The sequence below is a fragment of the Sphingomonas sp. PP-F2F-G114-C0414 genome, from assembly GCF_003688595.1.
Classification (GTDB): domain Bacteria; phylum Pseudomonadota; class Alphaproteobacteria; order Sphingomonadales; family Sphingomonadaceae; genus Sphingomonas.
The window spans coordinates 55,181-166,802 of record NZ_RCWT01000013.1 but is presented as its reverse complement, the minus strand read 5'-3'; the positions used below and the strand labels follow the sequence as shown (position 1 = coordinate 166,802).

The 111,622-nt window shown below is 66.3% G+C and carries 112 protein-coding genes, 2 tRNA genes and 1 riboswitch (2 of these 115 cut by a window edge); of the genes, 63 read left to right on the top strand and 51 right to left on the bottom strand.

Going from position 1 to position 111,622, the window contains the following annotated elements; all coding sequences use genetic code 11:
- The 5 genes from C8J47_RS15355 to C8J47_RS15335 form a co-directional block, all read left to right on the top strand.
- Positions 1-591, top strand: the 3' portion of a protein-coding gene (locus C8J47_RS15355; RefSeq protein WP_121886407.1) for a MipA/OmpV family protein. The gene continues 273 nt to the left of window position 1, outside the view; 591 of the gene's 864 nt are visible here — the last part of the coding sequence; its start codon lies off the left edge, out of view; the stop codon is at positions 589-591.
- A gap of 204 nt (positions 592-795) precedes the next feature.
- Positions 796-1,815, top strand: coding sequence for a ferritin-like domain-containing protein (locus C8J47_RS15350; protein ID WP_121886406.1), 1,020 nt, complete (start codon positions 796-798; stop codon positions 1,813-1,815).
- 48 nt (positions 1,816-1,863) lie between these two features.
- On the top strand, positions 1,864-2,928 hold the full coding sequence (locus tag C8J47_RS15345; protein ID WP_121886405.1) for a ferritin-like domain-containing protein: 1,065 nt from the start codon (positions 1,864-1,866) through the stop codon (positions 2,926-2,928).
- 379 nt (positions 2,929-3,307) lie between these two features.
- Positions 3,308-3,417: riboswitch (TPP riboswitch) on the top strand.
- 39 nt (positions 3,418-3,456) lie between these two features.
- Positions 3,457-5,382, top strand: coding sequence for a phosphomethylpyrimidine synthase ThiC (thiC, locus tag C8J47_RS15340; RefSeq protein WP_121886404.1), 1,926 nt, complete (start codon positions 3,457-3,459; stop codon positions 5,380-5,382).
- 2 nt (positions 5,383-5,384) lie between these two features.
- Positions 5,385-6,296 (top strand): GIY-YIG nuclease family protein, encoded by a 912-nt coding sequence (locus C8J47_RS15335; protein WP_121886403.1) that lies wholly within the window; start codon positions 5,385-5,387, stop codon positions 6,294-6,296.
- A gap of 64 nt (positions 6,297-6,360) precedes the next feature.
- On the opposite strand, the gene C8J47_RS19835 is transcribed toward C8J47_RS15335, so the two are convergent.
- From C8J47_RS19835 to ung, 5 genes are all read right to left on the bottom strand, one after another.
- Entirely contained in the window at positions 6,361-6,552 is a 192-nt protein-coding gene (locus tag C8J47_RS19835; RefSeq protein WP_404969287.1) for a type II toxin-antitoxin system RelE/ParE family toxin, read from the bottom strand.
- An 8-nt stretch (positions 6,553-6,560) separates the two neighbouring features.
- A complete protein-coding gene (locus C8J47_RS19380) occupies positions 6,561-6,926 on the bottom strand; it encodes a hypothetical protein (protein ID WP_147454348.1) in 366 nt (121 codons plus the stop codon).
- A 340-nt stretch (positions 6,927-7,266) separates the two neighbouring features.
- Positions 7,267-8,307 (bottom strand): hypothetical protein, encoded by a 1,041-nt coding sequence (locus tag C8J47_RS15320; protein ID WP_121886401.1) that lies wholly within the window; start codon positions 8,305-8,307, stop codon positions 7,267-7,269.
- A 258-nt stretch (positions 8,308-8,565) separates the two neighbouring features.
- Entirely contained in the window at positions 8,566-8,865 is a 300-nt protein-coding gene (locus C8J47_RS15315) for an alkylphosphonate utilization protein (RefSeq protein ID WP_121886400.1), read from the bottom strand.
- Positions 8,862-9,560 carry a uracil-DNA glycosylase gene (gene ung / locus C8J47_RS15310; protein ID WP_121886399.1) on the bottom strand — a complete coding sequence of 233 codons (699 nt, stop codon included), beginning with the start codon at positions 9,558-9,560 and terminating at the stop codon, positions 8,862-8,864. Before ung ends, C8J47_RS15315 begins: the two co-directional genes overlap by 4 nt.
- Positions 9,561-9,739: 179 nt before the next feature.
- Between ung and aguB the strand changes: the two genes are divergently transcribed.
- A complete protein-coding gene (gene aguB / locus C8J47_RS15305; RefSeq protein ID WP_121886398.1) occupies positions 9,740-10,600 on the top strand; it encodes an N-carbamoylputrescine amidase in 861 nt (286 codons plus the stop codon).
- 108 nt (positions 10,601-10,708) lie between these two features.
- On the opposite strand, the gene C8J47_RS15300 is transcribed toward aguB, so the two are convergent.
- On the bottom strand, positions 10,709-11,284 hold the full coding sequence (locus C8J47_RS15300) for a DUF4337 domain-containing protein (protein WP_121886397.1): 576 nt from the start codon (positions 11,282-11,284) through the stop codon (positions 10,709-10,711).
- Positions 11,285-11,352: 68 nt separating this feature from the next.
- Between C8J47_RS15300 and C8J47_RS15295 the strand changes: the two genes are divergently transcribed.
- Entirely contained in the window at positions 11,353-12,390 is a 1,038-nt protein-coding gene (locus C8J47_RS15295; protein ID WP_121886396.1) for an MBL fold metallo-hydrolase, read from the top strand.
- A 204-nt stretch (positions 12,391-12,594) separates the two neighbouring features.
- Here the strand turns inward: C8J47_RS15295 and C8J47_RS15290 are convergent, their stop codons facing one another.
- On the bottom strand, positions 12,595-13,329 hold the full coding sequence (locus tag C8J47_RS15290) for a uracil-DNA glycosylase (protein ID WP_121886395.1): 735 nt from the start codon (positions 13,327-13,329) through the stop codon (positions 12,595-12,597).
- Between the two features lie 22 nt (positions 13,330-13,351).
- Between C8J47_RS15290 and folK the strand changes: the two genes are divergently transcribed.
- The 3 genes from folK to C8J47_RS15275 all read left to right on the top strand — a co-directional run bounded on the left by folK (position 13,352) and on the right by C8J47_RS15275 (position 14,635).
- A complete protein-coding gene (gene folK / locus C8J47_RS15285; RefSeq protein ID WP_121886394.1) occupies positions 13,352-13,861 on the top strand; it encodes a 2-amino-4-hydroxy-6-hydroxymethyldihydropteridine diphosphokinase in 510 nt (169 codons plus the stop codon).
- Between the two features lie 21 nt (positions 13,862-13,882).
- A tRNA-Lys gene (locus tag C8J47_RS15280) sits at positions 13,883-13,958 on the top strand.
- 203 nt (positions 13,959-14,161) lie between these two features.
- The gene (locus C8J47_RS15275; RefSeq protein ID WP_183129133.1) at positions 14,162-14,635 is read left to right on the top strand and encodes a phosphatase PAP2 family protein; all 474 of its coding nucleotides are present in this window, start codon (positions 14,162-14,164) and stop codon (positions 14,633-14,635) included.
- Here C8J47_RS15275 and C8J47_RS15270 read toward each other — a convergent pair.
- Entirely contained in the window at positions 14,615-15,448 is an 834-nt protein-coding gene (locus tag C8J47_RS15270) for a CoA ester lyase (RefSeq protein ID WP_121886520.1), read from the bottom strand. The two genes, C8J47_RS15275 and C8J47_RS15270, sit on opposite strands and share 21 nt — an antisense overlap.
- The gene (gene galE / locus C8J47_RS15265) at positions 15,445-16,443 is read right to left on the bottom strand and encodes a UDP-glucose 4-epimerase GalE (RefSeq protein WP_121886392.1); all 999 of its coding nucleotides are present in this window, start codon (positions 16,441-16,443) and stop codon (positions 15,445-15,447) included. Before galE ends, C8J47_RS15270 begins: the two co-directional genes overlap by 4 nt.
- Positions 16,444-16,502: 59 nt before the next feature.
- On the opposite strand from galE, the gene msrA reads away from it, so the two are divergent.
- Complete coding sequence (gene msrA, locus C8J47_RS15260; RefSeq protein ID WP_121886391.1) at positions 16,503-17,045, top strand: peptide-methionine (S)-S-oxide reductase MsrA; 543 nt, start codon at positions 16,503-16,505, stop codon at positions 17,043-17,045.
- Positions 17,046-17,170: 125 nt separating this feature from the next.
- Here the strand turns inward: msrA and C8J47_RS15255 are convergent, their stop codons facing one another.
- Positions 17,171-18,190 carry an L-threonylcarbamoyladenylate synthase gene (locus tag C8J47_RS15255; RefSeq protein ID WP_121886390.1) on the bottom strand — a complete coding sequence of 340 codons (1,020 nt, stop codon included), beginning with the start codon at positions 18,188-18,190 and terminating at the stop codon, positions 17,171-17,173.
- Positions 18,191-18,236: 46 nt separating this feature from the next.
- Between C8J47_RS15255 and C8J47_RS15250 the strand changes: the two genes are divergently transcribed.
- Positions 18,237-19,949 (top strand): acyl-CoA dehydrogenase, encoded by a 1,713-nt coding sequence (locus C8J47_RS15250; RefSeq protein ID WP_121886389.1) that lies wholly within the window; start codon positions 18,237-18,239, stop codon positions 19,947-19,949.
- 551 nt (positions 19,950-20,500) lie between these two features.
- Positions 20,501-21,316: an arylamine N-acetyltransferase gene (locus C8J47_RS15245; protein ID WP_121886388.1), complete on the top strand. Its 816-nt coding sequence runs from the start codon at positions 20,501-20,503 to the stop codon at positions 21,314-21,316.
- A gap of 266 nt (positions 21,317-21,582) precedes the next feature.
- Here the strand turns inward: C8J47_RS15245 and C8J47_RS15240 are convergent, their stop codons facing one another.
- Together C8J47_RS15240 and C8J47_RS15235 are read right to left on the bottom strand one after the other, a co-directional pair.
- Positions 21,583-21,939: a GntR family transcriptional regulator gene (locus C8J47_RS15240; protein WP_056053547.1), complete on the bottom strand. Its 357-nt coding sequence runs from the start codon at positions 21,937-21,939 to the stop codon at positions 21,583-21,585.
- 38 nt (positions 21,940-21,977) lie between these two features.
- The gene (locus C8J47_RS15235) at positions 21,978-22,553 is read right to left on the bottom strand and encodes a nitroreductase (protein ID WP_121886387.1); all 576 of its coding nucleotides are present in this window, start codon (positions 22,551-22,553) and stop codon (positions 21,978-21,980) included.
- A 109-nt stretch (positions 22,554-22,662) separates the two neighbouring features.
- On the opposite strand from C8J47_RS15235, the gene C8J47_RS15230 reads away from it, so the two are divergent.
- Complete coding sequence (locus C8J47_RS15230; RefSeq protein WP_121886386.1) at positions 22,663-24,258, top strand: peptide MFS transporter; 1,596 nt, start codon at positions 22,663-22,665, stop codon at positions 24,256-24,258.
- A 149-nt stretch (positions 24,259-24,407) separates the two neighbouring features.
- Here C8J47_RS15230 and C8J47_RS15225 read toward each other — a convergent pair whose 3' ends face one another.
- Positions 24,408-25,400: an aldo/keto reductase gene (locus C8J47_RS15225; protein WP_121886385.1), complete on the bottom strand. Its 993-nt coding sequence runs from the start codon at positions 25,398-25,400 to the stop codon at positions 24,408-24,410.
- Positions 25,375-26,649 (bottom strand): dicarboxylate/amino acid:cation symporter, encoded by a 1,275-nt coding sequence (locus C8J47_RS15220; RefSeq protein WP_121886384.1) that lies wholly within the window; start codon positions 26,647-26,649, stop codon positions 25,375-25,377. The genes C8J47_RS15225 and C8J47_RS15220 overlap by 26 nt, the downstream gene beginning before the upstream one ends.
- Positions 26,650-26,718: 69 nt before the next feature.
- On the opposite strand from C8J47_RS15220, the gene glmM reads away from it, so the two are divergent.
- From glmM to C8J47_RS15185, 7 genes are all read left to right on the top strand, one after another.
- Entirely contained in the window at positions 26,719-28,059 is a 1,341-nt protein-coding gene (gene glmM / locus C8J47_RS15215) for a phosphoglucosamine mutase (protein ID WP_121886383.1), read from the top strand.
- A complete protein-coding gene (locus C8J47_RS15210) occupies positions 28,059-28,274 on the top strand; it encodes a DUF1272 domain-containing protein (protein ID WP_107957665.1) in 216 nt (71 codons plus the stop codon). Before glmM ends, C8J47_RS15210 begins: the two co-directional genes overlap by 1 nt.
- A gap of 319 nt (positions 28,275-28,593) precedes the next feature.
- A complete protein-coding gene (locus C8J47_RS15205) occupies positions 28,594-29,454 on the top strand; it encodes a bifunctional hydroxymethylpyrimidine kinase/phosphomethylpyrimidine kinase (protein WP_121886382.1) in 861 nt (286 codons plus the stop codon).
- Positions 29,442-30,080: a ribonuclease HII gene (locus tag C8J47_RS15200; RefSeq protein WP_121886381.1), complete on the top strand. Its 639-nt coding sequence runs from the start codon at positions 29,442-29,444 to the stop codon at positions 30,078-30,080. Before C8J47_RS15205 ends, C8J47_RS15200 begins: the two co-directional genes overlap by 13 nt.
- Before the next feature lie 176 nt (positions 30,081-30,256).
- The gene (locus tag C8J47_RS15195; RefSeq protein ID WP_056487740.1) at positions 30,257-31,396 is read left to right on the top strand and encodes a site-specific DNA-methyltransferase; all 1,140 of its coding nucleotides are present in this window, start codon (positions 30,257-30,259) and stop codon (positions 31,394-31,396) included.
- Positions 31,397-31,550: 154 nt separating this feature from the next.
- A complete protein-coding gene (gene folP / locus C8J47_RS15190; protein WP_121886380.1) occupies positions 31,551-32,609 on the top strand; it encodes a dihydropteroate synthase in 1,059 nt (352 codons plus the stop codon).
- 80 nt (positions 32,610-32,689) lie between these two features.
- Positions 32,690-33,574 carry a bestrophin family protein gene (locus tag C8J47_RS15185; RefSeq protein WP_060526015.1) on the top strand — a complete coding sequence of 295 codons (885 nt, stop codon included), beginning with the start codon at positions 32,690-32,692 and terminating at the stop codon, positions 33,572-33,574.
- A 134-nt stretch (positions 33,575-33,708) separates the two neighbouring features.
- Here the strand turns inward: C8J47_RS15185 and C8J47_RS15180 are convergent, their stop codons facing one another.
- The gene (locus C8J47_RS15180; protein WP_056053510.1) at positions 33,709-35,124 is read right to left on the bottom strand and encodes a sigma-54 dependent transcriptional regulator; all 1,416 of its coding nucleotides are present in this window, start codon (positions 35,122-35,124) and stop codon (positions 33,709-33,711) included.
- A gap of 113 nt (positions 35,125-35,237) precedes the next feature.
- Here C8J47_RS15180 and C8J47_RS15175 point away from each other — a divergent pair, with 113 nt between their 5' ends.
- The 7 genes from C8J47_RS15175 (at position 35,238) to C8J47_RS15145 (ending at position 40,007) form a co-directional block, all read left to right on the top strand.
- Positions 35,238-35,396 (top strand): aa3-type cytochrome c oxidase subunit IV, encoded by a 159-nt coding sequence (locus C8J47_RS15175; protein WP_404969226.1) that lies wholly within the window; start codon positions 35,238-35,240, stop codon positions 35,394-35,396.
- 4 nt (positions 35,397-35,400) lie between these two features.
- Positions 35,401-36,522, top strand: coding sequence for an NAD(P) transhydrogenase subunit alpha (locus C8J47_RS15170; protein ID WP_121886379.1), 1,122 nt, complete (start codon positions 35,401-35,403; stop codon positions 36,520-36,522).
- A 104-nt stretch (positions 36,523-36,626) separates the two neighbouring features.
- Positions 36,627-36,971 carry an endonuclease domain-containing protein gene (locus C8J47_RS15165; protein WP_259467587.1) on the top strand — a complete coding sequence of 115 codons (345 nt, stop codon included), beginning with the start codon at positions 36,627-36,629 and terminating at the stop codon, positions 36,969-36,971.
- A 1-nt stretch (position 36,972) separates the two neighbouring features.
- Positions 36,973-37,290, top strand: a complete 318-nt coding sequence (locus C8J47_RS15160) for an NAD(P) transhydrogenase subunit alpha (RefSeq protein ID WP_056487475.1) — start codon at positions 36,973-36,975, stop codon at positions 37,288-37,290.
- 27 nt (positions 37,291-37,317) lie between these two features.
- On the top strand, positions 37,318-38,814 hold the full coding sequence (locus tag C8J47_RS15155) for an NAD(P)(+) transhydrogenase (Re/Si-specific) subunit beta (protein ID WP_121886378.1): 1,497 nt from the start codon (positions 37,318-37,320) through the stop codon (positions 38,812-38,814).
- Between the two features lie 111 nt (positions 38,815-38,925).
- Positions 38,926-39,867, top strand: a complete 942-nt coding sequence (locus C8J47_RS15150; protein ID WP_220683391.1) for a hypothetical protein — start codon at positions 38,926-38,928, stop codon at positions 39,865-39,867.
- Between the two features lie 64 nt (positions 39,868-39,931).
- Positions 39,932-40,007: transfer RNA gene (locus tag C8J47_RS15145), tRNA-Val, on the top strand.
- 307 nt (positions 40,008-40,314) lie between these two features.
- Here C8J47_RS15145 and C8J47_RS15140 read toward each other — a convergent pair.
- Positions 40,315-40,530: a hypothetical protein gene (locus tag C8J47_RS15140; protein ID WP_147454346.1), complete on the bottom strand. Its 216-nt coding sequence runs from the start codon at positions 40,528-40,530 to the stop codon at positions 40,315-40,317.
- A gap of 585 nt (positions 40,531-41,115) precedes the next feature.
- On the bottom strand, positions 41,116-41,676 hold the full coding sequence (locus tag C8J47_RS15135) for a helix-turn-helix domain-containing protein (RefSeq protein ID WP_121886518.1): 561 nt from the start codon (positions 41,674-41,676) through the stop codon (positions 41,116-41,118).
- Positions 41,677-41,775: 99 nt separating this feature from the next.
- Here C8J47_RS15135 and C8J47_RS15130 point away from each other — a divergent pair, with 99 nt between their 5' ends.
- The 3 genes from C8J47_RS15130 to C8J47_RS15120 all read left to right on the top strand — a co-directional run bounded on the left by C8J47_RS15130 (position 41,776) and on the right by C8J47_RS15120 (position 43,857).
- Positions 41,776-42,240 carry a DUF6456 domain-containing protein gene (locus C8J47_RS15130; RefSeq protein WP_121886375.1) on the top strand — a complete coding sequence of 155 codons (465 nt, stop codon included), beginning with the start codon at positions 41,776-41,778 and terminating at the stop codon, positions 42,238-42,240.
- Positions 42,241-42,279: 39 nt separating this feature from the next.
- A complete protein-coding gene (gene dapF, locus C8J47_RS15125; protein ID WP_121886374.1) occupies positions 42,280-43,218 on the top strand; it encodes a diaminopimelate epimerase in 939 nt (312 codons plus the stop codon).
- 84 nt (positions 43,219-43,302) lie between these two features.
- Complete coding sequence (locus tag C8J47_RS15120; protein ID WP_121886373.1) at positions 43,303-43,857, top strand: fasciclin domain-containing protein; 555 nt, start codon at positions 43,303-43,305, stop codon at positions 43,855-43,857.
- Between the two features lie 207 nt (positions 43,858-44,064).
- Here the strand turns inward: C8J47_RS15120 and C8J47_RS15115 are convergent, their stop codons facing one another.
- The gene (locus tag C8J47_RS15115) at positions 44,065-45,330 is read right to left on the bottom strand and encodes a NupC/NupG family nucleoside CNT transporter (RefSeq protein WP_121886372.1); all 1,266 of its coding nucleotides are present in this window, start codon (positions 45,328-45,330) and stop codon (positions 44,065-44,067) included.
- Between the two features lie 124 nt (positions 45,331-45,454).
- Between C8J47_RS15115 and C8J47_RS15110 the strand changes: the two genes are divergently transcribed.
- From C8J47_RS15110 to C8J47_RS15085, 6 genes are all read left to right on the top strand, one after another.
- Positions 45,455-46,102, top strand: a complete 648-nt coding sequence (locus C8J47_RS15110) for a queuosine precursor transporter (protein ID WP_121886371.1) — start codon at positions 45,455-45,457, stop codon at positions 46,100-46,102.
- 168 nt (positions 46,103-46,270) lie between these two features.
- Positions 46,271-47,188 (top strand): acetylglutamate kinase, encoded by a 918-nt coding sequence (argB, locus tag C8J47_RS15105; protein ID WP_121886370.1) that lies wholly within the window; start codon positions 46,271-46,273, stop codon positions 47,186-47,188.
- Between the two features lie 218 nt (positions 47,189-47,406).
- Entirely contained in the window at positions 47,407-47,709 is a 303-nt protein-coding gene (locus tag C8J47_RS15100) for a YggT family protein (protein WP_060526004.1), read from the top strand.
- A complete protein-coding gene (locus tag C8J47_RS15095; protein ID WP_259467586.1) occupies positions 47,706-48,017 on the top strand; it encodes a DUF167 family protein in 312 nt (103 codons plus the stop codon). Before C8J47_RS15100 ends, C8J47_RS15095 begins: the two co-directional genes overlap by 4 nt.
- Positions 48,014-48,904, top strand: coding sequence for a bifunctional methylenetetrahydrofolate dehydrogenase/methenyltetrahydrofolate cyclohydrolase FolD (folD, locus tag C8J47_RS15090; RefSeq protein ID WP_121886369.1), 891 nt, complete (start codon positions 48,014-48,016; stop codon positions 48,902-48,904). The genes C8J47_RS15095 and folD overlap by 4 nt, the downstream gene beginning before the upstream one ends.
- Positions 48,901-49,521, top strand: coding sequence for a MarC family protein (locus C8J47_RS15085; protein WP_121886368.1), 621 nt, complete (start codon positions 48,901-48,903; stop codon positions 49,519-49,521). Before folD ends, C8J47_RS15085 begins: the two co-directional genes overlap by 4 nt.
- Positions 49,522-49,614: 93 nt before the next feature.
- Here C8J47_RS15085 and C8J47_RS15080 read toward each other — a convergent pair whose 3' ends face one another.
- A complete protein-coding gene (locus C8J47_RS15080) occupies positions 49,615-51,402 on the bottom strand; it encodes an AcrB/AcrD/AcrF family protein (protein WP_183129131.1) in 1,788 nt (595 codons plus the stop codon).
- A gap of 124 nt (positions 51,403-51,526) precedes the next feature.
- On the opposite strand from C8J47_RS15080, the gene C8J47_RS15075 reads away from it, so the two are divergent.
- Positions 51,527-51,952 (top strand): GtrA family protein, encoded by a 426-nt coding sequence (locus C8J47_RS15075; protein ID WP_183129130.1) that lies wholly within the window; start codon positions 51,527-51,529, stop codon positions 51,950-51,952.
- A gap of 30 nt (positions 51,953-51,982) precedes the next feature.
- Positions 51,983-52,711: a bifunctional 2-polyprenyl-6-hydroxyphenol methylase/3-demethylubiquinol 3-O-methyltransferase UbiG gene (locus tag C8J47_RS15070; protein ID WP_121886366.1), complete on the top strand. Its 729-nt coding sequence runs from the start codon at positions 51,983-51,985 to the stop codon at positions 52,709-52,711.
- 319 nt (positions 52,712-53,030) lie between these two features.
- On the opposite strand, the gene C8J47_RS15065 is transcribed toward C8J47_RS15070, so the two are convergent.
- A complete protein-coding gene (locus C8J47_RS15065; protein ID WP_121886365.1) occupies positions 53,031-54,029 on the bottom strand; it encodes a glycosyltransferase family 2 protein in 999 nt (332 codons plus the stop codon).
- A 42-nt stretch (positions 54,030-54,071) separates the two neighbouring features.
- On the bottom strand, positions 54,072-56,177 hold the full coding sequence (locus tag C8J47_RS15060; protein ID WP_121886364.1) for a bifunctional (p)ppGpp synthetase/guanosine-3',5'-bis(diphosphate) 3'-pyrophosphohydrolase: 2,106 nt from the start codon (positions 56,175-56,177) through the stop codon (positions 54,072-54,074).
- 170 nt (positions 56,178-56,347) lie between these two features.
- On the opposite strand from C8J47_RS15060, the gene C8J47_RS15055 reads away from it, so the two are divergent.
- A complete protein-coding gene (locus C8J47_RS15055; RefSeq protein ID WP_121886363.1) occupies positions 56,348-56,833 on the top strand; it encodes a helix-turn-helix domain-containing protein in 486 nt (161 codons plus the stop codon).
- 89 nt (positions 56,834-56,922) lie between these two features.
- On the opposite strand, the gene C8J47_RS15050 is transcribed toward C8J47_RS15055, so the two are convergent.
- Genes C8J47_RS15050 through C8J47_RS15040 form a run of 3 tightly spaced genes read right to left on the bottom strand, consistent with a single transcriptional unit; the run spans position 56,923 to position 59,344 of the window.
- Positions 56,923-57,348: a thioesterase family protein gene (locus tag C8J47_RS15050; protein WP_121886362.1), complete on the bottom strand. Its 426-nt coding sequence runs from the start codon at positions 57,346-57,348 to the stop codon at positions 56,923-56,925.
- A gap of 1 nt (position 57,349) precedes the next feature.
- On the bottom strand, positions 57,350-58,126 hold the full coding sequence (locus C8J47_RS15045; RefSeq protein ID WP_121886361.1) for a sulfite exporter TauE/SafE family protein: 777 nt from the start codon (positions 58,124-58,126) through the stop codon (positions 57,350-57,352).
- Between the two features lie 9 nt (positions 58,127-58,135).
- A complete protein-coding gene (locus C8J47_RS15040) occupies positions 58,136-59,344 on the bottom strand; it encodes an LL-diaminopimelate aminotransferase (RefSeq protein ID WP_121886360.1) in 1,209 nt (402 codons plus the stop codon).
- A gap of 335 nt (positions 59,345-59,679) precedes the next feature.
- Here C8J47_RS15040 and C8J47_RS15035 point away from each other — a divergent pair, with 335 nt between their 5' ends.
- The 3 genes from C8J47_RS15035 (at position 59,680) to clpS (ending at position 62,727) form a co-directional block, all read left to right on the top strand.
- On the top strand, positions 59,680-61,398 hold the full coding sequence (locus tag C8J47_RS15035; protein ID WP_121886359.1) for an alpha/beta hydrolase: 1,719 nt from the start codon (positions 59,680-59,682) through the stop codon (positions 61,396-61,398).
- Positions 61,399-61,734: 336 nt separating this feature from the next.
- Positions 61,735-62,196, top strand: a complete 462-nt coding sequence (locus C8J47_RS15030) for a phasin family protein (protein WP_183129129.1) — start codon at positions 61,735-61,737, stop codon at positions 62,194-62,196.
- A gap of 192 nt (positions 62,197-62,388) precedes the next feature.
- Positions 62,389-62,727: an ATP-dependent Clp protease adapter ClpS gene (gene clpS / locus C8J47_RS15025; RefSeq protein WP_056053421.1), complete on the top strand. Its 339-nt coding sequence runs from the start codon at positions 62,389-62,391 to the stop codon at positions 62,725-62,727.
- 155 nt (positions 62,728-62,882) lie between these two features.
- On the opposite strand, the gene C8J47_RS15020 is transcribed toward clpS, so the two are convergent.
- Entirely contained in the window at positions 62,883-63,566 is a 684-nt protein-coding gene (locus C8J47_RS15020; RefSeq protein ID WP_243645425.1) for a Crp/Fnr family transcriptional regulator, read from the bottom strand.
- A gap of 250 nt (positions 63,567-63,816) precedes the next feature.
- On the opposite strand from C8J47_RS15020, the gene murA reads away from it, so the two are divergent.
- Positions 63,817-65,100 carry a UDP-N-acetylglucosamine 1-carboxyvinyltransferase gene (murA, locus tag C8J47_RS15015; protein ID WP_121886356.1) on the top strand — a complete coding sequence of 428 codons (1,284 nt, stop codon included), beginning with the start codon at positions 63,817-63,819 and terminating at the stop codon, positions 65,098-65,100.
- 410 nt (positions 65,101-65,510) lie between these two features.
- Here murA and phbB read toward each other — a convergent pair whose 3' ends face one another.
- From phbB to C8J47_RS14995, 4 genes are all read right to left on the bottom strand, one after another.
- The gene (gene phbB, locus C8J47_RS15010; RefSeq protein ID WP_121886355.1) at positions 65,511-66,233 is read right to left on the bottom strand and encodes an acetoacetyl-CoA reductase; all 723 of its coding nucleotides are present in this window, start codon (positions 66,231-66,233) and stop codon (positions 65,511-65,513) included.
- A gap of 28 nt (positions 66,234-66,261) precedes the next feature.
- The gene (gene hemH / locus C8J47_RS15005) at positions 66,262-67,269 is read right to left on the bottom strand and encodes a ferrochelatase (RefSeq protein ID WP_121886354.1); all 1,008 of its coding nucleotides are present in this window, start codon (positions 67,267-67,269) and stop codon (positions 66,262-66,264) included.
- Positions 67,266-69,452 carry a xanthine dehydrogenase family protein molybdopterin-binding subunit gene (locus tag C8J47_RS15000; protein WP_121886353.1) on the bottom strand — a complete coding sequence of 729 codons (2,187 nt, stop codon included), beginning with the start codon at positions 69,450-69,452 and terminating at the stop codon, positions 67,266-67,268. The genes hemH and C8J47_RS15000 overlap by 4 nt, the downstream gene beginning before the upstream one ends.
- A gap of 158 nt (positions 69,453-69,610) precedes the next feature.
- Positions 69,611-71,299 (bottom strand): class I adenylate-forming enzyme family protein, encoded by a 1,689-nt coding sequence (locus C8J47_RS14995; RefSeq protein WP_183129128.1) that lies wholly within the window; start codon positions 71,297-71,299, stop codon positions 69,611-69,613.
- A 37-nt stretch (positions 71,300-71,336) separates the two neighbouring features.
- On the opposite strand from C8J47_RS14995, the gene lgt reads away from it, so the two are divergent.
- The 6 genes from lgt (at position 71,337) to C8J47_RS14965 (ending at position 76,992) form a co-directional block, all read left to right on the top strand.
- Entirely contained in the window at positions 71,337-72,272 is a 936-nt protein-coding gene (gene lgt, locus C8J47_RS14990; protein ID WP_121886515.1) for a prolipoprotein diacylglyceryl transferase, read from the top strand.
- A gap of 139 nt (positions 72,273-72,411) precedes the next feature.
- Positions 72,412-73,473 carry a class I SAM-dependent methyltransferase gene (locus tag C8J47_RS14985; protein ID WP_121886351.1) on the top strand — a complete coding sequence of 354 codons (1,062 nt, stop codon included), beginning with the start codon at positions 72,412-72,414 and terminating at the stop codon, positions 73,471-73,473.
- The gene (locus tag C8J47_RS14980; RefSeq protein ID WP_310886136.1) at positions 73,446-73,982 is read left to right on the top strand and encodes a GNAT family N-acetyltransferase; all 537 of its coding nucleotides are present in this window, start codon (positions 73,446-73,448) and stop codon (positions 73,980-73,982) included. Before C8J47_RS14985 ends, C8J47_RS14980 begins: the two co-directional genes overlap by 28 nt.
- Positions 73,983-74,133: 151 nt before the next feature.
- Positions 74,134-74,892, top strand: a complete 759-nt coding sequence (pgeF, locus tag C8J47_RS14975; RefSeq protein WP_121886349.1) for a peptidoglycan editing factor PgeF — start codon at positions 74,134-74,136, stop codon at positions 74,890-74,892.
- 90 nt (positions 74,893-74,982) lie between these two features.
- Positions 74,983-76,341: a cystathionine gamma-synthase family protein gene (locus C8J47_RS14970; RefSeq protein ID WP_121886348.1), complete on the top strand. Its 1,359-nt coding sequence runs from the start codon at positions 74,983-74,985 to the stop codon at positions 76,339-76,341.
- Positions 76,342-76,476: 135 nt separating this feature from the next.
- A complete protein-coding gene (locus C8J47_RS14965) occupies positions 76,477-76,992 on the top strand; it encodes a phosphoribosyltransferase (RefSeq protein ID WP_121886347.1) in 516 nt (171 codons plus the stop codon).
- Between the two features lie 360 nt (positions 76,993-77,352).
- Here C8J47_RS14965 and C8J47_RS14960 read toward each other — a convergent pair whose 3' ends face one another.
- A complete protein-coding gene (locus C8J47_RS14960) occupies positions 77,353-77,742 on the bottom strand; it encodes a glycine zipper 2TM domain-containing protein (RefSeq protein WP_121886346.1) in 390 nt (129 codons plus the stop codon).
- A gap of 155 nt (positions 77,743-77,897) precedes the next feature.
- Between C8J47_RS14960 and C8J47_RS14955 the strand changes: the two genes are divergently transcribed.
- Positions 77,898-78,923 (top strand): esterase-like activity of phytase family protein, encoded by a 1,026-nt coding sequence (locus tag C8J47_RS14955; protein WP_259467584.1) that lies wholly within the window; start codon positions 77,898-77,900, stop codon positions 78,921-78,923.
- 98 nt (positions 78,924-79,021) lie between these two features.
- On the opposite strand, the gene rpmB is transcribed toward C8J47_RS14955, so the two are convergent.
- Positions 79,022-79,321: a 50S ribosomal protein L28 gene (rpmB, locus tag C8J47_RS14950; protein WP_056053386.1), complete on the bottom strand. Its 300-nt coding sequence runs from the start codon at positions 79,319-79,321 to the stop codon at positions 79,022-79,024.
- A 182-nt stretch (positions 79,322-79,503) separates the two neighbouring features.
- Between rpmB and C8J47_RS14945 the strand changes: the two genes are divergently transcribed.
- A complete protein-coding gene (locus tag C8J47_RS14945; RefSeq protein WP_121886345.1) occupies positions 79,504-79,722 on the top strand; it encodes a hypothetical protein in 219 nt (72 codons plus the stop codon).
- Between the two features lie 72 nt (positions 79,723-79,794).
- On the top strand, positions 79,795-80,223 hold the full coding sequence (locus C8J47_RS14940; protein WP_121886344.1) for a nucleoside deaminase: 429 nt from the start codon (positions 79,795-79,797) through the stop codon (positions 80,221-80,223).
- A gap of 151 nt (positions 80,224-80,374) precedes the next feature.
- Here the strand turns inward: C8J47_RS14940 and pepN are convergent, their stop codons facing one another.
- Positions 80,375-82,963 carry an aminopeptidase N gene (pepN, locus tag C8J47_RS14935; RefSeq protein WP_121886343.1) on the bottom strand — a complete coding sequence of 863 codons (2,589 nt, stop codon included), beginning with the start codon at positions 82,961-82,963 and terminating at the stop codon, positions 80,375-80,377.
- A 278-nt stretch (positions 82,964-83,241) separates the two neighbouring features.
- On the opposite strand from pepN, the gene C8J47_RS14930 reads away from it, so the two are divergent.
- Complete coding sequence (locus C8J47_RS14930) at positions 83,242-84,948, top strand: M28 family metallopeptidase (RefSeq protein WP_121886342.1); 1,707 nt, start codon at positions 83,242-83,244, stop codon at positions 84,946-84,948.
- 4 nt (positions 84,949-84,952) lie between these two features.
- Positions 84,953-85,789, top strand: coding sequence for an NAD(P)-dependent oxidoreductase (locus tag C8J47_RS14925; RefSeq protein WP_121886341.1), 837 nt, complete (start codon positions 84,953-84,955; stop codon positions 85,787-85,789).
- Here C8J47_RS14925 and C8J47_RS14920 read toward each other — a convergent pair.
- The 3 genes from C8J47_RS14920 to C8J47_RS14910 form a co-directional block, all read right to left on the bottom strand.
- Positions 85,702-86,622, bottom strand: coding sequence for a DMT family transporter (locus C8J47_RS14920; protein WP_259467582.1), 921 nt, complete (start codon positions 86,620-86,622; stop codon positions 85,702-85,704). The two genes, C8J47_RS14925 and C8J47_RS14920, sit on opposite strands and share 88 nt — an antisense overlap.
- Positions 86,619-87,620, bottom strand: coding sequence for a low specificity L-threonine aldolase (locus C8J47_RS14915; protein WP_121886339.1), 1,002 nt, complete (start codon positions 87,618-87,620; stop codon positions 86,619-86,621). The genes C8J47_RS14920 and C8J47_RS14915 overlap by 4 nt, the downstream gene beginning before the upstream one ends.
- A gap of 151 nt (positions 87,621-87,771) precedes the next feature.
- Positions 87,772-89,925, bottom strand: coding sequence for a transglycosylase domain-containing protein (locus tag C8J47_RS14910; RefSeq protein ID WP_121886338.1), 2,154 nt, complete (start codon positions 89,923-89,925; stop codon positions 87,772-87,774).
- Between the two features lie 184 nt (positions 89,926-90,109).
- Between C8J47_RS14910 and C8J47_RS14905 the strand changes: the two genes are divergently transcribed.
- Positions 90,110-90,718: an NADPH-dependent FMN reductase gene (locus C8J47_RS14905; RefSeq protein ID WP_121886513.1), complete on the top strand. Its 609-nt coding sequence runs from the start codon at positions 90,110-90,112 to the stop codon at positions 90,716-90,718.
- Positions 90,719-90,835: 117 nt separating this feature from the next.
- On the opposite strand, the gene C8J47_RS14900 is transcribed toward C8J47_RS14905, so the two are convergent.
- From C8J47_RS14900 to C8J47_RS14865, 8 genes are all read right to left on the bottom strand, one after another.
- Positions 90,836-91,867, bottom strand: coding sequence for a sensor histidine kinase (locus C8J47_RS14900; RefSeq protein ID WP_121886337.1), 1,032 nt, complete (start codon positions 91,865-91,867; stop codon positions 90,836-90,838).
- On the bottom strand, positions 91,864-92,304 hold the full coding sequence (locus C8J47_RS14895; protein WP_121886336.1) for a response regulator: 441 nt from the start codon (positions 92,302-92,304) through the stop codon (positions 91,864-91,866). Before C8J47_RS14895 ends, C8J47_RS14900 begins: the two co-directional genes overlap by 4 nt.
- Positions 92,301-93,806, bottom strand: coding sequence for an ATP-binding protein (locus C8J47_RS14890; RefSeq protein WP_121886335.1), 1,506 nt, complete (start codon positions 93,804-93,806; stop codon positions 92,301-92,303). The genes C8J47_RS14895 and C8J47_RS14890 overlap by 4 nt, the downstream gene beginning before the upstream one ends.
- Positions 93,807-93,881: 75 nt before the next feature.
- Positions 93,882-94,661 (bottom strand): exonuclease domain-containing protein, encoded by a 780-nt coding sequence (locus C8J47_RS14885; RefSeq protein ID WP_107964229.1) that lies wholly within the window; start codon positions 94,659-94,661, stop codon positions 93,882-93,884.
- Positions 94,662-94,688: 27 nt separating this feature from the next.
- Positions 94,689-95,138, bottom strand: a complete 450-nt coding sequence (locus C8J47_RS14880) for a PH domain-containing protein (protein ID WP_121886334.1) — start codon at positions 95,136-95,138, stop codon at positions 94,689-94,691.
- 386 nt (positions 95,139-95,524) lie between these two features.
- On the bottom strand, positions 95,525-96,892 hold the full coding sequence (gene pgmG, locus C8J47_RS14875; protein WP_121886333.1) for a phosphoglucomutase/phosphomannomutase PgmG: 1,368 nt from the start codon (positions 96,890-96,892) through the stop codon (positions 95,525-95,527).
- A gap of 67 nt (positions 96,893-96,959) precedes the next feature.
- On the bottom strand, positions 96,960-97,214 hold the full coding sequence (locus C8J47_RS14870) for a DnaJ domain-containing protein (protein WP_056053349.1): 255 nt from the start codon (positions 97,212-97,214) through the stop codon (positions 96,960-96,962).
- Positions 97,211-98,026 carry a division plane positioning ATPase MipZ gene (locus C8J47_RS14865; RefSeq protein WP_060525970.1) on the bottom strand — a complete coding sequence of 272 codons (816 nt, stop codon included), beginning with the start codon at positions 98,024-98,026 and terminating at the stop codon, positions 97,211-97,213. The genes C8J47_RS14870 and C8J47_RS14865 overlap by 4 nt, the downstream gene beginning before the upstream one ends.
- A 75-nt stretch (positions 98,027-98,101) precedes the next feature.
- Here C8J47_RS14865 and panC point away from each other — a divergent pair, with 75 nt between their 5' ends.
- Both panC and C8J47_RS14855 read left to right on the top strand, forming a co-directional pair.
- Positions 98,102-98,953 (top strand): pantoate--beta-alanine ligase, encoded by an 852-nt coding sequence (gene panC, locus C8J47_RS14860; RefSeq protein WP_121886332.1) that lies wholly within the window; start codon positions 98,102-98,104, stop codon positions 98,951-98,953.
- 78 nt (positions 98,954-99,031) lie between these two features.
- On the top strand, positions 99,032-99,328 hold the full coding sequence (locus tag C8J47_RS14855) for a sel1 repeat family protein (protein ID WP_121886331.1): 297 nt from the start codon (positions 99,032-99,034) through the stop codon (positions 99,326-99,328).
- Between the two features lie 162 nt (positions 99,329-99,490).
- Here C8J47_RS14855 and topA read toward each other — a convergent pair whose 3' ends face one another.
- Positions 99,491-102,034 carry a type I DNA topoisomerase gene (topA, locus tag C8J47_RS14850; protein ID WP_121886330.1) on the bottom strand — a complete coding sequence of 848 codons (2,544 nt, stop codon included), beginning with the start codon at positions 102,032-102,034 and terminating at the stop codon, positions 99,491-99,493.
- 363 nt (positions 102,035-102,397) lie between these two features.
- Here topA and C8J47_RS14845 point away from each other — a divergent pair, with 363 nt between their 5' ends.
- Both C8J47_RS14845 and C8J47_RS14840 read left to right on the top strand, forming a co-directional pair.
- On the top strand, positions 102,398-102,691 hold the full coding sequence (locus C8J47_RS14845; RefSeq protein ID WP_121886329.1) for a hypothetical protein: 294 nt from the start codon (positions 102,398-102,400) through the stop codon (positions 102,689-102,691).
- Entirely contained in the window at positions 102,688-104,322 is a 1,635-nt protein-coding gene (locus C8J47_RS14840) for a methyl-accepting chemotaxis protein (protein WP_121886328.1), read from the top strand. The genes C8J47_RS14845 and C8J47_RS14840 overlap by 4 nt, the downstream gene beginning before the upstream one ends.
- Before the next feature lie 97 nt (positions 104,323-104,419).
- Here the strand turns inward: C8J47_RS14840 and dprA are convergent, their stop codons facing one another.
- Positions 104,420-105,511, bottom strand: coding sequence for a DNA-processing protein DprA (gene dprA, locus C8J47_RS14835; protein ID WP_121886327.1), 1,092 nt, complete (start codon positions 105,509-105,511; stop codon positions 104,420-104,422).
- Positions 105,504-106,118, bottom strand: a complete 615-nt coding sequence (plsY, locus tag C8J47_RS14830; RefSeq protein WP_121886326.1) for a glycerol-3-phosphate 1-O-acyltransferase PlsY — start codon at positions 106,116-106,118, stop codon at positions 105,504-105,506. The genes dprA and plsY overlap by 8 nt, the downstream gene beginning before the upstream one ends.
- A 212-nt stretch (positions 106,119-106,330) precedes the next feature.
- Here plsY and murI point away from each other — a divergent pair, with 212 nt between their 5' ends.
- Together murI and hemA are read left to right on the top strand one after the other, a co-directional pair.
- Positions 106,331-107,119, top strand: a complete 789-nt coding sequence (gene murI, locus C8J47_RS14825; RefSeq protein WP_121886325.1) for a glutamate racemase — start codon at positions 106,331-106,333, stop codon at positions 107,117-107,119.
- 136 nt (positions 107,120-107,255) lie between these two features.
- Positions 107,256-108,518, top strand: coding sequence for a 5-aminolevulinate synthase (gene hemA / locus C8J47_RS14820; RefSeq protein ID WP_121886512.1), 1,263 nt, complete (start codon positions 107,256-107,258; stop codon positions 108,516-108,518).
- Between the two features lie 3 nt (positions 108,519-108,521).
- Here the strand turns inward: hemA and C8J47_RS14815 are convergent, their stop codons facing one another.
- From C8J47_RS14815 to C8J47_RS14795, 5 genes are read right to left on the bottom strand one after another with little or no spacing between them, the layout of a single operon-like run.
- Positions 108,522-109,094: a Uma2 family endonuclease gene (locus C8J47_RS14815; RefSeq protein ID WP_121886324.1), complete on the bottom strand. Its 573-nt coding sequence runs from the start codon at positions 109,092-109,094 to the stop codon at positions 108,522-108,524.
- A 31-nt stretch (positions 109,095-109,125) separates the two neighbouring features.
- Complete coding sequence (locus tag C8J47_RS14810) at positions 109,126-109,590, bottom strand: DUF3429 domain-containing protein (RefSeq protein WP_121886323.1); 465 nt, start codon at positions 109,588-109,590, stop codon at positions 109,126-109,128.
- Positions 109,590-110,312: an anti-sigma factor domain-containing protein gene (locus C8J47_RS14805; protein WP_121886322.1), complete on the bottom strand. Its 723-nt coding sequence runs from the start codon at positions 110,310-110,312 to the stop codon at positions 109,590-109,592. The genes C8J47_RS14810 and C8J47_RS14805 overlap by 1 nt, the downstream gene beginning before the upstream one ends.
- Positions 110,305-110,874, bottom strand: a complete 570-nt coding sequence (locus C8J47_RS14800; protein ID WP_121886321.1) for a sigma-70 family RNA polymerase sigma factor — start codon at positions 110,872-110,874, stop codon at positions 110,305-110,307. The genes C8J47_RS14805 and C8J47_RS14800 overlap by 8 nt, the downstream gene beginning before the upstream one ends.
- A 10-nt stretch (positions 110,875-110,884) precedes the next feature.
- The gene (locus C8J47_RS14795) at positions 110,885-111,307 is read right to left on the bottom strand and encodes a hypothetical protein (RefSeq protein WP_147454345.1); all 423 of its coding nucleotides are present in this window, start codon (positions 111,305-111,307) and stop codon (positions 110,885-110,887) included.
- 236 nt (positions 111,308-111,543) lie between these two features.
- Between C8J47_RS14795 and rpiB the strand changes: the two genes are divergently transcribed.
- A protein-coding gene (gene rpiB / locus C8J47_RS14790; protein ID WP_121886319.1) for a ribose 5-phosphate isomerase B crosses the window boundary here: on the top strand, positions 111,544-111,622 show its beginning. The gene runs 356 nt beyond the window's last position; only the first 79 of its 435 coding nucleotides appear in the window; its start codon is at positions 111,544-111,546; the stop codon falls past the right edge of the window.

The window sequence follows — 111,622 nt, the reverse complement described above, 5'->3', positions numbered from 1 at the left end:
ACGGGCGCAGTCGGCACCAATTTCGAACTCGGCGTCATCGGCGGCATCCGTCGCGATCGTACCGGCGATATCGACAACCGTCAGGTCCGCGCGCTCGGCAAGATCGATACCGCCTATGAGCTTGGCGGCTATGTCGGCATCGCCCGGACCGGCGTCATCACCAGCGACTACGACACGCTCACCGCGCGCGTCGCCTATGTCCACGACGTCTCGGGCACCTATGACAGCTACGTCGTCACGCCGCAGGTGAACTACACCACGCCGCTGTCGGTGCGGACGCTCGTCTCGCTCGGCGTGTCGGCGGATTATGCGGGCAAGGGCTTCGGCCGGACCTATGCGGCAGTGACGCCGATCGGTTCGCTGGCCAGCGGTCTGCGCACCTATGACGTCAACGACAGCGGTTTCCGCCGCGTCAACGCGTCGCTGTTCGTGGTGCAGAGTCTGTCGGGCGATCTCCGCCACGGCCTCGGCGTCGGCGCGGGCGTGCTCTACGGCCGCATGGTCGGCAAGTACAAGGACACCCCGATCGTCGCCGACGTCGGCGATGCGGATCAGTGGCTGGGTGCGGTCGGACTGACCTACACCTTCTGATCCCAACCTGCCGGGTCTGTTTCGGCAGGCTCTCAGGTCTTGCGAATAAATCACCCGCCCGGCGCATCCGGGCGGGTTTTTCGTGCGTACCTCGTTGTGGACTGGACTTTGCGATTACGGACCTTAAACCGTCATACGTCGCGATTAAGTCAATAAGAACAATACGATACCCGACCGTATCACCCACAAGGGGAGGACCCTGACATGACCGAGAGCGTGCACCTGATCGAAGCCCTCGACGCTCGCGCAGAGCGACGCAGCGAGCGGCGGGATTTCTTCAAGAACGCGCTCGGCGCGGCGGCGATCACCGCCGCCGGTGCGACCGCATTGTCCTTCTCCAGCTCGGCATCGGCACAGACGATCACCGACGCGGATGTCCTGAACTTCGCGCTCAACCTCGAATATCTCGAGGCGCAGTTCTACTCCTACGCCGCCTACGGCACCGGTCTCGACAACAGCCTATTGTCGGGCACCGGTCAGCAGGGTGCGGTTCTCGGCGGTCGGCAGGTCACCTTCACCGACCCGATCGTCCAGCAATATGCGCGGGAGATCGCGCAGGACGAGATCGCCCACGTCAAGTTCCTCCGCACCGCGCTCGGCACCGCCGCCGTCTCGCAGCCGGCGATCGACGTCAGCGTCTCGCCGACCAGCGCGTTCTCGACCGCCGCGCAGGCGGCGGGTCTCGTCCCCGCCGGCACCGCGTTCGACCCCTATTTCTCCGACGAGAACTTCCTGCTCGGCGCGTTCATCTTCGAGGACGTCGGCGTGACCGCCTACAAGGGCGCCGCCCCGTTGCTTACCAGCAAGGCATATCTCGAGGCCGCTGCCGGTCTGCTCGCGGTCGAGGCGTATCACGCCGCGATCGTCCGCACGACGCTGTACGGCAAGGGTATCGACACGCCGGCGCTGCGCACCTCGGCGGATGCGATCTCGAAGGCGCGCGACAGCCTCGACGGCGGTGGCGCGAACACGATGATGTTCGGCGCCGGCGATCTCGACCAGGGCATCTCGCCCTACAGCCAGACGCCGACCAACCTCGCGACGACGCAGGTCGCCGTCACGACGTCGAACATCGTGCCCCTCGATGCGAACGGCATCGCGTACAGCCGCTCGACCAGCCAGGTGCTCAACATCGTGTATCTCAACAGCGGTGCGGCGTCGGCAGGCGGGTTCTACCCGTCGGGCATGAACGGCAACATCAAGACGAGCGTCGCGGCGAGCTGATCCAGCCCAACGCCCTTCGCTTTCTTCGCTATTCAGGGGATTAACCCAATGACCGACATCAAGAATACGCTCGAGATCTTCGACGCGATCGAAACCCGCCGCAACGAACGCCGCAGCTTCCTCCGGTTCGCCGGCGGCAGCGCGGTCGCGCTTGGCGGCGCCTCGCTGCTCGCCGCCTGCGGTGGTGACGACAACGACAGCGTGACGCCGGCTCCGACGCCCACGCCGACCCCGGCGACCGGCGTGACCGACCCGGACGTGCTGAACTTCGCGCTCAACCTCGAATATCTCGAAGCGCAGTTCTACGCCTATGCCGCGTTCGGCGTCGGCCTCAACGCCAGCCTGCTGACCGGCGTCGGTACGCAGGGCGCGGTCGTCACGGGCACCGGTGCCGGCTTCCCGCGCCAGGTCGCCTTCCAGGATGCCGTCGTCCAGCAATACGCGCGTGAGATCGCGATCGACGAAGTCGCGCACGTCGCGTTCCTGCGCAGCGCACTCGGTGCATCGGCCGCAGCGCAGCCGGCGATCAACATCTCCGGTGGCACCGCCGCCGCCCCCGGCGCCTTCAGCCTCGCCGCCCGCGCAGCAGGCGTGGTCGATGCGAACACCGGCGTGTTCGATCCCTATGCGGACGACAACAGCTTCCTGCTCGGCGCATATATCTTCGAGGACGTCGGCGTCTCGGCCTACAAGGGCGCGGCACCGCTGATCAGCAACAAGACCTATCTCGAGGCCGCTGCCGGCATTCTCGCCGCCGAGGCCTATCATGCCGGCCTGATCCGCACGATCCTGTACCGCAAGGGTCTGCAGACGCCGAACCCGATCACTGCACTGATCACCAATGCGAACAAGATCAGCGACGCGCGCGACAGCCTCGACGGCACCGTCACCAACGCGTCGACCGGCGTGATCGGCGACGACGACCAGGGCATCACCGGGTCGGACGCGACGATCTCGAACATCGTCCCGACCGACGCCAACGGCCTCGCCTACAGCCGGTCGACCGGCCAGGTGCTCAACATCGTCTACCTCAGCAAGGCCGCGGTCTCGCTCGGCGGCTTCTTCCCCGCCGGCGTCAACGGCTCGATCCGGACGTCTGCGGCAAACGCGTAATGCGCAGCCGGAGGACGACGGTCCTCCGGCAAGCACGGCCAGCGCAGCACAGCACGCCACAAGGCGTAGCTTTGCTACGACTGACGGCGCGCGGAGTGAAAGAAAAGGCCGTTGCCCCAACCCGGGCAGCGGCCTTTCTCGTTTAAGCCGACCAGCATCCCAACTCACGCCACCCCGGCGAAGGCCGGGGCCCAGTCGGAAAGGTGGATATGACGAAGCATCGCCGATCGTTACCGCCGTCCCCCAATTGGGCCCCGGCCTCCGCCGGGGTGGTGAACTCGCAAGCGGCGAGATACCAAAACGACTCTTAGGGCGCACGGTGCCCGCACACTCCCACCACCAAATTCCCCATTGCACCCCACCCTGACGCCCCTATGCTCACCCCACCCCGGGGGAGCGCTAATCCGCGCTTGAGAGGAAGGCAGGAGCCTTCGACCCGCTGAACCTGATCCGGTTGATACCGGCGGAGGGAGGGAGCGGTCGCCACAGAACCGCAATCCTTGCTCCGAGACCCGTAGGAGCAAGCGCATGGCCATCGATACGCAATCTAAGTCCACCGACATCGGCGTAACCACCGGCCCGATCCGAGGCTCCCGCAAAATCCACGTAGCGGTCCCGACCAGCCCCGACGTCCGCGTCGCCATGCGCGAGATCGTCCTAGACCCAAGCTGCAGCGAGCCCCCGCTACGCGTCTACGACACCAGCGGCCCCTACACGGACCCCCGCGCGACAATCGACATCAACGCCGGCCTCCCGCAACTCCGCCGCGCCTGGATCGAAGCCCGAGGCGACGTGGAATCCTACGAAGCCCGAGAACTCCGCCCCGAAGACAACGGCCAGCTAGGCCCCGACCGTTCCGGCGGAGTCCCCCAGTTCCCCGCCACCATCAAGCGCCCCCTCCGCGCGCGCGCCGGCGCCAACGTCAGCCAGATGCACTACGCGCGACGTGGGATAATCACCCCAGAAATGGAATATGTCGCCACCCGCGAAAACCTCGGCCGCGCCATGCTGAAAGACTACGCGAGAGACGGCGAAAGCTTCGGCGCGAGCATTCCCGACTTCGTAACCCCCGAATTCGTCCGCGACGAGATCGCCCGCGGCCGCGCGATCATCCCCAACAACATCAACCACCCCGAATCCGAACCGATGGCGATCGGCCGCAACTTCCTCGTCAAGATCAACGCCAACATCGGCAACTCCGCGGTCGCCTCCAACGTCGCCGCCGAAGTCGACAAGCTCGTCTGGTCGATCCGCTGGGGCGCGGACACGGTCATGGACCTCAGCACCGGCCGCAACATCCACGACACCCGCGAATGGATCCTCCGCAACTCGCCGGTCCCGATCGGCACCGTCCCGATCTACCAGGCGCTCGAAAAGGTCGGCGGCGTCGCCGAGGACCTCACCTGGGAGATCTTCCGCGACACGCTCATCGAGCAGGCCGAACAGGGCGTCGATTACTTCACGATCCACGCCGGCGTCCGCCTCGCCTACATTCCGATGACCGCGAAACGCGTCACCGGCATCGTCTCGCGCGGCGGCTCGATCATGGCGAAATGGTGCCTCAGCCACCACAAGGAGAGCTTCCTCTACGAGCGCTTCGACGAGATCACCGAGATCATGAAGGCCTACGACATCGCCTATAGCCTAGGCGACGGCCTGCGCCCCGGCAGCATCGCCGACGCCAACGACGAAGCGCAGTTCAGCGAACTCTACACGCTCGGCGAACTCACCCACCGCGCGTGGAAGAGCGACGTCCAGGTCATGATCGAAGGCCCAGGCCACGTGCCGATGCACAAGATCAAGGAGAACATGGAAAAGCAGCTCGAAGTCTGCGGCGAAGCACCCTTCTACACGCTAGGGCCGCTCACGACGGACATAGCCCCCGGCTACGACCACATCACGTCGGGCATCGGCGCCGCCCAGATCGGCTGGTACGGCACCGCGATGCTCTGCTACGTCACGCCGAAAGAGCATCTAGGTCTCCCCGACCGCGACGACGTTAAGGTCGGCGTAGTCACCTACAAACTAGCCGCCCACGCCGCCGACCTGGCAAAGGGCCACCCCGCCGCCCAGATGCGCGACGACGCGCTCAGCCGCGCCCGCTTCGAGTTCCGCTGGAGAGACCAGTTCAACCTCTCCCTCGACCCCGACACCGCCGAACAATACCACGACCAGACGCTCCCCGCAGAAGGCGCCAAGACCGCGCACTTTTGCTCGATGTGCGGCCCAAAATTCTGCTCGATGAAGATCACCCAAGAGGTCCGCGACTTCGCGGCGAAACAGAACGCGCCGGCGGATACGTTTCTGGCGGCGGACACGGCCGCAACTACTGCCGACACCGAACGCCAGCTATTTGCAAAGGGCGCGCCTGAGGATGCTGAGAAGGGGATGTCAGCGATGAGCGAGGTGTTTAGAGAGAGAGGCAGTTTAATTTATCTGCCGGCGAAAGAGTGAAGATGCCCGATGCTATTTTCGGACGCACGATCCAATTGTTTTTGGTCGACGGCACGCCCAACGGGCTAAGGAAGGCCACGATCCATGGCTGGACGGGACTGACATTCGTCGCCACAGACGCGACTTTTGCCGCTTTGGTCGCCCGCCCCGAATTGGATCGCACTGGCGTCTACGTTCTTCATGGACCCGACCCGACAAAGTCGGGTGCAACCCGTGCCTACATCGGCTCGGCCAACAGCGTCACCGAGCGGATCAAGCAAAGCGCCGGAAAGCGAGCGTTTTGGGAGACCGCCATCGCAGTGACCACCAGCGATGATGACCTTTCGAAAGGCCATGTTGAGTATTTGGAAGCTCGGCTGATCGAGATGGCGGTGGCTGCAAAACGTGTTGAGTTGGACAACGGTACGCAGCCTGCCGGGCATCGGCGGCGCCTTCCTGAGGCCGATCAGGCAAATATGGAGCAGTTCCTGCTGAACTTGCAGGTTATACTGCCGGTAATTGGTCTCGATCTGCTAAAACCCCAGCCAAAAGCGGCTGCGCAAACGGCGATTCCGGCAGAGCAAAGAACAGCCCAGGATGTTCATTTCGAAATAAACCACAAGGCGGGTGCCAAGGCTGAGGCCGTTGAAGAAGACGGTGAGTTTATAGTATTAGAAGGATCACAGGCACTCAAAGAATCAGGATTTTCGTCAAACTCGTACTCCTTCTTAAAAAACACGCTGATTGTAAGCGGAGCTTTGGTTCCGACTGCTGATGAGCAATATACTTTTACGAGGCCTTATGCGTTTAACAGTCCATCCGCTGCCGCGGCGGTAGTGTTGGATCGCAACGCCAATGGCCGCACAGAATGGAAGGTGAAGGGCTCGAAACATACGTATGCAGACTGGAAACTTGCTCAAACGGGCATTGGCTAGTTCCGGTTAAAAAATTCTAGGACGCATCGAAACGGGCGTTCTATAGGCTGAAGATACGCTGTCGCTATAGGTGTCGGGTCGAATACACCGCCTTATGCAGGACGCGCACGATTAACACCTCATCAGACGTAACCTTGTAGAAAATCCGATGCTCGCCGGTCGGCAGGCTGCGTACTCCCCCCGGCAGATCTGTCCGTAGGACGCCGAATTCGTGGAATACCGAAAGGCGCTCGAACGTCGCGTTGATCGCTCGCAGATATGCCGTCAGTGGCAGGGACTATCGCGCTCGCCACCTTCGGCGGGGCAGGGGAAAAACCCCTTGTTCGACATATCGGCTACGGCTTGGGTTCCAGCGTCTGTCGCGAGATTCCATCGTCCGTTGCTGAGCACGGTCCCGTCTTGCGCGCGAAGTTCGCTCTTCAACATATCGACCATGAAAGGGAACGCCGCGCGGATATCGGCGCGGGTGGTCCAGCGGGGGGCGTCGACGATGCGGTAGGCATAGTCGACGGTGCCACTGCGATCACCGGTCGACGCGTGGCGAAGCGTCGTGACCTGTTTGCGGCCGAAACACAGTTGCGGCTGGGGCGGACTTTCTGGTGACAGGCGGTGAAGGCGGGCGTCGCGCAAGCCGGCCGTGGTGATCGCAATCCGGGTGCGCGCGTTGTCTCCTGCCGGATCGGGTAACGATACGCGACGGACTAGGCCCGTCGCTGCCAATGCGTCGACGGCCGGCGTAGCCAGGCTCTGCGTGCTGAATACGATCGGCCAGCTTGCGGATAGCAGCGGCGCACACACTCGAACGCCTTCGATACTCCGGCGCAGACCGGCGACCGTTTCGGGTGATTGTGCGGACGGATTGTTCCGGCACCCGGCAACTACCGTCACCGCGGCGAAACCGATCAGGAGCACTCCGCGCCGCATTCCGGGTATCACTCTTCCGGTCGCGTTGCGCGCTGTAGCTGGCATGTCAGCTTGCCAACCCGAGCGGGCTGAGCGGGCGGGTGCTGTCGGCCAGTGCCTTCAGCCGGTATTCCGCATCGATCAGTTCCTGACCTTTCCTGGTGTCGGGCTTTCCGAACCACCCAGACGACGCATAGAACGGTTTGCCGGTGACCTGAATGCAGACTTTGTCGATCTGGTCCTCCACCTCGCTGCCGGGGCGTGTGATTCCGATCGTCTGGTACGACCCGATATAGCCCGGTGCGGTGGTCGGCATTTTCGCCCGGGGATATTTGGGCGAACTCGGCATCTCGTCGATCCGCTTGCTGGTGGACCGCCCTCCGCCGCCCCCATAGGGCGAGACGCCACCGGCTTCGGTGGTGATCAGTTCGTCGGAGTCGAGCAGCGCCATCATATAGAATCCGAGTTCGATCTTCGGCGCCAGCTTCGCGGCGTTGATCGCGCCTTGCGGTCGGCTCGCGATCGGCGCCTGGCGGAGCTCGGCGAAGCGTGCGTCCTTGTCACGGGCGCTCAGCGTACGATCCTCCTCGATCGCCGCGGCGGCATCGAACGCACAAATCTTGTGGTTGAGCAGCCAGCTCTGCAACTGCTTGTCGCGGTTCAGCGGATCGGCGGCGAGAAAATCGACGCTGACCTGTATCGTCTTGGTCACGGCATCCTGGATTTTCTTGCCCGCCTCACCCTTGACGCCGTCGAGCACCTTGCCGATCGCGAACATCGCCGTCGGGCTGTTGCCGATCGCCTGATACACGCTGAGCGTCCGCTTCACGTTGAGCGATGCCATCATCCGCAGCGCCGCCTTGTTGGCGAGGACGCGCAGCGACGACGACGCGGCGGTCGCCATCAGCACCGAGCCGGGCAGCAACGCCGCGGCGGATACGAACAATTCGGCGCGTGCCTTGTCGGACTCCTTCTGACGGGCGAAGGCGTCGTTATAGTTCTTGTAGGCGCTGTTATAGGCGATCACGTACGGGTTGCAGACATTGGCCTGCCACAGGTCGACCGCATCGCTCACTTGCCGGCGATATGCCTCGACCCGATCAACCATGAAGCTTCCTTTCGACCGCGGCGGTTAGCATGGCGCAAGATTACTCCAAGAGCGAACTGCTTTGCAACCGGCTGGTCGAAGCCCGCGACTAGACGTATCATGCGCCAGAATTTTTTCTGACCCGTCAGATCGAATTAATGCCGGCCGAACAGCAGCTTACTTGCACCGGACAGCTATGACGCCCTTTATCGCCTGGAAACGCTTGGGTGGGAACCGGGCCTTCGTCTCAATACTTGCTAGGTTCGCGCCCATCGGCAGCTACCGCTTCCGGACGAACTCCGCGCGCAGCACGAGTCCCTTGATCCCATCGTACCGACAGTCGATCTCCTGCGCGTCGCCGGTCAGCCGGATCGACTTGATCAGCGTCCCGCGCTTGAGAGTCTGCCCCGCGCCCTTCACGGTCAGGTCCTTGATCAGCGTCACCTGGTCGCCGTCTGCCAGCACGTTGCCGACCGAATCGCGCACCACGACCGCGCCGTCGTCCGCCGCCACCGCAGTCGCAGCACCGCCCGCAACCCACTCGCCGGTCGCTTCGTCGTAAGTGTATTCGTCGCTCATCGGTCAGTCTCCGGCAGCGCCCAGTCGATCGGGGTGCGCCCATGGGTTTCGAGAAAGGCGTTGGCCCGGCTGAACGGCCGCGATCCGAAGAACCCGGTCCGCGCGGCCAGCGGCGAAGGATGCGCCGACTGGATCACCAGATGGCGTCCACCCTTGCTCACATCATCGACGAACGCCGCCTTCTTCTGCGCATACGCCCCCCACAGCAGGAACACGACCGGTTTGTCCTGTGCGTTCACCGCCGCGATCACCGCATCGGTAAACCGCTCCCACCCGCGCTTCTGGTGCGACGCCGCCTCGCCCATCCGCACGCTCAGCACCGCGTTCAGCAACAGCACACCCTGCGCGGCCCAATGATCGAGCATGCCATGGCGTGCCCGCGGTATCCCGAGATCCGCCTCCAGCTCCTTGTAGATGTTCACCAGGCTAGGCGGCGTCCGAACGCCCTTCCGCACCGAGAAGCTCAGCCCGTGCGCCTGCCCTTCGCCGTGGTACGGATCCTGCCCCAGGATCACGACCCGCACCTGATCGAGCGGCGTCAGCTCCAACGCCCGAAACCGGTCCGCATCCTCGGGAAACACTCGAGCCCCCGCCGCCCGCTCGCCCTCCAGAAAGGCATCCAGCGCCCGCATGTACGGCGCCTCGAACTCGGCAGCGAGTGCCTGCCAGCTTGGCGGGAGCGTATGATCGATCATCCCCGCCGCATGTCGGACAGGGCAGGGCAGTGTCAATCGCCACCCCTCTTGTTCCCCCGCGAAGGCGGGGGCCCAGGATCTCGCAGGACAACGCCCGTAACCCTGGACCCCCGCCTCCGCGGGGGAACCGGATCACCAAAGGCTCGCACAACCCGAACCGCTCTCTTATATGCGCCGCCATGACCGAGATCACCGTCGCCGCGCTGCAGCTGGGCTTCACGCCCAACATCGACCGCAACATCGCCAATGTGTCGCGCCTCGTACACGAGGCCGCCGCGAAAGGCGCGCAGGTCATCCTGCCGCCCGAGCTGTTCGAAGGCGAGTATTTCTGCCGCATCGAGGATGAAGGCCTGTTCGCCAACGCCGCCCCGGTCGGCGAACACAAGGCGGTCCTCGCGATGCAGGCGCTCGCCGAGGCGCTCAAGGTGACGATCCCGACCAGCTTCTTCGAGGCGGACGGCCCGCACCATTACAACAGCCTCGCCATGATCGGCCCCGACGGCAACATTCAGGGCGTCTACCGCAAGAGCCACATCCCCGACGGCCCCGGCTACGAAGAGAAGTTTTACTTCCGCCCCGGCAACACCGGCTTCAAGGTCTGGCCGCACGCGTCGGAGGCCGGGCGGACAACGCTCGGCGTCGGCGTCTGCTGGGATCAATGGTATCCGGAGACGGCGCGCGCGATGATGCTGATGGGCGCCGAAATCCTGTTCTACCCGACCGCGATCGGCAGCGAGCCGCATGACACCTCGCTCGACACCGCGCGGCTCTGGCGGCGCGCCATGGTCGGCCACGCAGTCAGCAACGTCGTCCCGATCGTCGCCGCCAACCGCGTCGGCGTCGAGCACGGCCAGACCTTCTACGGCACCAGCTTCATCGCCGACCAGCGCGGCGACATCCTGGCGGAGCTCGGCCGCGACGACGAAGGCGTGATCACTGCGACGATCGACCTCGACATCGTCAAGCGCCACCGCGCCGCCTTCGGCTTCTTCCGCGATCGCCGGCCGGACCTGTATGGCCGCTTGGTCCAGGACATCTGACCCGTCCCGTCATTCCAGCGAAAGCTGGAATCCAGAGTCACAACGCGCAGCGAAGGTGGCTCTGGATCCTGGGTCGAGCCCAGGATGACGGGCTATTGGGGGCGGCCGTCAGAACCAAGCCAGCCCAGCCAACACCGCCCCCACCAGCGCAGCAGCCCCCGCAACCCACAGCAACCACCGCCGCCCGGTCAGCGCGGTAATCGACGCCAACGCGATCGCCACCTGGATCGCGGTCACCGCCAGCGCCAGCTTCGTATGTGGCCGCAACGCCTCGTCCGACTCGCCATCCGCCGCCGCCGAGCGCCGATCGAGCGTCTCCGCCTCCCGCTTCAACGCCGTCCCCCGCGCCTTGTACCGCGCGATATCCGCCCGGTGCGTCGCCATCTGCGTCGCACCGAACCCCTGCGGCGCGAGGTCGACCTCCATCTGCGCGATATGCCGCTTCAAATCCTCCGCCTGGTAATAGCCCCACGCATCCGACGCTTGCGCCTTGATCAGCACCGCCTCGTTCTTGTGGAGCAGCGCCTCGTTCTGCGTATGTCCACCGAGGAAACTGGTCACCGCCGCCAGCGTCGCCAGGATCGCAGTGAACAGCGCGATCCGCTGGTCGAACGCCTCACCCTTGGCCGCACGCTCCTCCGACATCTGTTCGTGCAACCCACGCACTTCGAAATCATCGTCCATGCTGGTTGCTCTGGCCTTCCGCGCGTGACTGGACCCTGATGATCGGGTGACATATTCGTCAGCGCGCCATGATCCGCCCTCGCTCGATACTGCTCGCGCTCACCCTGCTCGCCGGCTGCGCAACGCCGTCCGTGAAGACCATTCCGCCAAGCGATCACTTCAACGGCGAACGCTTCTTCAACCCCGACGGCGTGCAGGGCAGTACCGGCGAGCAAAAGCAGGGCCCGGTCGCGCTGCTCAGCAACCTCGTGAAGCCACCCTACCGTACCTGGCCCGAAGTGCCCGTAACCCCGACGCGGCCCCCGGCGCGAGTCGAGGGCCAGACGATGCGCGTTACCTGGATCGGCCATTCGACCGTGCTGGTGCAGACCCAGGGGTTCAACATCCTCACCGATCCAATGTGGCTCGAACGCTCGTCCCCGGTCCAGTTCGTCGGCGTGAAGCGCGTCCGCGAACCCGGCGTGCGCCTCGCGGACCTGCCGAAGATCGACCTGATCCTGCTGAGCCACGATCACCGCGACCATCTCGACATGACGGCGATGCGCAAACTCTGGCACCGCGACAAGCCGCTGATCGTGACCGGCCTCGGCAACGATCAGATCCTCGCGCGCAGCGGCGTCCGTGCGGTCGCGCGCGACTGGGGCGGGCGCGTGACGTTGCGTCCCGGCATCGACGTGATCGTCGACCGCGCGCATCACTGGAGCGAATACGATCCCGGCGACCGCGACAAGACGTTATGGGCAGGCTTCACCGTGACGCTGCCCGGTGGGAACCTGTATTTCGCGGGCGACACCGGGCCGGGCGACATGCGCTGGGCGACCGAAGCGCGCGCAGCCGGCCCGGTCCGCCTCGCGATCCTGCCGATCGGCGCGTATCATTTCGCAGGACACGAGACCGACAACCACATCGGCCCGGATCAGGCGGTGACCGCGTTCGAACAGCTCGGCGCGGCCTATGCGATCGGCGTCCACTGGGGCACGTTCGAACTGACGTCCGAGGGTATCAACGAACCACCCGAGCATCTCGGCGCCGCGCTGATCCGCGAACACATCCCCGCGAACCGCTTCCGCACCCCAGAGGCCGGTGAGCCCTGGGTGATCGAGTAACGCCCAATCCCCCGAGTTCCCCAGGAGCCCACCGTTGCGCACCTCCCCGGCGGAGGCCGGGGCCCAGGTGGGAAGCGCCGCTAATTAGCCGCTGCGCTCCATTACTACGGCCTCACCAACTGGACCCCGGCCTCCGCCGGGGAGGTGCGTCTTTCTAATCCGAGAGACACCGACGTGTCGCGGTCCCGGGATTAGGTGAGCGTTTCAAACCGCCCCGCGTAACTCCAGCGCCCGCTTGAACACCGCGTCGAACATTTCCGCCGTCAGCACGCCCGTATTCACGTTGTACCGTGAGCAATGGAAGCTATCGATCAGGATGCGGCCATCGGGCATCACATGCTCCGCGCCATGTGCGAACCGCGCCTTGGGCAACCGACCGCCGAGCATCTTCACCGCCGACTGATGCGCGATATGCCCCAGTGCCACGAAAACGCGCGCGCTTGGCACCGCATCCGCCTGCGTCTCGAGGAACGGCCGGCAGGTGCGGATTTCCTCCGGCGTCGGCTTGTTCTCGGGCGGCAGGCACTTCACCGCATTGAGGATGATCGCGCCGTCGAGCGCCAACCCGTCCTCGGCTTTGGCGCCATACGTCCCGGTGGCCAGCCCGAACCGCCCGAGCGTCTCGTACAGGAACTGCCCCGCATAATCGCCGGTGAACGCGCGGCCCGTGCGGTTCGCGCCATGCTTGCCCGGTGCCAAGCCAATGATGCCGAGCCACGCTGCCGGATCGCCGAACGCAGGGACCGGCGCGTTCCACCAGGTCGGGAACTCGGTCCGCAACTGCTCGCGCACGCCGACGAGGCGCGGGCAGAGCGGGCAGTCATGCGGCGGCTCGGTCTGGGGCAGCGCGGAGACGGGTACGAAGACGGTCGTGACGTCGACTTCGCCGGTCTCTTCGACGGTTTCGGGAAGCTCGGAGGTGTAAGGTGTGGAATCCATGGGATTGCGCTAGGCGGACCAAATGTCGCCTGCAACCCCGCTCCCGCCGATCGCGCAGGCCGCGAGTATCTACGCGATCGCGCTCGGCTCCAACCGACGTGGCCTCCACGGCGCCCCAGAACGCGAGATCGCCGCCGCTTTGGAAACCCTCGGCACTGTTCTCGCACGATCGCCGACCGTCTCCAGCGCACCGCTAGGTCCCTCGAACCGCCGCTACGCCAACGCCGTCGCGCTGGTCGAAACACAGGAGGCCCCCGCAACGCTGCTGGTCCGCCTCAAACGGATCGAGCGCACGTTCGGCCGTCGCCCCGGTCGCCGCTGGGGCAGCCGCGTGCTCGACCTCGACATCATCCTCTGGTCCGGGGGCGCGTGGTCGTCACGCGGGCTCATCGTTCCCCACGCCGCGTTTCGCACCCGCAGCTTCGTCCTCGGCCCCCTCGCCAGCCTGATCCCGCAATGGCGCGATCCGCTGACCGGACGAACGATACGGCAATTGGCGCAATCGGTTGACCGAAAGCGGCCACGCGATTAGGTGCGCGGTCCACGATGGCGGGGGTCCGTAGCTCAGTTGGTAGAGCAAGCGACTTTTAATCGAGAGGTCCCGGGTTCGAGCCCCGGCGGACCCACCATCGATGCCTCGGGCGTTGCGCCGAGCAGGCGGCGGCATGTCCCGGCGATTCTCGCGGGCGCATCGGTCGCGGCCGTCGGCATCATCTTCATCCTGCTGGTCGGTCTCGCGGTAGACCATTGGCCGTTCGCGTTCGATCGCGCGATCATCCTCGGCCTGCGCGCCTGGCACGGGCCGTCCTGGCTGCCGAACGTCGCGATCGACGTGACCGCGCTCGGCGGCGGCATCGTGCTGACGATCGTGGTGGTCGTCGTCACCGGTCTGTTGATCGTCCAGCGGCTATGGCTGACCGCGCTGGCGACACTGGCCGCGAGCATAACCGGCGGGCTGATCGTCGATTTCGTCAAGGCGCAGGTCAACCGCCCGCGCCCCGACATCGTCGAACACCTCGTCACCGTCACCAACATGAGTTTCCCGAGCGGGCATTCGGCGAACAGCGCGATCGTCTATCTGACGCTCGCCGGCCTCGCCTCGCAGGTGACGGAGAACCGCGCGACCCGCCGCTATCTGCTGGTCGTGGCGATCCTGCTGGTCGGCGCGATCGGCTGCAGCCGCGTGTATCTCGGCGTCCACTGGCCGAGCGACGTGCTGGCGGGGTGGAGCTTCGGCACGCTGTGGGCGCTTGCCTGGTGGCTCGCCACCGCCCGCGTACGCGAATCAATCGGCGGCGAGCGCTAGCAGCGCCTTCGCCGCCTTCAAATGCGGCGCGTCGACCATCCTGCCGTCCAACTGGAGCGCACCCGCACCCGGATTGGCGGCGAACAGGTCGACGATCGCCTGCGCCTCGGCGCGCTCTTCGGTCGACGGTGTGAAGGCCGCGTTGATCACCGCAACCTGGCTCGGGTGGATCGCCATCATGCCCGTAAACCCGTCACGCCGCCCGCGCGCGGCATAGGCGGCCAGCCCGTCCAGATCGCGAAAGTCGGGATAGACCGTCTCGATCGCCGCCACCCCCGCCGCATGCGCGCCGAACAAGGTCAGCGACCGGGCGAGTTGGTACGGCACGGTGTACGATCCATCCGCCTCGCGCGAGGTCGCCGCGCCGATCGCTGCAGGCAGGTCCTCCGCCCCCCAGGTCAGCCCGACCAGCCGGTCCGTGATGCCGCCATAGCTGCCGAGCCCGAAGATCGCGGCGGGCGTCTCGGTCGCGATCGGCAGGATCGCGATGTCGCCGCTCAGCCGAGCATCGAGCGCGGCCAGCGATGCGCCGCCCTCCGCCTTTGGCAGCATGATACCGTCGGGCTTGCCGGGGAGGACCGCCGCGAGATCATCGTCTGCGAGCCCGGAGTCGAGCGGATTGATTCGCACGAACAGCGGTACCGTCCGGGGCTCGGCGAGAAACGCGGCGATGTGTTCGCGCGCCGCCGCCTTGCCGGCGGGCGCGACCGAATCCTCCAGGTCGAGGATCAGCGCGTCCGCCCCCAGCCCAAGCGCCTTGACCATCCGCTCAGGCCGGTCGCCGGGCACGAACAGCAGCGAGCGGAGCCTCACCGGCCCTTCTCCGCCAGCGCCCGCTCCCACGCCAGCGCATCGCGGACGATCCCGTCGAGATCGGCATGCCGCGGCGTCCAGTCGAGCGTCTCGAGGATCGCGCGATTGTCCGAGATCAGCATCGCCGGATCGCCCGCGCGACGCCCTTCCAGGCGACGCTCGATCGTCCGGTTGGTAACCTTGTCGACCGCATCGAGCACCTCAAGCACCGAGAAGCCCTTGCCATAGCCCGCGTTGAGCGTGTGGCTCTTGGCGGGTTCGGCGATCAGCACGTCCAGCGCAGCGACATGCGCAGCGGCAAGGTCCGTGACGTGGATGTAGTCGCGCACGCCGGTGCCGTCAGGCGTGCCGAAATCGGTGCCGTAGACGCCGACCGCGTTGCGCTTGCCTGTGGCCGCCTCGACCGCGATCTTGATCAGGTGCGTGGCGCCGATCGTCGACTGGCCGCTACGCCCCTGCGGATCGGCGCCGGCGACGTTGAAATAGCGCAGCGCCGCATAGTTCATCGGATGCGCCGCGGCGACGTCGCGCAGCATCGCCTCGGTCATCAGCTTCGACATGCCGTAGGGATTGATCGGTACGGTAGGATCGCCCTCCGCGACCGGCACCTTCTCGGGCGTGCCATAGGTCGCGGCGGTCGACGAGAAGATAAAGTGCGGCACGCCCTCTACGACCGCGCTCTCGATCAGTGCGCGGCTCGCGGCGGTGTTGTTGCGGTAATATTTGAGCGGATCGCTGACCGATTCAGGCACCACGACCGACCCGGCGAAGTGCATGATCGCCTTGACGTTATGCTCGCGGATCGCCGCGCGGACCTTCGCATCGTCGGCGACGTTCGCCTCTACGAGTGCGGCGCGGGCGTCGACCGCCCAGTCGAACCCGGTGACCAGATTGTCGAGCACGACGACGTCATACCGCGCGTCGAGCAGCGCCAGCACCGCGTGGCTGCCGATATATCCGGCGCCGCCGGTGACCATAACCTTACCGTCGATCATACGCGTCTCCTCTTTGTTGCGCGGTAGCGACTTCCTATCTTGGGAGAAAGGAGATCGTGATGACGGATTATGTAACGCTCGCCGGCGGCTGCTTCTGGTGCACCGAGGCGGTATTCAAGGACGTGATCGGCGTGAAGAGCGCCGAAAGCGGCTATATCGGCGGGCACGTGCCAAACCCGAGCTACAAGCAGGTGTGCGGTGGCGACACCGGCCATGCCGAGGCGATCCGCATCGGCTTCGACCCCGAACAGCTGAGGCTCGGCGACCTGCTCGACATCTTCTTCGCGACGCACGACGCGACGACGCTGAACCGGCAGGGCAACGACGTCGGCACGCAGTATCGCTCGGCGATGTTCCCGGCGGACGATGCGCAGAAGGCGGAGATGGAAGCGGCGCTGGAGCGCGCGCAGGCGGATTCGCCTAAGCCTATCGTCACGACGATCGAGCCGATGGACACATGGTACGAGGCCGAGGGCTATCACCAGGATTACTGGGAAACCTCGGGTCGCTCGAACCCTTACTGCATGGCGGTGATCCCGCCCAAGCTGCAGAAGCTGCGCAAGAGCTTCGCCGCACGGTCCAAGGCGGTGGTGAACGCGTAAGACAGAATGGGTTCACGCAAAGGCGCGAAGGCGCAAAGATGATGAGCTCAGGTATGCCCGTCCCGGCCTATCGAAATGCTTAAACCTCTTCGCGCCTTTGCGCCTTCGCGTGAACCAGTCTCATTTTAACGATGCGCAGCACGGCGAAGACGGTCGTTGATCGCTTCGCCTATGCCGTCGAATGGAATCGGCGCGATGGCGATCTTCACACAATCGTTCGCGTCGGCAGCGTGAAGCAGGTCGAACAGCTTCGCGGCGGCTTCGACGAGGTTGCCGGATGCTGAAAGCGATACGTCGCCAGCCACATCACCAAACCCGATCAGCCACTCATCGGGTTCTACTCTGGTCGCATTCAATCGAAGCGATTTGCTCGGCGCATAGTGGCTCTCAAGCTGTCCCGGCGCGGTAACCCCACCCTCACGCCCCCCCGGCGAAGGCCGGGGCCCAATTGTGAGACGGTCATGACGCACGTCGTGCCCGGTTACATCCGACGTTCCAGTTGGGCCCCGGCCTCCGCCGGGGAGGTGCCTCAGGCGCGTTACGATTGCCTCGGCCGTAACAGGCCCCGGCCGCAGCACCGTCCGCCCAGCAACGATCGTCGACTCCAAACCTGCCTCGGTCGCCCCGTCGTCGAGGATCAACGGCACGTTCCCCCCGAGACTCCCCGCAACATGCGCAGCGCTAGTCGGTGAAATCCCACCGCTCGCATTAGCCGAAGGCGCCGCCAACGGCCGCCCCGACGCCGCGATCAACTCCTGCATAGCCCGATGCCGCGGCACCCGGATCGCGATCGTGTCCAACCCCGCCGTCACCAACGAAGCGATCCCCGAATCCCCCCTAACCAGCAGCACCAAGGTCAGCGGCCCTGGCCAGAACGCCGCCGCCAGCGCCAACGCCTCCGCATCGAACACCGCGATCAACTCCGCCGCCGCCAGATCCGCCACATGCACGATCAGAGGATTGAAACTCGGGCGCCCCTTGGCCGCATAAATCCGCGCCACCGCCTCCGCATTGGTCGCGTCCGCCGCGAGCCCATACACGGTCTCGGTCGGCACCGCGACGATGCCACCATCGCGAATCAGCGCAGCGGCTTCGGCGATCGCGGCCGTGCCGTAGGGTAAAATCCGAGGGTGTGGACGGGTCATTCCACAGGCGTATAGCGGGTCCAAACCGTAGCGATAAGAGGATGCGATGGCCTTCACTCCAGCAACCACCGAACAGCGTTTCGTGCTCGACCATGTCGTGCGGATCGGCGAGATCGCCGCGACCGAACGCTATGCCGCCGCCAGCGACGACGTCGTCGATGCGGTCCTCGAAGGCGTGGGGCAATTGGCGTCGGGCGAATGGGCCCCGCTCAACCGCACCGGCGACACCGTCGGCGCGAAGTGGACCCCCGACGGCGTGGTCATGCCCGACGGTTTCGCGCAGGCGTACAAGGATTATGTCGAGGGCGGCTGGGGCGGAATCGGCGTCGACGAGGAATGGGGCGGGCAGGGCCTGCCGTTCGCGATCCAGACCGCGGTGCTCGACACGCTCGGCTCTGCCAACATGGGTTTCGCGCTGTGCCCGACGCTGACCGTCGGCGCGATCGAGGCGCTCCAGCATCACGGCAGCCCCGAGCAGCAGGCGCTGTATTTGCCGCGTCTCGCGACTGGCGAGTGGACCGGCACGATGAACCTCACCGAGCCGCAGGCCGGCTCCGACGTCGGCGCGCTCCGTGCCACCGCCACGCCGCTCGGCGACGGCAAATGGTCGATCAAGGGCACCAAGATCTACATCTCGTTCGGCGATCACGACATGGCGCCGAACATCGTCCACCTCGTCCTCGCGCGGACGCCGGGCGCACCGGCAGGTACGAAGGGCATTTCGCTGTTCCTCGTTCCCAAGTACCAGCTCCAGGAAGATGGCACGCCGGGCGATTTCAACGACGTCCGCGTCGTCTCGATCGAGCACAAGATGGGCCTCCACGCATCGCCGACCTGCGTGCTGAGCTTCGGCGACAACGACGACTGCATCGGCGAGCTGATCGGCGCGAAGCTCGGCGGCATCCGCGCGATGTTCACGATGATGAACAACGCGCGGTTGAACGTCGGTCTTCAGGGCGTCCAGGTCGCCGAGGGTGCGACGCAGGGCGCGGTCGCCTACGCGCTCGACCGCGTGCAGTCAGCGCGCGCTGGTTCGCCGAACAAGGAGTCGGTCAAGATCGTCGAGCATCCCGACGTTCGCCGCATGCTGATGCGGATGAAGGCGCAGACGCAGGCGGCGCGCGCCCTCGTCTACTACGCCGCAGGGCAGGTCGACCGCGCCAACCTCGGCGACCACGCCGCGCGCAACCGGCTCGAGCTCGTCACGCCGCTCGCCAAGGCGCACAGTACCGATCTCGGCAACGAAGTCGCGTCGCTCGGCATCCAGGTCCACGGCGGGATGGGCTATGTCGAGGAAACCGGCGCCGCGCAGTATTTCCGCGATGCGCGCATCACGCCGATCTACGAGGGCACCAACGGCATCCAGGCGGCGGATCTGGTCGGGCGGAAACTCGGCCTCGACAATGGCGGCGCGTTCGCCACGCTGATCGCCGACATTCGGGCGGAAGCGAAGGACGAGCGGCTGCTCGCGCTGGTCGACGCGTGCGAAGCGATCGGGCGGAAGCTTGCCACTGCGGACGCCGACGACAAGCTGGCGGCGAGCTACCCGTTCCTCACGATGCTGTCGGTCGCGACCTGCGGCTGGCTGATGGAGCGCCAGGGCGGGGTGGCCGGCAGCGACGATTTCGGCCGGATGAAAGCGGCTGTGGTGCTCTTCTACCTCGACCAGATCGTCCCCGAGGCGATGGGCCTCAACGCCGCCGCCAACGCGAGCGCGGCGGTGCTGTACTCGATCGAAGCGGACCTGTTCGCGGCCTAAGGCGCTCCGCTAGTCTTTCCCCAGCCCATCAGCCGTCACCTCCCGCCCCGTCCGTCATCCTGACGAAAGTCAGGATCCAGAGCCAGGCACGGCAACGCCTTTGGCTCTGGATCCTTGGTCGAGCCCAGGATGACGGGCGGGTTTGATTGACGAGCTCTCTCGAGACTATTTGTGCAAACGCGCCGCCGCTCGCGATCCTCCCCCTTGCGGGGGAGGATCGCGAGGGGGGCCTCTGGTCGCGGTAATCCAGAAACCACGCGTCATGCCGGGCTCGTTCCGTCATCCACCGTTCCGCATATCCGAGGGAAATGAGAATGCGGAACGGTGGCCCCGGAACAAGCCCGGGGTGACGGAACAAGCAGGGATGGCGCCCCTTGTCCCGTTCGCCCTGAGCGTAGTCGAAGGGCATGCCCAACTCGCAGGTGCTTCGACTTCGCTCAGCACGAACGGGGGGCGGGGCGCTGCGTCACGTGCAACTTCACGTCCCCGCACTCGACGTCCCTGCGCAACGAAAGGTAAGGGAGGGGCGGAAATCTCTGAAAGCCCGACCGATGTTCGACCTCGAAGTCTATCTCCTCCGTGTCGCGATGCCCGCGCGGCCGACGCTCGACTCGATCGGTCTCGGTCGCCTGCAGCACGCGCACCGGCTCGCGATCCCGTTCGAAGACCTCGACGTCGTCCTCGGCCGCGGCCTCGCGATCGACAGCGCGTCGGTGTTCGCCAAGCTCGTGACCGCACGCCGCGGCGGCTATTGTTTCGAGCACAACCGCCTGTTCCTCGACGCGCTCGCGGAACTCGGCTTCACCGCCCGTCCGCTGCTGGCCCGCGTGTGGATCGCCGCGACCGACGTACCGCCGCTCACGCACACCTTCGCGCTGGTGACGATCGACGGCCAGGACTCGATCGCCGATACCGGTTTCGGCGGCAGCTACACGCCCGTCCTCCCGCTCGCCGACGGCGCCGAGGCAACCGCCCCCGACGGCGCCCGCTTCCGCCTCGAAGCCACCGAACAAGGTTGGATGCTGCTCCGCGACGGCGATCCGATGACCACCGACGGTCGCGGCGAGACGGGAGGATTCCAGCCGCAATACAGCTTCACGCTCGCGCAAGTGTTCGATGCGGACCTCGCGCTATCGAACCACTGGACCTCGACGGCCCCCGCCAGCCGCTTCACCCACACCCCGATCGCCAGTATCGTCCTGCCGAACGGCTTCGCGTCGCTGATCGGCCGCAACTACCGCCGGCGTTCGGGCACCGATACGACCGTCGGCGAGATCACCGATCCGCGCGTGTACCGCATCCGCATGAGCCTGTTGTTCGGGATCGACCTGAGCGTCGAGGATGTCGCCGCGCTGGGATTATTCTGAAGCTTGGGTCCAGGCTCCGGGGTCCCGAGCGCCAAGCATGAAGTCCGCCCCCACTCCCGTTCGTGCTGAGTAGAGACCGAGTAGCTTCGAAGAAGCGTATCGAGGGCTCGTATCGAAGCATGGGTTCCGCACGCCAACCTGTCCTTCGATACGTCCTCTCGATACGCGGCTGCGCCGCTACTCGACGACTACTCAGGACGAACGGGGGAGGGGCAGCACGAACGCAGGGGGCAGGGGGACGCGAACGGGATCGACCGCGACCGAAATCAGGCTCGCTCACGCTCCAGCAGATCATGTGCATCCAACCCCAACAGATCGATATGCCCCAAGATCCGCGGCCACTGCGTCGTCACGAAATTCTCGCGCTCGGCCACCCGCAGCGCTTCCGCGGCGCCCGGCATCACGAACATCCCGACGCCGCGCCGCACCTCGACATAGCCGTCGTCCTGAAAGCTCTGATACGCCTTGGCGACCGTCAGCGGATTGGCCCCCTGCTCGGCGGCGAACGCGCGGACCGACGGCAATTGGTCACCCGCACGGTAGTCGCCGCGCAGGATCCCCGCAGCGATCGTGCTGCGAAGGCGGATATATACGGGGCTGTCGTCGCTACTGAGCGCTGTCATGGTGACTTAATACAGTAATTGCGTGGGAAGTCGAGTCCTCAGGAACCCCAATGGCTTACGAGCCGTGCCATATCCGGGCGGGGCCGTTCGTCGAGCGCGCGCGACGGCGTGCCGATGAACATGAACCCGGCGATCCGCTCCGCCGCCGAGCCGAATGCATCGCGCACCACGTCCGAATAGGCCGGCCACCCCGTCAGCCAGCCGCCTGCAAACCCCTCCGCATGCACCGCGTGAAGCAAATTCATGCACGCCGCCCCCGCCGAAAGCTCCTGTTCCCACAACGGAATCTTGCTCTCCTTCGGCGACGACAGCACGACCACCAGGGTCGGCGCCTGGTGCGCGAACTGGTCGAGCGACTCGAGTTCGGTCCGCGATGGCGAAGGCCGCTCCGCGAGATACGCATCCGTGATCAGCGTCGACAGCGCCGCGCGGTGCTCGTCCCCCACCACCACGAACCGCCACGGCGCCAGCTTGCCGTGATCGGGCGTCCGCGCCGCGATCTCCAGGATCGTCGCGAGCTGGTAGGAATCGGGGCCGGGCGCGATCAAATCGCGCGGCTTGCCCGAGCGGCGGGTGGCGAGCAGCGAGAGCGGCGTGGAGCGATCGTTGAGCATGTCCCGGCAGATAGGCCCTGATGTGCGATATTTACAGTCCGGGCTTTGTCGTTAAGTTGCGCGCGATCGAGCGCCCGTCAGCGGCGCACACACGGAGCATCACCACCACATGGCCAGCGCAATCCGAACCGGCGGCGTTCCTGCCGATGCGAAGACGTTTTTCGGGCACCCGCGCGGGCTGTTCATGCTGTTCTTCGTCGAGATGTGGGAGCGCTTCTCGTTCTACGGCATGCGCGCGATCCTGGTGCTGTATCTCACCAAGCATTTCCTGTTCGGCGATGAGCCGTCCTACGCGATCTACGGCGCGTATACCTCGATGGTGTACATCACGCCGATCATCGGCGGCTATCTGTCCGACCGCTTCCTAGGGCCGCGCAAAGCGGTGCTCGCGGGCGGCATCTTCATCACGCTCGGCCATCTGCTGCTGGCGATCGTCGAGGCGCCGCAGGGCGTGCAGGGCGCTGCGCTCAACGGCTTCTATCTCGGTCTCGCCTTCATCATCGTCGGCACCGGCTTTCTGAAGGCGAACATCTCGGTGCTCGTCGGCAAGCTCTACGCGCGCGAGGACATGCGGCGCGATGGCGCGTTCTCGATCTTCTACATGGGGATCAACACCGGCGCGTTCGTCGGCCCGATCGCGGTCGGCATCCTCGGCGAGACGGTCGGCTGGTCGTATGGTTTCGGCGCCGCAGGCATCGGCATGGCGCTCGGGCTGGTCATGTTCATCCTGTTCCAGCGCGAGCTGCACGGTGTCGGCGAAGCGCCCGACGCCGCCGTGCTCGCGTCGAAGCCGGTTGGCGGGCTGTCGATCGAATGGCTGATCTATCTCGGCGGGATCGTCGGCGTCGCCGTCTCGTGGTGGCTGGTCCGCAGCCAGGGCGTCGTCGGCACCGCGCTGATCGTCGCGTCGCTCGTCACCGTCGGCTACATCCTGTGGACCGCGGTTGCGAAGCTGCCGCGCATCGACCGCGACCGGATCTTCGCGGCGTTGTTCCTGATCGCGCTGGCGCCGCTGTTCTGGGCATTGTTCGAGCAAACCGGCTCGTCGCTCAACGTCTACACCGACCAGTCGGTCGACCGCGTCGTGTTCGGCTGGACTATCCCCGCGTCGGTGTTCCAATCGGTCAACCCGTTCTTCATCATCACGCTCGCGCCGGTGTTCGCGGCGCTCTGGACCAGGCTCGGCAAGGCCGGGTTCGAGCCGAGCGCACCGTTCAAGTTCGGCATCGGCCTGATCCTGGTCGGCGCCGGTTTCTTCGCGCTGACGCTCGGTGCGCCGGCACAGGGCCTGACCCCGGCGATCTTCGTCGTGCTGCTCTACATGCTGCACTCGATGGCCGAACTCTGCTTCTCGCCGATCGGCCTGTCGTCGATGACGCGGCTGTCGGTGCCGAGCATGACCGGGTTGATGATGGGCACGTGGTTCCTGGCAACCGCAGGCGGCAATTTCCTCGCCGGCCTGATCGCACAGGCAACCGGCGGCGAGGGGGCCGGCGTCGGGCGGGTGCTCGAAGTGTACGGTCGGATCGGCTGGTTCGCGATCGGCGTCGGCGTGGTCGTGCTGGTGCTCGCGCCGTTCGTGACCAAGCTGATGCATCTCGACCAGATGGGCGCGGTCGATCATGCGATGGCCGGCCAGAACGAACTTGGCGAGCCGGGTGCTGCCGGCCTCGACACCCGCGGCGAACAGGTGCCGCGGGGTTAAGGCGTTAAAGCGCAGCATCCTCCATACACTGTCTGTCATCCCCGCGGAGGCGGGGACCCATAAACTCGGACGTCCGTAATAATACGCGATCGCCAGTATGGCTTCCCGCCTTCGCGGGAATGACAGACAGGGTTGGAAAAAACGGTAGTTTAGATCCGTGTCATCGACAGTGCTTTCTCACCGTAGCGCGGCCCAGCCGTCCCACCACGCGGCGCCGCCGCATCGAGCTTCGCCAGATCGTCCGCCGACAACGCAACGTCCGCCGCCTTCATGCTGTCCTCCAGCGTAACCCGGCGCTTCGACCCCGGGATCGGCACGATGTCATCGCCCTGCGCCAGCAGCCACGCGAGCGCCACCTGCGCCGGCGAAGCGCCATGCGTGTCGGCGATCGACTTCACCACCGCGACCATCTCCATGTTCTTGGCGAAGTTCTCCTCCGAATAGCGCGGGTCGTTCCGCCGATAGTCACCCTCGGGCAGGTCCGACCGAGCGGTAATCTGCCCGGTCAGGAAGCCCCGCCCGAGCGGCGAATACGGCACGAACCCGATCCCCAGCTCGCGGCACAGCGGCAGGATCGCGTCCTCGACATCGCGCTCCCACAACGAATATTCGCTCTGCAACGCCGCGATCGGATGCGTCGCCGCGGCGCGGCGAATGGTGTCGAGCCCAGCCTCCGAAAGCCCGAGGTGCCGCACCTTGCCCTCGCGAACGAGGTCCGCCATCGCGCCGACCGTATCCTCGATCGGCACCCCCGGATCGACGCGGTGCTGGTACAGCAGGTCGATCGTCTCGACCCCGAGCCGCTTCAGCGATCCCTCGCACGCCCGCCGCACATTGGCCGGCGTGGAATCGACCCCCGTCATCCCATTCTCGTCATAGCGGAAGCCGAACTTGGTCGCGATCACGACGCCGTCGCGCTTGCCGCGGATCGCCTTGCCGATCAGCTCCTCGTTGACCAGCGGGCCATAGATCTCGGCGGTGTCGAACAGCGTCACGCCCAGCTCGATCGCGCGGTGGATCGTCGCGATGCTCTCGTCGGCGTTCGCCTCGCCGTACATGCCCTTGCCGATGCCGGCCATCGGCATGCAGCCGAGACCCAGCGCGGAAACCTCGAAATCAGGGCCGAGCGTGCGATACTTCATGCGGAATCTCCTGAGCGCCATTCCCGTGATCGGACCGCGCTGCGACGGAAATGGTAACGGCGGTGTCCATCGTCACGTTCCCAACGGTCCGAAACAGGTCGGGTATGGTCTCGACTGCGATGAGCAGACCCAGCACCTCAAGTGGGATCCCCATCGCCAGCGCGACCGGCGCGACCGACGCGACGAAGCTGATCGTGCCGGGCAGCGAAATCGACCCCATCGTCGTGATCGCCGCGGTCGCCACGCCCGCCGCCATCTGCCCCGGCCCGATCGGCAGCCCCAGCCAGTGCGCGACATACAGGGCGACGGCCAGGTTCATCGCCGGGCTGGTCGCGCGGAACACCGCGACCGACAGCGGCAGGACGATCCCCGCGGTGGCGGGCGACGCGCCGAGATCGGTCGAGGCCTTCAACATCGCCGGCAGCGAGGCGAGCGACGATTGCGTGCTGATCGCCACCGCCTGTGCCGGCGCGACCGCGCGCGCGAACCGCAGGAAGCTGACCCGGCCACCGATCATCCCGATCGGATAGGCGGACAGCAGGACGATGAACCCGATCGCCGAGACGCAGACGATATAGTGAAGGAGTGCGCCGAACGCCGCCGTACCCGTGCGCGCACCGACCCCGTAGGCGAGCGCGAAGATGCCGATCGGCGCCAGCTTCAGCACCCATTTGATGATGATCAACAGCGCGTCGACCACCGCCTGGAAGAAGCCGGTCAGCACGCGGCGGCGATCGTCGGGCAGCTTCGTCACGGCAAAGGCGAACGTCAGCGCGAAGACGGTGAGCGGCAGGAAAGAGTCGCTCGAGGCGGCGGCAACGATGTTGGTCGGCACGATCGTGTCGAAGAACGCGCCGATCCCCGGCACCGGCCCGACCGGCGCGGCGCCCGTCAATGCGGCCCGCAGCGCGGCGCCGAGCGCGCGCGGCAACGGAAACGCGTCGAGGATCAACGGCATGACCAGCGCCGACATGATCGTCGTGCTCCACAGGATGACGACGATCATCACCATCGCCCGCACCGTGATGCGCCCGGCGCGCGCCGCCTCGGTGGTCGCGCCGATCCCGGTCACGAGCAGCCCGACGACGAGCGGTACGATCACCATCTGCAAGCCGTGCAGCCACGCCGAGCCGATCGGCTGCGTCACGGCCGTAAAGGCGATCGCGTTCGCCGGCGACCAGGCCGCCGCGGCGATGCCGATCGCGATGCCGCCGATCAGCGCGGCTAGAATCCGTGTAGTCTGCGACATGCTCGCCCTTCGTGATGTACCGCGCTATCAAACGGATCGGACACCGATACGGGACGGAAAGCACGCGCGATGGCAAGAAAATATTTCGGCACCGACGGCATTCGTGGTGCCACCAACGTCTCGCCGATGACCGCGGCAATGGCGATGAAGGTCGGCATGGCCGCCGGCGCATATTTCCAGCGCGGCGATCACCGCCACCGCGTCGTGATCGGCAAGGACACGCGGCTGTCCGGCTACATGCTCGAATCGGCCTTGGTCGCGGGTTTCACCAGCGTCGGCATGGACGTCGTCATGGTCGGGCCGATGCCGACGCCCGCAGTCGCGATGCTCACCCAGTCGATGCGCGCAGACATCGGCGTGATGATCTCCGCCAGCCACAACCCGTACGCGGATAACGGCATCAAGCTGTTTGGGCCCGACGGCTACAAGCTGTCGGACGAAGCCGAGGCAGCGATCGAGGCGCTGATCGACGGTGACATCCCGCTCGTCCCCTCCGACCAGATCGGCCGCGCGCGCCGGATCGAGGACGCGCAGGGCCGCTACATCCACTTCGCCAAGTCGACCTTCCCGGAGAATCTCCGCCTCGACGGCATGCGCGTGGTGCTCGATTGCGCGAACGGTGCCGCTTACAAGGTCGCACCGTCCGCCTTGTGGGAACTCGGCGCCGACGTCGTCGCGATCGGGGTCACGCCCAACGGCATCAACATCAACGACGGCGTCGGCTCGACCGCCCCGCAGGCGCTTGCCGAGACGGTGGTCGCTAGCGGCGCCGACATCGGCATCGCGCTCGACGGCGACGCGGATCGTCTGATCGTGGTCGACGAGACCGGTACGATCGTCGACGGTGACCAGCTGATGGCGACGATCGCGGCCAGCTGGGCGCGCCAGGGGCGGCTTGCGGGCGGCGGTCTGGTCGCGACGGTGATGTCCAACCTCGGTCTCGAACGCCATCTCGCCGCGCAAGGGCTGGGCCTCGTCCGCACCGCGGTCGGCGATCGCCACGTGCTCGAGAAGATGCGGTCGAGCGGCTATAATGTCGGCGGCGAACAGTCGGGCCACATCATCCTCAGCGACTATGCGACCACCGGCGACGGCCTCGTCGCGGCGCTCCAGATCCTCGCCGAGGTCAAGCGCTCGGGCGCCCCCGCTAGCGAAGTGCTCCACCGCTTCGAGCCCCTGCCGCAGTTGCTCAAGAACGTCCGCTTCGCCGGCGGCAAGCCGCTCGATCACGACGCGGTCAAGGCGGTGATCGCCGAGGCGGAAGCTGAACTCGCCGGCAAGGGACGGCTCGTCATCCGCCCGTCGGGCACCGAACCGGTTATCCGCGTAATGGCGGAGGGCGACGATCTCGCCCAAGTCGAACAGGTCGTCGACCGCATCTGCGACGCCGTGCGGAAGGCGGCCGCCTGATGCTCGAGATGCGCCCCACCTGCGAACGCTGCGCTGCCGACTTGCCCGCCGATGCACCCGGCGCGTTCATCTGCTCGTTCGAATGCACCTTCTGCGCGGAATGCGCGGATGCGCTCGACGAACGCTGTCCGAACTGTGGCGGCGAATTGTTGGACCGCCCGACAAGGCTGGGCGAGGCACCGCCGCAAAAGCCGGCAGCGGGCAGGCGGCACTAGGGGCCGTTTGAGTAAGCACCATTTCGCTCCTTACCGCCACCCCAACCCCTTCTACCACCCCGGCGAAGGCCGGGGCCCAAATGGGGGACGGTGCTAACAAAGGGCATCGCTCCGTTACTTCGGCCTTCCCAATTAGGCCCCGGCCTCCGCCGGGGTGGTAAAGGGGGCATACCCCTGTCCTACATCTCACCAGGTATGACATAGCCCTTCATATGACCGCCAACCTCGCCAAACCCCGCTCGGCCACCGCAAACGGCTCCGCAACGAAACCGTGCGAGCGTCTACACTTCCTATACTTCACTTTCCCCGCCGACCTCCAATGACCGCCAGAATCCTTATAATAGCCGGCTCGGATTCCGGTGGCGGCGCAGGCATCCAGGCAGATATCAAGACCGTCACGATGCTGGGCGGCCACGCAATGACCGCCGTCACCGCGATCACCGCACAGAACACGCTAGGCGTGCAGGCAGTCCACCAGATCCCGACCGACATGGTCCTCGCGCAGATCGACTCGGTTGTCTCGGACATCGGCGTAGACGCAGTAAAGATCGGCATGATCGGTTCGGCAGAAACTGCCAACGCCGTAGCCGACTACCTGACCTCCTTGTTCTCCCGCGAAGGCGGGAGCCCAGACTGGACTCCCGCCTTCGCGGGAGAACAAGGGGGGGCGGGCTGTCCTCAAAGTTCAAGCATCCCCATCATCTTCGACCCGGTAATGATCGCCACCTCCGGCTCCGTTCTCGCAGACCGCGACACGATCGCCGCCTTCACTCGCCTCATGCGGCTCGCCACGCTCGTAACCCCCAACCTCCCCGAACTCGCAGCACTCGGCAGTGAGACCGCTATCCGCGCACTAGGCCCAGCCGTCCTCATAAAAGGCGGCCACACCGAAGGCCCCTCCGTCACCGACCGCCTCGTCACCGACTCCGGCGAAACCCGCTGGACCAACCCCCGCATCGAAACCCGCCACGCCCACGGCACCGGCTGCACGCTCGCCAGCGGCATCGCCACCAGCCTCGCCCAAGGCCTGCCGCTCGCCGCCGCCATCGAGCGCGCCATCGCGTTCGTCCGCGCCGCGCTTGCCAACGCACCGGGGCTGGGCGCAGGGCATGGCCCGATGGGGCACGCACTCGGCACCAGCCCGTTCGACCAGTGGAAAGACCGCCAATGCCCGGCATGAAACACGAAAAGCTCTGCGTCGGCCCGGTCGCCGGTGTCGACGAAGCCGGTCGCGGTCCGCTCGCCGGCCCCGTGGTCGCAGCCGCCGTGATCCTCCCGGCAAAAGGCGTACCCCGCGGCATCGACGACTCCAAAAAGCTCTCCGCCTCCGAACGCGAACGGCTCTGCGCGCGCCTGAAAGGCTGCGCGATCGTCGGCATCGGCATCGTCGAGCCCGAAGAGATCGACACGCTCAACATCTACTGGGCGACGATGAAGGCGATGACGCTTGCGGTCGACGCGCTGGCGGTCGAGCTCGGCCAGGCCCCCGGCCACGTCCTCGTCGACGGCAACCGTTTGCCCCGTTGGACCTACCCCGCCACGCCGCTGGTCGGCGGCGACGCGAAATCGCTGTCGATCGCCGCCGCCTCGATCGTCGCCAAGCACACGCGCGACCTCATCATGATCGCCGCCGCCGACGTGCATCCCGAATATAACTGGCATTCGAACAAGGGTTACGGCTGCGCGCACCACATGCGCGCGCTCCGCGATCACGGCCCCACGCCGATTCACCGCCGCAGTTTCGCCCCCGTCGCCGCCGCCTATCTGGCGCGCGAGGGACTTTTCGCACAGGAAACGACGAGCTGAGTCTTTCGCGCCACACCCCAAGGGCTTGAGCCGCGAGTCTTCCACGACTCAACATCTGGGCAACGGCGACTCGTTTGGTCGCAGCCGCGGATTCTCGCGAAAACGCCGTTAACGAATGTTTGCTTGACGGAGTCGGACAATTCCGCCGCTATGGGCATCGATAAGGGGCGGAAAACATGGGTTTGATCGACACGATCGCACGGCCGCGTGCGAAAAAGGCAGTGGAGCCGGCGGTTCAAGCCGTTCTTCCACTCGACCAGATTTTACGTGGCGACTGCATCGAGCATATGAAGGCGCTCCCGTCGAATTCCATCGACATGATCTTCGCCGACCCGCCGTACAACCTCCAGCTCGGCGGCGAACTCTATCGCCCCGACGGCAGCCACGTCGACGCGGTCACCGACGACTGGGACAAGTTCGACACCTTCGCCGCCTATGACCGCTTCACCCGCGCCTGGCTCAAGGAAGCACGCCGTATCCTCAAGGACGACGGCGCGCTTTGGGTCATCGGCAGCTATCACAACATCTTCCGCGTCGGCGCGGCGGTGCAGGATCTCGGCTACTGGATCCTCAACGACATCGTCTGGCGCAAGACCAACCCGATGCCGAACTTCCGCGGCACCCGCTTCACCAACGCGCACGAGACGCTGATCTGGGCATCGAAGGGCGAGAAGGCCAAATACCACTTCAACTACCGCGCGATGAAGACGCTCAACGACGAGCTCCAGATGCGCAGCGACTGGGAATTCCCGACCTGCGGCGGCGCCGAGCGGCTCAAGAAGAACGGCACCAAGGTGCATCCGACGCAGAAGCCCGAGGCGCTGCTGTACCGCATCCTGCTGGCGTGCACGAAACCCGGCGACGTCGTGCTCGACCCGTTCTTCGGCACCGGCACCACCGGCGCGGTCGCCAAGCGTCTCGGTCGCAGCTGGATCGGCATCGACCGTGAGGGCGACTACATCGAAGCCGCGCAGGAACGCATCGAGGCCGCACTGCCGCTCGACGAATCGGCACTCGCCACGATGATGAGTCCGCGCACGCAGCCCAAGGTCGCGTTCGGCGTCCTTGTCGAGAACGCGTATCTCGCTCCCGGCGCAGTCCTAACCGACTCGAAACGTCGCTGGCGTGCTACCATCCGCGCGGACGGCTCGCTGCTCAGCGACTGCGGCACGATCGGCTCGATCCACAAGCTCGGCTCGACGCTCCAGAACGCCCCCGCCTGCAACGGCTGGAGCTTCTGGCACTACGAAAGCGACAAGGGCCTGAAGCCGATCGACGACCTCCGGCAAACGTATTTGCTGGCGACGACGGTCTGAGCAAAGTTCCGTTCGTGCCGAGTAGAGACCGAGCGTAGTCGAGGGCTCGTATCGAGGTACAGGTCCCTCGATACGCCATCTCGACAAGCTCGATGCCTACTCGGGACGAACGGGGTGGGTTTGAACGTACGGTGGATTTGAGGAAAAGGGGATCATGACCAGTCTCCACCTCCGCCCCGTCCAGTTCGTCGACACCCCCATCGGCCATGAAGACGGAAGCGTCGCGCGCCTGGCGGGCGGCCTGCAATGGTTTGCCGCGTACGAGGTGATCGAAGGCCGCACCCGCCGCACCATCCCCGTCGCAGAAATCGCGACGCTGGGCGAGCACGCCGCGCACCTCCACGCCGCCATCACCTCACCCCGCGCCGCCCTCCAGCTCGGCGAACGCACGCTCCGCTTCGACCAGCCGATCGTCGCCGGCATCCTCAACGTCACGCCCGACAGCTTCTCCGACGGCGGCAAGCATGTCGACGACCCCGCCGCCGCGGCGGCCGCCGGGATCGACATGGCCGCTGCCGGCGCGACGCTGATCGACGTCGGCGGCGAATCCACCCGCCCCGGCGCCCCCGCGGTCTGGGAAGGCGACGAGATCGTTCGCCTCGTCCCCGTCGTCGAGCGCCTCGCGCGCGCCGGTGCGATCGTCTCGGTCGACACGCGCAAAGCCGCCGTCATGGAGGCCACGCTCGCCGCCGGCGCGCACATCGTCAACGACGTCGCCGCGCTCCTCTGGGACGACCGCGCGCTGGACGTCGTCGCAAAAAGCGGCTGCCCCGTCGTCCTGATGCACTCGCCCGACCCCAAGAAAGGCGGACACGGCAACGGCGGCTACACCAACGTCCTGACCGACGTCTTCGACTGGCTCGAAGCGCGCATTGCAACGGTCGTCGCCGGCGGTGTCGACCGATCAAGGATCATGGTCGACCCAGGCATGGGCTTCGGCAAGACGCTCGCCGAGAACCTTGCGCTACTTAACGGCCTTGCGATCTTCCACGGTCTCGGCTGCCCGATCATGCTCGGCGCCAGCCGCAAGCGTCTCATCGGCGCACTCTCGAACGAAGCGCCGGTCGACCAGCGCCTCGCCGGTTCGCTCGCGCTGGCGCTGAAAGGTGCGGAGGCGGGCGTCCAGATCCTTCGCGTCCACGACGTCGCCGAGACGGTGCAGGCAGTGAAGATCTGGCGCGGCCTGCGCGATCAATCGCTCGTTGGCGGCTAAGCGGGGCGGCTGATCGTCGCTGCATTGCAGCGAAACGCCACTTCGCGCATTAAAAGCCCTGTAAACAAGGGAGCTTTCGTTTGATCGTCACCGCAACACCGCGCTTCAGCCAGATCCTGAGCGAAGTCTGGCGCCCGCTGCTCGGCCTGTTCGTCTGGGATGTGATCGTCACGATCACCTATTACGTCCTGCCGTTCCACGCGCCCGCGCTCCCTCTGACGCTGTTCGGTACCGCGCTCGCGCTGTTCCTCGGCTTTCGCGATAACTCGGCCTATCAGCGCTGGTGGGAAAGCCGTGGCCTGTGGGGCCTGATGATCAACGCCTCGCGCAACCTGGCGCGGATGGCGCGCAACATGCTGCCCGAGCCCGAGGGTCACGACATGAAGCGGACGATCGTGCTCCGTCAGATTGCCTATGTGAACGCGCTACGCTGCCAGTTGCGCAAACAGCCCGCACCGCCCGAGGTGCTGCGCTTCCTGTCGAAGGAGGAGGCGTCGTTCGCGCTAGAGCGCACCAATATCGCCAACGGCCTGCTCGACGGCACTGGGCGGCGGATCGACATCGCGCGCCGCAACGGCTGGATCGACACCATCCAACAGATGCAGTTCGAGTCCATCCTGGTCGATATCGCCAATGCGCAGGGCGGCATGGAGCGGATCAAGAACACGCCGCTGCCCAATCAATACCGCTTTTTCCCGAGCCTGTTCACCCGTCTGTTCTGCGTGTTGCTGCCGATCGGTCTGGTCGAGACGCTGGGCTATGCGACGCCGGTCGGTTCGACGATTGCTGGACTGATGTTCCTCGCCGTGCTGCAGATCGGTGATGATCTGGTCGACCCGTTCGCGGACACGATCCACGACGTGCCGCTGAACGCGATGTGCCGGACGATCGAGATCGACCTGCTCCAGGCGATCGGCGATCCAGCGCCCGAGCCGCTGACGCCTGACAAGGGCGTGCTCTGGTAACGCTCTTCGCAGGCATGCACCGACGTACATTTGCGGCCTGAGCGGGGGCCGCCAAATCTCACGGCGCCTCGGATGCGCCCCGCGAGACGCAACCGAGACCTGGCGACAGCGTCCTGTCAAAGACGAGGCGCACGTCAGGCGGCGTTGTCGATGCCCAGTTCGCCGAGCTTGCGATACAGTGTCGATCGCCCGATCCCCAGCCGCCGCGCGACTTCGGTCATCCGACCGCGATAATGGCCGATCGCCAGACGGATCACGTCGGCCTCGATTTCCTCGAGCGCGCGAAGGTTGCCGTCGGCGCGGAACAGCGTGACGCCGCCGCCGCCCGCCGCAACCGTAGCGGGAATACGGCGGCGATTGCCCAGCGCGGCGATCTGCGGGAAATCGTCTTCGGTCAGCGCCGCGTCCTCGCAGAGCACGGCCGCGCGGAAAAGTGCGTTCTGCAACTGACGAACATTGCCCGGCCAGTCGTATTGAACCAGCAGCGCCAGCGCGGAATCGGTAATGCCCAGCGACCGCAACCCTGGTTGTTCGGCGATCCGCGCGAGCAGGTGGCGTGCCAGTGCTGGAATGTCGCCGGTCCGCTCGCGCAACGGCGGGATCATGACCTGAACCACGTTGAGCCGGTAATACAGGTCTTCGCGGAACCGGCCGGCCTCGACTTCGTCGAGCAAAGGCGTGTTGCTGGCGGCGATGACCCGGACATCGACGTCGTGCGGATGGCGCGCACCGATCGCGTGGACCTCGCCGGTCTGGAGGACGTGGAGCAGCTTGGCCTGTGCCTCGAGCGGCATCTCGCTGATCTCGTCGAGAAACAGCGTCCCGCCGTCGGCCTCCCGGAACCGGCCGGTCTTGCGCTCGAACGCACCGGTGAACGCGCCCATTTCGTGGCCGAACAGCTCCGATTCGACGAGGTTGGCCGAGACCTCACCGCAATTGACGCTCATCATCGGCTTCTTGGCGCGGGGCGAGGCGGCGTGGATGGCTTCGGCGATGACGTCCTTGCCCACGCCGATCTCGCCTTCCAGCAACACCGAGACGCGTGCCCGCGCAGCCTTGGCGGCGATGGCCAGCGCGGCACGGAAATCCGGCGACGATCCGACGATCTCGTCGAACCCGAGCAGCGCAGGTATTTTTTCGGTAAGGGGGCGGAGCTCGCCGGTGGACGTGGCGCCGACGGCGGTGTCGAGCGCGGCGAGAAAGCGGTCGGGCGCGAGCGGCTTGACCAGGAAGTCGGTGGCGCCCGCGCGCATCGCAGCGACGGCGTGAGACACCGATCCGTTCGCGGTCAGCATCAGGATCGGCAGTGCCGGCCGACGTTCGCGCAACGCGGCGATGAGACCCGTCGCGTCGGCATCGGGTGCCGAGTGATCGAGGACGATCGCATCGAGCTGCATCCCGTCCTGCGTCCCGAGCGTCGCGATCGCCATCTCGCCGTCGGTCGCGAAGATCGCGCGCCAGCCGCCACGCGTGGCAAGCGCCGCCACCAGCCGTCGCTGCGCAGGCTCTTCGTCGATCAGCAGTAGAAGGCGCTGCCCGTTGCGCGTCATGGCGAATCCTGTCCCGTTCCGGCACGTGCAATAGCGCAGCCGGGTAAAGAGCGACTTAAAAGCGCCGTGCGGCCGGGCTTGGCGATAGCAGTCGTGCAGGTTAAGGTCGCCCCATAGAGGATGGCACTCACAGGATTGGGGCACGAACCATGGCCGGCAACGGGGACATGAAGGCGCATGCGGCGACCTATTCGAGCGTGACGGGGATGATGAAATGGGGTGCGGTCGGATGCGCGCTGGTCGTCGCGCTCGTCATCTGGCTGATCCACTAAGCCCATGAAGATCGCCGTCCTGAAAGAACAAGCGGACGGCGAGCGGCGGGTTTCCGCGACGCCGGAAACGGTCAAGAAGTTCATCGCGCTGGGCGCGACGCTCGCGGTCGAGACGGGGGCGGGCGAGGCGGCGTCGATCGCCGATACCGCGTACGCCGATGCGGGCGCATCGGTTGGCGATCGTGCGGCGACGCTGGCGGGTGCGGAGATCGTGCTCGGGGTGCAAGGACCTGATCCTGCAACGCTGGACGGGGTCGCCCCGGGGGTGTGGATCGTCGCGAGCCTCAATCCCTTTGCAGAGCGCGCCCGCGTCAAGGCCTATGCCGCGGCAGGGTACGAAGCGCTGGCGATGGAATTCATGCCGCGGATCACGCGCGCGCAGTCGATGGATATCCTGTCGTCGCAATCCAACCTGTCGGGGTACAAGGCGGTGCTCGATGCCGCCGCCGAATATGACCGCGCGTTTCCGATGATGATGACCGCGGCGGGGACGATCAGTGCGGCCAAGGCGTTCGTGATGGGCGTCGGCGTCGCCGGGCTTCAGGCAATCGCGACCGCACGACGGCTCGGCGCTCAGGTGTCGGCGACCGACGTGCGCGCCGCGACCCGCGAGCAGATCCAGTCGCTGGGCGCGAAACCGATCTTCGTCGAGAATGTCGCCGGGATCGAGGGCGAGGGTTCGGGCGGGTATGCCGGCGAGATGTCGCCCGAATACCAGGCTGCGCAGGCCGAGCTCGTCTCGGGGCATATCGCCAAGCAGGACATCGTCATTACGACTGCGTTGATCCCGGGGCGTCCGGCGCCACGGCTGATCTCGGCGGCGCAGGTGGCGAACATGAAGCCGGGCTCGGTGATCGTCGATCTCGCGGTCGAGCAGGGCGGCAACGTCGAAGGTTCGGTCGCAGGCGAAGTGGTCGTCGTGAACGGGGTGAAGATCGTCGGCCATCGCAATGTGCCATCTCGATTGGCAGCGGACGCCAGCGCCTTGTTCTCGCGCAACCTGTACAACTTCCTCAACGCCTTCTGGGACAAGGAGGCTGGGCGACCCGTGCTCGACGCCGAGATCGGCGACGCGATCCGCCTGACGCAAGGCGGCAAGATCGTGAACCCAAGGCTGCTGACGTGATAATCCTCCCCGGCACGGGGAGGGGGACCGGCGCAGCCGGTGGAGGGGGCGTCCCGCACACGCTACGCCCGGAAGTGTCGCTAGCGCGCAAATTGCGGCGCGAAATGAGCCTTCCGGAAGTGCTGCTATGGGAGCAGCTTCGGGGGAAGAAAACCGGCGTAAAGTTCCGCCACCAGCATCCCATCGGTCCATACGTCTGCGACTTCTACTGCGCCGCCGCCAGGCTCGCGGTCGAAGTAGATGGCGAGTTCCACGGACGCGGCGACCGTCCCCAACGCGACGCCGATCGCGACCAGTTTTTCGAACAGAATGGCCACCGGGTGCTGCGAGTGGCGGCAGGCGACGTGCTGAGGGACATCGAGGCCGTGGTGACGATGATCGTATCGTCTGTGGCCCGCCCCCTCCACCAGCCTGCGGCCGGTCCCCCTCCCCGTGCCGGGGAGGAATGAGATGGACTTTATCGCGATCCTGTCGATCTTCGTGCTGGCGTGTTTCGTCGGGTATTTTGTCGTCTGGGCGGTGACGCCGGCGCTGCACACGCCGTTGATGGCGGTGACCAATGCGATCTCGTCGGTGATCATCGTCGGCGCGCTGATCGCCGCCGCTGCGGCCGGCATCGGCGCCGGATCGGGCGTCGCCAAGGCGCTCGGGCTGCTCGCGGTCGTGCTGGCGAGCATCAATATCTTCGGCGGTTTCGCGGTCACCGCGCGGATGCTGGCGATGTACAAGAAAAAGGAACGGCCGGTCGCGCCTGCCACGAGCAAGTGAGCGATACGGACGTGAAGGGGACGCGCGATGCATGAACTGACGGTCAGCCCCTGGGCATCGCTCGCCTATCTGGTCGCGGGGGTGTGCTTCATCCTCGCGCTGCGCGGGCTGTCGAGCCCGGCGTCGAGCCAGCGCGGCAATCGCTTCGGCATCATCGGCATGACGATCGCGGTCGTGACGACGCTGGTGACGCATGTGCCCTTCGTCCAGCATGCTCTGGTCGCGGACACCGGACCCACGATAGTCGTGCGCGCTATCGACTGGACCACCGTCGTCGAAATCCTCGCGGCGATCGGTGTCGGCGCCGCGATCGGCCTCGTCACCGCCCGCCGCATCGCGATGACCGCGATGCCGCAGCTCGTGGCCGCATTCCACTCACTGGTCGGGCTCGCCGCGGTGCTGGTCGGCGTCGCGGCGTATCTCAACCCGCAGGCATTCGGAATTTCTGATCTCGTCATTCCGCTGATCGGCCAGCCGTTCGCGGTCATTCACCCGGTCAGCCGGATCGAACTCGGCCTAGGCGTGGCGATCGGTGCGATCACCTTCTCCGGCTCGGTCATCGCGTTCCTGAAGCTCAACGGCAATATGGGCGGCAAGCCGATCATGCTGCCCGGCCGCCACGTCATCAACCTCGCGCTGCTCGCCGGCATCCTCGGCCTGATCGCCTACTTCGTCACCGACCAGGCCCCGTGGATCTTCTGGACTATCGTGATCCTGAGCTTCGTCATCGGCTTCCTGCTGATCGTGCCGATCGGCGGCGCGGACATGCCGGTGGTGGTCAGCATGCTCAATTCCTATTCGGGCTGGGCGGCCGCCGCGATGGGCTTCACGCTCCACAACAGTGCGATGATCATCACTGGCGCGCTGGTCGGCAGCTCGGGTGCGATCCTCAGCTACATCATGTGTCGCGCGATGAACCGCAGCTTCATCAGCGTGATCGCGGGCGGCTTCGGCGCGGTCGCGGACACCAGCGGCGGCGCGGTCGCGAGCGATCGGCCGTGGAAACGTGGCTCGGCGGAGGACGCCGCGTTCCTCATGAGCCAGGCGGAACAGGTCATCATCGTCCCCGGCTACGGGATGGCGGTCGCGCAGGCGCAGCACGTCCTGCGCGAGATGGGCGACAAGCTGAAGGCCGATGGGGTGCGCGTGAAATACGCGATCCACCCCGTCGCGGGCCGCATGCCGGGGCACATGAACGTGCTGCTGGCAGAGGCGAACGTGCCGTATGACGACGTGTTCGAGCTCGAGGACATCAACAGCGAGTTCGCACAGACCGACGTCGCGTTCGTGATCGGCGCGAACGACGTGACCAACCCGGCCGCCAAGACCGACAAGACGTCGCCGATCTACGGCATGCCCGTGCTCGACGTCGAGAAGGCAAAGACGGTATTGTTCATCAAGCGCTCGATGGGCGGAGTCGGCTATGCGGGGGTCGATAACGAGCTGTTCTACCGCGACAATACGATGATGCTGCTCGCCGACGCCAAGAAGATGGTCGAGGATATCGTCAAGGCGCTCGACTAGGTCGAACGCGACCTTGCTGGGAAGGCGTGAAAGTCCAACGAAACTCGACCCAGTTCGCGTGTGGCTTTGAGGATGATCGAGGTTAGTCTTCGCGACACAGCGGAGATGATCATGATCCTACCGGGCGGAGATCCTGCCGACACGCGTTACGATACCGGGATCGCCGCAGTCCTTGTCGCGCGTGCGGACGCGCCCGACCGGCTCGCCGCCGCGCTCGCCGCGATGGAGGGGCGCGTGGTCGCCAGGATCGACTGGCAGGCGCCATTTGGCCTGCACGCCGCACCGCAGGTCGTTGTGGTCGAGACCGCGGGGGTGGACGTCGCGGTTCTTGCCGAACACCTGCCGCGGATCGTCGAACGCGCTGCCGTGCTGGAGGCGGGGCTGGTGGTCGCGATGGGGAGCGACCAGATCGACGCGGTCGCGGCGGCGACGCTCGGGGGCGGGACGATCCTGCTGGTCGATCCAAGCGTTGCGGACTGCGTCGCGGCGATCGTCGTCGCCGCCGAACGTGCGCGCAGTCCCGCGGGCGTGTTCGATGTCGGGCGCGAGACCGATGGGACGCGATTGGAACGCTTGAACACCGAGGTTGCACGGATCGCCGAGGCGCTGGCACGGCTGACGCGCGCGGAGATCCAGGGCGATGCCTCCACAGCGCCGATCGTCGGCGATCGGACGAACCGCTACGGCGCGCCACCGTCGCTGGCCGAACCGAGCGCCGCCGATGTCCGGCGGGCGATCCGCGCGCGGCGGTTGCGCGACCAGTTCTTCGGCACCGCATTGTTCGAGGATCCGGGCTGGGACATGCTGCTCGATCTCTACGCCGCCGAACTCGAGCGGGGCCGCGTGTCGGTGTCGAGCCTGTGCATCGCCGCCGCGGTCGCGCCGACCACTGCGCTACGCTGGATCGCGCGGATGACCGACACCGGGCTGTTCGAACGCCGCCCCGACCTGCACGACCGACGGCGTGCGTTCATGGTGCTGTCGGACCGCGCGAGCGAGGCGATGCGCGGCTATATCGTGGCCACCAGAGGTGCCGACCTGCGGATTCCGTGACGGTCCGCGCCCTTTTAGCTTGCCCCGGCCGCCTGGCTTTGGCATCGCACTTTCACCCGAGAGGGGGCGATTAGCTCAGTTGGTAGAGCGTCTCGTTTACACCGAGAATGTCGGCGGTTCGAGCCCGTCATCGCCCACCATCCTTTTCCTTGACCATGCTGCGCTGTTGGTGCCGGCATGGGCCGGCAACACGAACTTCGGCGAATTTTTACCGTTGGTCGCGGTCGACCGTGCTTCGATCCTCGTCGTGCGGACGCCGGGCCAAAGCGAGTTTGCCGTCTCGAAGGTCGGGACGCTTACGTTCAACGCGGCGAACGCCGCCAACGCGATCATCCGCAACGAGATCACCTTCACGACTAAGGTGGCGGCGCGTGCGGTGCCGTGCAACGCGATGTTGATACCTACCAAGTCACCGAGCTTCGGTGCGACGTCGAGGTCACGCGCGCACTACAGTATCAGTTCCTGCCCTACTTCTCCGAACGTTTGCAGGATATAGTCGGGGACCGGCATTCCAGCAGCGTCGTCCATTTCTGCCGCGCTTGAACCGTTGCCGACAGCGACGTCATACCATCGATCGGCTAGCTCCTCCGCATCTGCCCGGGTCATCGGCTCGCGGGTTTGCTCCAGTATCATGTCGTTGAGAATGTCTGCGGCGTCTGTCATCGTACTCTCGTCGTCGGGGTCGTCGATAGCCAAACGCCTGAAAGACGAGATCGGCATCCCCGATCATGCGTAATTAGCAGTAACGCTCCGCGACGAGCGTAGCTGGTCGCCGCGCCAACGCAGGGAGCGGCCTTCGCCGCAATCGAGAGCATCGCGGTCAGCTGACGGCTGCCGATCGGCGCTAGCCGAAACGATACTCCCCATCCTGTCAGGCGTGCAGGTCGTGGCGATATGCCGCAACTTATCGATCGGTGGACGACTGGAGCATTGTCATGTCTGACTTGCTGAGATTTGGTCGAGGTGGGGCTGGCGCTTCCGGCCATTTCATCGGAAGGCGGAGCGGAGCGTGGTCTTTGCCCCGCGACGCTGTCTGCGAGGAACCTTACGACCCCTTCGCGTTCCCCCAGACGCAGGCGGACCAATGCGACGCCGGTACGGGCGAGCGCCAAATGCCGCCCATTGCGGCAGGCCGTTCTGGCAGGGAGGCAGCCAATCGCACGCGAGGCAACCAAAAGCACTGAATCGGCATATCTAAGAGGCGAGGCTGTTCCTCGGGCGCGTGTGCAGGGTCATCGCCCACCGCCCTCAAAGATCGCGGATCAGTCGCACTGCAACTGCGAGCCAGCCGGGATCTTCGATCTTCAGGGATTGCGAACCGGTATTCGGCGGTAACAGCGTCACCGCGCCACCGACGGCGATCAGCCTGCCGAACGCGAACCGGCCTGCTGGTTGCGGGACGAGTACGTCGCGATTGAGTGCGGTTGCGAAATCGGCGGGGGCCCGCATCGCGCACCAGATCACGTCACCGGTGCGATAGTCGCCAACCCCGCCCGCGACGGTGATCGCGATCTCGCCCGGCGCGACCTGGGGCGGTGGTGCCGTCGTGGTGCGACGCGGGGCATGCGCGCCGCGGTCGTCGAGGATCGCGGCGACGGGCAGGTCGGTACGGTCCGGCAATGTCACGAGATCCCCCGCCTCGACGCCCAGCGCTGCGGCGATCCGGTTGAGCCAGCCGATCGACACGGTGCGCGTGCCGGTCTCCAGCCGCCCGATCGTCTGCGCGGTGGTCGATGGATCGCAACGCTTGGCGACGTCCTCCAGCGTCAGTCCCTTTGCGCGCCGGACTTCGCGGATAGCGGTGATCATTGCAATGCGATCATCGAACGACTCCAAACCAGATGGGTTATTCTTCTGTCCTACAACCATGCGGATATGGCAACCGCCAAACGCAACGGGAGATGGCGGATGCGCGAACTGGTAGAGCGGACGGTCGATTCGGAGGGTGTTCCACAGCCGGCCGGCATGCGTCGCGGTCGTACCGTCACCGTGAACCTCGCGGAGTCGCCGCTCGGGTGGCTGCGGTCGCGCGCGCTGATCGACGTGAGGCAGTTCGAGGCGGGAGAGCGGCTGCGCGCGGATTACGAACGCGCGTCGATTGCGCCCAGCGTGACGATGCGCTGGGCGGAGCGCGTCGATGGGGGAGGCCATGACGGGCTCGATCCCACATCGGCGCAGATCGCGGCGAAGCGTCGGTTCGATGAAGCGCTGGCGGCGGCGGGGCCGGGGCTGGCGGATATCCTCTGGCGCGTGGTTTGTGCGGGGGAGGGGCTGCCGGTGGCCGAGAAGGCGTTGCAGTGGCCGGCGCGGGCGGGGCGGGTCGTGCTGACGCTCGCGCTCGATCGGTTGGCCGCGCATTATGGGATCGGTTAGGCGCTCGCATTGGTCCGCGAGCGTGACTAAGTGTCGAGCATGCGCTTCGACCTCATCAAATGCCACGGTTCCGGTAACGACTTTCCGCTGATCGACGCGCGCGCGTCGACGCTTGGCGATGCGGCTTGGGCTGCCGTTGCGCGGGCGTTGGCGGATCGCGCTGGGCCGGTGGGTGGCGACGGGCTCCTGCTGCTGACCGCCGGCGATGACACTCACGCGTTCGGGATGCGGATGTTCAATTCGGATGGTAGCGAGTCGGAGACGTGCCTCAACGGCCTGCGCTGCGTCGCGCGTGCGGGGTTTGCCGCTACGGGCTCCGAGTCCGCGATGGCGTTGCTGAAGACGAGCGACGCGACCGTGAAGCGCGACGCAGATATTGCCAAGGGCGTGTTCACCGTGCGCGAGATCGCTGGCCCCGCGTCTCTGGACGTCGCAGCGTGGCCGATGACCGTCGGGACCGATCGCATCGTCGATACGCGGATCGTGCCCTTACCGACGGACCGCGCCTTTACGGCCGTAGCAATGCCTAACCCCCATCTCATGACGTTCGTGGATGCCGTCGACGAAGCCGAACTCGTCCGCGTCGGTGAGGCGTGCGAGTCGGCACCCGACTGGCTGCCCAACCGCGCGAACGTCAGTTTCGTCGAGGTGCGTGGCCGCGACCTGTTCGTGCGGACGTTCGAGCGCGGCGTCGGGCTCACCGACAGCTGCGGCAGCGCGATGGCGGCATCGACCTATGCCGCCTGCCTGACCGGGCGGATCGCGTACGACATGCCGACGACGGTGTTCAACAAGGGCGGTCTGGTCCGTGCCGAGGCGAGCGAGGCGGCGATGGTGACGCTGTCGGGCAATGCGACGTTCGAGTGGACCGGCACGATCGAGGTCGATCTCGACACGGCGACCGCGAGCGACCTGGTCGTCACGCGGCGGCATGACGATGAGATCGCCGCCTGGGCAGGACTTCTCGCGACGATCTGAACGCCGGCTGCGTCCGCGCTCGCGGCGCGCCCGTATCTCCCCGCAGTGGCGCCGCACACCGGCTCCGCACGCAGGAGAGAAGCCATGAATCACTTCATTCGTACCGCGATCGTCGCGGCCGCAATTGCCGTCAGCGGCAGCGCCATCGTCGCAGCGCAGACCAACCCGATGGTCGGCGGCGCCGCGATGTACCCGACCAAGACGATCGTCGAGAACGCGGTCAATTCGAAGGACCACACCACGCTGGTGGTCGCGGTCAAGGCCGCCGGCCTCGTCGAGACGCTGTCGGGCCCGGGTCCGTTCACCGTGTTCGCGCCGACCAATGCGGCGTTCAAGAAGCTGCCGGCCGGCACCGTCGACACGTTGCTCAAGCCCGAGAACAAGGCGCAGCTCGCCAGCGTCCTGACCTATCACGTCGTCCCCGGCACGATCACCGCCGCCGATATCGCCGCCAAGGCGAAGGCGAACGGCGGCACCGCGACCTACACCACCGTGCAGGGCGAGCCGCTGATGTTCAAGAAGGTCGGCACCGGCTGGGGCATCATGGACGGCAAGGGCCACAAGGGCCGGATCACGATCGCCAACGTCATGCAGTCGAACGGCGTGATCCACGTCATCGACACGGTGATGCTGCCGTAATCGGTCATCCCGCGAGATAGCTGCCTCGGTTCCCCGCGAGGTGGTTTGCGTCGGGCCCGTTGCCGAGAGGTGACGGGCCCGATTGCGTTTTGAGTGCCGCGTTATCCCAGTTCCGTCATCCTGACGAAAGTCAGGATCCAGAGCCATGAAGGCCGACGCTCGTTACCCTGGATCCTGACTTTCGTCAGGATGACGGATGGGCGGGATTCATCCGATCAGCAGGCCCGCGAGCGCGGCCGACATCAAGTTCGCCAAGCTCCCCGCCGCCAGAGCGCGCAGGCCGAGCTTGGCAATCATCGGCCGCTGGTTCGGCGCGAGGCTGCCCGTCACCGCCATCTGGATCGCGATCGACGAGAAGTTCGCGAACCCGCACAGCGAGAAGGTGATGACCGCGATCGTCCGCGGGCTCAGCCCCTGCTGCGTGCCGAGCGAGATATATGCGACGAATTCGTTCAGCACGATCTTCTGCCCGAACAGCCCGCCGGCGATTCCCGCCTCGCTCCACGGCACGTTCAGCAGGAACATGATCGGCGCGAAGACATAGCCGAGCAGCCCCTGGAAGCTCAGCCCCGGCAGCCCGATCATGTTGCCGAGCCCACCGAGCAGGCCGTTGGCGAGCGCGACCAATGCGACGAACGCGAGTACCATCGCACCGACCGCGACGGCCAGGCGCACGCCTGTCTGCGCGCCCTGGGCTGCGGCCATGATCAGGTTGGCGGGCTTTTCCTCGTCGTGGGTCGCCTGCGGCATCGGTTCGCCCGCCGACGACTCGCCCGGCAGATCGCCGAGCGCGAGTTCGCCCTCGGGTGGCATCACGCGGTCGGGCATGATGATCTTCGCCATCAGGATGCCGCCCGGCGCCGCCATGAAGCTGGCCGCGAGCAGGTAATCGATCCGGATGCCCATCGACGCATACGCCGCGAGGATCGTGCCCGCGACGCCGGCCATCCCGCTGGTCATCACGGTGAACAGCTGCGCGGGGGTGAGACCCGCCAGATACGGCCGGATGACGAGCGGCGATTCACTCTGGCCCACGAAGATGTTCGCCGCCGCGCACAGCGATTCGACCTTCGAGACGCCGATGACCTTCTCGATGCCGCCGCCGACCCAGCGCACCACGAACTGCATGATGCCGAGATAATAGAGGATCGAGACGAGGCTGGCGAAGAAGATGATCACCGGCAGCGCGGCGATCGCGAAGCTCTGCCCGCCGATCTCTGGCGTCGCCATCTTGCCGAACAGGAACTCGGTGCCCTTCTGCGAATAGCCGAGCAAATTGGCGACCCCGCCGGACATCTCGCCGAGCACGACCTTGCCGAAGCTGGAATACAGCACGAGCACCGCGATCCCGGCCTGCAACGCGAACGCGGCGCCGACGATACGCAGGCGGATCGCGCGGCGGTCGCTCGACAGCAGCACGGCGATGCCGAGGATGACGGCGATGCCTGCAAGGCCGATGACTAGTCTTTCCATGGACGCCCTGCATTTTTGACTGACACGCGCGGCCCCCCGGCTGCGCAAGGGCGGGACATGACACGCCGTCGCGCGTGTCGCTAGTCATTTGACGGGGCGGCGGTTTTCGCTAGCGTCCCGCGCGATGGACAAACCACTTCCCGCGTTCCCGCGTTCGCTCTTCGTTTTCTCGGTGTTGTACGGCGGCATGGTGTGCATCGCCGGCGTGTTGGGGGTGAAGCAGGTCGCGCTCGGCCCGCTCGCGGTCGAGGCGGGGATCTTCGGGTTCCTCCTGCTGGTGGTGCTGAGCAGCGCGATTTCCGAGCTGCACGGCCAGAAGACCGCGACGTTCCTGGTGCGCCTCGGGTTCATTCCGCTGCTGATGTCGGCGGCGCTGATCCACCTGGTGCTGGCGCTGCCGCACGATCCGGGGATGTACCCGCCCGCGGTCGACGCGTTCCCGGTCGTGGTCGGGCAAAGCTCGCGGATGATGATCGCCGGGCTGATTTCCTACGGCATCTCGCAGACGCTCAACGTGCTGATCTTCTCGAAGCTGTCGGGACAGGTCGGCAGCGGCGAGGGCAAGCTGGTGTGGCTGCGCGGGATGATCGCGAGCATCATCTCGCAGATCATCGACACGATCCTGTTCATCACCATCTCGTTCCTCGGCGAACGGCCGATCGTCGCGCTGATGGAGGGGCAGATGCTGACCAAGGTCGTGCTGTCGATCGTGCTGGTGCCGTTCATGATCACCTTCTTCGTGAAACTGGGGCGGCGATTGGACCGGGTCTGACCCCTTCCGTCACCCTGACACCTCCCTCCGTCATCCTGACGAAAGTCAGGACCCAGAGCCACCAGAGACGCCGTTTGTGATCCTGGGTCCTGACTTTCGTCAGGATGACGGACTTGGTGATGCGCGGCGATGCTTTCGCTGGCCTCTCGCACTGGCTAAGGGACGCGGATGACTGATCACGCGCCCGATCCCGCCCTGCTCGCCAAGGCGGAAACGCTCACCGAGGCGCTGCCGTATCTGCAGCGTTATGCCGGCAAGACGTTCGTCGTGAAATACGGCGGCCACGCGATGGGCGACCCCGAACTGCAGCGCGATTTCGCCGAGGACATGGTGCTGTTGAAGGCGGTCGGCATCAACCCGGTCGTCGTCCACGGCGGCGGGCCGCAGATCGGCGCGATGTTGAAGCGGCTCGGCGTCGAATCGCGCTTCGTCGACGGCCTGCGCGTCACCGATGCGGAGACCGCGCAGATCGCCGAAATGGTCCTGGCGGGCTCGATCAACAAGGAAATCGTCGGCTGGATCGGCCAGGCGGGCGGCCGTGCGGTCGGCATATCGGGCAAGGACGCAGGCCTCGTCCTCGCGCAGAAAGTCGGCCACGGCCGCGAGCCCGACAAGCTCCAGGGGATCGAGCGCCACGTCGACCTGGGCTTCGTCGGCGAGCCGATCGCGGTCGACCGGACGATCCTCGACACGCTGATCGCCGCCGACATCATCCCGGTGATCGCGCCGATCGGCATCGGTGCCGACGGCCACACCTACAACATCAACGCCGACACGATGGCGGGCGCGATCGCCGCCGCGATGGGCGCCGCGCGCTTCTTCCTGCTGACCGACATCGTCGGCGTGCTCGACAAGGACGGCGAACTGCTCACCGACCTCGATCCCGCGCGGATCGCCGAACTGCGCGCCGACGGCACGGTGACCGGTGGCATGATCCCGAAGCTCGACACCTGCGTCGCAGCGGTCGAATCGGGCGTCGACGCCGCGGTCATCATCGACGGCCGCGTGCCCCACGCGATGCTGCTGGAGATCTTCACCAAGCAGGGTGCAGGCACGCTGGTCAGCGCGAACGGGCGCTCGCGGTAGGAGGGCACCTCTTTCCCGTCATCCTGACGAAAGTCAGGATCCAGGGCCACACACGGTAGCCTTCGTGACTCTGGATCCTGGGTCAAGCCCAGGATGACGGGGGTTGGGGGGACGTCCGGCGCGGCTCGCATCACCGGGCGCAGGCCAGGGACACCACAGGCCTTCTAGTTCTCCCTCGGCCACCTTATATCCGGACCACACCAGCGGAGACCCTTGCCTTGATCGCCCTTCTTCAGATCGTCCAGTTGCTGCTCAACCTCGTCTGGTGGGTCATCGTCATCCAGGCGGTGCTGTCGTGGCTGATCGCGTTCAACGTCATCAACACGCACAGCGATTTCGTCCGCACGGTCTGGAACGCGCTGCAGAAGATCACCGAGCCGCTCTATCGCCCGATCCGCCGCGTGCTCCCCGATTTCGGAGCGCTCGACCTGTCGCCGCTGGTCGTGCTGCTGATCCTCTACATCCTGACCAACATCGTCATCCCGAACATCGCGCAGAACTACCTCGTCGCAGCCTATTGATCGGGCCGACAGCCTGGCGCGCGGTCGATGACGGTCTGGCGATCGCCGTCCGGGTAACGCCGCGTGGCGGTCGCGATGCACTCGCCGCCGGGACGCCCGAGCATTTCGCCGCGCGACTGGCAGCGGCGCCCGTCGATGGCGCCGCGAACGCCGGGCTAATCGCCCTCGTCGCCAAGACCTTCGGCGTCCCCAAGCGTGCCGTCACCATCGTCTCCGGCGAAACCGCCCGCCTGAAGCGCCTGCACATCGCCGGCGACTCCACCGTACTGGCGGAAATCGCGTCCGCGCTCTATGGGCCGCGGGCATGAGCGCGACCATCATCGACGGCAAGGCCTTCGCCGCCGGCCTCCGGGCCCGTATCGCAGACGGCGTCACTGCCTTTCGGGCAAAGGCGGGCCGCGCGCCCGGGCTTGCCGTCGTGCTGGTCGGCGAGGACCCCGCCTCCAACGTCTACGTCCGATCGAAGGGCAGGGCGACGCGCGAAGCCGGGATGGAAAGCATCGAGCACCGCCTCCCCGCCGACGTCCCCGCCGAACACCTGCTCGCCCTGGTCGCGACGCTGAACTCCGATCCGACGATCGACGGAATCCTCGTCCAACTGCCCTTGCCGAAGCACATCGACGAGCAGGCGGTCATCTCCGCGATCGACCCCGACAAGGACGTCGACGGCTTCCACCCGATCAACGCCGGCCGTCTCGCAACCGGGCTGTCTGGCTTCGTCCCCTGCACGCCGTTCGGCTGCGTCATGCTGCTGAAGAGCGTGCTGCCGAGCTTGAGCGGGCTCGAAGCGGTCGTCGTCGGTCGCTCGAACATCGTCGGTAAGCCGATGGCGCAGTTGCTCCTCCGCGAAAGCTGCACCGTCACCGTCGTCCATAGCCGCACGCAGGACGTCCCCGCGCATATCCGCCGCGCGGACATCGTCGTCGCGGCGGTCGGTATCCCGCAGATGATCAAGGGCGACTGGCTGAAGCCCGGCGCGACCGTCATCGACGTCGGCATCAACCGCACCGATGCCGGCCTCGTCGGCGACGTCGATTTCGCCAGCGCATTCGAGGTTGCGGGGGCGATCACGCCGGTGCCGGGCGGTGTCGGGCCGATGACGATCGCCTGCCTGCTCCGCAACACGCTGGTCTCGGCGGGTCGTCGCGAAGGCGTCGCCATCGACGAGGCCGCACTGGATCGGACGGGCCTGTGATCGAACTCTACATCTCGTCGCTGATCACGTTCTTCGTGGTCATTGATCCCCCCGGCTGCGCACCGATCTATGCCGGGCTGTCGGCCGGTGCCTCGACCGTGCAGAAGCGCGCGATGGCGTTGCGCGCGGTCGGCGTGGCGGCGGCGATCCTGTTCGTGTTCGCGCTGTTCGGCGAGGCGTTGCTGAAAGGTCTCGGCATCAGCCTCGCCAGCTTCCGCATCGCCGGCGGCATCATGCTGTTCCTGATCGCGCTGGAAATGGTGTTCGAAAAGCGCACCGAACGCCGCGAGGATCGTGCCGCCAAGGTCGCGAGCGATCCCGAGGTCGAGGACGTCTCGATCTTCCCGATGGCGATGCCGATGATCGCTGGCCCCGGCTCGATCGCGTCGGTGATGCTGTTGATGAGCCGCAACAGCGGGCTCGAACGCTCGGCCGTGGTGCTCGGCGCGATGGTGACGATCCTGCTGCTGACTTTGGTCGCGCTGCTGGCGGCCGGCCCGATCATGCGGATCCTCGGCGCGAAGATCGAGGCGGTGATCACGCGGTTGCTCGGCGTGCTGCTGGCCGCGCTGGCGGTTCAGTTCGTGATCGACGGCCTGACCGAGGTGCTGCGCTAACTCCACGTCATCCTGGGCTCGACCCAGGATCCAGAGCCAAGAGCGGTATCGCCAATGGCTCTGGATCCTGACTTTCGTCAGGGTGACGGGAGGTCAGTCCACCTTGAACAACCGCAACGGCGACTTCGCCGGCAGCGGGAGCGGCGTCAGCCACGCCGGCACCTCGTTATTCGCCATCTGCGCATAGAACCCCTTCGGACTGCGCGCCTTGTAGTTCGTCGACTCCGCCGCATTCGGGCACAGCAGCAGCATCGTCGCGCCATGCCGCTTGATGATCGCATGCGCCTGGTCCGGCGTGCCGCCGAACGCATGCTGCACGTCGAGGATCGCATCGCCGTTGCGGTGGTACGGCCCCGCCACCGCATCGTGGTGCGTGATCGTGATCAGCCGCGGCCCCATGTCGACGAAGGTGAACACGGTCTGCGCAGGGTATGTGTTCAGCGCGAGCAGCACGGTCGTCCGCAGGCAGTTGCCCGTCGCCATGTTGACGCGCTTCTCATACGGCTTCGGCCGATCGATCGGAAAATACTGGATCACCATCCCGGCAAACAGCCCCGACACGATCAGGAACGCACCGACCGTCCCCAGCACGCGCACCGCCACCGACCGGTTGCCGAGCAGCCGCGGCAGGATCAGCCACCCGAGCGCGGTCGCCCCCGGAATCGCCAGCAACTGCGCCGCCGGTCCGGCACGGACCTGCCACAACAGCATCGCGCACGCGAACGCCGTGAACAGCGCCACCGCCGCCCAGCCCACGGCTCGGTCGTCGCGACGCGCACGCCAGGCGGCAAGGATCGCCCCGATCAGCCCGATGATCGGCAGCGTCGCCAGCGCGAACCCGACCCGGAAACTATGCTTGTAGATCGGCTTGGCCTCGCGGACATTGTCCAGCCAGTTGCGTTGCAGCTCGGGCGAGATCCCCTCGGGCCGCCCGAGGCACTGCGGAAACACGAGCGCAAAGCCCGCAACGATCGCCGCACCCGCGACCACCGCCAGTGCCAGCCGAGCCCCCCGCGACGACGGACCGAACCGCGCGAGCAAAAACAGCAGCATCCCCGCCGCAATCATCACGCTCAACCACACCGGCGTCAGCGCGTCGCAGCGCATCGCCTGGTTGGCGTTCGACGCGAACAGTGCGAACCCCAGCGTGCTGCCGCCGCCGAGCGTCAGCGCATAGATCGACAGCCGCTCGGCCTCCGACCGATCCCACACCCAGCGAAGCGCGATGATCGCCCCCGCCATAGCTGCATACGGCAACAGCTCGAGCCCGATCGACAGCGACACCGCGCTTGCGATCCCGACCATCGCGCCACCGCGCCGCCCGTTCGTATCGCACAGCCCGGCAACCGTCAGGCTCAGCATGGCCAGCTGCCAGCCGTGATGATCGATCCGCTCGGGCATGAACATCAGCATCGTGCCCGTCGCGCCGACCATGATCACGACCGCGAGGGGCCACGCATACGAGCTGATCAGCCGCCGCACGGTTGCGCCGATGCCCAGCATCGCGATCGACAGCGGCAGCAACGGTGCGATCCCGCACGCCAGCCGCTCCGCCCAGCTGTTGCTGGTGAACAGGCGGAAGAACAGGATCAGCCCAGCGATCGGCAGGTCGACGATCCGGCTCCAGTGGATGTCGAACCCGACCGGCGGGTTCATCCGGTAGTTGCGCAGATCGTACCAGCCCTGGCCGTCCAGCAGCGCACGGACCTGCATCAGCCGCATGTTGTCGTCGGTATCGCCGAGCGACAGCCAGCGGATCTGGCCCCAGCGATCGAACATCGACCACGCCGCCACCGCCACCCAGGCGAGCAGCGTCAACGCGATCCAATGCCGATCGAGTTCGTCCAGCAACGTCCGCCGCTGAAGTGGTGCCTGATCCAAAACGCTTTCCTCCAGCCCGCACGCACTCTAGATGCGCGGGCGTATCTCAAGCGTCGCTCTATCGCGGTGTCCGTAAAGAACAAGGCACCGGCGCGATCGCCGGAGGGTAAAGAACAAGGCGGGCATGCAGGCGATTTGGCGACAGATGGAGCAGATGCGGGCGAGCGGCGTGCTCGGCCAGCTCGTGCGCTTCGGAATCGCCGGCGGGATTTCCAGCGTCGTGTATTCGCTCGTCTACCTGCCGCTGACCGCGTATGTCTTTCCGCCACGCCAGGCGGTGGCGGCGGTACCGTTCGCCTTCGTGGTCGCCGTCGTGGTCGGATTCTTCCTGCACAGCCGCTGGAGCTTCAAGGGGCACGCCAAGGAGCCGGGCGCCGGGCGGCATTTTAAGTTCGTGATCGTTCAGGCCGCCGGGCTGAGTCTCAATGCGGCCATCACGTGGATTGGCACCGCGCTGCTTCATCTGCACCCGTGGATCCCGCTGGTTCCCGCCGTGCTTCTTGCCGCGATCCTGAGCTTCGTGCTCAACCGTCTTTGGGTTTTCAACTGACATGAAATTCAATCTCAGGGCCGACACTTAATGGATCGCATCGTCTACGACCGGATGGCCGCCCACGACTCCACCCACTGGTGGTACCGCGCACGCCGCGACATCCTCGCCGATTACCTGACCCGCTACGGCGCGTTGCCGAAGGATGCGAAGATCCTCGAGATCGGCTGCGGCACCGGCCACAATTTGCCGATGCTCGCCGCGTTCGGCAGCATCGACGCGATCGAGATCGATCCGGCCGCGCGCGAGATCGCCAGCGAACGCCTCGGCAAACCGGTCGGCGCGGCCCCCTTGCCCGAACTCCCCGGCGTACCCCGCGCGCACTACGACCTGATCGCGGTGCTCGACGTGGTCGAACATATCGAGGACGACGTCGCCGCGCTGAAGGCGATGGCGGATTGCCTCGCGCCCGGCGGCAAGATCCTGATCGCGGTGCCGGCGCACCAGTGGATGTGGAGCGCACACGACACCGTGAACCACCACCACCGCCGCTATTCGAAGGCCACGCTCAAGACAGCGATCGAGACGGCGGGCCTGAAGCCCGAAAAGCTCGGCTATTTCAACTCGCTGCTCTTCCCGCTAGCGGCCGCGGCGCGGATCGCCGGACGCCTTTCGGGTCGCGACGACAGCGACGATTCCCCGCCACCCAAGCTGGTAAACGCGCTGTTCGAGAAGATCTTCCGCCTGGAACGCCACATGGTCGGTCGCCTGCCGATGACCCCGGGCGTCTCGATCGTGACGCTGGCGGTGCCGCGGTAAACTTATCGCACATCTTGCGCCGGATCGTTACCGCCGCCCCTGACCCGTTCGTCCTGAGCGAAGTCGAAGGACATGCCCCGCGCGCAAGTGCTTCGACTTCGCTCAGCACGAACGGAAAGTGGAGGCTGCGATGCATTTCCACCACCACCCCGGCGGAGGCCGGGGCCCAGTTGGGGGACGTTGCTAACTTCGGGCGCGCTTCGTCACTGCGACCTTGCCAACTGGGCCCCGGCCTTCGCCGGGGTGGTGCAATCGCTAAATGGTGTGATCGGGAGGTAGCGTTCTGGGCCCCTGGACCCCCGCGTTCGCGAGGGAACGGTTATTCAGGCAACAGCACCACGTCCACCGGTTCCGCACGAAACCCCAAGGTCGCCTTCCCCTGGATCGGCCCCGCCACGTCCGCGACGATATACAGCGGCCGGCGCTTGGACTCGACGTACAGTCGTCCGAGATACTCGCCGATCATTCCCAACACGAACATCTGCACCGCGCCGAGGAACACGGTCACTAGCATCGTCGAGGTCCAGCCCTGCACCGCACTGCCCGACAGCCAACCAATCGCGATATAGACGAATAGCAAAAGCGACACGCCGGTCAGCGCCAGCCCGGCATGGCTCGCGAACCGCAACGGTGCAGTCGAAAAGCCGGTAACGGCGTCAAACGCGAGGCGGATCATCTTCGCCAGCGGATAGTTCGTCTCGCCCGCGAGCCGCTCGGCGCGGTCGTAGGGGAAGGGGACCTGCTTGAAGCCAATCCAGGCGACCATGCCGCGGATGAAGCGCGCCTGCTCCGGCATCGACAGGAATGCATCCAGCGCGCGCCGGCTCATCAGGCGGAAGTCGCCGGTGTCGAGCGGGATCGGCGTCTCGGTCATCCGGGTCAGTAGACGGTAGAAGGCGGCGGCGGTGGCTTTCTTGAACACCGTTTCGCCGGCGCGCTGGCGGCGAACGGCATAGACGACGTCGGCCTGGCTTGCCGCCATCGCCGCGCGCATGTCGGACAGGAGTTCGGGGGGGTCCTGGAGATCGGCGTCGATGATCAGGATCTGCTCGCCTGCGCACAGGTCGAGTCCGGCGGTCAGGGCGAGCTGGTGGCCGTGGTTGCGCGAGAGGTTGATCGCGACCAGCCGCGGATCGGCGGCGGCGAGGCGCTGCATCACCGGCCAGCTGTCGTCGCGCGAGCCGTCGTTGATCAGGACGATCTCGTAATCGTCGCCAACCGCGACCTTCGCCGCACCGGAAATACGCGCGTGCAGGATGTCGAGGCACGCAGCCTCGTTATAGCAGGGGACGACAATCGAAAGAGACGGGCGGTTCATCCGGCCCGTCTAGCGGTCGCCATGTGTAGTGCGCAACAAATCCTACACCCGCTCCACCGTATGCACCGCATCCGCCGCCCGCAGCCCGGCCATCAACCGCATCAACTGCTGCACGTCGTGCACCTCGACGTCGATCTCGTTGGTGTGGAAGCTCTTGTCGCGCGTATCGAGCCGCAGGTTGATGATGTTCGCCTTATGCCCGCCGATGATCGTCGAGACGATGCCGAGCGAGCCCGGCTCGTTCTTCACCATCACCGATATGCGTGCGACGGCGCCCTCGGTCTCGTCGCCCCAGGCCACGTCGACCCAGTCGGTCTCGTTTTCCGATCGCTCGGCGAGTTCGGCGAGGACCTTGCAGTCGATCGCGTGGACCTCGATCCCGGCATCGGGCCGGCGCAACCCGACGATGCGGTCGCCCGGCACGGGGTGGCAGCATGTCGCCAGGTCGTAGGCGACGCCGGGGGTAAGCCCCTTGATCGAGATCGCGCTCGATTGCGGCGCCAGCGCGTGCGTCACGTCGGCACCGGCGGAGCCGGGCATCAGCGCTTCCATTACGGCCGCATCGGACAAGGTGCGCCGGGCGATCGCGACCATCAGCGATGAATCGTCGGGCAGCTTCAGCCGCTTCAGCGCGTGGCTCAGCGCATCGGTGCCGATCTGCGCGGGGAGTCTGGTGACGATGTCGTCGTACAAGGTCTGGCCGAGCGCGATCTGCTCGACGCGCTCCTTCTGACGCAGGTGCCGGCGGATCGCGGCGAGCGCCTTGCCGGTGGTCGCGACGTTGAGCCATTGCGGCTGCGGCGATTGGCCCTTCGAGCGCAGGATCTGAACCTGGTCGCCATTCTCGATCACCGTCGACAGCGGCACGACGCGGCCGTTGACCTTCGCGCCGACCGCCTGGTCGCCGAGATCGGTGTGCACCGCGTACGCGAAGTCGATCGAGGTGGCGCCCTTGGGCAGCTGGATCAGCTCGCCCTTCGGCGTGAACGCGAAGATGCGATCGGTATACATCGCCATCCGCGTGTGTTCGAGCAGCTCTTCCGGGCTCTCGGCGGTATCGAGAATCTCGACGAGATCGCGGATCCAGCTGACCTGGCGGTCGCTGCCGTTGATCTGCTGCTTGTACGCCCAGTGCGCCGCCAGCCCGAACTCGGCCTGTGCATGCATGTCGGCGGTACGGATCTGGATCTCGATCCGCGCGCTGTCGGCGTGGATCACCGACGTGTGCAGCGAGCGATAGCCGTTGCGCTTGGGCGTCGAGATGTAATCCTTGAACCGGCCCGGCACCATCGGCCAGCGCTGGTGGATGATCCCGAGCACGCGGTAACAATCCTCCTCGGTCGGCACGATCGCGCGGAACGCCATCACGTCGGACAACTGCTCGAAGCTGATGTGTCGCTCGGACATCTTTCGGAAGATCGAATAGGGATGCTTTTCGCGTCCCGAAATCTCTGCCTCGACCCCGGCGCGCGACAGCACCAGTTTCAGGCCTGAGGCGATCTTGGCGATGCGGTCGCCATCGCCCTGCTTGAGCTGTTCGAGGCGGCGGTTGATCGATTCGGAGGCTTCGGGCTCGAGCTGTTCGAACGCCAGCGACTGCATCTCGCGCATGAACTCGTACATGCCGATCCGCTCGGCGAGCGGCGCGTAGATGTCCATCGTCTCCTTGGCGATGCGACGGCGCTTCTCGGGCTTCGAGATGTGATGCAGCGTCCGCATGTTGTGGAGGCGGTCGGCGAGCTTGACCAGCAGCACGCGGATGTCGTCGGACATCGCAAGCAGGAATTTCCGCAGGTTCTCCGCGGCGCGCTCGTTCTCGGTCTGCGCCTCGATCTTGCTGAGCTTGGTCACGCCATCGACCAGCCGCGCGACGGAGGCGCCGAACAGCCGCTCGATCTCCTCGGGCGTGGCGACCGTATCCTCGATCGTGTCGTGGAGGATCGCGGTGGCGATCGTCTCCGCGTCTAGGTGCAGATCGGTGAGGATTCCTGCCACCTCGATCGGATGGCTGAAATACGGATCGCCGGACGCGCGCTTCTGGCTCCCATGTGCCTGCATCGAGAAGACATAGGCGCGGTTCAGCATCGCCTCGTCGGCGTCGGGATCGTAGTCGAGGACGCGATCGACCAGTTCATATTGGCGCAGCACGCGCCATAGATGGGGCCGGGCGAGGACTTTTGGCAACAAAAAGCGTCGCATCACTGTGATCTAGTGGCTGCGTCAGTCGTTAGCGGGCGGGGGCGCATAACGCAGGATAAGCGGGCCGTTTCGCTTCGGCGGGTTATGCGGTACGCTCGCCGACGGATGAGGATGACGTGATGGGCAAACTGCGCGAACCATTGCTGGAATGCAGCCTGCCCGCCGCGCTGGAGGCGATGGGCGAGCGCTGGTCGTTCCTGATCCTGCGCGCGTCGTTCAATGGCCTGCACCATTTCGAGGAGTTCCAGTCGGAACTGGGGATTGCGCGCAATATCCTCGCGAACCGGCTGGCGCGGCTGGTCGAGCACGGGATCCTGGAGCGGCAACCTATCCCGGAGGATCGGCGCAAGATCGCCTACGGTCTGACCGACAAGGGTTTCGCGTTGCTGCCGACGATGATCGCGCTGCGGCAATGGGGCGAGCGGTGGGAGACGTGCGTGCCGGCGTTCCCGATCCTGGTCGACGCGCGTGATCGGCGGCCGTTGCAGCCGGTGTCGGTGCGGTCGCATGACGGGCGCGTGCTGGGGAAGGGCGACCTGATCTGGGCGCTTCCGGGGGAAGTTGCAGGGGATGGGGTCGAGGCTGAGGCCGAGGCGGCGGAGTAACTGCCTTCTCCCTCTCTTCTTTGTTCTCCCGCGAAGGCGGGAGCCCAGTCTGGACCCCCGCCTTCGCGGGGGAACATGCTTTCTTCGTGTTATTGGGTCGGTAGCGCTTCCAGCACCGTGCGGATCACGTCCGGCAGCGGGACTGGGCGGCCGGTCTCCAGATCGACATGCACGCTAACCATGGTGATGACGGTGTGCAATTCCCCGGTCTCCGCATGCGCGAGCTCGAACCGCTTTGTCAGGCTGGTCGTCCCAAGCTTCTCGACCCGCACGAACGCCTCGATCGTATCGCCTAGGCGGAACGGCTTTAGGTAGTCGATTTCCGTCCGCCGCACGTTGAACTCGGTGGTCGGCCAGACGTCCGGCAGAGCCTCCGCGATCCCGGTCCATTCCCAGAACTCGGTGACCGCGACGTCGGCATATTCGAGATAGCGCGAGTTGAAGACGATGCGCTGGCCGTCGATCTCGGCATAGCGCACGCGGAACCGTGTCGAGAAAGCGAAGCCCGGCCGCATGTCAGAAGATGAGCTTCACGCCGACCAGCGCCAGCACGGTCGCGAGCACGGGAACCAAGACGCGGTCCGAGACGCGCGTCGCGATCAGGCTGCCGACGATGATGCCAGGGATCGAGCCGATCAGCAGCGACACGAGCAGATCGACGTCGACCGAGCCGAGGATCCAGTGGCCGATCCCGCCGAGCAGCGTCAGCGGCACCGCGTGGGCGATGTCCGACCCGACCAGCCGGTTGATCGGCAACGTCGGGTAGAGGATCAACAGCGCAGTCATGCCCAGCGCGCCGGCGCCGACCGAGGTCAGCGACACCAGCACGCCGAGCACCGCGCCGAGCAGTATCGTCAGCATTGCCTGGCGCTCGCCGCCGACCGTGCCGATGCGCGGCGTCAGCCACGCGACGATCTTGCCGCGGAAGAACGTCGCGACCGCCGACAGGATCAGCGTCACGCCGAGCACGACCGTGATCGCGTGGCCGGTGTCGGACGACTTTTCGCCGAGATGGTTGAGCACGAGCAGCGTCGCGATCGCCGCGGGGACGCTGCCGGTCGCGAGCCGGCGTACGACCTGCCAGTCGACCGTACCGCGCCAGCCGTGGACCGTCGTGCCGACCGTCTTGGTCGCCGAGGCGTAGAGCAGGTCGGTGCCGACCGCGGTGGCTGGGTGGAAGCCGAAGACGAGCACCAGCAGCGGCGTCATCAGCGACCCGCCGCCGACACCCGTCAGCCCGACGATGAGGCCGACGAGCACGCCGGCCACCGAATATAACAGGTTGATATCCACGCTGGCGGGTTAGCCGGCGCCACGCGCGGGCGTGTTGACGCCCATCGACTGGAGATATTTCTTCACGTTGCGCGCCGCCTGGCGGAGCCGCTGTTCGTTCTCGACCATCGCGATCCTCACATAGCCCTCGCCGTTTTCGCCGTAGCCGACCCCTGGGGCAACGGCGACCTGCGCGTGAGTCAGCAATTGTTTGGTGAACTCAAGGCTACCTAAGTGCGCGAGCGCGGGTGGCAGTGGTGCCCACGCGAACATGCTCGCGCGGGGGCTCGGGATGTCCCAGCCGGCGCGACCGAAGCTCTCGACCAGTACGTCGCGGCGCTTGTGATAGAGCTGACGGTTGCGCTCGACGATGTCCTGCGGGCCGTTGAGCGCGGCGCAGGCGGCGGCCTGGATCGGCGTGAACGCGCCGTAGTCGAGGTACGACTTCACGCGCGTCATCGCCGCGATCAGCGTCTTGTTGCCGACCCCGAAGCCCATCCGCCAACCCGCCATCGAATAGGTCTTGCTGAGCGAGGTGAACTCGATCGCGACGTCCTTCGCGCCCGGCACCTGGAGGATCGAGGGGGTCGGCTTGCCGTCGAAATACAGCTCCGAATAGGCGAGATCGGAGATCACCCACAGCTTGTGCTTCTTGGCGAATTCGACGACGCGCTCGTAGAAGGCGAGATCGACGACTTCGGCGGTCGGGTTCGACGGATAGCCCATCACCAGCACCGATGGCGCGGGGACGGTGAACGCCATCGCGCGCTCGAGGCTCTCGAAATACGCCTCGTCCGGCGTGGTCGGCACCGCGCGGATCGTTGCGCCGGCGATGATGAAACCGAAGGTGTGGATCGGATAGGAGGGGTTGGGCGCAAGCACGACGTCGCCAGGCGCGGTGATTGCGGTGGCGAGACTCGCAAGGCCTTCCTTCGAGCCCATCGTCACGACGACCTCGGTCTCGGGATCGACGTCGACCCCGAACCGGCGGCCGTAATAGTTCGCCTGAGCTTTCCGCAAGCCGGGGATGCCCTTCGACTGCGAATAGCCGTGCGCGCTGGGTTTGCGCGCGACTTCGACGAGCTTCTCGATGACGTGCTCGGGGGGCGGCAAATCGGGATTGCCCATGCCGAGATCGATGATGTCCTCCCCGCCCGCGCGCGCCGCCGCCCGCATCGCGTTCACTTCGGCGATGACATAGGGGGGTAAGCGTTTGATGCGGTAGAAGTCTTCGGACATGATCAGCCTCTAGCTGGAGGAGCGGGTGCTGTACCGCAGGTGAGCGGGGGCGTCATCCGCCTCATTCGTCGCGGGGGCGAAAGCTGGGGTATTCTGATTTGGATGGAATGCACCCCCCCCGGCGGAGGCCGGGGCCCAGGTGGAGAGGTCGCGGTAACGTGGCGCACCGTTCACCAGCAACGTCTCCCAACTGGACCCCGGCCTTCGCCGGGGAGGTGGTTGGACGTTGGGTGTTGATTGACGGGGCGGTATGGAGACGGAACCTTGCGCCAGCGACCACCCCGCTTTCGCTGGGCCGTTGCCTCGGCTAAGCTCCCGAAAAAGCAGAGGATGCCATGGCCGATACTCCTCCCGACGCCTCCACGCCGACCCTGCCCGATCTCCAGCATTGGACGTGGGTGATGGGGCGTGCGCAGCAGATCATGATGGAGCAGGGGCTCGCCGCGATGCAGGCCAAGCCCGAGGGAATCCCGGCGATCCCCGGCTTCACTGACCCCGCCACGCTGGAGCGCGCGCGCGATTTCTGGGCCGAGAGCCTGACGTTGTGGCAGCGGTTTCTCGATCCCGCCAAGGCGCCCGAACCCGCGCCGGTGACCGACAAGCGCTTCAAGGCGCCGCAATGGCGCGAGCCGGTGTTCGACCTGATCCGGCAGAGTTACGAGCTGATCGGCGACCACATGCTGCGCGGCGTCGAGGCGGTCGACGGGCTCGACCCCAAGCAGAAGGAGCAGCTGCGGTTTGCGACCAAGGGGTTCGTCGATGCGATGAGCCCGACCAATTTCGCGCTGACCAACCCGCAGGTGATCGAGAAGACGATCGAGACGCGCGGCGAGAATCTGCTGAAAGGCCTGCAGAACATGATGGCGGATCTTGCCCGCGGGCAGGTGACGCATACGCCCGACGGTGCGTTCGAGCTTGGCCGCAACCTGGCGATGACGCCGGGAAAGGTGGTGAAACGCACACCGCTCTACGAACTGATCCAGTACAGCCCGACCACCGACAAGGTGCTGGCGACGCCGCTCGTGATTTTCCCGCCGTGGATCAACCGGTTCTACATCCTCGACCTGACGCCGGAGAAGAGCTTCATCCGCTGGGCGGTCGAGCAGGGCATCACCGTGTTCATGGTGTCGTGGAAGTCGGCCGATTCGAGCATGAAGGACGTCGTCTGGGACGATTATATCGCCGCGCAGGTCGAGGCGATCGACACGGTTCGTGCCGCGCTCGAGGTGCCGGCGGTGCATACGATCGGCTATTGCGTGGCTGGGACGACGCTGGCTGCGACGCTGGCGCTGCTGGCGGCGCAGGGGGAGGCCGCGAAGGTGGCTAGCGCGACGTTCTTCACCGCGCAGGTCGATTTCGCGCAGGCTGGCGAACTGCAGCATTTCATCGACGACGAGCAGTTGAAGATGGTCGCGTCGTTGTCGCCCGAGGGGTTCCTCGACGGCCGCTACATGGCGACGACGTTCAACCTGTTGCGCGGGCGCGACCTGATCTGGAACTACGTCACGCAGAATTACCTGCTGGGGCAGGATTACGTGCCGTTCGACCTGCTCCACTGGAACGGCGACACGACCAACCTGCCCGCGAAATGGCATCTGAGCTATTTGACCGACCTGTACCGCGACAATCTGCTGGCGAAGGGCGCGATCACGATTGACGGCACGCCGATCGACCTGACCAAGGTGACGACGCCGAGCTATATCCAGGCGGGGCGCGAGGATCATATCGCGCCGGCGGAAAGCGTATGGAAGCTTACCCAGCTGTTCGCGGGACCGTTGAAATTCGTGCTGGCAGGATCGGGGCACATCGCCGGGGTCGTGAACCCGCCGACTGCGGGCAAGTATCAGTTTTGGACCAATCCCTCGGCGCATACGACGCTCGACGACTTCGTCGCGGGGGCGACCGAGACCAAGGGAAGTTGGTGGCCGGACTGGGTCGAATGGGTCCGCGCTATCGATCCGAAAACCATGGCAGCCAAAGGGGTTAGGCAGCCCGGCAAGGGGGCCCTCGCGGCGCTCGGCGATGCGCCTGGCGAATACGTCAAAGCTCGTTAGGACAGCCTTACGTTAACGTCATGGTGCGGTGCACAAATCCATTGTGCGCCGCCGCGAACCGTGTAGAAGGACCGCGACATAACTCCGAAGAGAGGTGCGTGGATGGCGGATATCGTGAAACGGACGGCCAAGGCCGGTTCGAAGCCTGTCGCCACCGCGAAGGCTCCTCGGACCGTCGCCAAGCCGGCACAACCGGCACCCAGGCCGGTCGCGAAGACGCCGGCGATCGACACACCTCCCGCGGCTGCTTTTGTATCGCCGCAACCGGACTCTCCCGCCCCGATTATGGCCACCGCGCCAACGGGGATCCCAGCTAGCGACACAAAGGACGCCACGATGGACACGATCCAGAGCATCACCGAGAAGACCAAGGCCCTGTTCACCAACGGGTTCAGCGGCACCACGACCAGCGAGTTCAGCGAGCAGGCCAAGGGCGCGATGGAGAAGTCGGCGAAGATGGTCGAGGACATGACTGCATTCGGCAAGGGCAACATCGAGGCGCTGGTCGAATCGTCGAAGATCGCCGCGAAGAATGTCGAGGCGCTCAGCCACGAGGCTGCCGAGTACGCCAAGACCTCGTTCGAGAGCGCGACCGAAGCCGCCAAGACGCTCGCTGCTGCCAAGTCGCCGACCGAGTTCATGAAGCTCCAGGGCGATTACGCGCGTACCGCGTTCGACACGATGATCGCCGAGGGCTCGCGCTCGACCGAGCGTCTGCTGAAGATGTTCGGCGAGTTCGCCCAGCCGATCTCTAACCGCGTTGCGGTCGCGACCGACAAGATGAAGATCTCGGCATAAGTCGATAGCGCGCCGCCCTCGGGCGATGCGACACGAAAGGGGCGGCCGTCACGCGACGGTCGCCCCTTTTGCGTTGCGGATTTCGCGCGAGGTTTGCGGGTGCCCCCCTTGCTCTTGCCCCCCGGCATGCCATATTTCGACGGCATGCTTTTGACCCCTGAAATGACGACTCCCCGGCGGACGGGCGAGCAGATGGCCGAGCGCCGCGACGATGGTGGCGAGGATGGCAATGGCGGCACCGGCGCGGGCATCGCGACCAAGACGCGCGCGAAGACCAAACAGCCGACGCCGTACCGTGTGCTGATGCTCAACGACGATTATACGCCGATGGAGTTCGTCGTGTTGTGCCTCCAGCGGTTCTTCCGGATGGATATGGAGGCCGCGACGCGTGTGATGCTGCACGTCCATCAGAAGGGCGTCGGGGTGTGTGGCACGTTCAGCTACGAGGTGGCGGAGACCAAGGTGAGCCAAGTGATGGATTTCGCCAAGCAGAACCAGCACCCGCTACAGTGCACGCTCGAGAAGGCGTGAGCGTCCCACTCTAAGCTGATCCTCCCCCGCAAGGGGGAGGTGGCACCGAAGGTGACGGAGGGGGAGGCTTGCGCCAACCTGGGTTCCGTGTCCTCCCCCTCCGTCTGGCAAGAGCCAGCCACCTCCCCCTGGCGGGGGAGGATTAGAGGGCGTTCTTACCGCGCGGGCGGCAACCAGCGCAGGTCCAGCCCGTCGAATCGGTCGATGTAGTTCGCGGCTTGTGCCAGTTGCACCTCGTTGAGCAACGTCACCCGGCCCGTCTCCCGCCGAATCAGGCCGTCTTCCTCCAACTGCCGCAGCATCCGATTGACGTGGACCGCGGTAAGGCCGGTGGCGTCGCCGATCTCCTCCTGCGTCAGGCCGAGCATGAAGCTGTCGCCCATCGCGCGGTCGCGCATCCGCAGTCGGTTGCGCATCTCGAGCAGCAAAGCCGCGATCCGCGCCTTGGCCGAGGTGCGACCGAGTGCGGCGAGACGGTCGGTGAGCGCGACCTTCTCCATCTGGTTCATCACCATGATCAGCGCCGACAGGCGCGGGTGATCGGTGACGAGCCCGGTCATCGCCGAGCGATCGAACGAACACACCGTGCAGTCGGTCAGCGCGACCACCGTTTCGGGGGAGTCGCGGTACACCAGCGCCGAGACCGCCAGCATGTCACCGGCATAGAGGAAGCGCAGAATCTGGCGGCTGCCGTCATCGAGCAGCACATAGCTCATCGCCATGCCGCGCTGCAGGATGAAGAGTTCGGCCTGCGGATCATTTTCGCGCACGAGGACGGCACCGCGACGCAAGTCTCGCGGGCGCTCCTCCAACCGCGCTAACGCAGCCTTCTCGTTCATCGACAGGTCGATGAGATCGCCGACGCGGTCGGCGAAGCAGCTGTCCGGCACTCTGTAATGGTCCCCAATGTTCGAGAACCACAGAGCAAAGCTAGGATTTCCGCGCATTAAAGTCGATCAAGCGGGGGTGTTAGCGCTACGGAAGCAGGGGGCGGTCCCAACGCGGGACTTGACCCCCCGGCAGTATCCGCCTGTCGCCCGATCGATGCGCGGCCCTTGCGCAGAACGCCAGCCGCGATAGACACCCGGGATGGACCGTATTCTCATTCGCGGCGGCAATCGCCTGTCCGGGCGCTTGCCCATCTCCGGTGCGAAGAACGCCGCGCTCACGCTGATGCCGTGCGCGCTGCTGACAGAAGAGCCGCTGACGCTGCGCAACCTGCCGCGGCTGGCGGATGTCGACGGGTTCGGACATCTTCTCAACCAGTTAGGCGCGTCGACCGCGATCCAGGGGACGCGACCGGAGGATTTCGGTCGGGTGATGACGATCCGCGCGGGCAATCTGACCTCGACCGAAGCGCCGTACGACATCGTGCGGAAGATGCGCGCGTCGATCCTGGTGCTCGGGCCGTTGCTCGGGCGGGGCGGCGAGGCGACAGTGTCGCTGCCGGGTGGCTGCGCGATCGGTAACCGGCCGATCGATCTGCACCTGCGCGCACTTGAGGCGATCGGTGCCGAACTTGAGATGGCCGCGGGCTATGTGAAGGCGATCGCGCCGGGCGGGCGCCTGCCGGGCGGCCGCTTCCGCTTCCCGATCGTGTCGGTCGGCGCGACCGAGAACGTCGTGATGGCGGCGGTGCTCGCAAAGGGTACGAGCGTGATCGAGAACGCCGCGCGCGAGCCCGAGATCGTCGACCTGTGCAACTGTCTCGTCGCGATGGGCGCGTCGATCGACGGGATCGGCACCGAAACGCTGACGATCGAGGGCCGCGACCGGCTGCACGGCGCGACCTATGCGGTGATGCCCGACCGGATCGAGGCGGGCAGTTACGCGTGCGCTGCGGCGATCACCGGCGGCGACCTGGAACTGGTCGGCGTGTCGATCCCGGACATGGGCGCGACGATCGATGCGCTGGTCGAGGCGGGCGTGTCGGTGACGCCCACCAAGGACGGCGTCCGCGTCGCGTCGGGCGGCAAGCTGCAACCCCTGACGCTATCGACCGCGCCGTACCCCGGGTTCGCGACGGACATGCAGGCCCAATTTATGGCAATGCTTTGCATGGCCGACGGCGCCAGCATGCTGACCGAAACGATCTTCGAAAATCGCTACATGCACGTGCCCGAACTGGCACGGATGGGCGCGGACATTCAGGTCCACGGTCGCACCGCGATGGTTCGCGGCGTCGACAAGCTGGTCGGGGCGCAGGTTATGGCAACCGACCTGCGGGCTTCGATGAGCTTGATCTTGGCGGGGTTGGCGGCGGATGGCGAGACGTCTGTGGGCCGGGTGTATCACCTCGACCGTGGGTATGAGCGTCTTGAGGAGAAGCTGAGCGCGGTGGGTGCGGATATCGAGCGGGCCAGCGACGGGTAATTGAGGCTGGGGCGTCGGTGGAACGGGGGTAGCCCTCTCCCCTTCGGGGAGAGGGTTGGGTGAGGGGCAGTTGCGATGCGCGACGCCCGGTACAGCCCCTCACCCCGACCCTCTCCCCGGAGGGGAGAGGGAGTAGGATCCTAGGCATTTTGCGGTGGCATTCTTGTGCTTCGCGGACGCTGTGGGGTTCGGTATATGCAGCGCTACCTGTCATAGTTCCCCCGCGAAGGCGGGGGCCCAGGATCAAGCAAGACCGTCCTCGGTAATCCGGTAGACATCTAATCGGCGCCACCGGCAAAGCCGCCGTCGGACGGGTTCGGTTAACCGACCCGCCGGCCGTGCCGGGCGCCGCCCGCTTCGCTTCGCTTTGCTTGCTGGCATCGGCGCGGACGTTGCCGCGCCTGCGCCCGTCAGTACATGTGCTGCCCGCCATTGATGCTCAGCGTAGACCCGGTAACGAACCCGCCCTCCTCCGAGCACAGGAACGCCACCCCCCGCGCGATCTCGGTAGCTTGGCCCAGCCGCCCGACCGGGATCTTCGCGACGATCTTTTCTAGCACGTCGGCCGGCACCGCCGCCACCATGTCCGTATCGATATACCCCGGCGCGATCGCGTTGACCGTCACGCCCGCACGCGCGCCTTCCTGGGCCAAGGCTTTCGTGAACCCGTGAATGCCGGACTTTGCCGCAGCATAGTTGACTTGGCCGTACTGCCCGGCCTGCCCGTTGATCGAGCCGATGTTGACGATCCGCCCCCATTTGCGTGTGCGCATGCCGGGGAAGACGGCCTTAGCCATGTTGAAACAACCGCCAAGATTGGTGTCCATCACCTCTTTCCAATCCTGGTACGTCATCTTCAGGATGGTGCCGTCGCGGGTGATGCCGGCGTTGTTCACGACGATATCGATATCGCCCAGATCGGCGGCGACCTGCGCACAGCCCGCCTGGCACGCATCATAGTCGGCGACGTCCCACTTGTAGGCCGCAATGCCCGTGCGCTCGGTGAACTCCTTCGCGCGCGTGTCGTTGCCGGCATAGGTGGCCGCGACCGTCAGACCCATGTCCTGCAATGCGAGACTGATCGCTTCGCCGATTCCGCGCGTACCACCGGTTACAATTGCGACGCGTGCCATCAGTCTCTCCTCAGTGTTTTGCCGAAGGCTAGCCAGCCCGCACCCATCCTTCAAGCTCGCGCGCCAAAATGCTGCGCAACATTTCCACGCCGACCGGGCTGTCGTTGAGGCACGGCAGATACGCGAAGTGCGTCCCGCCAGCCTCTTCGAAGCTCTCGCGGCCGCGGATCGACAGTTCCTCCAGCGTTTCCAGGCAATCGGCGGAGAAGCCCGGCGCGAAGATCACCACCTTGGTCTTGCCCGCCTTGGCGAGCGCGACGAGCGTCTCGTCGGTCGCCGGCCCCAGCCACTTCTGCGGCCCGAACCGCGACTGGAACGCGATCGTCAGCTCGCGCCCCGTGCGCTCGCCGAGCAACCGCGCGGTCTTCTGGCAGTGGCAGTGATACGGATCGCCCTGCTGCAACGTGCGCTTCGGCATCCCGTGGAAGCTGGCGACGATCGCGTCCGGCGTGAAATCGAGCGCAGAGAGCCCCTCTTCGAGCGAGTCCTTCAGCGCGTCGATATAGAGCGTGTCGTCATAATAAGGCGGTAACGTGCGGATCGCCGGCTGCCAGCGCAGACCGGTGAGATGCTTGAACGCCTTGTCGTTCGCGGTCGCGGTCGTTGCTGCGCAATATTGCGGGTAGAGCGGCGCGAGCAGGATGCGTTCGCAGCCCGCCGCCTTCATCGCGGTCAGCCGGTCCGAGATCGACGGATTGCCGTAGCGCATCGCCCAGTCGACCAGCACTTCCGGCCCGAACGAATCCTTCAGCGCGGCTGCCTGCAACCGCGTGATCGCGGCGAGCGGCGAGCCATCCTCGCGCCAGACCTGCGAATAGGCGTGCGCGGACTTTTTCGGGCGGGTGTTGAGGATGATGCCGCGGAGGATCGGCTGCCACGCGATCTGCGGGATTTCGACGACGCGCGAATCGGACAGGAACTCGCCGAGATAGCGCTTCACCGATTTCGCATCGGGGCCATCGGGCGTGCCGAGGTTCATCAGCAGCACGCCGATCTTGGGTTTCGGAATCGGGGGGTGATCGGGGGGCAGGGTCATGGCGCTGGTCTTAAAGGCAAATTGCGGATGCGGAAGCCCGTTGACGCATAGAGCGCGTTGGCGATCGCCGGTGCGACCGCGGGGACGCCGAGTTCGCCGACGCCGCCGGGCGCTTCGTCGCTGCGGATGACCTCGACGGTGATGTCGGGCGTGTCGGCGAGACGAGGCAGGCCGATCGTGTCGAACCCGCGCGCGTCGGCGAGGCCGCGGGTGAAGCCGGTCGAAGCGCCAAGCGCGGCGGCCATGCCGAAGATCAGCCCGCCCTCGATCTGCTGTCGAACGATGTCGGGATTGATCTGCGCACCGCAATCGACCGCGGCGACGAGGCGGTCGACCACCGGGCGCTGGTCCGCGCCGATGTGCGCCTCTGCCATGACGGCGATGTAGCTGCCGCGGAACGCGTGGGCTGCGATCCCCTGGCCGCTGCCGGCGACGCCGCCGTCCCAGCCGCCGAGCGCCGCCGCGGTCGAGAGGCAGCGGGCGAGTCGCGGTTCGCCGCCGAGCATGGCGATGCGGAACGACATCGGTTCGGACTGCGCGGTGCGCGCCAGTTCGTCGAGGAAGCATTCGGTGAAGAATGCGGTGTAGCCATGCGCGCCGCCGCGGAGATGGCCGGTCGGGAGGCCGATTTTGGCGGGGTGGTGCTCGACCGTATAGGCGGGGATGCGATAGACGGGCGCCGCGCCCGCGACGGCGTAGCGGTCACCTTTGACGCCGATCAGCGAGGCTTCGGTCGCGAGGCCCGGCATCATCCGGCGTGCCATCTCGGCGCCGGTCGAGGGGGCTGCGATGTTGGCCGACCAGCCCATGATCGCGCCGTTGGGGGCGAGCCGTGCGGCCATCTTCGCGACGGCGGGTGGGCGGTAGTGATCGTGGAGCGAATCCTCGCCACGCGACCAGACGAGGCTGACCGGGCGTCTTAGCTTTACCGCCAGCACTGCCGCCTGTTCGGCGACATCGTGTTCGAGCGCGGCGCCGAACGATCCGCCGATCAGCATCGGATGGACGACGACGGCATCCTCGCTGAGGTCCGCCGCCCGCGCTGCTGCCGATCGTGCGAGCCCCGGTGCTTGCGTTGCCAGCCAGAGTTCGAGGCGGCCGTTGGAGAAGGAGGCGGTTGCGCTGCGGGTCTCGATCGCTGCGTGCAGACCGAGGCCCGCGCGGTAGTTTGCGGTGACGAGCTTGGCACCCTGGAAGGTCGTGGCGACGTCGCCTGCGGCCGCCATCTCCTTGCCGGGACGGGCTAGCGCGGCGTCGAGTGCTGCGTCGATCGACTTGGTATCGGGGAGCGGGGTGTCGTTCTCGAATCGCGGCGCGAGCGCGTCGAGCGCCTTTTGTGCGGCCCACCCTGTCGTCGCGACGGCCGCGACCCAGCGCGGGTTCTCGACCACCGATAGCACGCCGCGGATGCGGTCGGCGGCGGCGCGGTCGACCTTTGTCAGGCGCCCGCCTACCGGGCCTTGGCGGATTGCGGCGTGGACCATGTCGGCGAGGCGGACGTCGCCGGCGAAATTGCCCGAGCCGTCGACTTTCGAGGGGGTGTCGAGGCGGGGGACCGACTTGCCGACCAGCTTGCCTGCACCCTGGATGCCGAGCGGGAGGGGATCGGGGAGGGTGAACCTCGCGGCTTCCTCGGCGAGTTCGGCGAAGCGGATGCGCTTGGTTTGGTAGGTGCAGAAGCCCGCGTCGACATTGACCTGGGTCCAGTCGGCGTCCCAGCGTTTTGCCGCCACCATGCAAAGGAGCGCGCGGGCGCCTGCGCCGGCCTCGCGGCAGGCTTGCTCGAACATCCGGATCGAACTCGATCCGCCGGTGAGCATCGGTGGTTGTGGAGTGCCGTCTGGGAGGCGGTCGAACGCGCCTTCGAACAGGTCGTGCGTGCCGATTGGGTTGGCGTAGAGCGGGTTGAGGGGGGCGGGTTCGACGCCGATCGTGCGCCAGTCCGCGCCGAGTTCGTCCGCGACGATCTGGGGGAGGGTCGTGTAGACGCCTTGGCCGTGTTCGACCTGCGGGACGGCGACGGTGACGTGGCCGTCGGTGCCGATCTTGAGCCACGCGCCGAATGGGGTTTCGCCGGGGTTGGCGACGACGTTTGGGGCGTAGATTCGTGGCCAGAGGCCCCAGGCGACGACGAGCCCGATCCCCGCGCCGCCGCCGACTAAAATCTCACGCCTGCTAATCATGAGGTGGCTCTAATCCTTCTCCCCCACGGGGAGAAGGTGGCGCGAAGCGGCGGATGACGGGGAGTGGGTCTCCGGGCCTGCGCCGGGAGTCCCACTCCCCCTCTCCCTTCCGTCGCCAAGTGGCTCCTCCCTCCCTCTCCCCGGAGGGGCGAGGGATATTAGGCCAGCGCTCTATACTTGGCCTTGAGCGAGACCTTGTCGATCTTCTCCGTCCCCAGTCTTGGCAGCGGCTCTTCCGAAATCCAGATGCGCTGCGGTATCTTGAACGCGGCGATGTGCTGGTGGAGGAATGCGGTCAAGTCGTCCGGGGTCAGCGTCTCGCCGTCCTGCGGCACGACCACCGCGCCGGGGACCTCGCCGAACCGCTCGTCCGCCAGCCCGAAGACGGCGGCCTCCGCAACGACCGGATGTTCGTACAGCGCTGCTTCGACCTCCTGGCACGAGATGTTCTCGCCGCCGCGGATGATGATGTCCTTCTTGCGGTCGACGATGAACAGATAGCCGTCCTCGTCGAGGTAACCGATGTCGCCGGTGCGGAAATAGCCGTCCGACGTGAACGCGGCGGCAGTGGCGTCGGGGCGGTTCCAATATTCCTTGAAGTTGCAGATCGTGCGGATGCAGACCTCGCCGCGCTGACCCTGGTCGACCGGGTGGCCGGCATCGTCGAGGATGGCGAGATCGACCAAAGGTGCGCCGGGCCGGCCGGCGGAGTTGGGCTTGGCGAGGTAATTGCCGCGCCAGTTGCCGGTGCCGACCGCGTTGGTCTCGGTGAGGCCGTAACCTATCAGCGGTGCGCTTCCGCCCATTTCCTCGTCGATGCGGCGGACGTGATCGACCGGGCGGGGGGCACCGCCGGCGGCGAAGTCGGTGACGGTCGACAGGTCGTAATTGGCGCGGTCGGGGTGATTGAGGATCTCGAAGCTCATCAAGGGCACGCCGACGAAATAGGTGACGCCTTCCGCCTCGATCAGCCGCATCGCCTCGCCTGCATCCCATTTCGGCATCAGCACGAGTTTCCGGCCCATCGCGAAGCTCTGGAGGAACACGGGGACCTCCCCGGTGATGTGGAACAGCGGGATCGTCAGCAGCGCGACCGGCTGGCCGACCGGCGGATTGCCTTGCGCGGTGGCGATCCCGACCATCATCATGACCTGGCCGAGATAGTTGAAGATGCCCTGCACGATCGCGCGATGCTCGGACAGCGCGCCCTTCGACTGGCCGGTCGAGCCGCTGGTGAACAGGATGGTGGCATGATCCTCCGGCCCGAGCAGCGGGAGGTCGGCGGTGTGATCGTCTTTCGCGAACACGGTTCCAAGCGCAGCGTCGAGTTCGCGCGAATCGTCGATCTCGACCACCGGCGCGCGTAGGCCTGCGATCTGCGCGAGGCGCTTCACGCGGGGCGGATCGGCGAACACGAACGCGCAGTCGACCTCGCCGATCGCGGTCTCCAGTTCCTCCGACTGCCACCAGCCGTTGAGCAGGGTCGCGACGCCGCCGGCCATGATGATGCCCATGTAGAGGACGATCCAAGACGGCGAATTGCGCATCGCGATGCCGATTCGGTCGCCCTTGGCGATGCCGTAGCCGCTGACAAGGGCGCGGGCGGTGCGCTCGGCGGCGGCGTAGACCTCGCCGAACGTCAGCCGTTCGGCGCCCGACACGATGAAGACGGCGTCGCGGTGCTCGTTGGCGTAGTGTGCGAAATAGTAGCTGAGCGCGGGCGGGGCGGCGGCGATCGTCGGCAGCGTGACGCCGAACCGCTCGGCCGATCCGAGCGCGAGCATGCCGTCGGGCGCGGTCAGCGCGGCCATCGTCGAATCCATAGCTGCATCGAGCTCGGTCCGCATATCGCTCTCCTACTTGGTCTTATCGTTATCGGTCTTTATGCAGGGGCGAACGCGTGGGGAAAAGCCTTTGATCCTGTCGACCATCACCGCCGCTGCGGGTGCCGTAGCGCCTGCCGTCGGCAGTCACATCCGCTTCGAGGATCTGGGGCTGCACCCCGATGTCTTCTCGATCGGCTTCTTCACGCTGCGCTGGTACAGCCTTGCCTATATCGGCGGGATCCTGCTCGGCTGGTGGTATCTGCTGAAGCTGCTCGCCCAGCCCGGCGCACCGATGGCGCGGCGCCATGCCGACGACCTGGTGTTCTACGCGACGCTCGGGATCATCCTCGGCGGGCGGCTCGGCTATGTGATCTTCTACGCGCCCGAGATGTTCCTGCATCCGTTGCGGATCTTCCGGCTCTGGGACGGCGGCATGTCGTTCCACGGCGGGGTGATCGGCACGTCGATCGGGCTGATCCTGTTTGCGCGGAAGCACCAGCTCAACTGGTTGCGCGTGCACGATTATATCGCGTGCTGCGTGCCGTTCGGACTGTTCTTCGGGCGGCTGGCGAACTTCGTGAATGGCGAGCTGTGGGGCAAGCCGACCGACGTCGCGTGGGGGATCATCTTCGAGCGTACCGTGCCGTTCGGGATGGTCGAGCCGGCGCGCCATCCGAGCCAGCTGTACGAGGCCGGGCTGGAGGGCGTGGTCCTGTTCGTGCTGCTGTGGTTCGCGTTCTGGAAGACCAAGGCGCGGTACGATCCGGGCAAGCTCGTCGGGTTGTTCGTGCTGGGGTACGGGATCGCGCGGTTTGTCGTGGAGTTCTTCCGCGAGCCGGATTCGCAGCTGCGGGCGTTTGCCGAGCATACCGGGCTGCACATGGGGCAGTGGCTGTGCGTGCCGATGATCGTCGGGGGCGCGTATCTGGTGGCGACGTCGGCCAAGCGGCGCGTGCGGGTCGAGCCGATCGCGGGGACGGCGAGCGTCGCCTGACGCTTCCTTCGAATAGAAGCACCACCCCGGCGGAGGCCGGGGCCCAGTTGGGAAGGTTGATGTAACGACGCGCAACGCACGTCACTACGGACGTTCCAACTGGGCCCCGGCCTTCGCCGGGGTGGTAGAGATTTTTGAGATGGTCGACATGTCCGACACCCCCCTGACCGACACCGCCCTCCCCGAACGCCTCGCCCGCGCGATTGCGCTCGCGGGTCCGATTCCCGTTGCGCAGTATATGGCGGCGGCGAACGCGCACTATTACGCGACGCGCGACCCGTTGGGGGCGGGGGGGGACTTCACCACCGCGCCCGAGATCAGCCAGATGTTCGGCGAGCTTGTCGGTTTGTGGTGTGCTGATCTTTGGGACCGCGCTGGTCGCCCCGAGGTGGCTTGGGTCGAACTTGGGCCGGGTCGCGGGACGCTGGCCGCCGATGCCGCGCGGGCGATGGCGAAGGCCGGGCTGGAGCCGCCGTTACATTTCGTCGAGACCAGTCCGGCGTTGCGAAAAGCTCAAGCCGAGCGGGTGCCCGCTGCGACGTGGCATGATGCGGTCGAAACGCTGCCGACCGATCGCCCGCTGATCGTCGTCGCCAACGAGTTCTTCGACGCGCTGCCGATCCGGCAGTTGGTGAAGCGCGAGCAGTGGCACGAACGCCTCGTCGCGGCACAGGACCTGCTGTTCCTGCCGATCGCCGGGAAGCCGCTTCCGGATGCCGTCATCCCCGAGCCGTTCCGCGACGCGCCCGCGGGCTCGATCCTCGAAACCTCGCCTGCAGCCGTGACGATCATTCGCGGTCTCGCCAAGCGGATCGCCGCGCAGGGCGGTGCGCTGATCGCGATCGATTATGGCTATGAGGGGCCGGCGCTCGGCGACACGTTGCAGGCGGTGCGCGGGCATGCGTTCGCCAATCCGTTCGATGTGCCCGGCGAGCACGACCTGACCGCGCATGTCGACTTCACCACGCTCGCTGCAGCCGCCCAAACGGAGGGCGCGGTCGCGTGGGGGCCGGTGACGCAGCGCGACCTGCTCGGTGCGCTCGGCATCGATTCGCGGACGTCGGCACTCGCCAAGGCGTCGCCTGCGCGGGCGGAAGCATTGGCAGCGGATCGAAGGAGGTTGATGGACGATATGGGTACGCTCTTCAGAGCGCTGGCGATCACCGCGCCGACTTGGCCGACACCGGCGGCGTTTGCATGATCGCCTATCGCGATGCCGTGCCCGCTGATGGCGCAGAACTCGCCGCGATGGCGAAGCGGTCTTTCACCGATACGTTCGGTACGCTGTACCGGCCTGAAGACCTCGCCGCCTTCCTCGACCAGGCGTTCGGCGACACGGGGTTGCCGGCGCAACTCTCCGATCCTGCCTTCACGGTGCGCGTCGCGGTGGACGAATCGGGTGAGATCGTCGGGTTTGCCAAGATCGGACCCGTCGCATTCCCCGGCGACTGGCCGGCGACGGCGATCGAGCTTCACCAGCTTTATGTGCGGGGCGACCAGCATGGTGCGGGGGTTGGCCCGGCGTTGATGGATTGGGCGATCGATGTCGCACGGGCTGATGGTCGCACGGAGATGATCCTCAGCGTGTATGTCGACAACCACCGGGCGCACCGGTTCTACCAGCGATACGGCTTCGTCGAGATCGGGCGGTATGTGTTCATGGTTGGGGAGCAGCCCGACGATGACCGGATCATGCGGCTCGTGTTGTGATGGTCGTTAGTGCATCGAATCGGTACCACCCCGGCGGAGGCCGGGGCCCAATTGGAAAGGTTGCAGTAACGATGCGCAGTCCCCTGTCAGCAACGTCCCCCAATTGGGCCCCGGCCTTCGCCGGGGTGGAGCTATGGGTGGGGCGGTCGCTATGACCATCGACGCAATCCGCGCGAAGGCGCTTGGCGACATTCGGCACGGCTTTTTCGGACGGCGTGGCGGCGTCTCGACCGGGGCGTATGCGAGTCTCAATGTCGGCATCGGGTCTGACGACGACCCCGCCGCCATTGCTGAGAACCGCTGTCGCGCTACCGAGGCCGTCCTCCCCGGTGCGAGACTTGTCGGTCTCTATCAGGTCCATTCCGCCGACGCGGTCACCGTGATCGAACCGTTCGATGACGCGATCCGTCCGCATGCCGATGCGCTGGTCACCAACCGTCCCGGCCTCGCGCTGGGAATTCTCACCGCCGACTGCGCACCCGTATTGTTTGCCGATCGTGAAGCCGGCGTCGTTGCCGCAGCCCACTCCGGCTGGAAAGGCGCGCTCGGCGGCGTTACCGACTCCACGATCCTCGCAATGGAGGCGATCGGCGCGCACCGCGATCGGATCGTCGCTGCTGTCGGGCCGTGCATCGCGCGCGCCAGCTATGAGGTCGACGACGCGTTCATCCGCCGGTTTTGCGAGGCGGATCCGGAGAACGAGCGCTTATTCGCCGATGGCCGCGCGGATCATTACCAGTTCGACTTGGAGGCCTATGTCGTCAGCCGGCTCGCGGTCGCTGGGATCGGTCGGATCGAGGCGCTGGGGCTCGACACGTACACCGATGACGATCGCTTCTTCAGCTATCGCCGCGCGACCCATCGCGGCGAGCCCTCCTATGGGCGCCAGATCAGCATAATCGGTCTGTAATAGGGGCCTATAGCGGGTCCCAAAGCCTGCGCCGGTCGTTTAGGCTCCGCACATCGGCTCGCATAAGACGGGCCACGCAGGAGCATATTGATGTCCGATACCCCCGAAAACGCCGGCGCAGTCCCCGCCGAAACCGAAGCGGACCTGACCGGCGTCGCCGCGCGCGTCGCACCGAAGCCCGAGGTCGAGAAGATCGGCGGGCGCAAGCTGAAGCCGTCGACCTTGATGATGGGGCACGGTTACGACCCCGCGCTGTCGGAAGGCTCGCTGAAGCCGCCGATCTTCCTCACTTCGACCTTCGTCTTCCCCAACGCGGCGGCGGGCAAGCGTCACTTCGAAGGCGTTACCGGCAAGCGTCCGGGCGGTGCCGAGGGGCTCGTCTATTCGCGCTTCAACGGGCCGAACCAGGAGATCCTCGAGGATCGTCTCGGCGTCTGGGAAGAGGCGGAGGACGCGCTCGCCTTCTCGTCGGGCATGTCGGCGATCGCGACGCTGTTCCTGGCGATGGTCAAGCCGGGCGACACGATCGTCCATTCGGGGCCGTTGTACGCGGCGACCGAGACGCTGATCGGCCGCGTGCTCGGCAAGTTCGGGGTCAAGTGGCTCGACTTCCCGGCGGGCGCGACCCGCGAGGAGATCGACGCGGTGATGACCGAGGCCGCGACCGGTAACGTCGCGCTTATCTATCTCGAAAGCCCGGCGAACCCAACCAATGCGCTGGTCGACGTCGAGGCAGTCGCAGCCAGCCGCGATGCGATCTTCGCCACTCGCGACGGGGGCGAGAAGCCGCCGATTGCGATCGACAACACGTTCCTCGGGCCGTTGTGGTTCCAGCCGCTCAAGCATGGCGCGGATATCGTCGTCTACTCGCTGACCAAGTATGTCGGCGGGCATTCGGATCTGGTCGCGGGCGGCGTGCTCGGCACGAAGGAGCATATCAATACGATCCGGACGATGCGGAACACGATCGGGACGATCACCGATCCGAATACGGCGTGGATGCTGTTGCGGTCGCTGGAGACTCTGGAACTGCGGATGAGCCGTGCGGGCGAGAATGCGGCGAAGGTCTGCGCTTTTCTCCGTCACCATCCGAAGGTGGAGCGGGTCGCATATCTGGGTTTCCTCGAGGACGAGCCGGGCATGGAGCGTCAGGCGGACATCTACCGTCGCCATTGCACCGGCGGCGGTTCGACCTTCTCGCTGTATCTCAAGGGCGGCGAGCGCGAGAGCTTCGCGTTCCTCGATGCGCTCAAGATCGCCAAGCTGGCGGTGTCGCTGGGGGGGACCGAGACGTTGGCTAGCCATCCTGCGGGGATGACGCATCTGTCGGTGCCGGATGCGCGCAAGCAGGCTCTGGGGATTACGGACAACCTCGTCCGGATCTCGATCGGGGTGGAGGATCCGGACGATCTGATCGCCGATTTCGAGCAGGCGCTGGAGACGATCTGAGCCCAACCCTCCGTCATGCTGGGCTTGTTCCGGCATCCACCGTGCCGCACATCGATCGAGAATAGTTCGCGGCACGGTGGACCCCGGAACAAGTCCGGGGTGACGTTTCGATGTACACTGGCTAGCGTCCTGCCGATGCCAATCTTCACCCCGATCCCGCAGCACGAGTTCGTCGCCGCGATCCACATCCTCGCCGCCAAGCTGACCGAGGATACTTGGAAGCCCGATTTTATCATCGGCATCGGCCGCGGCGGCCTCGTGCCGGCGGTGTTCCTCAGTCACGCGATCGGCTTGCCTACGCTGTCGGTCGACTATTCGAGTCAGGTGAAGGACTTTGCCGACGAACCGCTGGTCAAGCTCGCCAAGCGGACGCGGGACGGCGAGCGGCTGCTATTCCTCGACGACATCAACGATTCGGGGCGGACGATCACGCATTTGCGCGGGGCGCTTGTTACGGCGGGGGCGGTCGAGGGTGCGGTGCGGTTTGCGATGCTGATCGACAACGTCAGTTCGGCCGAGCGGATCGAGTATTGCGCGCGGACGATCGACCGGACGGTGACGAAGGACTGGTTCGTGTTTCCCTGGGAGGCGGTGGCACCGGCGGCTGCGATTGCCGAGGATGCGGCGGAAGTGCCTGAGCGGATCGCCTGATCGAGCCACCCACCGTCCTAACGACCCACCGTCATCCTGACGAACGTCAGGACCCAGAGTCAAGATCGACGGTGGTCAGTTACCCTGGGTCCTGACGTTCGTCAGGATGACGGAGCGGGGCAGCTGAATTACCGGTGCGGAGAATGCTCGAGTACAGACGAACAAAGGGCCGGCTCCCGTACGGGAAGCCGGCCCTCGCCCTCGATACGCTACGCGAGGGAACTGGGAAACTGGTTGGGTGGCCCTATCGGGGCGCGACGTCGGCAAAGCCGTCGTCGGTCGGGTCAGGCTAAGCGCCTGCCCGCCGTCCGTGCCGGCGATTGCTCGCCTTCGCTCGCACCGGCCCGGGCGTTGCCGACCCTATCGGCGGCAGTACCCGGGGTTATCCGACTTATCGATCGCGTTGCCGGCCAGACCACCGCCGGCCGCGCCGAGCAGCGTCCCGATCGTCCGGTCACCGCGACCGGCGATGGTGTGGCCGAGCAGGCCGCCGGCGAGCGCGCCGATGATCGTGCCGCCGGTGTTGTCGCAACCGCGACGGCTGCGCGCGTTGTAGCGGCGGTCGTTTCCGCGGTACTCGCGATAGTCGCTCCGGTCGTAACCACGATCGTATCCGCGATAGCCGTCCTGATACCCATCGTAGCCACGCTCGTAGCGTGGGCCCCAGCGCTGCGCATCGGCGGCGGCGGGAACGAGGGTGGTCGCACCCAATGCGAGGGCACTGGCGGCGAGTGTAAAAGTCTTGAACATCGTGCGTCTCCCGTTGGGGATTTCGGCGGCGGCGGGGGCCGTGCTTCCATCCTCGATGAGACGCTTATGAGTGATTCGCATTGAGCTAAGCCTGAATGCCTCCGTTATCCGCTGTTCATGCTTCCGCGGATCGCCGGACACCCTATTAGGACGCGATGCGGCGCCTGATCACTATCCTGTTCGTATGCACGAGCGTCTATACGATCGTCCCGACCTGGTCGGGTGAAGCGCGGCTCGACCTGCTCGGCAAGAGCGCGCAATTGACCGCGACGCGGGTCATGCTCGATCGCACCGACCCGCGACATGTGCGCGTTGGCGGGCTGACGTATCTTGGTGGCGTGGCCCTCGACAGCCGCGATCCGGCGTTCGGCGGCTTCTCGTCGCTCGATGTCGCGCATTCTGGCACGGACGACCGATTCACGCTGCTCAGCGACGGCGGCAATATCGTCCAGTTCCACATGGGAGCGGATTGGCGGCCGCATGCGATCGCTTTTACCAATCTGCCCGCCGGGCCCGGAATCGGTTGGGAGAAGGGCGACCGTGACAGCGAATCGATGGCGATCGACCCGCGCACTGGCCAGATCTGGGTCGGCTTCGAATACCGTAACGCGATCTGGCGATATTCGTCCGGGTTCACCGGCTACGAGGCCCGCGTAAATCCCGAGGCGATGCGAAAATGGCCCGCCAATGGCGGTGTTGAGTCGATGGCCCGCATGCCGGATGGCCGGTTCGTGGTCATCAGCGAGGTGGCGCATGCGCGGCCCTCGGATTGGAGTCGGTCCGAAGACGAGCGGCTGCACACGCGCCAGGCGCTGATCTTCGCGGGGGATCCGACTCAGGTCGGGCCGCCGCAACGTTTCGCCTACGAACCCTATGGCCGCTACGATCCGTCCGACGTCACCGCATTGCCGAACGGCGACCTGCTGGTGCTCGATCGCGGCTTCAGGCTGCCGTTCCGTTGGTCCAACCGGATATCGCGGGTCGTCGCGCGGGATGTGGCGGCGGGGCGAATCGCGCGCGGCCGGCTGATCGCGACGATCGACTCGCCGCTGATCCACGACAATTTCGAGGGGATCGACACGACGGTCGAGAACGGCGCGACGATCGTGTGGATCGTGTCGGACGACAACCAGATGTTTCTCCAGCGCACGCTGCTGCTGAAGTTCCGGCTGGATCGCTAGCCCTTCAAACGCCGACGGCCCGCCCTGCTAGGTGCAGGGCGGGCCGCGGTGATCGCATTACGACGTCGCTGTCAGGCGACAACCGCCAACCGTCGCTGTTAGGCGGCGACGGCCGATGCTGCGATCTTCTTGACGACTTCACGCTTCAGGCGACGAACGCGGAGCGACAGCTTGTCGTCCGAGACCTTCACCAGCCAGTTGTCGAGGCCGCCATTGTGCTCGACGGTACGTAGGCCGTGCGTCGAGACGCGCAGCTTGACGCCCTTCTCGAGCGAATCGGAAAGCAGCGTGACGTTCTGCAGGTTCGGCAGGAACGTGCGCTTGGTCTTGTTGTTGGCGTGGGAGACGTTGTTCCCGACCATCCGGCCCTTGCCGGTCAGTTCGCAGATGCGCGACATGTGATTACCTATTCAAGTGTCGGGAGGAACCCCGGAAAGGCGCGCGGATAGCTGGCACGCCGGCTTTCGTCAACCGATTCACGTCAAACGTGCCCGCGGTCGTCCGCAATGGGCATTGTGCAACCCGCAGCGATCGACGACGTTGTTACGCTATCGAACTGTTCAATAAAAGGGGATGTCCCATGCGTACGCTCTTGTCTCTCGTCGCGATCATCGTGCTGGTCGTAGTCGGCCTGATGTATTTCGGGATCATCAACATCGACCAGACCCGCCAGGGCGTCGTCCAGGCGCCGAAGTTCCAGGCCGACGTCGCCAAGGTCACGCTCGGCACCGAGAACAAGACCGTGGCGGTGCCGACGATCAACGTCGAGAAGCCGGCCAACAGCCAGGCGCCGAACTGATCTTTACGCGGGTGTTTACGTGGGGCGAGCGGCGGGGCAGGGCCTGAGGCCATGTTCCCGGTTCCCGACCCTATGCGCCGCGCGCTCGACGCGGCACGCGATGCGGCGCTGGCTGGGGAAGTCCCGGTCGGCGCCGTTGTCGTTAAAGACGGCATTATACTAGCGACCGCGGCTAATGCGCCGCGCGCGCTGTGCGATCCGACGGCGCATGCCGAAATTCAGGCGATTCGCGCTGCGGCCTTGGCGTTGGGTAGCGATCGTCTCAAAGGATGCGACCTTTGGGTGACGCTGGAGCCTTGCGCGATGTGTGCCGGGGCCATCGCGCATGCTCGGATCGCGCGGCTCTATTATGGGGCGGCGGATGCGAAGGGCGGCGCGGTCGAGCATGGGCCGCGGTTTTTCAGCCAGCCGACGTGCCATCACCGGCCTGAGATTTACGCGGGGATTGCGGAGACCGAGGCGGCGGCGATCCTGCGGGAGTTCTTTGCCGCGCGCAGGTAGGGGCAGCGCGTTTCCGTGATCCTCTCCGCAAGGGGGAGGTGGCGCCGAAGGCGAGGGAGGGGGAGGACGTCGCAACAGCGGTAATCGCTGCCCTCCCCCTCCGTCTGGCAAGAGCCAGACACCTCCCCCTGGCGGGGGAGGATTAATCGGTTCAGCCCTCGAGACTCTTGGACGCCTGCTCGAACAGGTCCTTCGACAGCCCCGGCGTCGACACGATCCGCTCCAGTTCCGCGCGCATCAACCCGGCGCGCGCCGCATCGAACCGGCGCCAGCGGCCAAGCGGCGGGAGGAGTTTCGCCGCGGTCTGTGGGTTTAGGCGGTCGAGCGCGATCAGCTGGTCGGCGAGGAACCGGTAGCCACTGCCGTCGGCATTGTTGAACGCCCGCTGGTTCGCGCCGAACGCGCCAATCAGCGATCGCGCGCGGTTGGGGTTGGTCAGTGTGAAGTCGGCATGGTCGGCGAGCCCCGCGACGATCGCGCCGGTATCGTCGCGCGACGACTGCGCCTGCGCCTGGAACCACTTGTCGAGCACCAGCGGGTTGTCGCAATATTGGCTGTAGAAGATGTCGAGCGCGGTGCTGCGGATCTCGGACGCGCTGCTGACCAGCGTCGTCAGCGCGCCCATCCGGTCGGTCATGTTGTCCGCCGAATCGAACTGCGCGAAGGCGAGGTCCGCCGCATCCGCCGCGCCGCTGGCCGCTATATAGCCGAGTGCGACGGTTCGCAGGCGACGCAGGCCCTTGCCCTCCGGCGTATAGGCGTAGGATTGGCCCTCACCCCGCGCATACGCCTGCCGCCATTGCGCCTCCAGCCGCGTGCCAAGATCGCGGCGCAGCGCGTCGCGCGCGCGGAAGATCGCGTCGGGATCTACGACGGCCAACTGGTCGCCGATGAAGCTCTCCGACGGCAGCAACACCGCCTCCGCGACGAAGGCGAGATCGAGATCGGTGTCGGCGAGCGTGTTCGCGACCGCGGCGATGACGCCCTCGTGATCCGCATGCCTGCCCGCCGACGCGACCAGCGTGTCGAGCATCAATTGCTGCATCGCCTCGTAGCGCGCGAACGGATCGTCGTCGTGCGCGCTGAGGAAAGCAAGGTCGGCGGCGGTGCGGTCGCTCTCGACCACAACCGGGGCGGAGAAACCGCGGTTGATCGACAGTACCGGGCGCTCGGCGAGGCCTTCGAATTCGATCGTGTCGAGCGTGTCGTCGAACAGGACGAGCCGCTCGTCGGTCAGAGCCGCGCCCGACTCGGCACCGAACAGCTTCACCCGCAGCGGCAGCACCATCGGCGACTTCACCGGCTGGCCGGGCGTCGCGGGTACCTGCTGTGCGAGGCGCAGGGTCGCGCGGTCGCCGTCGTGCGACAGGCTTGCCGAAACCCGCGGCGTGCCCGCCTGCGAATACCAGAGGCGGAACTGGGTGAGGTCGACCTTGCCGCCCTTCTCCATAGAGGTGACGAAATCCTCGCAGGTCGCGGCGGTGCCGTCGTACCGGTCGAAATACAGGTCGGTGCCGGCGCGGAAGCCCTGCGGTCCGAGGATCGCGGCCATCATCCGGATCAGCTCGGCGCCCTTGTTGTAGATCGTCGCGGTGTAAAAGTTGGAGATCTCCTGGTAGGATTCGGGGCGCACGGGGTGCGCGAGCGGGCCGGAATCCTCGGGGAATTGCGACGCGCGCAGGCCGCGGACGTCCTCGATCCGCTTGACCGCGCGCGAACCCTGATCGGCGGAGAAGCCCTGGTCGCGATAGACCGTAAAGCCTTCCTTCAACGACAGCTGGAACCAGTCGCGGCAGGTGATCCGGTTGCCCGACCAGTTATGGAAATATTCGTGCGCGACGACCGCGGCGATCGCGTCGTAATCGTAGTCGGTCGCGGTATCCGGATCGGCCAGGATGTAACGCGAGTTGAAGATGTTGAGGCCCTTGTTCTCCATCGCGCCGAAGTTGAAATCGTCGACTGCGACGATGTTGAACACGTCGAGATCATACTCGCGGCCATAGGTCGTCTCGTCCCACGCCATCGCGAGTTCGAGCGCCTTCAACGCGTGGTCGGTCTTGGGGAGGTCGGCCTCGCGCACCCAGATGCCGAGCGATACCTCGCGGTCCGACATGGTCGTGAAGCTGCTGCGGTTCACCGCGAGATCGCCGGCGACTAGTGCAAACAAATAGGACGGCTTGGGGAAGGGGTCGTGCCAGGTTGCCCAGTGGCGGCCATCGTCGAGATTGCCCTGCGCGACCGGATCGCCGTTCGCGAGCAGCACGGGGAAGTGCTTTTTGTCCGCGGCCATCCGCACCGAATAGATGCTGAGCACGTCGGGCCGATCGGGGAAGTAGGTAATGCGCCGGAAGCCTTCCGCCTCGCACTGCGTGCAGAGATTGCCGCCCGAGGCGTAGAGCCCCATCAGCTGCGTGTTGCGATCGGGGGCGATCTCGACCTGAGTCTCGACGACATGCGCGGCGCCGGTGAGGGGAATGACGAGCTGTTCGCCGTCGATCCGCCAGTCGTTGATCGCGACGCCGTCGACCGTGACCGACAGCGGCTTCTGGCCCGCGCCGTCGAGCCGCAACGGTGCGGCGTGATCGCCGTTGCGCGTAACCGACAATGTTGCCGTTACGCGGGTGGTGGAGGGATCGAGGTCGAAGTCCAGTTTCGTCTCGGGGACCAGCCACTCGGGCGGGGTATAGTCCTCGCGGCGAATGACGAGCGGGTGGGCGAGACTGTTCTGGATATCGAGCATATGCTTGCGAATATAGGGCCGTGGCCGCCTATCGCCAGCCAAAGCTTGGGGCCGCGCGGTTCGATCACTTGCACCTCCCCGGCGAAGGCCGGGGTCCAGTTGGAGAGGTTGTAGTAACGGAACGCAGCCTGCGTCAGCACCGTTTCCCAACTGGACCCCGGCCTCCGCCGGGGTGGTACTTCTCTGCGGAGAAGGTCTTTGCTCCATGCCCCAAAGCTTGCGCGGGTGACGGTGGATGCTACGCCGCTGCAACACGTTCCCTTTGCAAGGATTTCCGGATGTATCGTCCTGTCGGCGCGCTCGCGATGCTCGCGCTTTCTACCTCTGCCCTTGCTCAGACTGCGCCCCAAGCTGCCCCCGCGCTGGCTCCGGTGACCGCCCCGAATACGGCCGAGGTGAACGCGAAGCTCGCCGCACCGCTGCCGGCGGATCAGGCGGCGATGAAGGCGCATGTGCTGTTCCTCGCGTCGGATGCGATGAAGGGTCGCGAGGCCGGCAGCCCCGAGTTCGACATCGCCGCGCAATATGTCGCCGCGCAATTCTATGCCGCGGGGCTGCGTCCCGGTGGGGATGCCGGCGGCTATCTCCAGGCGATGCCGCTGGTCAGCTACAAGGCGGCGAGCAAGGGCGATTTCGTCTGGACCGGTCGCGGGCCTGCGCAGCCGCTCGTGTTCGGTGAGGATTACGTGCCCGCGGCGAACGGCGCGAAGGCGGAGACGAGCGTTTCGGCGCCCGTCGTGTTCGTCGGCTACGGCATCGACGCGCCGCAATATGGCCAGGACGATTACAAGGGCGTCGACGTGCGCGGCAAGATCGTAGCGTATTTCGGCGGATCGCCCGCGCGGTTCGGCGGCGAGGAGCGCGCGTTCTTTGGCTCGGGCGGCACGAAGGCAGCGATCGCGCAGGCCAAGGGCGCGGTCGGCGTGATCACGCTGGAAAGCCCGCGCTCGGCAAAGGTGCGGACCTTCGGCAAGCTGGCCGACTCCTATGCGACGCCGCGGATGACATGGGCGAACCCCGACGGTACCGGCAAGGTCGATGCACCTGGCGCGCCGTCGCTCGGCACGGTCAGCATGGTCGGCGCGGCCAAGCTGTTCGCGGGTGCGAAGACGCCGTGGAGCCGAGTCGCCAAGCAGGCGGCAGGCGACAACGCGAAGTTCAAGGCGGTGCCGCTGGTCGGTACGCTGACCGTCGCGACCAAGACGAGCTTCGTGCCCGCCGCGAGCAGCAACGTCGTCGGCGTGATCCCGGGCAGCGATCCGGTGGTCGGCAAGGAGGTCGTCGTGCTGTCGGCACATCTCGATCACATCGGCATCACCAAGCCGGTGAAGGGCGATGCGCTCAACAATGGCGCGCTCGACAACGCGATCGGCATCGCCAGCCTCATCGAGGAGGCCAAGCGCTTCACGGCCAGCGGGCAGGCGCCGAAGCGTACGATCATGTTCCTCGCGGTCACTGGCGAGGAGAAGGGGCTGGTCGGCAGCGATTACTTCACCAATCACCCGACGGTGCCGTTGACCTCGATCGTCGCGGACGTGAACCTCGACATGCCGATCCTGACCTACAAATTCGAGGACATGGTGGTGTTCGGCGCCGAGCGCTCGACGATCGGTCCGATCGTCCAGAAGGCGGTCGCGGCGATCGGTGTCGGCCTGTCGCCCGACCCGATGCCGGAGGAGGGAATCTTCGTTCGGTCGGATCACTTCCGCTTCGTCCAGAAGGGGATCCCGTCGGTGTTCCTGTGGCCGGGTCAGAAGGGGCCGGGCAAGGCCGCGGTCGCGTATTTCATGGCGAACAACTACCACAAGCCGTCGGACGACCTGACGCAGCCGATCCTGTGGGATCAGGGCGTGCGGTTCGTCGACGCGAACTACCGGATCGCGCGCGAGATCGCCGACGGGGCGCAGCGGCCGGTGTGGAATGCCGGCGATTATTTCGCGACTTTGTATAAGGGGCCGATGGCGTCCACCGGAGCGAGGAACTGATCGTATGAGCCGGCTGCTGATCTTCGGTCTGGGGTACACCGCGTCGCGTCTTGCTGAGCGTCTCGAGGGAGAGGGCTGGCATGTCGTTGGCACGACGCGCGACGGGCGGGGTGATACGCTCCGGTTCGACGATGTCGATGCGGTGACGGCGGAGATCGCAGCGGCGACGCATATCCTGTCGTCGGTGCCGCCCGAGCATGAGGCGGACCCGGTGCTCGGGCGCTACGGCTCGCTGTTGCTGCGGACGCGCGCGTGGCTCGGCTATCTGTCGTCGACCGGCGTGTACGGCGATGCGCAGGGCGCGTGGGTCGACGAGACTGCGCCGATCGGTGGCGGTCGCAGGAGTGCACGGGCGGCGGCGGATGCGGACTGGTTGGCGATCGGTGCGCGGACGTTTCGGTTGCCGGGGATCTATGGTCCGGGTCGCTCGCCGCTCGACCGGGTGCGGCAGGGCAAGGCGCACCGGATCGAGCAACCCGGCCAGGTGTTCAGTCGCGCGCATGTCGACGATATCGTCTCGGGCGTGATCGCCGGGTTCGATGCGCCGGCGGGGGCGTATAATCTGGCGGACGACGTGCCCGCGTCGCAGAACGACGTGGTGGCGTTCGCGGCGATGTTGCTCGGGATGCCTGCGCCGCCGTTCGTGACGCTCGAGGAGCTCTCGGCGATGGGGCGCGGGTTTTATAACGAGAACCGGCGGGTCGCGAACGGCAAGGCGAAGCGGGTGCTCGGCTGGACGCCCGCCTGGCCGGACTACCGCGCCGGTCTGCGTGCGCTGAGTGCGATGACGAGTCCAATGCCCGACAGGATCGCGCCGGCGACGGCCAGCGTCGACCAGTGATAGCGCTCGAAGATCGTCGATAGCAGCATCGCGATCACCGGCACGATCACGCCCGAATAGGCCGCCTTGGCCGGACCGATCGCGCGGATGACGTTGAAATAGAGCGGGAAGGCGAGCGCCGACGCGAACACGCCGAGATAGAGGATGCCCGCGACATAGCCGAAGCGCGGCTCGAACACGGGTGGCCCGGTGGTGATCCAGGCGAACGCCGCGTCGAGGCTCGCGCCGATCAGCATCGCCATCGCGAGCGTCGGTGCCATCAGATAGCGCTTGGCGAACGCGCTGCCCTGGATGACGTTGGCGACCGACGCGGCCATCACGCCGCACAGCGTCAGGACGATGCCGATCGTCGCCGAGCGCGGTCCGTGCGGATCGACTCGCGCCTCGTTGACGAACAACAACGCGACCCCCGCCATCGCCACCGCGCACCCGACCATCAGCTGGCGACCGAGGCGTTGCTTGAGGAAGATGCGACCGAAGATCGCGTTGGGGACGAGCAGCAGCGCGAACACCACCGCGACGAGGCCCGACGTCACATAATGCTCGGCGCGGTAGACGAAGTTGAAGTTGAATGTGAACAGCGCGATGCCGATCACCGCCGCGAACGCGTAGCCGCGTGCGTCGAACCTGAAGCTCTCGCGCTTGATGCTGGCGTAGATCGCCATCGCGATGCCGGCGACGAGGAAGCGGTAGCTGATCGACCAGCTCGGCGGCACCACCGATATCTGGTCGCGGATGACGAGCCAGGTCGAGCCCCAGATCAGCGTGACGATGCCAAACGGAATCAGTACCCCGGCCCGCGTGGACTGTGGTGGGTCGGTGGGGCCGGTCACAGCTCGCGGAGGGCGTCGGCGAGGAGGCCGACTGCGTCCGCAGGGCTGTCCCATGCGGTGACGAGGCGGATTTCGCCAGCGGCCCAGTCGTAGAAGTCGAAGCCTTTTGCGCGGAGGGCTGCGGCTTCTTCCGGCGTGGCGCGGAGGAACACTTCGTTCGCTTCGACCGGGTGGACGAGGCGGTCACCGGCGGCGGCGGCTAGCTTCGTCGCGCCGTCGTTGGCGGCCTTGGCATTGGCGAGCCAGAGGTCGTCGTCGAGCATGGCGAGGATCTGCGCGGCGAGATACCGCCCCTTCGACAACAGAAGGCCTGCGCGCTTGCGGCGGTATTGCGTGACGGCGGCGAGGTCGGGCTTGAAGAAGATCAGTGCCTCCGCGCTCATCGCGCCGTTCTTGACGAAGCCGAAGCTCAGCGCGTCGACGCCGGCGCGCCACGTCATGTCGGCGGGGGAGCAGCCGGCCCGCGCCATCGCGTTGGCGAAGCGTGCGCCGTCCATGTGGAAGCCTAATCCGCGCTCCTTCGCCAGCGCGCCGATTTCCGAGACTTCGTGCGGTTGGTAGACGCGGCCATATTCGGTGGCGTTGGTGATCGAGATCGCGTGCGGTTGGACGCGGTGGACGTCGTCGGGGATCGCGTCGAGGACGGTGCGGATGGTGTCGGGGGTGAGCTTTGCAGCCTCGCCGTCGGCGAGGAACAGCTTGGCGCCGTGCGTGTAGAATTCGGGCGCGCCGCCCTCGTCGTTCTGGATGTGCGCGTCGCGGTGGCAGACGATGCCGCCGTGCGGCGGGCAAAGCGCTGCGAGTGCGAGGCAGTTGGCGGCGGTGCCGGTCGGGACCCAGAGGACGGCGACGTCGGTTTCGAACAGCGCGGACAGGCGGCCGTCGAGCTGCTGGCTCCAGGCGTCGCCGGCATAGGCGGTGTCGAGCGTGTCGGCGGCGGCGATCGCGGCCATGACCTGCGGGTGGATCCTGGCGGCGTTGTCGGAGAAGAAGCGCATGGGTGAGACATGCTGCGATGCGGTGGTGGCGTCAACGGGGGGCTTCGGCCGCTCGGACGTTAGCGACCGCTTTCTTGTTCTCCCGCGAAGGCGGGAGCCCAGTCTGGGTCCCCGCCTTCGCGGGGAAACAAGCTGTCTTGCGGGCGGAGTCCTACTGCCCCTCGTCGTAACCCGGCTTTTCCTCTGGTGGCCGGCGATCGTCGCGGGGGGGCGGGCCTTCCTGGCGGTCGCGGCGGGAGGGGCCGACGGAGATGGTGCCGTCCTCGCCCATCTTCAGGTTGAAGCCCATCCCCTCGATCTCGCCGCCCAGAGGCAAAATAGAGTTGTCCTGGTCTTCCGCCGGCAGTGCGTCAGGATCGACTTCCTCCACCGCCGGAGCCGGCGCGGCGATCGGGGCGATGCCCAGCGCGCTCTGCATGAAGTCGCGCCAGATCCGTGCGGGGATGCCGCCGCCCGACAGGCCGGGGTTCGACGAATTGTCGTCGTTGCCGACCCACACGCCGACCACCAGATCGCGCGCGAAGCCAACGAACAGCGCGTCCTTGTTGTCGGACGTCGTGCCGGTCTTACCGAACGCGTCGACCGTCAGGTTCGCGCCGCGCCCTGTGCCCGTGCGGATCGAGGCCGCCAGCAGGTCGAGCATCTCGTCGTGGATCTTCGACGGCATCTCGGTCGCGCCGCCGGTCAGCGACTGGTACCAGCCCTTCTCGCGCACGTCGGCGAGGCCGCGCGGCTGGACCGGATATTGCTCGCGCGCGATTGCGGCATAGGCGGCGGTCAGTTCGAGCAGCGACACGGTCGAGGTGCCGAGGCCGATAGTGGCCTCGCTAGGGATCGGCGTCGAGATGCCGAGGTCGCGCGCCGCCTTGATCACCGCCTTGACGCCGACCTGTTGCGTGAGTCGCGCAGCCGCCACGTTGGACGAGCGCGCGAATGCCTGGCGCAGCGTGATCGTCCCCTGATAGCGGCCGTCGCTGTTCTTCGGGGTCCAGTCGCCGATCGTCACCGGGCGGTCCTCGATCGTCGAATCGGGAGTGAGGCCCTGGCGCATCGCGGCGAGGTAGACGAACAGCTTGAAGGTCGAGCCGGGCTGGCGGCGGGCCTGCGTCGCGCGGTTGAACGGGCTTTTCGCGTAGTTCTTGCCGCCTATCATCGCGACGACGCGACCATCGGGACGCATCGCCACCAGCGCGACTTGCGCTTGCCTAAGACCTGCCCGCGCCACGGTGCGTTCGGCGGCGCGTTGCAGGCGTGGATCGAGGGTGGTTTGTACGGTGGTCTCCGTTTTGACCTCGCCCGCCTGGTCGCGCGCTTCGGGGAGGATCCAATCGGCGAAATAGGTGCCGTTGGGGAGCTGCGACGGGCGGCTGCCGAGTACGCGCTGCGGCTGGACCGCGTCGCCCTCCGCCTTCGTGAGGAAGCCCGCGTCGACCATCGCGCCGACCACGACCGCCTCGCGCTTGCGCGCCCCTTCGAGGTTGGAGGTCGGGGCGAGGCGTGAGGGTGCCTTGACCAAGCCGGCGAGCATCGCCGCCTGGCCGACGTTGAGCTTGTCGGGGGTGCGGCCGAAATAATGCTTGGCGGCCGCGCTGATCCCGTAGGTGTTGTCGCCGAAATAGACGTTCGAAAGATAGCGCGAGAGGATTTCGTTCTTCGACAGCCATGCTTCGAGCCAGAACGCGATCATCGCCTCGCGGATTTTCCGCGTCGCGGTGCGGTCCGAATCGAGGAAGGCGTTCTTCGCGAGCTGCTGCGTGATCGTCGAGCCGCCCTGGCGGACGCCACCCGAGCCCATGTTCGCCCATGCCGCGCGCGCGATGCCGCGCGGGTCGACGCCCCAGTGCGAATAGAAGCGCCGGTCCTCGATCGCGAGGAACGCCTGCGTGACGTGCGGCGGGAGCTTCGAGGCGTCGACCGACTTGCCGATGATCGCGCCGCGTCGCGCGATCGGCGTGCCGTCGTCCGCGGTCAGCGTGATCGAGGGCGGAGTCGGCGGCTGGAGCGACTTCGACAGCGGCGCGGTGATCGCCAGCCAGATGATCGCGATCACCAGCAGGACGATGCCGATCCCCGCTCCGCGCAGGATCCAGCGACCGATCGGACGCTTGCGCCGCGGCACGCGGGCGGTGGCGTAGGGCGCCGCATCGCGGTCGTCATATGACCCGGACTCGTCACTATCGCGCTCGGCTTCGTATTTCTGGCGCAGGCGTTCGCGTTCGGTGATCAGTCGCTCGCGCTCATAGGCATAGGGCTCGCGGTCGCCGCGCGAACTGGAACGGTCGGGGTCGAAGGGATCGGGGCGCATCGGATCGTTCCAGGTCGGCCAAGCGGCGGACTTTAGTGTGTTATCGTTCTATGACAGCTCGGGCAAGCCTATGCGCATGCCTAACGTGTACCGGGGCTTAGCGACAGCGTCCGTGGTGTTCGCAGCGCGAGAACCGGTCGAAGCCCTGTTGTCATCGCGCGGCGAAACGGGGAAGAGCGTGTCGATGACGTTCGAACAGGATGAAACCGTGGCCGCTTCCGACACTCTCCCCCTCGTCGTTGGCATCGGCGGCACGATCGGCGGCGTCTCGTCGACCGAGCGTGCACTCTGCATCGCGCTCGATGCGGTCGAGAAGCAGGGCTATCGCACGCAGATGTTCGGCGGCGCCGACATGGCGCGGCTGCCGCTCTACGATCCCAAAGCGACGACGCGCACCGCGGACGAACGCGCGTTCGTCGACGCCGTACGCGGCGCATCGGCGGTGATCATCGCCAGCCCGGGCTATCATGGCAGCATCTCGGGCGTGGTGAAGAACGCGCTCGACCTGCTCGAGGAAACCGCGCGCGACGAACGCCCGTATCTGGCGGACATGCCGGTCGGGCTGATCGCCACGGCGTATGGCTGGCAGGCGACCGGCAGCACGATCGCGGCGCTGCGCTCGATCGTCCACGCGCTGCGCGGGTGGCCGACGCCGTTCGCGGCCGCGATCAACACGCAGGTGACGAAGTTCGACGACGAAGGCGGCGCGAACGATCCCGCCGTGATCGAGCAATTGTGTTTGGTCGGGCGTCAGGTGGCGCGGTTCGCGCCGTTGTCCGAGCCGGCGAACTAACAGGTTCGCGCTATCGTCCGTTCGTCCTGAGCGCAGTCGAAGGGCATGCCCCAAGCGAGGGTGCTTCGACTTCGCTCAGCACGAACGCGGTAGGGGAGTTCTGAGGCGTCGTACCCTTTACCGCACCGCCGCGCGGAGGGTGGCGCGGACGCCGGTGTGGGTCGGGTCGTATTCGACGATCGACTGCAGGCTCTGCGCCATCGCGCGGATCAGCTTCGTGCCTAGCCCGGTGCCGCGCGGCGTCGCGTCCTCGGGGATGCCGCAGCCATCGTCCTCGACCGCGAGCAGGAAGACGTCGTCGTCGATCCGGCGGAGCGCCACGCGGACTTCGCCGCCGCTGTTGGGGTAGGCGTATTTGCACGCGTTGGTGACGAGTTCGGTGACGATCACGCCGAGCGACACCGCGCGGTCGGTGGGCAGGCGGATCGGCTCGGCGGCGAGGCTGAGCGCGCGGGGGAGCGCCTCGGTCGACCAGGTCTCGGCCAGTTCGTCGACCAGCGCCCCGAGGTATTCCTGCATGTCGACGCTCTCGACGTCGTTGCTCGTGTAGAGCCGGCGGTGGACCTGCGCGATCGCCTGGATGCGGCGCTGGGTATCCTCCAATGCTTCTCGCGCGGACGGGTCGGTGAGCGCGGTTGCCTGGAGGCGGACCATCGCCGAGACGAGTTGCAGCGAGTTGGCGACGCGGTGGTTCACCTCGCCGAGCAACGCCTCTAGCCGCGCGTTGCTCGCCCGGAGGTCGGCCTCGGCAGACGCCTTTTCCTGTTCGAGCAGGGCACGCGCGCGGACCTGTTCGAAGGAGGCGGCGAGCAGGTCGAAGAAATCCTCGCCGATGGTCTTCACGACGTAATCGGCGGCACCCGCTTTCAGTGCGGCGACCGCGATGCGGCCTTCCTCGGAGCCGGTGACGTACACGACGGGGGGCGGATCGGGCAGGCGGCGGAGTGCTTCGAGGGTTTCGAGGCCGTCCATGCCGGGCATGTAATGGTCGACCGCGATCAGGTCGAAGCGCTGGGCAGCGGCCTTCACGACGCCTTCCGCCCCCGTCTCGGCGACGGTCATCCGGTAGCCGCGGCGCTCCAGCGCACGCGCCGCCAGCCGCCGGATCCCGGCGTCGTCGTCGATGTAGAGGACCCGCGTTTCGCTCACTCGGCTTCGGGGACCTGGATCACCGACAGGAACAGCCCGAGCTGGCGGATCGCCTGCGCGAAACTCTCATAGTTGACCGGCTTGGTGATGTAGACGTTGCAGCCGAGATCGTAGCAGCGCTCGATCTCGACCCTGTCGTCGGTGGTGGTGAGCACGACGACCGGCGTGCGGCGCAGCGGGCTGCCCTCCGCCTTGATCCGCGCCAGGATGTCGGTGCCGCTCATGTCGGGCAGGTTGAGATCGAGCAGGATCATCGCCGGGCCGCTTTTCGCGGGGCCATCGGCGGCGTTGAACAGGAAGTCGAGCGCGGTGGTGCCGTCGGTGAAGTGACGGATATCGTTCAGGATTCCGGCGCGGCGTATGTTCTTCTCGATGAGGCGGGCATGACCCTCGTCATCCTCGATCATCACGATGCCGACGGTCTTGTGATCGTTCATGCTGCGTCCTGGATGGTCATGTGGGTCGGCAGGTTGAGCCGGAAGGTCGCGCCGTCGCCGAGCGTCGACTGCACGTCGATCGTGCCGCCCAGACGATAGGCGAGTGCGCGGACATGCGCGAGTCCGATGCCTTCGCCCGGCTGGTCCTGCGCGCCAGAGCGGCGGAACAGGTCGAACACGCGCTGGTGATCGCGCGGATCGATGCCGCGGCCGTTGTCGACCACCGACAGGATGACGCGGCCGCGTTCGGTATGGCCCTTGACCGTGATCTCGCCGGGGCGGCCGGGTTTCAGGTATTTGGTCGCGTTCTCGATCAGGTTCGACAGGATCTGTTCGAGCGCGAGGCGATCGGTGACGATGGCCGGCATCGGCCGCTCGACTCGCACCACCGCACCGCGATCGTCGACGATGTGCTGCATCGCGCCGACGATCGTGTCGACCAGTTGCGCAGGGTCGATATGCTCGGGGGCGATCGTCCGGCGGCCTTCGCGCGCGAGCTTGAGGATGGCGTTGATCAGCCGGTCCATCTTCTGCGTCGAGGTGCGGATGAAGCCGATCGCCTCGGGCAGGTCCTCGCGCGCCGCCAACCGCGCGTCTTCCGTCAGGATGTGCGGTGCCTCGGCTTCGGCGCGATCGACGAGTTCGGCGAGCGGCCCCGCGGCGGTAGCGAGTTCGGCGGTGAAGCCCATCACGTTGACCAAGGGCGAGCGCAGATCGTGGCTGACGATATAGGCGAAGCGCTGGATCTCCTCGTTCGCGCGGCTGAGGTCGGCGGTGCGTTCCACGACCTGCTCCTCAAGCGTCTCGTTGAGGGTGCGCAGGCTGTCGCGCGAGGCGGCGAGGTCGGCGGTGTAGCGGCGGATCAGCAGGACCGCGAGGATCGCGACGACCAATAGCAGTGCCGCGGCGAGGCCGGCGACCAAGAGGAACAGCGCGCTGGTGCGTTGCTGGCGTTCGGTGCGGATCGCGAGCAGGCGAACCTCGTCGGCGGCCATCGCCTGGAGGCGGTATCGGATGCCGCGCATCAACGGCACGCTGGCATCGACCGCGAACCGGCGCTGCGCCTCCGCGATCCGACCCGTGGCGACCAAGGTCATCGACTGCGTCCGGAGCGCGCGCAACTGGACGAAGCGCGGCTCGATCAGCGCGAGGCGCGCGATCTGGTTGGGGTTGTCGCACGTCAGATGGCGCAGCTTGCGGATCGAGGGCACGAGATTGCCCGCGGTGCGCGCATAGGCGGTCGCGAACAACGGCTTGCCGGCAAGGATATAGCCGCGCCGCGCGGTCTCGGACTGCTCCATCTGGATCTGGAGCGTCGCGACGGCCTGGCGGACGTCCTGCGTGTGCAGGATCTCAGCGGTATAGGTGTGGTTGCGGACGGTGATCCAGCCGATCGCGATCGCCGCGGCGGCCAGCGCGATGAAGCCGAGCGTCATGAACGCGACCAGCCACCGTGCAACCCGCCCCTCCGACGACGGTAATTTCAAGCGTACGCGGACCATAGGGGGTGGGGTGTAGGCGGGCGGAGGTCGTTACGCCAGCGATACTGACGCGTCCGCAAAGACGACCATATTGATCTAGAGCAGCAGATCCTGCGCACTGGCCTTGCCGACGCGACCGCCGCCGCTGCGCCGGTCCATCTCATGGTTGGCGGTGAAGCGAATATCGGGATCGCGGTCGGTCATGAACGCCATCAGCGTCTCGTGATCGAGTTCGGACCATTCCTTGCCGCGGTCAGGGCCGTAGCGGACGCGCGGGATCAGGCCGGGGTCGCGCGACCACTCGACGAGCTGCGCGAAGCTCGCCTCGTTGAGCATGTCCCGCAGGTGGAACGCGGTGACGTAGGCGTCGGGGAACGCGCGGTGCGCGGGCAGGCCCCGCTCGTGCTCCATGCCGTGTGGTTTGCGCCAATAGCGCAGCACCTGGTTCGAGAAGCTGGGCGAGTCGGGCCAGAGGCGGAGCGCGCATTTCCAAGTGCAGATCCACTCGGCGTCGCGGGTGAGCGCGGGGGTGCAGAATTTCTGCTCGAAATCGGCGCGGTGCGCGGCGAGCGCGAGCCGGCGTGGCCACGGGTCGAGCACCTGGCGGGCGCAATCATGCCAATACGGCGCGTCGGCGACATGCTCGTCAAGGATGTGGTGGATCGCCTGGGTCACCGGCGGGATCAGTCGGCCGGGATTGACGAGCAGGCTGCCGCCTTCGCCGTAGATCTCCCAGCGGCCGTCCTCGCCGAGCGCGACGTCCTGCCAGCCGATCTCGCAGACGCCGTGCGCGGGCGGGGCCGAGCCGGTCGTCTCGAGGTCGACGACCCGGATCATCTGGGGTTGCGGTTTGGGCTTGGGGTAGGGGGGCGCCATGCCCGCCATGTGGGGACAAAAGCACGCTTAATCCAGCGCGTATGAGTCCTCGACGTCGAGTTCGCGAACGCCGCGGCGCTGGCGAGCGCGGTCGACGAGCTTGCGCAGGCCTTCGCGACGGTCGCGCGCCATCGGAATGTCGCGGAGCGTGAACTCGCCGCCACTGGTGGTGCGATCGCTCGAGGTGAGGATGATCGTGCCGATGTCGGCCATCTGGTTCAGCAGCGAATAGCCGAGGCGGACGTCCTTGATCCGGTAGAGTTCGATCTCGTCGATCGTCTTGAACAGGATGCCGCGCTTGATGATGAGGCGCTGGTCGGTGATCTCGTAGCTGGCGCTGCGGTTCTTGAGCCAGCGGACGCCGATGATGACGAAGCCGACGCCGGCGAGACAGGTGAGGAGGGTGCCCCAACCGGCAAAGCTGCCGAGTAGCCAGCGCCGCGTGCTGGAGCGGAATTCGTCGACTGGGCGCTCCACGGGGGGACTCCTTGGGGTTGTGGCGGGACGGTAGGCTGGGGTGGTGGTGAGTCAATCATGTGTGGCTGTCGCCGGATATTGCCGCCACTCGCCACGTCGTCGTCATCCCCTCGAAGGCGGGGATCTATAGTCTCCGAACGGTTGAGATCCTCTTCTGAGGTTAGCCAGTCTGGTTTCCCGCCTCCGCGGGAATGACGGGGGAGGGGGCGGCACTGCACTGCCTGCCGCGAGGTGCTCGTCAATTCTGCGAGCGCTCCCTCTACCAGCACCACCCCGGCGGAGGCCGGCGCCCAGTTGGGGGACGTTGCTAACGGGGGGCAGCGCGCCGTTATATCCACCTTTCCAATTGGGCCCCGGCCTTCGCCGGGGTGGTGCAATTCTCGCGGTTAGCGTCGCGTTACACCGCTTGCCGACAGGTGCGCATCTACCTCGGTTAGCAGCGTATCAAGTGCTACCTGGTCCTTTGCCTCCGCCCGCACCGTCAGCATCGCCTGCGTGTTCGAGGCTCTCAGCAGCCACCACCCGTTGGCGGTCGTCACCCTCGCACCGTCCGTGAGGTCCATCTCCGCCCCTTCGGATTTCAACCGAGCGATCACCTCGTCCACCACCACGAACTTGCGCATATCCTCGACCGGAAACCGCAGGTCCGGCGTCGCGACCAGCGCCGGCATCGCATTGCGCAATTCGGACAGCGACTGTCCCGACAAATGCACCGCCCGGATGAGGCGGACGGCAGCATAGTGCGCGTCGTCGAAGCCGTAATATTCGCCGGCGAAGAACAGGTGCCCGCTCAACTCCCCGCCGATCGGCGCGCCGGTGCGGGTCATCGCGGTCTTCATCAGGCTGTGGCCTGTGGCGGCCATCACCGGCTCGCCGCCCAACGCCGTGATTCGGTCGAACAGCGCCTGCGAGGACTTCACGTCGGCGACGATCGGCGCGCCGGGGTGCTCGCGCAGCGCAGGTTCGACCAGAATGGAGAGAATCTGATCGCCCCAGATCACCCGTCCCGCGCCGTCGACCGCGCCGATCCGGTCGCCATCGCCGTCGAACGCCAGTCCGAAATCGAGGTTCTTCTCCGCGACCAGGCGTTTGAGATCGGCGAGGTTCGCCTCTTCGGTAGGATCGGGATGATGGTTGGGAAAATTGCCGTCGACTTCGGCGAAGATCACATGATGCTCACCCGGCAGCAGCTGAACGAGCTTCTCGATCACCGGGCCGGCGGCGCCGTTCCCCGTGTCCCAGCCGATCCGGTACGCGCCGCCCGCGTAGCCTGCCATCAGCCGGCCGACATAGGCGTCCAGGACGTCTGCGGTCGTGACCTCGCCCGCGCCTTCGCTCCAGGCGCCCGACGCGGCGAGCGCGGCCAGGTTCTGGATGTCGTCGCCGAAAAATGGCGCGTGGGCGTGCACCATCTTGAAGCCGTTATACTCGGGGGGATTGTGGCTGCCGGTTACCTGGATGCCGCCATCCACCTCTAGCGTCGCTTCCGCGTAATACAGCATCGGCGAGGTGCTGAGGCCGATGCGGACGACGTCGACGCCGCCGGCGACGAGGCCGGACACGAGCGCGGCTTCGAGTTCGGGGGACGAGTTGCGGCCATCATAGCCGACAGCGACGCGGTGGCCGCCCGCCGCGCGGATGCGGGTGGCGAAGCCTCGGCCGATCGCAACGGCGTCGGCGGGGCCGAGCGCTTTGCCGACGATCCCGCGGATGTCGTATTCGCGGAGCGAGGTCGGGTCGAACTGGTGGGTCATTGGCCTGTCTTTCCGTTCGTGCAGAGTTTGTCCTTCGACTTCGCTCAGGACGAACGGCGGTTTGAGGTTAGCGCGCGCGCTTCAGGAGGAGGTCGCGCGCGGCGTTCACTCGACGGGTCAGGTCGGTCGAGCCGCCGCGGTCGGGGTGGACCGAGGCGATCAGGCGGCGGTGGGCGCTGCGGATCGCGTCGGCGTTCGCGCTGCTGTCTATGCCGAGGATCGAGCGGGCCTCCGCTTCATCCGTTACGACGCGCTGCTTCGGCTTGGGGCGGAGATAATGCCACGCCGCCCAAATAAACAGCGCGGCGACGATCCACTTCACGCAGCGACGTCCGGCGCTTGCTCGACAACTTCGGGCAATTGCAACGCGGCCATCATCTCGCGCAATTCCTGGCGTGCCGCGACATGCGCGAGGCCCATGCTACCGAACGCCTTCGCATCGATCATCGTCAGCCCGGCGGGGAACATCTCGCGGTAGATCACGCGCTCGCCGAGCCCCGGGATGATCCGGAAGCCGACGCGCTTGGCGAGTTGAGCGAGTGCATCCGACACGCGGCGCATGTTGCGCGCCTCGATATGCTGGAGGCGGTTGCGCAGCACGACCCAGTCGATCGTCGTGCCGTCGGCGCGCGCGCGCTGCTTCCGCGCGTCCCAGATCAGTTCGGAATAGAAGCTCGGGCGCGTCACCTGATACGTCTCGGGATCGACCTGGCCGATCAGGTCGAAGTCGACGAAGCTGTCGTTCATCGGCGTCACCAGTGTGTTCGCCAGCGCCGCAGCGGTGCGGGCGAACGGATCGTCGCGGCCCGGCGTGTCGACGACCAGGAAGTCCGAGCCTTCGCACAGCGAGTGCCACAGGTCCTCGAACTGATCCTCGCTCTGGTCGGACAGCGTCGCATGGCGCGGCATCGGCAGCACCGAACCGTTGCGTCTCATCGTCTCGGCGCGGTTGTCGAGATAGCGGCCGACGGTGCGCTGGCGGTGATCCAGATCGAGACACGCGACGCGCGCACCCTTGGCGGCAAGCGCGATCGCGACGTGCACCGCGGTCGTCGACTTGCCGGTGCCGCCCTTCTCGTTGGCGAACACGATGACATGCGTCGAAGCTTGGGGTGAGTCGGGGCCCGTGGCCAACGCGCGTTTCCTTATTGATCGTAACAGTCACCCTTCATAGAAGCCGCGACCGCACTTATCGAGTAGGAGTTTCACGTGGACACCGTCCGGGACCTTAATGCGTTGCGCGAGAGCGTCGCCGCCTTCCGTGCGGCGGGGCAGCGCGTCGCGCTCGTTCCGACGATGGGCGCGCTCCACGCCGGCCATGTCGCGCTGATCGAAGCGGCGAAGCGGCCGGGGACAAAAGTCGTTGCGTCGATCTTCGTCAATCCGACGCAGTTCGGCCCGAACGAGGATCTGTCGCGCTATCCGCGGCGCGAGATGGCCGATATCCGGATGCTCAACGAAGCCGGGTGCGACCTGCTCTGGCTGCCGTCGGTCGAGACGATGTATCCCGATGGCTTCGCGACGTCGGTGCGGGTCTCGGGTGTCAGCGATGGGTTCGACGGCGCCTCGCGGCCCGGTCATTTCGATGGTGTCGCGACGGTCGTGTCGAAGCTATTCAACCAAGTTGGGCCCGATGCGGCGTATTTCGGCGAGAAGGATTACCAGCAGCTCGCCGTCGTCCGGCGGTTCGTGGCGGATCTCGATTTCGCGATAGATATCGTCGGGGTGCCGACGCAGCGCGACGACGACGGTTTGGCGATGTCGTCGCGCAACATCTATCTCGACGATGAGCAGCGCAAGCAGGCCGTGGCCTTGCCGCGAGCCCTCGGCGTCGCGGCGCGAGCGATCGCGAAGGGCGAGGACGTCGAGTCGGTGCTCGACGATGCGCGGACGACGTTGGTCGGGGCGGGGTTCACGATCGACTACGTCGCGCTGGCGGATGCCGAGACGCTGGCGGAGAACCCGGCAGCGGACCGTCCGCGGCGGTTGCTGGCGGCGGCGCGGATGGGCGCGACGCGGTTGATCGATAACATCGCCATCAAGGCGCCAGACGCGTTGTAAAAAATGAGCGTTAACCCATTAACCATTTCGTAGCCCGAATCACGGCACTCTGTCCTCACGAACATTGGGGGCAAGATCATGGGCAGCAGTTTCAAGAACGCGAATATCGGAATCGAACGTCGTCTGGCGGATGCCGCACGCGGCGACGACCGGGCGTGCTACGAACTCGGGATGGTGTATTCGACGGGGACGTCGGGTGTCGTCCTCGACCTGATCGAGGCACACAAGTGGTTCAACCTGGCGGCGGTGTCGGGGCACATCGCGGCGCAGGAGTGCCGGGCTGAGATCGCCGAGGACATGACGGCTCGGGAGATCTCGGTGGCGCAGCGCGCCGCGCGGGATTGGATGCAGTTGACGCAACGCCGGGCTGCTTAATCCTCCCCGGAACGGGGAGGGGGACCGTTCGCCGCTTGGCGAAGGGTGGAGGGGGATTACCACGAGCGTAGCGTTCGTGGGGCTCACCTTACGCAGCGTTACGCTTGGGGAAGCCCCCCTCAACCATCCTTTGGATGGTCCCCCTCCCCTTGCAGGGGAGGATTAGGCTTCGGCTTTCTTCTTTGGCGCGGCTTTCTTGGCGGGGGCCTTTTTCGCCGCCGGCTTCTTGGCAGGCGCTTTCTTCTTCTTCGTTGCCGGCGCCGCGGCGGCGCGTGCGTCGATCAGCGAGGCCGCTTCCTCGAGCGTCAGCTGGTCCTTCTCGATCGACTTGGGCAGCGTCGCGTTGGTGGTGCCGTCGGTGACGTAGGCGCCATAGCGCCCTTCCATCAGCTTGATCTCGGCCTCCGTGCGCGGATGGTTGCCGAGGACCTTGAGCGGTGCCTGAGCCCCCCGCGCGGTGCGTCCGCCGCCGGCCGCCGCTTCGGCGAGCTTCACGACCGCCGCATTCATGCCCGTCTCGAACACGTCGGCCGTGGTCTGGAGCCGCGCGTATTTGCCCGCGTGCTTAAGATACGGTCCGAACTTGCCGATCGTCGAGATGATCGGTTCGCCGGTCTCGGGGTGGTTGCCGACCGTCCGCGGAAGCGACAGCAGCTTGACCGCCCATTCGAGGTTCAGCTCGCCGATGTCCTTCGGGATCGACGCCATCTTGCGGTCTTCGCCTTCGCCGATCTGCAGATACGGGCCGAAGCGTCCCGACTTGCGCTCGATCGGCTGCCCGGTGTCGGGGTGCGTGCCGAGCGTCGAGGGACCCGCATCCGCCTCGGCGTCGCCGCCGGGCTGCGCGAAGCGGCGCGTATATTTGCACTCGGGGTACTTCGAGCACGCGATGAACGCCCCGAACTTGCCGCCGCGAAGCGCCAGCTGCCCCTCGCCGCAGTTGGGGCAGAGCCGCGGATCGCCGCCGTCAGCCTTGGCCGGGAACAGATACGGCGCGAGGAAGGTGTCGAGTTCGGCGGTGATCGCCGACGGTTGCTGCTCCATCACCTCGTTGGTACGCGGTTTGAAATCGCGCCAGAACGCGTCGAGCACCGACTGCCACTGCGCGCGGCCGCCGGAGACGTCGTCGAGTTCTTCTTCCAGCTCGGCGGTGTAGTCGTAGCCGACGTACTTCTCGAAGAAGCGCTCGAGGAACGCCGTCACCAGCCGCCCGCTCTCCTCGGCGAAGAACCGATTCTTCTCGATCCGGACGTAGGCGCGGTCCTTTAGCGTCTTGATGATCGACGCGTAGGTGGACGGGCGGCCGATGCCGAGTTCCTCCATCCGCTTGACCAGCGAGGCTTCGGAGAAGCGCGGCGGCGGCTGGGTGAAATGCTGCTCGGCGTCGACCTTCTTCTTGGCGGGCGCATCGCCCTCGCGCATCCGCGGCAGGCGGCGGGCGTCCTCATCGGCCGAGTCATCCGACCCTTCCTCGTACAAGGCGAGATAGCCGGGGAAGAGCACGACCTGGCCGGTGGCGCGGAGGATGTTGCGGCCGGTGCCGTCGGCCATCTCGACCGTGGTGCGCTCCATCCGCGCGGACGCCATCTGGCTGGCCAGCGCGCGCTTGAAGATCAGGTCGTAGAGGCGTGCGTGATCGCCGCCGCCGGCCTTGTCCTTGCCGAAATCGGTCGGGCGGATCGCTTCGTGCGCTTCCTGCGCGTTCTTCGCCTTCGACTGATATTGCCGCGGCTTGTCGGGGACATAGCTCGCGTCGAAGCGGTTCGCGACGGCCAGGCGCGCGGCGCTGATCGCGCTCGAATCCATCTGCACGCCGTCGGTACGCATGTAGGTGATCGTGCCGTCCTCGTAGAGGCCCTGCGCGATCCGCATCGTGTGATCGGCCGAGAAACCGAGTTTCCGCGATGCCTCCTGCTGCAGGGTCGAGGTCGTGAACGGCGGTGGCGGGTTGCGACCGGCGGGCTTGGTCTCGACCGACTGGACGGAGAAATTGCCGTCGAGCACGGCCTGCTTGGCGCGCAGGGCATCGCCTTCGTTGCCGATCGACAGGCGGTCGAGCTTGTTGCCCTCGAACTGCGTCAGCCGCGACGTGAACGCGGTGCCGTCATGCTCCATCTCGGCGGTGACGGACCAGTATTCCTGCGGCTTGAAGACGTCGATCTCGCGCTCGCGCTGGACGATCAAACGGAGCGACACCGATTGGACGCGACCGGCCGACTTGGCGCCGGGCAGCTTGCGCCACAGCACCGGCGAGAGCGTGAAGCCGACCAGGTAATCGAGCGCGCGGCGGGCGCGATAGGCGTCGATCAGGTCGTCGTCCAACTCGCGCGGGTTCTTCATCGCCTCGGTCACCGTGGCCTTGGTAATCGCGTTGAAGGTGACGCGCTCGACCTCCTTGGGCAGCGCCTTCCGTGCGCGCAGCACTTCGCGGACATGCCACGAGATCGCCTCGCCCTCGCGATCGGGATCGGTCGCGAGGATCAGGCGGTCAGCGATCTTGGCGAGATCGGTGATCGCCTTCAGCTGCTTCGACTTGTCCGCGTAATTCTCCCACGTCATTGCGAACGCATCGTCGGGATCGACCGAACCGTCCTTGGGCGGCAGGTCGCGGACATGGCCGTAGCTGGCCAGGACGCGGTAATCGCTGCCCAGATACTTCTCGATGGTTTTGGCCTTGGCAGGCGATTCGACGATGACAAGCTGCATGGGGAAACCGGGGTCCTTACGTGTACGCGTACGAGGGTGGGGACGAAGGGGCGGTGCCGTCAACCCGCAGAGGGTTCAGAGTGAAGTGCAGAAAGTGCAGACGCTGGCGCGGGTTTTCCAGAGGGTCGCGAGCGAGAGGGGGCGAGATTGACAGCATATCCTTTGAGGATGGCAGGCTGCGGCGATGTAGGACTGCGTCCGCGAAACCGCCGGCACGGGCCACCGGTTTGAGCCTTTGCCGAAGTCAAATTGACCGATTCGGGTCTTTGTCGAAGCCAAATCGGGGGCGATCATGCGCGGCGAACTTACTTTGCATTAACCAGGCGGTGCATAGGTAAGCGTATGAAATTCCAGCTAAGTCGGATGTGGATCCCTGCGCAGATCGCTAATGCGACAGTTGCGCTCGTCGCGTTGACGATGTGGCCGCCAGCATCGGGTTCGATGCTGTTGGTGCCGCTCGATCAAGATGGCGGAGCGGCGGTGCAGGGTGCGCTGGCGGGCGGCGCGGCGTTGCTCGGGGCCGGGCCGATTCCGGGATCGCTGGTTGTCGTTGGCGATCGTGCCCGCATTGCCCCCCAGGTCGCGTGGAATATCGTCATTATGGCCGCTCCGCCCGCAGGCTGCGGGGCCGATGTCGGTGCTGGGAGGCCAGCATGAATCGAATCGCCGCAGTGCTGAAGTCGGCCTTCTCCCAGCTGAATTTCGGGGCGAAACTGGGGGCCACCGCAAAAATCGGGGATGATGCCGGCCTCAACCCGCTCGACCGGCTGCGGCGTCGCGCCGTCCAAGCCTGGGCGGTGATCGGCTGGATTTCGCTGGGGGGGCTACTGATAGGCAACGCCGTATTGGGCGCGGGCGCGAGCGTCCCGCTGTTGGTCATCGGCGCCATCATCACGGCGGGGCCGACCGCGATGGCGCTCCGCGGGCGCTACGATGTCGAGGCCCGGACGTTAATGGGGTCGCTCGCCGCGGTGATCCCGGCAATGCTCGTTTTCCTGCTCAAGGGGCATCCGTGGCAGATGGATGCACACATGTATTTCTTCGTCGGGATGGCGGCGCTGGTAATGTTGGCGGACTGGCGGCCGATCGCGCTGGCGACGGTGCTGACTGCAGCGCATCATCTTGCGCTCGAATGGTGGGCCCCGGAATTCGTGTTCACCGGCACGGGCAATCTCGGCCGGGTGATCTTTCATGTCGTGGCGGTCGGGCTGCAATTCGGCGCGTTGACGGTGCTGACGATCCAGCTCGAGCGGCTGTTTCGGTCACAGAGCGCGGCGTTGCGGCGGTCGCGCGAGTTGACGGAGTTGGCGGAGGACGGTCAGCGGCGGACCGAAGAGGCGATGCATCAGGCGCGTGCGGCGGAGGCGGTGGCGGCGCGAGAACGCCAGCAGCGCGAGGACCAGGCGACGCGGATCGCGAGCGAGCGGCGCGGCGAGCTGGTGACGCTGGCGAACGAGTTCGATCACTCGGTGACGTCGGTGGTGAAGAGCATCGGTCAGGCGACCGAACGACTAGAGCATGCGGCTGTGCGGCTCGAGGACGTTACCGGCGGCGCGACCCAAGATGCGGTTGAGGCGGCATCGGGCGCAGGCCGGGCGGCGCGCGACATAGCGCATGTCGCGTCGTCGATCCGCGACCTGTCCGAATCGATCCGGACGATCGCGATCGCGGCCGATCAGCAATCGGAATTGACCGTGGTGGCAAGCCTGGAGGCGCAGCGCAGCGTGCAGACGGTGGCGATGCTGGAGGATCACGCGGTCCAGATCGAGGTCTTTCTCGACGATATCCGCGAACTGGCGAGCAAGACCAATTTGCTGGCGCTGAACGCGACGATCGAGGCGGCACGGGCGGGCGACGCTGGGCGCGGGTTCGCGGTCGTCGCGGGTGAAGTGAAAGTGCTGTCGGCGGATACCAAGCGGGCAAGCGACCGGATCAGCACGCTGCTCGCCGGGATCCGCGAAGGCGTCGCAGATACGGGTGAGAAACTGCGCAGCGTCAACACCGCGATCGGCCAGGTCTCGGTGGCGGCATCGGGGATCGCGACTGCGGTTGGCGAGCAGCGCTTCACGGCGCAGGAGGTCGATGCGGGTACGGCGCGCGCGGTCGACGCGGCGGACGAGATCGGCACCCGGATCGACGGCGTGGCGGCGGCGGCGGGATCGGCCTCGTTATTGTCGGCGTCGGTGCGGGGCAGTGCCAGCGACCTGGCAGCGAGCGCGCGAAATTTGCGGTCGTCGACCGACCTGTTCGTCTCGTTCCTGCAATCGGACGATGCGGCGGCGGCTTAGTTCCCAAGTCGCCCCCAATCTTTTCGAGATTAGCGCTCAAGCGACCCTTGCCTTGGGGGGCTCGGTCGACGATCGTGAATGTCCGGGTGGAGCGGCGTCAGGTCAGGCTGACCCGGCCGCCGGCGTGGCGTTCGAGGCGGCCGCTTAGCTCGAGTTCGAGCAACACCATTTGCACGACGGCGGGGGGAAGGTGCGACTGACGGATGAGTTCGTCGATCGCGACCGCGACCGGGCCTAGCAGGTCGGTGATCCTGCGGCGGTCGGTATCGCTGGCATCCTGTGAGGGCGAGGCGGCGTAGGTTTCGATCGGGGAGCGGACCGAGCGCGGGTCGAACGGGCGGATCTGTTCGAGGATGTCGGCGGCGGATTGAACGAGCGTGGCGCCTTCGCGGATCAGGAGGTTGCAGCCTTGCGCGCGGGGATCGAGCGGGCTGCCGGGGACGGCCATAACTTCGCGGCCGGATTCGTTGGCGAGGCGCGCGGTGATCAGCGAGCCGGATTTGGGGACGGCCTCGACCACCACCGTGCCGATCGCGAGGCCGGCGATGATGCGGTTGCGCGAGGGGAAATTGCGCGCCTTGGGCTCTGTGCCAGGGGGCTGCTCGGCAAGGAGGAGGCCCTCGGTGGCGATGCGCTCCTGCAGTACGGTGTTGTCGGGTGGGTAGGCGATGTCGATACCGCTGGCGATGACGCCGATCGTGGCACCGCTGGAACCGCCGCCCAGCGCGCCGATATGCGCGGCGGTGTCGATGCCGCGGGCGAGGCCGGAGACGATCGTGGTGCCTTCCTCGGCGAGTTGCAGCGCGAGCTGGCGGGCGAAGCGGCAGGCCGCGGCGGACGCGTTGCGCGCGCCGACCATGGCGATGCAGGGGCGGCTGGCGTGCGCGATGTCGCCGCGGAATATGAGGGCCGGGGGGGCGGTCTCGATCTCGGCGAGCAGGCGGGGATAGTCGGGGTCGTCGAGGAAGAGATAGCGCGCGCCGAGCCTGGCGGAGGCGGCCATTTCGCGTTCGACTAGCGCTGCGTCGGCGATTTTCGGCGCGCGTCCGCCGCCACGCTGGGCGAGCACGGGGAGTGCTTCGATCGCGGCGTCGGCGCTGCCGAAGCGGGCGATGAGCTGGCGATAGGTAACCGGTCCGATCCCGGTCGTGCGGATTAGCCGAAGTCTTGAGACCGTCGGGTCAGCCACTCTTTTGCCGGTTGGAACCGATGCGCGGCTCGGTGCCGGAGAACAGGCGTTCGATGTTCTCGCGGTGCTTCCACAGGACGATCAGCGCTAGCGCGAGGAGCAGCAGGACGAGGTCGAACCGGCCGAACAGCGCCGCGGCAAACGGCGCGCTGAGCGCGGCGGCCATGCCCGCGACCGAGGATATCCGCAGACCCGCGAGCAGGCCGAGCCAGACGACCGCGTACACCAGTCCGAGCGGCCAGTGGAGCGCGACGACGATGCCCATGAGCGTCGCGACGCCCTTGCCGCCCTTGAACTTCAGCCAGACGGGGTAGCAATGGCCGATGAACGCACCGGCCGCTGCGAGCAGCGCGTTGCCCGGGAACAGGTGTGCGACCAGCAGCACGGCGACTGCGCCCTTGGCCATGTCGAGCAGCAGCGTGGCGGCGGCGAGGCCCTTTCGACCGGTGCGCAGGACGTTGGTCGCGCCGATGTTGCCCGAGCCGATCGTGCGCAGATCGCCCGCGCCGCCGAGCCGCGTAAGGATGACGCCGAACGGGATCGAGCCGAGCAGATAGCTCAGCACGAGCGATAGCGTGGGCGCGACCCAGAGAATTTCCGTCTGCAACTATGTCCCCCGTTCTGGAGGGGCTTATAAACGACGCGGGGCTGACGGCAAATGGCGTCGCTGGGCATCGATCTCACGCCTCCCGTCATCCTGTCGAAAGTCAGGACCCAGGATTACAGGCGGTGTCTTTCGTGGCTCTGGGTCCTGACTTTCGTCAGGATGACGAGAAGGAGCTCTGGTTCCGGCGGGGCCTTCCGTCCTAAGAGCGCCGCATGGACACGCGCCCCATCCTGTTCTTCGATTCCGGTGTCGGCGGGTTGTCGATCGTCGGTCCGGCGCGCGCGGCGCTGCCCGATGCGCCGTTCGTCTATGCCGCCGACTCGGCCGGTTTTCCGTACGGGACCAAGAGCGAGGCGGAGATCGCGGCGCGGGTGCCGGTGTTGCTGGGGCGGCTGGCGGAGCGGTATCGGCCGCGGTTGATCGTGATCGCGTGCAATACGGCCTCGACGATTGCGCTGCCGGTGGTGCGCGCGGCGCTCGACCTGCCGGTGGTCGGAACGGTGCCGGCGATCAAGCCGGCCGCGCTGCTTTCGAAGACGCGAACGATCGGCGTGCTGGGGACCGAGGCGACGGTGCGGCAGGCGTATGTCGATGATCTGGCGGCGAAGTTCGCGGGCGATTGCACGGTGCTGCGCTACGGCTCGGCGGCCCTGGTCGAGATGGCCGAGGCGAAATTGCACGGCCGAGTCGTCGCGCCGGAACGCTATGCAGCGGTGCTAGATGGCTTGTTTTCACAACCTGGTGGCGGGGCGATCGACGTGATCGTCAATGCCTGCACGCATTTTCCACTGGTGGAAGCGGAGCTTGCGGTCGCTGCTCCCGGCGTGCGCTTCGTCGATGGCGGACCGGGGATCTCGCGGCGGATCGTGCATCTCATGCAGGGCGAATCTTGGTCGGGAGCGGGGGAGGGCGTTGCCGTTTTCACCCGGTTGGGCGACGAGGAGCGCGCGCTCGGACCCGCCTTGGCGGCGCACGGGTTTGGCAGGATCGAGCAGCTTTAAGCGCTGACCTGGGACAATGTGCCACCTTGCGTCGCGGCCGCATCGTGGCAATGTGCTGCCAGGATGAGGAAAGCGATCACCGTAAGAGCGGTATTACGCTGGAACTGAGTGAAAGTGAGGCGTAGTGCCCAAGGCCATGATTATCGACGGCAAAACGGCAACGGACGGCATCAGTGGTCCGCGAGTTGATTATTCGCGCGTGTTCACGCAGGCGATCGACCGGTTGCATGCCGAAGGGCGCTACCGGGTGTTCATCGACATCCTCCGCAACAAGGGCGCGTTTCCGAACGCGCGCTGCTTCGCCGGGCATAACGGGCCGAAGCCGATCACCGTCTGGTGCTCGAACGATTACCTCGCGATGGGCCAGCACCCCAAGGTGATCGCGGCGATGGAAGAGGCGTTGCACGACGTCGGCGCGGGCTCGGGCGGCACGCGCAATATCGGCGGCAACACGCATTACCATGTGGACCTGGAAGGCGAACTCGCCGACCTGCACGGCAAGGAAGCCGCTTTGCTGTTCACCAGCGGATATGTGTCGAACGAGGCGACCTTGGCGACGTTGGCCAAGGTGCTGCCGGGCTGCATCATCTTTTCCGACGAGCTGAACCACGCATCGATGATCGCGGGCATCCGCAACTCGGGCTGCGAAAAGCGCGTGTTTCGGCACAACGATCTCGCGCATCTTGAAGAGCTTCTCGCGGCCGAAGATTCGGCGGCACCGAAGCTGATCGCGTTCGAGAGCGTGTATTCGATGGAGGGCGACATCGCGCCGATCTCGGCGGTGTGCGACCTCGCCGACCGGTACAACGCGCTGACCTATTGCGACGAAGTCCACGCGGTCGGGATGTATGGCGCGCGCGGCGGCGGCATCTCGGAGCGGGACGAGGTCGCGCACCGGATCACGATCCTCGAGGGGACGCTTGGCAAGGCGTTCGGCGTGATGGGGGGCTATATCGCCGCCGATCGCACGATCGTCGACGTGATCCGTTCGTATGCACCGGGGTTCATCTTCACGACGTCGCTGTCGCCGGTGCTGGTCGCTGGCGTCCTGGCTAGCGTGCGGCATCTGAAGGCGTCCAGCGTCGAGCGCGAGGGGCAGCAGGCGTCGGCCGCGATGCTGAAGGCGATGCTGAAGGACGCCGGGCTGCCGGTGATGATTGGCGATACGCATATCGTGCCGCTGATGGTCGGCGATCCGGTCAAGGCGAAGAAGATCAGCGACGTGCTGCTTGCCGAATACGGCGTGTATGTGCAGCCGATCAACTATCCGACCGTGCCGCGCGGCACGGAACGGCTGCGGTTCACGCCGGGCCCTGCGCATACCGAGGCGATGATGCGCGAACTGACCGATGCGCTGGTGGAGATCTGGAGCCGGCTGGACCTGCGCAAGGCGGCTTGAGGCTCAGTCGACGATAATGTCGATGTTCAACTCTGGGATGGCAATAGGCTGGCCGAACGGGATCAGCCGTTTGTCCTCGTAATCACCGGCGCGGGGCTTGGCCATCACATGCGTCCGACGCGCGTTGATATCGACGACCCAATAATGTGGCACGAACGCCTCAGCATAGTCGCTTCTCTTGGCGCCGAGATCGAGCGCGAGGCTCGTATCCGCGATCTCGACAGCGAGAAACAGCGCAACGCGGTCGAACAAGGTCGCGCGCAGATCGGGATCCCGAAGCACTGCCACATCCGGTTCGCGTAGCGTGTCGGCGGCCAAGCGGACGGTCGGCTCCTGCCCGACGATCCATTCGGTGCCGAGCGCGGCGAAGGCGGATTGCAAGCGCAGGAAGGCGATGCGCTGCGCGTTCCAGTGCGGTACGTTTGCCGGTGACATCCGCATAATCTCCCCGTTGACCAGTTCGACCTTGCCTAGCCAGTCGGCAATCGGCGGATGACGGACGAGCTCCATGAACTCGGCGGTGGTGAAACGCGCGGGCCTGGAAGCCATTTGGGTGATGTGCTCGGCGACGCTCATAGCGTCAGTATAGCATTCCCGCGGACCCGAGTCACAGTATAGCCGCCAGTAACGTCAGGACGCCAAGGCCTAGCGACAGGGGTATGCGCAAGGCCATCCAGCCGGGTGGCGCGATGCCGGCGCGGACCAGCGCGCGGTCGACGAGCAGCGCGGCGATCAGGCTGATGCCGAGCACGACCAGCGACGGACCGGGCCAGCGCAGGCCGACCATCCAGGGCCAGGCGGTGGCCAGCGCGATCAGCGAGGGTGCGACGCTGGCGAACCAGAGCCAGCGCGGTGGCGAATCGGTGCGCGCGGCCAGACCCCACCAGAGACCGCCGAGGAAGCTCAGGATGATCGCGGCGTAAGCGTAGGCGATCGCCAGCGCGGAGAATCGGCTTTGCGGATCGCCGCTCAGCAGCAGCGCGACCGCCGCGAGTTGCGGGAGGAGGCCGCTCAGCCCCAATAGGCGCGCGATCGGCGGGATGCCGCCGGTCGCGGCGGGTCGCTGGGGCATCAGACGCGCGCGACCACGCCGGTAGCGACGACCGGGCCGGTCGGCAGGCCGGTCGGCGAGCCGCCGAGCGGTTCGACCGATATCGCCAGCGTCGCGCCGGGGGTTATGCGCCCGCGGTCGACGCCCTTCGGCGCGAGCGAGGTCGGACGGCCGGAGAGCAGGCCGAGCGAATGCGGCACGCCGTCGCCACCGATCACCCAGAGTTGCGCGACGCGCGCGTTCGGAACGCCGGGACCTGCGGCGACGCGGAGCGCGCCGTTTGCGGGATCGTACACTGCTGCAACCGGCGACTTCGCATCGCCGAGCATCGCCACAAGCACGCTGGTCGGGCGCGCGGCCGGTATTGAGGGGGCGATCGGTTGCGAGACGGGCACGGTCGGCTCTGGACGGACCATGACGAACAGCAACAGCGATGCGGCGATCGCGCTGGTGACGGCGGCGAGCGCCGGCCAAGCGAAGCGGCTCGTTTGCGCAGAGGCTGGCGTACCATCGAGACTGGCTTCGATCCTCGCGGCGAGATGCGGCGGCGCGGCGCGTTCGGGCCAGAGGTCGAACAGGACTGCCAAGCGCGACCGCCACCATTCGACCTGGGCGGCGAAACCGGGTTCGGCGAGCACGCGGCGCAGCGCTGCCCCACGCTCTTCACCGTCGAGCAGGCCGAGTGCGAGTTCGGCGGCGGCAACGTCCTCAGGCACGCCGGTATCGGGGGTCGGATCAACCATCGAGGCAATCCTTCAGGCGGGCGAGGCCGCGGCGGACCCAGCTCTTCATCGTGCCCAGCGGCACGGCGCGCTTGATCGCGAGTTCGGCGTAGGTGATGCCGTCGAAGAACGCGGTGCGGATCGCGTCGCGCTGTTGCGGTTCGAGACCGTCGAGGCACTCGATCAGTTCGCGCGAGGATTCGCTCGCCAGCATCCCTGCCTCTGCACCCTCGCCGGGATCGGCGACGTCGGGCGCATCGTCGAGCGGACTAGTGCGGCGGACGCCTTGCGCACGCTGCCAGTCGATGGCGCGGTTGCGCGCGATCGTCGCCAACCAGGTTATCGGGCTCGCGCGGCCGGGTTCCCAGGCACCGGCGCGTTTCCAGATCGTGAGATAGACCTCGTGCAGCACATCCTCCGCGGCTTGGGCGTTGCCACAGATACGGTGGGTGATCCCGAAAAGCTTCGCGCTGGTAAGCGTATAGAGTTCGCGAAACGCTTCGCGGTCCTCCTGGCCAGTTCGCAGCAGCACTTCGGAGAGGTGCGCGCGGGCGGCGTCGGCGTTGGCATGTGCGATAGTCACGGACGGGAACCTAGCGGCTAAGTCGCTCGCGGCAATAGCCTTCGCCGGGCTTCACGGTGAGGCAGTCGGTTTTGCCGAACAGATATTTTAGCCCGGTCGCGTCACCGTTGGTCGGGCGCAGAGTTTCGCGGATGCCTTTGCGATCGAACGATATCGTGTCGCCGGTCGCGGTGCCGTCGAACGTGCCCTTGTTGTCGAGGTCCCACTGCATGGTGAGCGCGTAGTGACCAGGTGCCGCGGCATGGGCGACGTCGAGCACCATGCCTTCTACGCCGATCCAGCGGCCGGTGTAGTCGGGCGCTTTGGGCTTTGGGGCAGCGACCTTGCGCTCGACCGATCCGGCGGAGGTCATGTTGCCGTCGCTGCTGGTATCGGGGGCGGGGCCGGAGCAGGCGGTCAGCGCGGCGGCGGCAAGCAGGGTGAGGGCTTTCATGGACGTCTCCTATGGCGCAGGCGAGCGAGTCAGCATTGTGCTCCGTCATCATGACGAAATTCAGGACCCAGAGTAACGCAGAACGGCGCTTTGTAACCCTGGGTCCTGACTTTCGTCAGGATGACGGAGTTAAGTGGGATGCCGTCGTCATCACGACCCGCGAACAGGTGTGGCAAATCCGCGCTCGGGTCGGTATGGGGCTGGGCACCCGATCCCCCGTCACAGGAATACGCCAGGTGCGCATCGCCATCGCGTCCGATCATGCTGCCGTTTCGTTGAAAGCGGTGCTCGCCGCGTGGCTGCGCGAGGCGGGAC

Bases quoted from the DNA above. Each gene is read 5' to 3' on its own strand.
- C8J47_RS15350 (WP_121886406.1), top strand. From the start codon at position 796: ATGACCGAGAGCGTGCACCTGATCGAAGCCCTCGACGCTCGCGCAGAG.
- C8J47_RS15345 (WP_121886405.1), top strand. From the start codon at position 1,864: ATGACCGACATCAAGAATACGCTCGAGATCTTCGACGCGATCGAAACC.
- thiC (WP_121886404.1), top strand. From the start codon at position 3,457: ATGGCCATCGATACGCAATCTAAGTCCACCGACATCGGCGTAACCACC.
- C8J47_RS15335 (WP_121886403.1), top strand. From the start codon at position 5,385: ATGCCCGATGCTATTTTCGGACGCACGATCCAATTGTTTTTGGTCGAC.
- C8J47_RS15320 (WP_121886401.1), bottom strand. From the start codon at position 8,307: ATGGTTGATCGGGTCGAGGCATATCGCCGGCAAGTGAGCGATGCGGTC.
- C8J47_RS15315 (WP_121886400.1), bottom strand. From the start codon at position 8,865: ATGAGCGACGAATACACTTACGACGAAGCGACCGGCGAGTGGGTTGCG.
- ung (WP_121886399.1), bottom strand. From the start codon at position 9,560: ATGATCGATCATACGCTCCCGCCAAGCTGGCAGGCACTCGCTGCCGAG.
- aguB (WP_121886398.1), top strand. From the start codon at position 9,740: ATGACCGAGATCACCGTCGCCGCGCTGCAGCTGGGCTTCACGCCCAAC.
- C8J47_RS15300 (WP_121886397.1), bottom strand. From the start codon at position 11,284: ATGGACGATGATTTCGAAGTGCGTGGGTTGCACGAACAGATGTCGGAG.
- C8J47_RS15295 (WP_121886396.1), top strand. From the start codon at position 11,353: ATGATCCGCCCTCGCTCGATACTGCTCGCGCTCACCCTGCTCGCCGGC.
- C8J47_RS15290 (WP_121886395.1), bottom strand. From the start codon at position 13,329: ATGGATTCCACACCTTACACCTCCGAGCTTCCCGAAACCGTCGAAGAG.
- folK (WP_121886394.1), top strand. From the start codon at position 13,352: ATGTCGCCTGCAACCCCGCTCCCGCCGATCGCGCAGGCCGCGAGTATC.
- galE (WP_121886392.1), bottom strand. From the start codon at position 16,443: ATGATCGACGGTAAGGTTATGGTCACCGGCGGCGCCGGATATATCGGC.
- msrA (WP_121886391.1), top strand. From the start codon at position 16,503: ATGACGGATTATGTAACGCTCGCCGGCGGCTGCTTCTGGTGCACCGAG.
- C8J47_RS15255 (WP_121886390.1), bottom strand. From the start codon at position 18,190: ATGACCCGTCCACACCCTCGGATTTTACCCTACGGCACGGCCGCGATC.
- C8J47_RS15250 (WP_121886389.1), top strand. From the start codon at position 18,237: ATGGCCTTCACTCCAGCAACCACCGAACAGCGTTTCGTGCTCGACCAT.
- C8J47_RS15245 (WP_121886388.1), top strand. From the start codon at position 20,501: ATGTTCGACCTCGAAGTCTATCTCCTCCGTGTCGCGATGCCCGCGCGG.
- C8J47_RS15240 (WP_056053547.1), bottom strand. From the start codon at position 21,939: ATGACAGCGCTCAGTAGCGACGACAGCCCCGTATATATCCGCCTTCGC.
- C8J47_RS15235 (WP_121886387.1), bottom strand. From the start codon at position 22,553: ATGCTCAACGATCGCTCCACGCCGCTCTCGCTGCTCGCCACCCGCCGC.
- C8J47_RS15230 (WP_121886386.1), top strand. From the start codon at position 22,663: ATGGCCAGCGCAATCCGAACCGGCGGCGTTCCTGCCGATGCGAAGACG.
- C8J47_RS15225 (WP_121886385.1), bottom strand. From the start codon at position 25,400: ATGAAGTATCGCACGCTCGGCCCTGATTTCGAGGTTTCCGCGCTGGGT.
- C8J47_RS15220 (WP_121886384.1), bottom strand. From the start codon at position 26,649: ATGTCGCAGACTACACGGATTCTAGCCGCGCTGATCGGCGGCATCGCG.
- glmM (WP_121886383.1), top strand. From the start codon at position 26,719: ATGGCAAGAAAATATTTCGGCACCGACGGCATTCGTGGTGCCACCAAC.
- C8J47_RS15210 (WP_107957665.1), top strand. From the start codon at position 28,059: ATGCTCGAGATGCGCCCCACCTGCGAACGCTGCGCTGCCGACTTGCCC.
- C8J47_RS15205 (WP_121886382.1), top strand. From the start codon at position 28,594: ATGACCGCCAGAATCCTTATAATAGCCGGCTCGGATTCCGGTGGCGGC.
- C8J47_RS15200 (WP_121886381.1), top strand. From the start codon at position 29,442: ATGCCCGGCATGAAACACGAAAAGCTCTGCGTCGGCCCGGTCGCCGGT.
- C8J47_RS15195 (WP_056487740.1), top strand. From the start codon at position 30,257: ATGGGTTTGATCGACACGATCGCACGGCCGCGTGCGAAAAAGGCAGTG.
- folP (WP_121886380.1), top strand. From the start codon at position 31,551: ATGACCAGTCTCCACCTCCGCCCCGTCCAGTTCGTCGACACCCCCATC.
- C8J47_RS15180 (WP_056053510.1), bottom strand. From the start codon at position 35,124: ATGACGCGCAACGGGCAGCGCCTTCTACTGCTGATCGACGAAGAGCCT.
- C8J47_RS15170 (WP_121886379.1), top strand. From the start codon at position 35,401: ATGAAGATCGCCGTCCTGAAAGAACAAGCGGACGGCGAGCGGCGGGTT.
- C8J47_RS15165 (WP_259467587.1), top strand. From the start codon at position 36,627: ATGAGCCTTCCGGAAGTGCTGCTATGGGAGCAGCTTCGGGGGAAGAAA.
- C8J47_RS15160 (WP_056487475.1), top strand. From the start codon at position 36,973: ATGGACTTTATCGCGATCCTGTCGATCTTCGTGCTGGCGTGTTTCGTC.
- C8J47_RS15155 (WP_121886378.1), top strand. From the start codon at position 37,318: ATGCATGAACTGACGGTCAGCCCCTGGGCATCGCTCGCCTATCTGGTC.
- C8J47_RS15150 (WP_220683391.1), top strand. From the start codon at position 38,926: ATGATCCTACCGGGCGGAGATCCTGCCGACACGCGTTACGATACCGGG.
- C8J47_RS15140 (WP_147454346.1), bottom strand. From the start codon at position 40,530: ATGACAGACGCCGCAGACATTCTCAACGACATGATACTGGAGCAAACC.
- C8J47_RS15135 (WP_121886518.1), bottom strand. From the start codon at position 41,676: ATGATCACCGCTATCCGCGAAGTCCGGCGCGCAAAGGGACTGACGCTG.
- C8J47_RS15130 (WP_121886375.1), top strand. From the start codon at position 41,776: ATGCGCGAACTGGTAGAGCGGACGGTCGATTCGGAGGGTGTTCCACAG.
- dapF (WP_121886374.1), top strand. From the start codon at position 42,280: ATGCGCTTCGACCTCATCAAATGCCACGGTTCCGGTAACGACTTTCCG.
- C8J47_RS15120 (WP_121886373.1), top strand. From the start codon at position 43,303: ATGAATCACTTCATTCGTACCGCGATCGTCGCGGCCGCAATTGCCGTC.
- C8J47_RS15115 (WP_121886372.1), bottom strand. From the start codon at position 45,330: ATGGAAAGACTAGTCATCGGCCTTGCAGGCATCGCCGTCATCCTCGGC.
- C8J47_RS15110 (WP_121886371.1), top strand. From the start codon at position 45,455: ATGGACAAACCACTTCCCGCGTTCCCGCGTTCGCTCTTCGTTTTCTCG.
- argB (WP_121886370.1), top strand. From the start codon at position 46,271: ATGACTGATCACGCGCCCGATCCCGCCCTGCTCGCCAAGGCGGAAACG.
- folD (WP_121886369.1), top strand. From the start codon at position 48,014: ATGAGCGCGACCATCATCGACGGCAAGGCCTTCGCCGCCGGCCTCCGG.
- C8J47_RS15075 (WP_183129130.1), top strand. From the start codon at position 51,527: ATGCAGGCGATTTGGCGACAGATGGAGCAGATGCGGGCGAGCGGCGTG.
- C8J47_RS15070 (WP_121886366.1), top strand. From the start codon at position 51,983: ATGGATCGCATCGTCTACGACCGGATGGCCGCCCACGACTCCACCCAC.
- C8J47_RS15065 (WP_121886365.1), bottom strand. From the start codon at position 54,029: ATGAACCGCCCGTCTCTTTCGATTGTCGTCCCCTGCTATAACGAGGCT.
- C8J47_RS15055 (WP_121886363.1), top strand. From the start codon at position 56,348: ATGGGCAAACTGCGCGAACCATTGCTGGAATGCAGCCTGCCCGCCGCG.
- C8J47_RS15050 (WP_121886362.1), bottom strand. From the start codon at position 57,348: ATGCGGCCGGGCTTCGCTTTCTCGACACGGTTCCGCGTGCGCTATGCC.
- C8J47_RS15040 (WP_121886360.1), bottom strand. From the start codon at position 59,344: ATGTCCGAAGACTTCTACCGCATCAAACGCTTACCCCCCTATGTCATC.
- C8J47_RS15035 (WP_121886359.1), top strand. From the start codon at position 59,680: ATGGCCGATACTCCTCCCGACGCCTCCACGCCGACCCTGCCCGATCTC.
- C8J47_RS15030 (WP_183129129.1), top strand. From the start codon at position 61,735: ATGGACACGATCCAGAGCATCACCGAGAAGACCAAGGCCCTGTTCACC.
- clpS (WP_056053421.1), top strand. From the start codon at position 62,389: ATGGCCGAGCGCCGCGACGATGGTGGCGAGGATGGCAATGGCGGCACC.
- C8J47_RS15020 (WP_243645425.1), bottom strand. From the start codon at position 63,566: ATGAACGAGAAGGCTGCGTTAGCGCGGTTGGAGGAGCGCCCGCGAGAC.
- murA (WP_121886356.1), top strand. From the start codon at position 63,817: ATGGACCGTATTCTCATTCGCGGCGGCAATCGCCTGTCCGGGCGCTTG.
- phbB (WP_121886355.1), bottom strand. From the start codon at position 66,233: ATGGCACGCGTCGCAATTGTAACCGGTGGTACGCGCGGAATCGGCGAA.
- hemH (WP_121886354.1), bottom strand. From the start codon at position 67,269: ATGACCCTGCCCCCCGATCACCCCCCGATTCCGAAACCCAAGATCGGC.
- C8J47_RS15000 (WP_121886353.1), bottom strand. From the start codon at position 69,452: ATGATTAGCAGGCGTGAGATTTTAGTCGGCGGCGGCGCGGGGATCGGG.
- C8J47_RS14995 (WP_183129128.1), bottom strand. From the start codon at position 71,299: ATGCGGACCGAGCTCGATGCAGCTATGGATTCGACGATGGCCGCGCTG.
- lgt (WP_121886515.1), top strand. From the start codon at position 71,337: ATGCAGGGGCGAACGCGTGGGGAAAAGCCTTTGATCCTGTCGACCATC.
- C8J47_RS14985 (WP_121886351.1), top strand. From the start codon at position 72,412: ATGGTCGACATGTCCGACACCCCCCTGACCGACACCGCCCTCCCCGAA.
- pgeF (WP_121886349.1), top strand. From the start codon at position 74,134: ATGACCATCGACGCAATCCGCGCGAAGGCGCTTGGCGACATTCGGCAC.
- C8J47_RS14970 (WP_121886348.1), top strand. From the start codon at position 74,983: ATGTCCGATACCCCCGAAAACGCCGGCGCAGTCCCCGCCGAAACCGAA.
- C8J47_RS14965 (WP_121886347.1), top strand. From the start codon at position 76,477: ATGCCAATCTTCACCCCGATCCCGCAGCACGAGTTCGTCGCCGCGATC.
- C8J47_RS14960 (WP_121886346.1), bottom strand. From the start codon at position 77,742: ATGTTCAAGACTTTTACACTCGCCGCCAGTGCCCTCGCATTGGGTGCG.
- C8J47_RS14955 (WP_259467584.1), top strand. From the start codon at position 77,898: ATGCGGCGCCTGATCACTATCCTGTTCGTATGCACGAGCGTCTATACG.
- rpmB (WP_056053386.1), bottom strand. From the start codon at position 79,321: ATGTCGCGCATCTGCGAACTGACCGGCAAGGGCCGGATGGTCGGGAAC.
- C8J47_RS14945 (WP_121886345.1), top strand. From the start codon at position 79,504: ATGCGTACGCTCTTGTCTCTCGTCGCGATCATCGTGCTGGTCGTAGTC.
- C8J47_RS14940 (WP_121886344.1), top strand. From the start codon at position 79,795: ATGCGCCGCGCGCTCGACGCGGCACGCGATGCGGCGCTGGCTGGGGAA.
- pepN (WP_121886343.1), bottom strand. From the start codon at position 82,963: ATGCTCGATATCCAGAACAGTCTCGCCCACCCGCTCGTCATTCGCCGC.
- C8J47_RS14930 (WP_121886342.1), top strand. From the start codon at position 83,242: ATGTATCGTCCTGTCGGCGCGCTCGCGATGCTCGCGCTTTCTACCTCT.
- C8J47_RS14925 (WP_121886341.1), top strand. From the start codon at position 84,953: ATGAGCCGGCTGCTGATCTTCGGTCTGGGGTACACCGCGTCGCGTCTT.
- C8J47_RS14915 (WP_121886339.1), bottom strand. From the start codon at position 87,620: ATGCGCTTCTTCTCCGACAACGCCGCCAGGATCCACCCGCAGGTCATG.
- C8J47_RS14910 (WP_121886338.1), bottom strand. From the start codon at position 89,925: ATGCGCCCCGATCCCTTCGACCCCGACCGTTCCAGTTCGCGCGGCGAC.
- C8J47_RS14905 (WP_121886513.1), top strand. From the start codon at position 90,110: ATGACGTTCGAACAGGATGAAACCGTGGCCGCTTCCGACACTCTCCCC.
- C8J47_RS14895 (WP_121886336.1), bottom strand. From the start codon at position 92,304: ATGAACGATCACAAGACCGTCGGCATCGTGATGATCGAGGATGACGAG.
- C8J47_RS14890 (WP_121886335.1), bottom strand. From the start codon at position 93,806: ATGGTCCGCGTACGCTTGAAATTACCGTCGTCGGAGGGGCGGGTTGCA.
- C8J47_RS14885 (WP_107964229.1), bottom strand. From the start codon at position 94,661: ATGGCGCCCCCCTACCCCAAGCCCAAACCGCAACCCCAGATGATCCGG.
- pgmG (WP_121886333.1), bottom strand. From the start codon at position 96,892: ATGACCCACCAGTTCGACCCGACCTCGCTCCGCGAATACGACATCCGC.
- C8J47_RS14855 (WP_121886331.1), top strand. From the start codon at position 99,032: ATGGGCAGCAGTTTCAAGAACGCGAATATCGGAATCGAACGTCGTCTG.
- topA (WP_121886330.1), bottom strand. From the start codon at position 102,034: ATGCAGCTTGTCATCGTCGAATCGCCTGCCAAGGCCAAAACCATCGAG.
- C8J47_RS14845 (WP_121886329.1), top strand. From the start codon at position 102,398: ATGTGGATCCCTGCGCAGATCGCTAATGCGACAGTTGCGCTCGTCGCG.
- C8J47_RS14840 (WP_121886328.1), top strand. From the start codon at position 102,688: ATGAATCGAATCGCCGCAGTGCTGAAGTCGGCCTTCTCCCAGCTGAAT.
- murI (WP_121886325.1), top strand. From the start codon at position 106,331: ATGGACACGCGCCCCATCCTGTTCTTCGATTCCGGTGTCGGCGGGTTG.
- hemA (WP_121886512.1), top strand. From the start codon at position 107,256: ATGATTATCGACGGCAAAACGGCAACGGACGGCATCAGTGGTCCGCGA.
- C8J47_RS14815 (WP_121886324.1), bottom strand. From the start codon at position 109,094: ATGAGCGTCGCCGAGCACATCACCCAAATGGCTTCCAGGCCCGCGCGT.
- C8J47_RS14810 (WP_121886323.1), bottom strand. From the start codon at position 109,590: ATGCCCCAGCGACCCGCCGCGACCGGCGGCATCCCGCCGATCGCGCGC.
- C8J47_RS14805 (WP_121886322.1), bottom strand. From the start codon at position 110,312: ATGGTTGATCCGACCCCCGATACCGGCGTGCCTGAGGACGTTGCCGCC.
- C8J47_RS14795 (WP_147454345.1), bottom strand. From the start codon at position 111,307: ATGAAAGCCCTCACCCTGCTTGCCGCCGCCGCGCTGACCGCCTGCTCC.